Origin of the sequence: Amycolatopsis echigonensis, assembly GCF_014174495.1 — a bacterium.
GTDB classification, from domain to species: domain Bacteria; phylum Actinomycetota; class Actinomycetes; order Mycobacteriales; family Pseudonocardiaceae; genus Amycolatopsis; species Amycolatopsis echigonensis.
Window position 1 is genome coordinate 1 of sequence record NZ_JACJHR010000035.1, and the last position, 90906, is coordinate 90906.

At 69.9% G+C, this 90906-nt stretch carries 78 protein-coding genes and 1 riboswitch; of the genes, 31 read left to right on the plus strand and 47 right to left on the minus strand.

From position 1 onward, the window contains the following. Positions 1-212: 212 nt before the first annotated feature. The gene (locus H5411_RS23740; protein WP_183125021.1) at positions 213-1535 is read right to left on the minus strand and encodes a M20 family metallopeptidase; all 1323 of its coding nucleotides are present in this window, start codon (positions 1533-1535) and stop codon (positions 213-215) included. A gap of 37 nt (positions 1536-1572) precedes the next feature. After that, the gene (locus H5411_RS23745; RefSeq protein WP_312878573.1) at positions 1573-2334 is read right to left on the minus strand and encodes a class I SAM-dependent methyltransferase; all 762 of its coding nucleotides are present in this window, start codon (positions 2332-2334) and stop codon (positions 1573-1575) included. Positions 2335-2500: 166 nt separating this feature from the next. Between H5411_RS23745 and H5411_RS23750 the strand changes: the two genes are divergently transcribed. The 4 genes from H5411_RS23750 to H5411_RS23765 all read left to right on the plus strand — a co-directional run bounded on the left by H5411_RS23750 (position 2501) and on the right by H5411_RS23765 (position 7281). Continuing rightward, on the plus strand, positions 2501-3427 hold the full coding sequence (locus H5411_RS23750; protein WP_183125023.1) for a DNA-3-methyladenine glycosylase family protein: 927 nt from the start codon (positions 2501-2503) through the stop codon (positions 3425-3427). A gap of 208 nt (positions 3428-3635) precedes the next feature. Then, the gene (locus tag H5411_RS23755) at positions 3636-4352 is read left to right on the plus strand and encodes a M50 family metallopeptidase (RefSeq protein WP_183125072.1); all 717 of its coding nucleotides are present in this window, start codon (positions 3636-3638) and stop codon (positions 4350-4352) included. Between the two features lie 557 nt (positions 4353-4909). Beyond that, the gene (locus H5411_RS23760) at positions 4910-6142 is read left to right on the plus strand and encodes an aldehyde dehydrogenase family protein (protein WP_183125024.1); all 1233 of its coding nucleotides are present in this window, start codon (positions 4910-4912) and stop codon (positions 6140-6142) included. A gap of 32 nt (positions 6143-6174) precedes the next feature. After that, positions 6175-7281: a dihydrofolate reductase family protein gene (locus H5411_RS23765; protein WP_183125073.1), complete on the plus strand. Its 1107-nt coding sequence runs from the start codon at positions 6175-6177 to the stop codon at positions 7279-7281. Between the two features lie 77 nt (positions 7282-7358). On the opposite strand, the gene H5411_RS23770 is transcribed toward H5411_RS23765, so the two are convergent. The 5 genes from H5411_RS23770 to H5411_RS23790 form a co-directional block, all read right to left on the minus strand. After that, entirely contained in the window at positions 7359-8579 is a 1221-nt protein-coding gene (locus tag H5411_RS23770; RefSeq protein ID WP_183125025.1) for a chitinase, read from the minus strand. Positions 8580-9647: 1068 nt separating this feature from the next. Next, the gene (gene cobN, locus H5411_RS23775; RefSeq protein WP_183125074.1) at positions 9648-13253 is read right to left on the minus strand and encodes a cobaltochelatase subunit CobN; all 3606 of its coding nucleotides are present in this window, start codon (positions 13251-13253) and stop codon (positions 9648-9650) included. Positions 13254-13305: 52 nt separating this feature from the next. Beyond that, positions 13306-13381, minus strand: a riboswitch (cobalamin riboswitch). A gap of 67 nt (positions 13382-13448) precedes the next feature. After that, complete coding sequence (locus H5411_RS23780) at positions 13449-13688, minus strand: helix-turn-helix transcriptional regulator (protein WP_183125026.1); 240 nt, start codon at positions 13686-13688, stop codon at positions 13449-13451. A 6-nt stretch (positions 13689-13694) separates the two neighbouring features. Further along, a complete protein-coding gene (locus tag H5411_RS23785) occupies positions 13695-14549 on the minus strand; it encodes an ABC transporter permease (protein WP_101434532.1) in 855 nt (284 codons plus the stop codon). Beyond that, positions 14546-15451, minus strand: a complete 906-nt coding sequence (locus tag H5411_RS23790; protein WP_183125027.1) for an ABC transporter ATP-binding protein — start codon at positions 15449-15451, stop codon at positions 14546-14548. Before H5411_RS23790 ends, H5411_RS23785 begins: the two co-directional genes overlap by 4 nt. Positions 15452-15547: 96 nt before the next feature. On the opposite strand from H5411_RS23790, the gene H5411_RS23795 reads away from it, so the two are divergent. The 3 genes from H5411_RS23795 to H5411_RS23805 are packed head-to-tail and all read left to right on the plus strand — an operon-like array spanning position 15548 to position 18794. Next, positions 15548-16666: a nitrite/sulfite reductase gene (locus H5411_RS23795; RefSeq protein WP_183125028.1), complete on the plus strand. Its 1119-nt coding sequence runs from the start codon at positions 15548-15550 to the stop codon at positions 16664-16666. Continuing rightward, positions 16663-17286 (plus strand): precorrin-8X methylmutase, encoded by a 624-nt coding sequence (locus H5411_RS23800; protein ID WP_037354494.1) that lies wholly within the window; start codon positions 16663-16665, stop codon positions 17284-17286. Before H5411_RS23795 ends, H5411_RS23800 begins: the two co-directional genes overlap by 4 nt. Further along, entirely contained in the window at positions 17283-18794 is a 1512-nt protein-coding gene (locus tag H5411_RS23805) for a precorrin-2 C(20)-methyltransferase (protein WP_183125029.1), read from the plus strand. Before H5411_RS23800 ends, H5411_RS23805 begins: the two co-directional genes overlap by 4 nt. Here the strand turns inward: H5411_RS23805 and H5411_RS23810 are convergent. Continuing rightward, positions 18785-19213, minus strand: a complete 429-nt coding sequence (locus tag H5411_RS23810; RefSeq protein WP_183125030.1) for a MarR family winged helix-turn-helix transcriptional regulator — start codon at positions 19211-19213, stop codon at positions 18785-18787. The two genes, H5411_RS23805 and H5411_RS23810, sit on opposite strands and share 10 nt — an antisense overlap. Positions 19214-19272: 59 nt before the next feature. Between H5411_RS23810 and H5411_RS23815 the strand changes: the two genes are divergently transcribed. Then, positions 19273-19761, plus strand: coding sequence for a hypothetical protein (locus H5411_RS23815; protein WP_183125031.1), 489 nt, complete (start codon positions 19273-19275; stop codon positions 19759-19761). Here the strand turns inward: H5411_RS23815 and H5411_RS23820 are convergent. Continuing rightward, positions 19661-20449: an AraC family transcriptional regulator gene (locus H5411_RS23820; RefSeq protein WP_183125032.1), complete on the minus strand. Its 789-nt coding sequence runs from the start codon at positions 20447-20449 to the stop codon at positions 19661-19663. The genes H5411_RS23815 and H5411_RS23820 overlap by 101 nt on opposite strands. Before the next feature lie 54 nt (positions 20450-20503). On the opposite strand from H5411_RS23820, the gene H5411_RS23825 reads away from it, so the two are divergent. Continuing rightward, positions 20504-21658, plus strand: coding sequence for an MFS transporter (locus tag H5411_RS23825; protein WP_312878579.1), 1155 nt, complete (start codon positions 20504-20506; stop codon positions 21656-21658). Positions 21659-21702: 44 nt separating this feature from the next. On the opposite strand, the gene H5411_RS23830 is transcribed toward H5411_RS23825, so the two are convergent. Genes H5411_RS23830 through cbiE form a run of 6 tightly spaced genes read right to left on the minus strand, consistent with a single transcriptional unit; the run spans position 21703 to position 29110 of the window. Further along, positions 21703-24798, minus strand: coding sequence for an arabinosyltransferase domain-containing protein (locus tag H5411_RS23830; protein WP_183125033.1), 3096 nt, complete (start codon positions 24796-24798; stop codon positions 21703-21705). Positions 24799-24830: 32 nt separating this feature from the next. Then, positions 24831-25475, minus strand: coding sequence for a 5,6-dimethylbenzimidazole synthase (bluB, locus tag H5411_RS23835; protein WP_183125034.1), 645 nt, complete (start codon positions 25473-25475; stop codon positions 24831-24833). After that, positions 25472-26200, minus strand: coding sequence for a cobalt-precorrin-6A reductase (locus H5411_RS23840; protein WP_183125035.1), 729 nt, complete (start codon positions 26198-26200; stop codon positions 25472-25474). Before H5411_RS23840 ends, bluB begins: the two co-directional genes overlap by 4 nt. Then, positions 26197-27207, minus strand: coding sequence for a Gfo/Idh/MocA family protein (locus H5411_RS23845; RefSeq protein ID WP_183125036.1), 1011 nt, complete (start codon positions 27205-27207; stop codon positions 26197-26199). Before H5411_RS23845 ends, H5411_RS23840 begins: the two co-directional genes overlap by 4 nt. Then, a complete protein-coding gene (cobM, locus tag H5411_RS23850; protein WP_183125037.1) occupies positions 27204-27965 on the minus strand; it encodes a precorrin-4 C(11)-methyltransferase in 762 nt (253 codons plus the stop codon). Before cobM ends, H5411_RS23845 begins: the two co-directional genes overlap by 4 nt. Then, positions 27962-29110: a precorrin-6y C5,15-methyltransferase (decarboxylating) subunit CbiE gene (cbiE, locus tag H5411_RS23855; protein ID WP_183125038.1), complete on the minus strand. Its 1149-nt coding sequence runs from the start codon at positions 29108-29110 to the stop codon at positions 27962-27964. Before cbiE ends, cobM begins: the two co-directional genes overlap by 4 nt. A 70-nt stretch (positions 29111-29180) precedes the next feature. Here cbiE and H5411_RS23860 point away from each other — a divergent pair, with 70 nt between their 5' ends. The 4 genes from H5411_RS23860 to cobC are packed head-to-tail and all read left to right on the plus strand — an operon-like array spanning position 29181 to position 34126. Then, positions 29181-31166 carry a putative cobaltochelatase gene (locus H5411_RS23860; RefSeq protein ID WP_183125039.1) on the plus strand — a complete coding sequence of 662 codons (1986 nt, stop codon included), beginning with the start codon at positions 29181-29183 and terminating at the stop codon, positions 31164-31166. Then, complete coding sequence (gene cobO / locus H5411_RS23865; protein ID WP_183125040.1) at positions 31166-31780, plus strand: cob(I)yrinic acid a,c-diamide adenosyltransferase; 615 nt, start codon at positions 31166-31168, stop codon at positions 31778-31780. The genes H5411_RS23860 and cobO overlap by 1 nt, the downstream gene beginning before the upstream one ends. After that, the gene (locus H5411_RS23870; protein ID WP_183125041.1) at positions 31774-33126 is read left to right on the plus strand and encodes a cobyrinate a,c-diamide synthase; all 1353 of its coding nucleotides are present in this window, start codon (positions 31774-31776) and stop codon (positions 33124-33126) included. Before cobO ends, H5411_RS23870 begins: the two co-directional genes overlap by 7 nt. After that, on the plus strand, positions 33119-34126 hold the full coding sequence (gene cobC, locus H5411_RS23875; RefSeq protein ID WP_183125042.1) for an Rv2231c family pyridoxal phosphate-dependent protein CobC: 1008 nt from the start codon (positions 33119-33121) through the stop codon (positions 34124-34126). Before H5411_RS23870 ends, cobC begins: the two co-directional genes overlap by 8 nt. Here cobC and H5411_RS23880 read toward each other — a convergent pair. The 4 genes from H5411_RS23880 to H5411_RS23895 all read right to left on the minus strand — a co-directional run bounded on the left by H5411_RS23880 (position 34123) and on the right by H5411_RS23895 (position 38176). Beyond that, a complete protein-coding gene (locus H5411_RS23880; protein ID WP_246369154.1) occupies positions 34123-35268 on the minus strand; it encodes a hypothetical protein in 1146 nt (381 codons plus the stop codon). The two genes, cobC and H5411_RS23880, sit on opposite strands and share 4 nt — an antisense overlap. A 164-nt stretch (positions 35269-35432) precedes the next feature. Then, the gene (locus H5411_RS23885; protein WP_312878580.1) at positions 35433-36188 is read right to left on the minus strand and encodes an adenosylcobinamide-GDP ribazoletransferase; all 756 of its coding nucleotides are present in this window, start codon (positions 36186-36188) and stop codon (positions 35433-35435) included. A gap of 358 nt (positions 36189-36546) precedes the next feature. Beyond that, the gene (cobT, locus tag H5411_RS23890) at positions 36547-37560 is read right to left on the minus strand and encodes a nicotinate-nucleotide--dimethylbenzimidazole phosphoribosyltransferase (protein ID WP_183125043.1); all 1014 of its coding nucleotides are present in this window, start codon (positions 37558-37560) and stop codon (positions 36547-36549) included. Positions 37561-37570: 10 nt separating this feature from the next. Next, positions 37571-38176: a bifunctional adenosylcobinamide kinase/adenosylcobinamide-phosphate guanylyltransferase gene (locus tag H5411_RS23895; RefSeq protein ID WP_101434515.1), complete on the minus strand. Its 606-nt coding sequence runs from the start codon at positions 38174-38176 to the stop codon at positions 37571-37573. A 36-nt stretch (positions 38177-38212) separates the two neighbouring features. On the opposite strand from H5411_RS23895, the gene H5411_RS23900 reads away from it, so the two are divergent. Together H5411_RS23900 and H5411_RS23905 are read left to right on the plus strand one after the other, a co-directional pair. Continuing rightward, positions 38213-39151 carry a cobalamin biosynthesis protein gene (locus H5411_RS23900; RefSeq protein WP_101434514.1) on the plus strand — a complete coding sequence of 313 codons (939 nt, stop codon included), beginning with the start codon at positions 38213-38215 and terminating at the stop codon, positions 39149-39151. A 142-nt stretch (positions 39152-39293) separates the two neighbouring features. Next, positions 39294-40772, plus strand: a complete 1479-nt coding sequence (locus H5411_RS23905) for a cobyric acid synthase (protein WP_101434513.1) — start codon at positions 39294-39296, stop codon at positions 40770-40772. A 4-nt stretch (positions 40773-40776) separates the two neighbouring features. Here H5411_RS23905 and H5411_RS23910 read toward each other — a convergent pair whose 3' ends face one another. From H5411_RS23910 to H5411_RS49000, 3 genes are all read right to left on the minus strand, one after another. Further along, the gene (locus tag H5411_RS23910; protein ID WP_101434512.1) at positions 40777-41346 is read right to left on the minus strand and encodes a DUF4190 domain-containing protein; all 570 of its coding nucleotides are present in this window, start codon (positions 41344-41346) and stop codon (positions 40777-40779) included. A gap of 73 nt (positions 41347-41419) precedes the next feature. Beyond that, positions 41420-42052, minus strand: coding sequence for a response regulator (locus H5411_RS23915; RefSeq protein WP_460431640.1), 633 nt, complete (start codon positions 42050-42052; stop codon positions 41420-41422). A gap of 2 nt (positions 42053-42054) precedes the next feature. Then, positions 42055-43149, minus strand: coding sequence for a sensor histidine kinase (locus H5411_RS49000; protein WP_101434510.1), 1095 nt, complete (start codon positions 43147-43149; stop codon positions 42055-42057). A gap of 315 nt (positions 43150-43464) precedes the next feature. On the opposite strand from H5411_RS49000, the gene H5411_RS23925 reads away from it, so the two are divergent. Continuing rightward, a complete protein-coding gene (locus H5411_RS23925) occupies positions 43465-43929 on the plus strand; it encodes a phage tail protein (protein ID WP_101434509.1) in 465 nt (154 codons plus the stop codon). On the opposite strand, the gene H5411_RS23930 is transcribed toward H5411_RS23925, so the two are convergent. The 3 genes from H5411_RS23930 to gltB all read right to left on the minus strand — a co-directional run bounded on the left by H5411_RS23930 (position 43913) and on the right by gltB (position 51376). Further along, on the minus strand, positions 43913-45010 hold the full coding sequence (locus H5411_RS23930; protein WP_246369155.1) for a hypothetical protein: 1098 nt from the start codon (positions 45008-45010) through the stop codon (positions 43913-43915). The genes H5411_RS23925 and H5411_RS23930 overlap by 17 nt on opposite strands. A 316-nt stretch (positions 45011-45326) precedes the next feature. After that, a complete protein-coding gene (locus tag H5411_RS23935; RefSeq protein ID WP_183125044.1) occupies positions 45327-46778 on the minus strand; it encodes a glutamate synthase subunit beta in 1452 nt (483 codons plus the stop codon). A gap of 65 nt (positions 46779-46843) precedes the next feature. Continuing rightward, complete coding sequence (gene gltB / locus H5411_RS23940) at positions 46844-51376, minus strand: glutamate synthase large subunit (protein WP_101434507.1); 4533 nt, start codon at positions 51374-51376, stop codon at positions 46844-46846. 555 nt (positions 51377-51931) lie between these two features. Between gltB and H5411_RS23945 the strand changes: the two genes are divergently transcribed. Beyond that, the gene (locus tag H5411_RS23945; RefSeq protein ID WP_183125045.1) at positions 51932-52558 is read left to right on the plus strand and encodes a YigZ family protein; all 627 of its coding nucleotides are present in this window, start codon (positions 51932-51934) and stop codon (positions 52556-52558) included. A gap of 27 nt (positions 52559-52585) precedes the next feature. Here the strand turns inward: H5411_RS23945 and H5411_RS23950 are convergent, their stop codons facing one another. The 5 genes from H5411_RS23950 to H5411_RS23970 form a co-directional block, all read right to left on the minus strand. Further along, positions 52586-52840, minus strand: a complete 255-nt coding sequence (locus H5411_RS23950; protein ID WP_183125046.1) for a hypothetical protein — start codon at positions 52838-52840, stop codon at positions 52586-52588. A gap of 203 nt (positions 52841-53043) precedes the next feature. Continuing rightward, complete coding sequence (locus H5411_RS23955) at positions 53044-53610, minus strand: TetR family transcriptional regulator (protein WP_101434504.1); 567 nt, start codon at positions 53608-53610, stop codon at positions 53044-53046. A 69-nt stretch (positions 53611-53679) separates the two neighbouring features. Further along, on the minus strand, positions 53680-54888 hold the full coding sequence (locus H5411_RS23960; RefSeq protein ID WP_183125047.1) for a cytochrome P450: 1209 nt from the start codon (positions 54886-54888) through the stop codon (positions 53680-53682). A 127-nt stretch (positions 54889-55015) separates the two neighbouring features. Continuing rightward, positions 55016-56434, minus strand: a complete 1419-nt coding sequence (locus tag H5411_RS23965; RefSeq protein WP_183125048.1) for an MFS transporter — start codon at positions 56432-56434, stop codon at positions 55016-55018. Beyond that, positions 56435-57874, minus strand: a complete 1440-nt coding sequence (locus H5411_RS23970; protein WP_183125049.1) for an FAD-dependent monooxygenase — start codon at positions 57872-57874, stop codon at positions 56435-56437. A 66-nt stretch (positions 57875-57940) separates the two neighbouring features. On the opposite strand from H5411_RS23970, the gene H5411_RS23975 reads away from it, so the two are divergent. Both H5411_RS23975 and H5411_RS23980 read left to right on the plus strand, forming a co-directional pair. Then, positions 57941-58477 carry a MarR family winged helix-turn-helix transcriptional regulator gene (locus H5411_RS23975; protein ID WP_220817367.1) on the plus strand — a complete coding sequence of 179 codons (537 nt, stop codon included), beginning with the start codon at positions 57941-57943 and terminating at the stop codon, positions 58475-58477. Continuing rightward, positions 58474-58872 (plus strand): hypothetical protein, encoded by a 399-nt coding sequence (locus tag H5411_RS23980; protein ID WP_183125050.1) that lies wholly within the window; start codon positions 58474-58476, stop codon positions 58870-58872. The genes H5411_RS23975 and H5411_RS23980 overlap by 4 nt, the downstream gene beginning before the upstream one ends. A gap of 23 nt (positions 58873-58895) precedes the next feature. Here the strand turns inward: H5411_RS23980 and H5411_RS23985 are convergent, their stop codons facing one another. Next, positions 58896-59273, minus strand: a complete 378-nt coding sequence (locus tag H5411_RS23985) for a hypothetical protein (protein ID WP_183125051.1) — start codon at positions 59271-59273, stop codon at positions 58896-58898. Between the two features lie 215 nt (positions 59274-59488). On the opposite strand from H5411_RS23985, the gene H5411_RS23990 reads away from it, so the two are divergent. Then, a complete protein-coding gene (locus tag H5411_RS23990; RefSeq protein ID WP_183125052.1) occupies positions 59489-60679 on the plus strand; it encodes a cytochrome P450 in 1191 nt (396 codons plus the stop codon). A 2-nt stretch (positions 60680-60681) separates the two neighbouring features. Then, positions 60682-60897, plus strand: a complete 216-nt coding sequence (locus H5411_RS23995) for a ferredoxin (protein ID WP_183125053.1) — start codon at positions 60682-60684, stop codon at positions 60895-60897. A gap of 115 nt (positions 60898-61012) precedes the next feature. Here the strand turns inward: H5411_RS23995 and mtnA are convergent, their stop codons facing one another. Next, positions 61013-61975 (minus strand): S-methyl-5-thioribose-1-phosphate isomerase, encoded by a 963-nt coding sequence (mtnA, locus tag H5411_RS24000; protein ID WP_183125054.1) that lies wholly within the window; start codon positions 61973-61975, stop codon positions 61013-61015. Between the two features lie 61 nt (positions 61976-62036). Between mtnA and H5411_RS24005 the strand changes: the two genes are divergently transcribed. Then, positions 62037-62435: a RidA family protein gene (locus H5411_RS24005; RefSeq protein ID WP_183125055.1), complete on the plus strand. Its 399-nt coding sequence runs from the start codon at positions 62037-62039 to the stop codon at positions 62433-62435. Between the two features lies 1 nt (position 62436). Here H5411_RS24005 and H5411_RS24010 read toward each other — a convergent pair whose 3' ends face one another. The 6 genes from H5411_RS24010 to H5411_RS24035 form a co-directional block, all read right to left on the minus strand. After that, on the minus strand, positions 62437-63417 hold the full coding sequence (locus H5411_RS24010) for a CobW family GTP-binding protein (RefSeq protein ID WP_183125056.1): 981 nt from the start codon (positions 63415-63417) through the stop codon (positions 62437-62439). Between the two features lie 13 nt (positions 63418-63430). Beyond that, on the minus strand, positions 63431-64792 hold the full coding sequence (locus H5411_RS24015; protein WP_220817368.1) for a UbiD family decarboxylase: 1362 nt from the start codon (positions 64790-64792) through the stop codon (positions 63431-63433). Next, entirely contained in the window at positions 64789-65394 is a 606-nt protein-coding gene (locus H5411_RS24020; RefSeq protein ID WP_183125057.1) for a UbiX family flavin prenyltransferase, read from the minus strand. Before H5411_RS24020 ends, H5411_RS24015 begins: the two co-directional genes overlap by 4 nt. Positions 65395-65403: 9 nt before the next feature. Then, on the minus strand, positions 65404-66735 hold the full coding sequence (locus tag H5411_RS24025; RefSeq protein WP_183125058.1) for a nucleobase:cation symporter-2 family protein: 1332 nt from the start codon (positions 66733-66735) through the stop codon (positions 65404-65406). Between the two features lie 242 nt (positions 66736-66977). After that, entirely contained in the window at positions 66978-68339 is a 1362-nt protein-coding gene (locus tag H5411_RS24030) for a nucleobase:cation symporter-2 family protein (protein WP_220817369.1), read from the minus strand. A 36-nt stretch (positions 68340-68375) separates the two neighbouring features. Continuing rightward, positions 68376-69776 (minus strand): amidohydrolase, encoded by a 1401-nt coding sequence (locus tag H5411_RS24035; protein WP_183125060.1) that lies wholly within the window; start codon positions 69774-69776, stop codon positions 68376-68378. A gap of 340 nt (positions 69777-70116) precedes the next feature. Here H5411_RS24035 and H5411_RS24040 point away from each other — a divergent pair, with 340 nt between their 5' ends. Further along, positions 70117-71100, plus strand: coding sequence for an amidohydrolase family protein (locus tag H5411_RS24040; RefSeq protein ID WP_009081542.1), 984 nt, complete (start codon positions 70117-70119; stop codon positions 71098-71100). 24 nt (positions 71101-71124) lie between these two features. Here H5411_RS24040 and H5411_RS24045 read toward each other — a convergent pair whose 3' ends face one another. After that, complete coding sequence (locus H5411_RS24045) at positions 71125-72120, minus strand: LacI family DNA-binding transcriptional regulator (protein ID WP_183125061.1); 996 nt, start codon at positions 72118-72120, stop codon at positions 71125-71127. An 82-nt stretch (positions 72121-72202) separates the two neighbouring features. Here H5411_RS24045 and pucD point away from each other — a divergent pair, with 82 nt between their 5' ends. Genes pucD through H5411_RS24060 form a run of 3 tightly spaced genes read left to right on the plus strand, consistent with a single transcriptional unit; the run spans position 72203 to position 75941 of the window. Then, positions 72203-74530, plus strand: a complete 2328-nt coding sequence (gene pucD, locus H5411_RS24050) for a xanthine dehydrogenase subunit D (protein ID WP_312878586.1) — start codon at positions 72203-72205, stop codon at positions 74528-74530. A 53-nt stretch (positions 74531-74583) separates the two neighbouring features. Continuing rightward, positions 74584-75462 carry an FAD binding domain-containing protein gene (locus tag H5411_RS24055; protein ID WP_183125062.1) on the plus strand — a complete coding sequence of 293 codons (879 nt, stop codon included), beginning with the start codon at positions 74584-74586 and terminating at the stop codon, positions 75460-75462. Further along, positions 75453-75941 carry a (2Fe-2S)-binding protein gene (locus H5411_RS24060; protein ID WP_183125063.1) on the plus strand — a complete coding sequence of 163 codons (489 nt, stop codon included), beginning with the start codon at positions 75453-75455 and terminating at the stop codon, positions 75939-75941. Before H5411_RS24055 ends, H5411_RS24060 begins: the two co-directional genes overlap by 10 nt. Positions 75942-76845: 904 nt before the next feature. Here H5411_RS24060 and H5411_RS24065 read toward each other — a convergent pair. Continuing rightward, positions 76846-77625, minus strand: coding sequence for a PIG-L family deacetylase (locus H5411_RS24065; RefSeq protein WP_183125064.1), 780 nt, complete (start codon positions 77623-77625; stop codon positions 76846-76848). Positions 77626-77833: 208 nt separating this feature from the next. On the opposite strand from H5411_RS24065, the gene H5411_RS24070 reads away from it, so the two are divergent. Continuing rightward, on the plus strand, positions 77834-79186 hold the full coding sequence (locus H5411_RS24070; protein ID WP_183125065.1) for a TrpB-like pyridoxal phosphate-dependent enzyme: 1353 nt from the start codon (positions 77834-77836) through the stop codon (positions 79184-79186). A 728-nt stretch (positions 79187-79914) separates the two neighbouring features. Here the strand turns inward: H5411_RS24070 and H5411_RS24075 are convergent. From H5411_RS24075 to H5411_RS24095, 5 genes are all read right to left on the minus strand, one after another. Beyond that, positions 79915-81108: an RNA polymerase sigma factor gene (locus H5411_RS24075; protein WP_183125066.1), complete on the minus strand. Its 1194-nt coding sequence runs from the start codon at positions 81106-81108 to the stop codon at positions 79915-79917. Then, the gene (locus tag H5411_RS24080; RefSeq protein WP_183125067.1) at positions 81105-81464 is read right to left on the minus strand and encodes a YciI family protein; all 360 of its coding nucleotides are present in this window, start codon (positions 81462-81464) and stop codon (positions 81105-81107) included. The genes H5411_RS24075 and H5411_RS24080 overlap by 4 nt, the downstream gene beginning before the upstream one ends. 81 nt (positions 81465-81545) lie before the next feature. Next, complete coding sequence (locus H5411_RS24085) at positions 81546-83132, minus strand: hypothetical protein (RefSeq protein WP_183125068.1); 1587 nt, start codon at positions 83130-83132, stop codon at positions 81546-81548. After that, a complete protein-coding gene (locus tag H5411_RS24090) occupies positions 83108-83878 on the minus strand; it encodes an ABC transporter ATP-binding protein (protein ID WP_101434479.1) in 771 nt (256 codons plus the stop codon). The genes H5411_RS24085 and H5411_RS24090 overlap by 25 nt, the downstream gene beginning before the upstream one ends. Before the next feature lie 42 nt (positions 83879-83920). Further along, positions 83921-84478: an ester cyclase gene (locus H5411_RS24095; protein WP_101434478.1), complete on the minus strand. Its 558-nt coding sequence runs from the start codon at positions 84476-84478 to the stop codon at positions 83921-83923. A gap of 79 nt (positions 84479-84557) precedes the next feature. On the opposite strand from H5411_RS24095, the gene H5411_RS24100 reads away from it, so the two are divergent. After that, positions 84558-85235: a TetR/AcrR family transcriptional regulator C-terminal domain-containing protein gene (locus H5411_RS24100; RefSeq protein ID WP_101434477.1), complete on the plus strand. Its 678-nt coding sequence runs from the start codon at positions 84558-84560 to the stop codon at positions 85233-85235. On the opposite strand, the gene H5411_RS24105 is transcribed toward H5411_RS24100, so the two are convergent. Both H5411_RS24105 and araD read right to left on the minus strand, forming a co-directional pair. Beyond that, positions 85219-86994, minus strand: coding sequence for a VanW family protein (locus H5411_RS24105; RefSeq protein WP_183125069.1), 1776 nt, complete (start codon positions 86992-86994; stop codon positions 85219-85221). The two genes, H5411_RS24100 and H5411_RS24105, sit on opposite strands and share 17 nt — an antisense overlap. A 148-nt stretch (positions 86995-87142) precedes the next feature. Then, a complete protein-coding gene (gene araD, locus H5411_RS24110; protein WP_183125081.1) occupies positions 87143-88861 on the minus strand; it encodes an L-arabinonate dehydratase in 1719 nt (572 codons plus the stop codon). A 119-nt stretch (positions 88862-88980) separates the two neighbouring features. On the opposite strand from araD, the gene H5411_RS24115 reads away from it, so the two are divergent. The 3 genes from H5411_RS24115 to H5411_RS24125 all read left to right on the plus strand — a co-directional run. Then, positions 88981-89634 (plus strand): GntR family transcriptional regulator, encoded by a 654-nt coding sequence (locus H5411_RS24115; RefSeq protein ID WP_101434474.1) that lies wholly within the window; start codon positions 88981-88983, stop codon positions 89632-89634. 4 nt (positions 89635-89638) lie between these two features. Further along, the gene (locus tag H5411_RS24120; RefSeq protein WP_183125070.1) at positions 89639-90142 is read left to right on the plus strand and encodes a metallophosphoesterase family protein; all 504 of its coding nucleotides are present in this window, start codon (positions 89639-89641) and stop codon (positions 90140-90142) included. An 18-nt stretch (positions 90143-90160) separates the two neighbouring features. Next, a partial coding sequence (locus H5411_RS24125; RefSeq protein ID WP_183125071.1) for a PHP domain-containing protein occupies positions 90161-90906 on the plus strand: 746 nt, incomplete at its 3' end.

A 90906-nucleotide genomic window follows, 5' to 3' on the forward strand; every position in this document is an offset into this window, starting at 1 on the left:
TGCCGTGCCGTGCCGTGCCGTGCCGTGCCGTGCCGTGCCGTGCCGTGCCGTGCCGTGCCGTGCAACCAGCCCGCTAGAACCCGCTACCGCTCCCGGCGCAGCATCAGCCCGGCTCGTCCGCAGCGTCAGCTCAGCCCGTCAAACCGGCCGCAGTGCACCTCCTTTCCAGCCTCTCGGACCATGGTCATCCACGCTTTCTCTTCCAACACCGGTCAGTCGAAGAAACTCGGCACATCCAGCGCTCCTCCCGATCCCTCGAACTCGTCGTGCACGGCTTTGCGCAGCTCCGCGTCGGCGAGATAATCGGCGGCGGTCAGAGCCAGCCCCAGCGCGCCGTCGACGACCGCCTGGTCGCCCGCCGGCGACCCGGCAGCCTCGGCGAATTCCTTGGTGTGCAACGCGACCGTCGGCCCGGACACCGCGATCATTGGGTGCAGTGCGGGCATGCGGTAGGACAAATTCCCGAGGTCGGTGCTTCCGGTCAGGAACTCCGGCACGATTCCCGGTGGCAGCGGTTTCCGCCCGGTGCCCTGTTGATTGACCGACCACCGGCCGGCCAGCGTCGTATTGAACCGGATCGGCAGGTACGCGGGCTGTGCGTCCCAGTGCAATTCCACCCCGCAGCCGGTCATTTCGGCCGCGCCGTGGGCGATCGCGGTCATTCGGCTGGCCAGATCGCGCAGCGTCTCGGGATTCGCTGACCGGAGGTAGAACAACAGAGCCGCCCGCTCGGGGATCACGTTCGGCCGCGCGCCGCCATCGGTGAAGATGCCGTGCACTCGGTCGGTCGACGGCAACTGTTGCCGCAGCGCGGACACTCCTTGGTAGGCCGCCACCGCCGCGTCGAGCGCGTTGCGTCCCATGAACGGCTGCGCCGAAGCATGTGCGCCGACTCCATGGAACACCATCTCGAGCTGCCGCCTGCCGAGGAACGGATGCAATGCGATGTCATGGCTGAACGGGTGCAGCATGATCACCGCATCGACATCGTCGAAAACCCCGGCTCGCGCGAGCGTTTCCTTGCCGCCACCGCCCTCCTCCGCGGGAGTGCCCACCAGCGACACCCGTCCGCCGAGCCGTTCGGCCACTGCCGCCGCACCGAGGAACCCACCGGCTCCGGCGGTGCAAATAACGTTGTGCCCGCAGCCATGCCCCAACCCAGGCAGCGCGTCGTATTCGGACAGGACCGCGATGTGCGGCCCGTTGTTGTCCGGGGTTCCGGTGCGCAGCGCGGTGTCCAGCCCGCCGAGCCCGACGGTGACCTCGTGTCCGTGAGCTCGCAGCAACTCGGCGAGCGCGCCGACGGACCGGTGTTCCGCGAATCCTTCTTCGGGATGCGCATGCAGATCCTGGCTGAGCGCGACGAGTTCGTCGGCTCGGGAACGCACTTCTTCTTCAACCGCAGCACGGGTTTCCGCGTCAGCTCCCGCGAAGTCGGAGCTGAGCGGTTCGGCGGCGGCCACGGCATCGGCGGTGGCTTCGATGAGGGAACGGAGGTGGCTGTCGTCGGGTGGGACAGGTGCGGCGTGGGTCATGCGGGGAATGCTATCCCCGAACCCCGACAGAAATGGATCACTGCACGTCAGACAGCCGACCGGAGACGAGCTGCGCGACGCCGAAGTACTGCTCGTGCATCTCGTCGAAGCCACGCGCACGCAAGCCGGCCGCGATCTCCCCGCGGTCGAACATGCGTTGTCCGCTGACGATTCCTCCTGCGGTGTCGGCGATCCGGGCGAGCTGGCAGTCGCGGCGAGCACTCGTGAGCAGGACGATCCGTCCCCCGGGACGCAGAATCCGGACGAACGAATCGAGCGCGCGTTCCGGCTCGGCGAACATGTGCAGGGCGGCGAAACAGCAGATAGCGTCCACAGTGGACGAAAGCAGCGGCGGCTCGACCGCGTCGGCGCGAAGGTAAGCCACGGTCGGCGAGTCAGTCTCTTCGACCGCGCGCGAAAGCATGCTCCGTGCGCCGTCCAGGCCGATCGCGAGTCCATCCGGACCCACTGCGTCACCGAACGCACGTGTGAACCGGCCAGTCCCGCACGCGACGTCGAGCACGACCTGACCTGACCGCAGCGCGAGCCGTTCGGAGGCCAGTGCGATCTCGTCGGTCATGCTCGGGCCCCCGGGGCCTTTGAGGACGCGGCCGAGCACAGGACGCCAGTAACGTTCGTAGACCTGGGGCAGCAGCGTGGTGCGCATGAGCCGCTGAGTGAGCCCGGTCGACGGGCCGGCCTGGGCCGCGTCGCCGAGCGTGTCGAGGAAGCCTTCGACTGCGGTGGCCGGCTCGCTGAGCAGGTCGGTGAGCCGTTGCTGGGTGCTTTGGTGCGGCACGGGGGTCCTCTCGACGGGGATACCGGCAGTATGCGGTATTAACGGCTCACTCGTTAGAGTGAAGATCTGCCCGATCAGGCGTTCGACGACCGGCATTGTCGGTGCCGGTTCCTAACGTCGTCCGCACGGTCTCCGACCCGCGGAGACCAGCGAGGAGGACTGACTGATGACCGCACCGATCCTGCGCCCGATCGACCTGCCCACCGGCGAAATCGCCGTGCACGGGGCATTCGACCTGAGTGCTGCTTCGCAGTGGCTGGCCGGGACGGGCCCGGCCGGATCCTTCTGTGCCGAACCGGGCGTGCTGCGGGTGGCGTTCCCGGTGGAGGGGACCTGGACCCATGCCGGGGCCGCGATCCGGCAGAGATCTCCGAGCACGGTCGAAGTCGGCGTGGCGGCTCCGGTGGAGATCGCCGCGCGAGTGGTCGCACAGGTGAGCCGGATGCTTTCGCTCGATGTCGACGAATCCGGGTTCGCCGAGGTCGCGAGTCGAGACTCGGTCGTTCGGCGGCTGCACGCCCGCCACAGCGGAGCACGCCCCGTGCTGTATTCGTCGCCGTATGAAGCGGCTTGCTGGGCCGTGCTCACGCAAGGAATGCGGGTTCCGCAGGCGATGCGGTTGCGCGAGCAGCTCGCTGTGCGACATGGCCGTCAGGTGGGCGACGACGGGCCGTTTTCCTTTCCCTCGCCGCAGATTCTGGCCGAACTGGGTGACGAGCCGTCGGTGGGGCCGTTCCGGCTTGCCCGCCTTCGAGCTGTCGCGCGGGCAGCGGCGGACGGCCGTCTGGACACCGAAGAGCTGCTGGCGCTGCCGATTCCCGACGCGATGACCCGGCTGTGTGCGATCCCGGGCATCGGAGCGTTCTCCGCCGAGCAGATCCTGCTGCACGGCGCGGGACACCCTGATCTCTTCCCCCGGCTGGACACGCAGCTTCACCAGATTCTGTGCGCGGAGTACGCGTTGCCTCCCGACACGCCGCCGGACGAGCTTGAACCGCTGGCCGAGGACTGGCGTCCGTATCGGTCGTGGGTCGCGCATCTGTTCCGGCTCGATCGGTTGCGGGCGGCGGCGTCCGGGGAGGCGGCGAACTGAGCGGTGCTCGAAGAAGCGGATCGACAGGAGGGAGACGTCATGGAGTGAGGCCGCGTCCCATACCGAATCGCGGTCGACGGTTGTCGCCTGGGCACTCACAGCAGCCAAATAGCGCCTGTGGTGAGGTGTCCGCGTGACTACGCCTGCACTCGCCGTCTCGACTGTGCTCAGTGCTCGACCGGGCACCGGAGAAATCTCTGGTGCGGCCATGGCAGCGGGCACTGGGACAGTCGGCGCGGCGCTGGAACAGGCGAACACGCCGAGCGTCATCACGTTGGTCACGGGCGGTATCGCGTTGCTGGTGGTGCTGGCCGGTGGGACGCCGTGGCGGTTCGCCCGCAACGTCATCACGATCGTGCACGAAGCGGGCCACGCGCTGGCCGCGGTGACGGTCGGACGGCGGCTGCGGTCGATCCGGCTGCACTCGGACACCTCCGGAGTCACCGTGTCGCGCGGCAATCCTGAGGGACCGGGCATGGCGTTCACGGCCTTGGCCGGGTACATCGCGCCGTCGGTCCTGGGACTGGTGTTCGCGAGCCTCGTCGGAGCGGACCTGATCACCACGGTGCTCGTGCTGGTCGCGTTGCTGCTGCTGGGTGTGCTGATCATGGTGCGCAACGCCTACGGCGTGTTCACGGTGGTGGCGAGCGCTGCCGTGCTCGGGCTTGTGGCTCTGGTCGCGCCGAAGGTGGTGCAGGCGCCGTTCGTGTATCTGCTGACCTGGTTCCTGCTGTTCGGCGGGGTTCGGCCGGTGATGGAGCTTCAGCTCAAACGGCGGCGTGGCCAGGCGCGGGACTCCGACGCCGATCAGCTGAGCCGATTGACCGCCGTACCCGCGGTGTTGTGGGTGCTGGTGTTCGGCGTGCTCACGGTGAGCTGTGTCATCGCGGGCGGGCTGTGGCTGCTGCAGCCGCTGGCGTTGTGAGGCGGCCGCGACGGTTCTGGCTTGCGGTTGACTTGCTGCCGTGAAGTGACGCGGGATGACGGTTCGGTGGCGTCGCGTGACGGCGCGGGATCGCTGGGTTGGGGCGGAGCTGGTGGTAGTTCGGCGGTGACGTCAGTGGACGTCGGGCTGTGGCGGAGCGGCCGACAGCTGGGCGGGGCGGCCGGTGGCCCGGTGCAGCGGCCGGTGGTTGGGCAGAGTGGCTGGCGGTTCGGCGCGGCGGCTGGCGGTTGGGCGCGGCGGCTGGCGGTTGGGCGCGGCGGCTGGTGGGTCGGTGCAGCGGCTGGTGGTTGAGTAGCGCGGCTGGTGGTCGGGTCGCGCGGCCGGTGCTCCGGCGGAGCCGGTGGTCGGAGTGCCAGTCAGTGCCAGCGGCGGTAGGCGGCGAGAGGGACGTCGCCGTCGTGAGTGGCGGCGTTGTCGACCATGTGGCCTACCAGGAGACTAGGGCCGCGAGTGTCCCGAGGGCTGAGCCCGTCGTCTCCCCATGTGGGCGGTACGGCAGACTGGACGTCTGCTGAGCCGCCGGAGGGAGACAGGCGATGGACGAGGTCGCGAAGGCCGTCGAGGAGTGTGCGCGGGCGGCGAAGGCGGCTGCGCCGTCGTTGGCTGCCGCCGGGGACGACGCGGTGGACGCGGCGCTCGTCGGGATGGCGGAGCGGCTCGTCGCGCACCGGGATGTGGTGCTCGAGGCCAACCGGGCCGACGTGGCCAAGGCTACGGCCGACGGGATGAGCGCCGGTCTGCTCGACCGGCTCACCATCACCCCTGAGCGGCTCGACGGGATGGCCTCGCAGCTGCGGTTGCTGGCTGGCGCGCCGCACCAGGAGCGGTCCGTCGACGTGTCCACGTTGGACGGTGGGTTGCGGCTGGTCGAGCGGCGGCGTCCGGTGGGCGTCATCGGCGCGAACTACGAGGCGCGGCCGAACGTGACGGTCGATGTGGCGTCGCAGCTGGTCAAGTCGCGCAACGGCGGCGTGCTGCGGACCGGGTCGGCGGCGCTGGGTTCGGCGCAGCGGTTGCGGGACGTCGTGATCGCGCCTGCGCTCGAGGCCGCCGGGATCAACCCGGACGTCGTGCAGCTGGTGCCGCGCGTGGAGCGCGAGGCGGCGTCGGCGCTGGTGCGGCTGCCTGGGCTCGTTCCGCTCGTCATCCTGCGCGGCAGCGGCGACAGCACGCGAGCGCTGGCGACCGAGGCCGCGGTGCACGGGGTGCGCACGTTGGCGCACGCCGATGGCGGCGGCGTGCTGTACGTCGACGTCGCGGCGGATGCGGACAAGGTCCGTGACCTGGTGTTCTCGAGCCTTGACCGGCTTGGCGTCTGCAACCGGCTGAACCTGCTGCTGATCCACGAGGACGTGCACGACGCGGTGTGGCCGCAGATCGAGTCGGCGCTGGCCGAGCGCGGCGTCACGCCCTCGCTCGCGCCGCACGAGCACCCGATCGGCTACGAGTGGGCGCTGGACTCCGAGCGGGAGGCGACCGTCACCGTGGAGAAGGTCGGCGGGCTCGTCGACGCGGTCGAGATCGCGAACGAGCGCACGTCCGGGCTCGCCGCGGGGATCGCGACCGAGAACCCGGCGGCCGCGGAGCAGTTCTTCGACGGGTACACCGGGACGGGCGTGTTCTGGAACGCGCCGACCCGGCTGCTGGACGGCTTCAAGCTGCTCGCGGTGCCCGAGACCGGCATCAACCTCGACCGGGTGCCGGGGCCGCGCGGGCCGGTGACCTACACCGACCTGTACGTCCGGCAGTACGCCGTGGTGCCTGCCTGACCTGGCCGGAGCACGATGAGCGGATGGGCACGATGACCGGGCGGCCGCACGTCCTGCTGTCCGCGGCGCAATCGCTGGACGGCTACCTCGACGACGCCGGCAGCACCCGTCTGCTCCTGTCCAACGAGGACGACTTCGCGGAGGTCGACCGGCTCCGCGCCGAGGCCGACGCGATCCTCGTCGGTGCGGGCACGGTGCGGGCCGACAATCCGCGGCTTCTCGTGCGCTCCGCCGAACTGCGCCGTGAGCGGGTCGCGGCGGGGCGGCCGGAGCAACCGGTCAAGGTGACGGTCACGAGCAGCGGCAAGCTGGATCCGGCGTCGCGGTTCTTCACCGTCGGCGACACCGAGAAGCTCGTCTACGCACCGCGGGGGAGCGCGGACAGCCTGAGCGCGGTCGCGACTGTGGTGGACGTCGGCAGTCCTCCACGGCTCGACCGCGTCCTGGACGACCTCGGCGCGCGAGGGATCCGGACGCTGCTCGTCGAGGGTGGCGGGGCAGTGCACACGCAGTTCCTCGACGCCGGGCTCGCCGACGAACTCCGGCTCGCGATCGCGCCGATCATGGTCGGCGACCCGCGAGCGCCGCGGTTTCTCGGGCCGGGTGCGTTCCCGCGACCGCTGGAACTGACGGAAGTGCGGCGGCTCGGGGACGTCGCGGTGCTGCGGTATCGGGTCGCGGCTGAACCGTCGTCGCTCGATCTGCTGCGGTTGCGGCAGGCCATCGACCTCGCCGACGAATGTCCGCCGAGTTCGACGTTTCGCGTCGGCGCGGTCGTCGGGCTGCCGGACGGAACGGTGCTCGCCACCGGGCATTCGGGCGAAGGCGATCCGCACAACCACGCGGAAGAATCGGCGCTGGCGAAGCTCGATCCGCACGATCCGCGACTGGCCGACGCGACCATGTATAGCTCGCTCGAACCGTGCAGCGATCGCGCGTCCCATCCCAAAAGCTGCACGCAGCTGATCCTCGAAACGGCCATTCCACGAGTGGTGATGGCGTGGCGGGAACCGTCACTGTTCGTCGAGGCTGAAGGGGTCGAGCGGCTTGTCGCGGCCGGACGCCGGGTGATCGAAGTGCCGGCGTTGGCTTCGGAAGTTCGCCGGGCGAATACGCACCTGCCTGGCGTTCGTCCCTGATTCCTCAATACAGCTGACGGTTCGGGCGCTGCGGCACGGAATCCGCGGCGCAGCGCCCGATCGGGAAAATCAGCCGGTCAGCATGCTCCGTTGTCGGCCCAGACGCCCCATTGGCCGGTCGTGCCGGGTTCCTCACCCTGGGTCCACCATTTGGCGGTCCATTTGTGGCTGTTGTGCGCGACCACGGCGCCGCCGGTGTAGACCTGCGTTTTCTGCCATTCCGGTGCCGAACAGGTTCCCGGGGGATTTCCGGTCGGACTGGTCGAGCTCGTCGGCGGAGTGGTTTGCGGCGGGGTCGCCCCGGCGAACCGAGTGGTGAACTTCGTGAAATCCCAGTCGTTTTGCTGGACGTTCGAGCACACGCTGTTGTCGGTCGTCGTCGTGCATTGCCGGTCGCGGTTCACTGACCAGAAGGTGAACCGGCCGAGGTGGTGGCTCGTCGCGTAGTCGTAGACGGTCTGGAAATCGGAAACGTTGAAGTATTCCGACGAGTCGGATTTCCCGTTCATGCCCGAGAAACCCTCGTGCGAATACGCGGTGGCGCTGTCCCAGCCGAGGTGGCTTTCGAGCAACCCGTGGAACGCTTCCAGCGCTGACACCTGCGACGCGCCGCCGCCGGTGAAGCCGCCGTCGAACGGCATGATCGAGAAGTCGTTGGGGGAGAAGCCGATCGACTTCGCCTGGTCCAGCAGCTGGGTGCCGAACCAGCCGGTGCCCGCCGACGTGCCCGGCATGGTCACCGAGACGAACAGCCCGGGGTTGTCCGCCTGCAGTTTCTTCGCGGCGCCGAGTTCGTTCGCGATGGCGGCGGTGTTTTCGTACTCGGGTTCTTCGAGGTCGAAGTCGAGGGCTTTCAGGTTGTATTTCGTCACGACCTGCTGGTAGGCGGCGGCGGTCGCGTCGACGGTGCCGCAGGTCTGGCCCAGTTTCGTTCCGCCGTAGCCGCCGACCGAAACCGACACGTCGCCGCCGTTGCCGCGGATGCGGTTGATCGCGTCGCCGACGGTCGTGTCCGAGGAAACCGGCGAGGTGCCGTCCCAGGTGGGGCTGCATCCGCCGCCGTTGGGCGCGAGGATGAAGGCCAGCTGGAACGCCTTCTGCCCGGTCGCGTTCATGACGGTCACCGGGTCGGGCGGGTTGTTGCTCTGCGGCATGAGGTACGGCGCGGAGGCGTACCAGTTGTTGTCGAGACCGGTCGAGGTCCCGGTCTGCGCGTGGGCGGTCGCGGCCACGGCGGCCGCGGCCCCGGCCACGGTAGCGGCGGCGACGAGTGTGGCGGCCAGTCTGCTTCGCTGCATCTGTCCTCCGGCGAGCATTCGGAAAATGAATGCGGTAAGCATTGGACTAGACCATTATGAAGTCAAGGTGCGGTCGGCTGCTCTTGTCCGGCCGGAGGCTGGTTCGGGAGGTATGCCGGAATTCGGTGCGGCGGGTTCACCCTTGCGGCGCAACGGTTCTTCGCAAAGGGACGCGGACCGCAGAGCCGAGTGGTCCGGTCGGGAGCGGGGAGACCCACGGCGCGGCTGGGCTGGGGTGGGTGCGGCCAGAGCGTCGGATGAGACCCGCGGTGGTTGTTCGGGAGGCGGAGAGAAAGGGGGACGGTGATGGTGCGGTTGGAGTGGGCGGATGCCGCCAGGGCGTGGGTGGGGCGTGCGGTGCTTGGTCGGTGCGGGAGGAGTGAGGGGGAGGCGGTGGCGGTGCGGTTGGAGTGAGCGGGTGCGGCCTTAGCGCGGGATGGGGCCTGCGGTGCTTGGTCGGTGCGGGTGGAGTGAGGAGACGGGGACGGCACGGTCGGGCTGGCTGCGGGCAAGGACATGGGAGGGGGTTGGGCCCGAGGTGGTTGGTCGGGAGGCGGAGTGAGGGGGAGACGGTGACGGTGCGGCTGGAGTGGGCAGGTGCGGGCAGGGGCCGTCGGGTGGGGACTGCGGTCAGTGGTCGGCGGGAGAAGGGTGGGCGGTTTGCTGAGTGGTGGCGGGAGCAGTGGTGGTGGCGCGGCTGGGCGGGGAGGGCTTGGCGGTAGGGCACGCGGGTGGGTCGTGCTTGTTCAAGCGGCTGGGCGAATTCTCCGCAGAGGAGTGGTGAGGGGGCTGCGGGACACGGATTGCTGACCGGTGTCCGAAGGAGGCAGCACGCGTGGTCTAACTGGGCTAACGGGTTCGTCAGGCGGGCGAGCGGTGTTGCCGTGGAGCGCGTTCATCTGCGCATGGCAAGGAGCGCGGTGCAGGCGACCACGCGGACAGCCAGGGCGCGTGGAGGCGACGTGCATGGGGAGCGCGCGGTAAAAGAAGGCAGCGAGCGAATGGCCGAACTGGGATCAAGCATTGCCCTTGGCTGGCCGAGCGTGAGTCAGCCGAGGGCGAGCCACCTCAGTCGTTCTCCAGGTCGCCTTCCAGGCTCAGGTAAACCTCGCGCATCTGGGCCATCAACTCCGGATCCGGCTCTTCCCACAATCCCCGGTCGGCGGCTTCCGTCAGGCGTTCGATGATTCCCCGCAGCGCCCACGGGTTCGCGTCCCGCAAGAACTGCTGGTTTTCCTCGTCCAGAACATACGACTGCGACAACTTCTCGTACATCCAGTCGCCCACGACACCGGCCGTGGCGTCGAAGCCGAAGAGGTAGTCCACGGTGGCTGCGAGTTCGAAGGCACCCTTGTAACCGTGGCGGCGCATGGCGGACAGCCACCGCGGGTTGACTACCCGGGCGCGGAAGACGCGGGCCGTTTCTTCGCCCAGCGTACGAGTGCGGACGGCGTCGGGAGTGGTCGAGTCGCCGACATAGGAAGCTGGAGCGGAGCCGGTCAGGGCGCGGACTGTGGCGATCATTCCGCCGTGGTATTGGAAATAGTCGTCCGAGTCGGCGATGTCGTGTTCGCGAGTATCCGTATTCTTCGCGGCTACGACGATGCGCTTGTACGACGATTCCATGTCCTCGCGCGCGGGGCGGCCGTCCAGGTCCCTGCCGTAGGCGTAGCCGCCCCAGACCGCGTAGACCTCGGCTAGATCTTTGTCGTCGCGCCAGTTTCCGGAGTCCATCAGGGGGAGCAGGCCGGCTCCGTAGGCACCAGGTTTCGAGCCGAAGATGCGGGTGGTCGCTCGGCGATTGTCGCCGTGGGCGGCCAAATCCGCGTTGACGTGGGCGCGGACGTAGTTGGAAGTTTCCGGTTCGTCCAGGGAAGCGGCCAGGCGGACGGCGTCGTCCAGCAGGGTGATGACGTGCGGGAAGGCATCGCGGAAGAAGCCGCTGATGCGGACTGTCACGTCGATCCTCGGGCGGCCCAGTTCGGACAGCGGGATCGGTTCGATGCCGGTCACGCGGCGGGAGGCTTCGTCCCAGACTGGCTGGATGCCCAGCAGCGCGAGGACTTCGGCGGCATCGTCGCCGGAGGTGCGCATGGCGGAGGTGCCCCACACCGAGAGGCCGACGGACCGCGGCCAGTCGCCGGTGTCTTCGCGGTAGCGGCGGAGCAGGGAGTCCGCCAGGGCCTGGCCGGTTTCCCATGCCAGGCGGCTGGGGATGGCCTTCGGATCCACCGTGTAGAAGTTCCGGCCGGTCGGCAGGACGTTGACCAAACCGCGCAAGGGGGAGCCGCTGGGGCCCGCGGGGATGTAGCCGCCGTCGAGAGCGTGCAGTACGGCGTCTACTTCGGACGAAGTGCCCGCCAGGCGGGGGACGATTTCGGTCGCGGCGAAGGTCAGGACGCGGGCGACTTCGGCGTCGAAAGTGCCCAGGACTTCGGTGACGACCGAGGAAACTGAAGAAGGGGACCACGAGTGGGTCTCCATGAGGGAAACCAGCGTGTGGGCGGTCGACTCGATGGCGTCCACTTCGGACAGCGGGGCGTCCGAATTTTCCTTCAGGCCCAGAGCGGAGCGCAGGCCGGGGACGGCGCCTTGCTTGCCGCCCCACATTTGCTGGGCTCGGAGCATCGCCAGGACCAGGTTGACCCGTGCCTCGCCGACCGGGGCTTCGCCCAGGATGTGCAGGCCGTCGCGGATCTGGGCGTCCTTGACCTCGCACAGCCAGCCGTCGATGTGCAGCAGGAAGTCGTCGAATTCGGCGTCGTGCGGACGTTCCTCGATGCCCAGGTCGTGGTCGAGTTTCGCGGCCTGGATGAGGGTCCAGATCTGGGCGCGGATCGCCGGGAGCTTCGCCGGGTCCATCGCGGCGATGTTGGCGTGTTCGTCCAGCAACTGCTCGAGACGGGCCAGGTCGCCATAAGACTCGGCGCGGGCCATCGGCGGGACCAGGTGGTCCACGATGGTCGCGTGTGCGCGGCGTTTCGCTTGTGCGCCTTCGCCGGGGTCGTTGATCAGGAACGGGTACACCAGCGGCAGGTTGCCCAGGACGGCGTCGGGCGCGCAGGCGGAGGAGAGACCGGCGGTCTTGCCGGGCAGCCATTCCAGCGAGCCGTGCTTGCCGAGGTGGACGACGGCGTGCGCGCCGAATTCCTCTTCCAGCCAGCGGTAGGCGGCGAAGTAGTGGTGGCTCGGCGGCAGGTCCGGGTTGTGGTAGATCGCCACCGGGTTTTCGCCGAACCCGCGCGGCGGCTGGATCATCAGCACGACGTTGCCGGCCTGCAGCGAGGCCAGGACGATGTCGCCCTCGGGGTTTGCCGACGTGTCGACATACAGCGAGCCCGGCGCGGGACCCCAGTGTTCTTCCATCGCTTCTCGCAACTCGACCGGCAAGGAAGCGAACCACGAGCGGTAGCGCGCCGCCGGGACGCGGATCGGGTTGCCGGACAGCTGTTCTTCGGTGAGCCATTCGGGATCCTGGCCGCCCGCGGCGATCAGGGCGTGGATCAAGGCGTCGCCGTCCGGCTGGTCGGTGCCGGTCGGGTCGACGCCGGGGAAGGCGTCGGGGCCGAGGTCGTAGCCGCGTTCGCGCATGAGGCGCAGGAGTTTGATCGCGGACGCGGGGGTGTCGAGGCCGACCGCGTTGCCGACGCGCGAGTGCTTCGTCGGGTACGCGGACAGCATCAGGGCGATTCGGCGAGAAGCAGGCGGCGTGTGGCGGAGTCGCGCGTGGGCGAGAGCGATGCGGGCGACTCGGGAGGCACGTTCGGGGTCGGCGATGTACCGGGGGAGGCCGTCGTCGTCGAATTCCTTGAAGGAGAACGGAACCGTGATGATCCGGCCGTCGAATTCCGGTACCGCCATCTGGTTGCCCGCGTCGAGCGGGGACAGCCCGTCGTCGCTGGCGGACCAGGTTTCGCGGTCGCTGGTCAGGCACAGCGCCTGCAGCACCGGGATGTCCAGCGCGGCCATTTCCGCGACGTCCCACGATTCGTCGTCCCCGCCCGCTCCGGCTTCCGACGGACGGGTGCCGCCCGCGGCCAGCACGGTGACCAGCAGGGCGTCGACCTTGCCGAGTTCGGCCATCATCTCCGGCGCCCGCGTGCGCAGGGACGCGGTGTGGATCGGCAGCGCCCGGCCGCCCGCGGATTCGACCGCGTCGGCCAGCGCGTGCACGAAACCGGTGTTCCCGGACAGGTGGTGCGCGCGGTAGTAGAGGATCCCGATGACCGGGCCGTCGTTCGAGGACGGCGGCCGCGAAAGCACGCCCCACGACGGCAGTTCGGCGGGCGGTTCGAAGCCTTCGCCGGTGAGCAGCAGCGTGTCGGACAGGAACCGGTGCAGCTGCGTGAGGTTTTCCGGACCGCCCTGCGCGAGGTACAGATGCGCTTGCGCGGCGATCCCGGCCGGGGTGGTGGAGAGCTTCATCAGCTCCGCGTCCGGCGTCTGCTCGCCGCCGAGCACGACCACGTGCGCACCGGACGCGCGCAGCACGTCCAGGCCGTCCTGCCAGGTTCGCGGCGTGCCGAGGATCCGGACGACGACGATCGACGCGCCGTCGGCCAGCCCGGGGAGGTCCCCGAGCGGCAGCCGCGACGGGTTGCCGAGCCGGTAGTCCGCGCCGCTGGCCCGGGCGCTGAGCAGGTCGGTGTCCGAAGTGGACAGCAGCAGGATCACGGCGTTCCTCACTCGGGGTGTCCGCGCCCCGGGTCGTCGGGCACGCCGGCGGGAGTTCCTGGCTGCCGGCGGCCGCGCGGCCGCCGGTCACAGTGGCGGGACCGCCCCGGATTTCCACCGGGTTCCTCCGCGTGCCGACGCGTGTGCGCCCTTACTCTCGCCGGGCGCGCGGGCGCCGTCAAGGTGAGCAGACCCTCACGCGGGCTTGCTTTCGTCCCCGATCCGCGGGAAGGGCGCGGTGGAGAACAGCACCTCCACCGCGACCTCGAAGAACTCCGCGATCCGCAACGCCAGGTACAGGCTCGGGCTGTACTCGCCGCGCTCCAGGTACCCGATGGTCTGGTAGTGCACGCCGAGCGCGTCCGCGAGCTGCCGCCGCGAGATGCCGCGTTCGGCGCGCAGCACCGCGATGCGGTTGTAGACGGTCTCGCTCACCGCGCCTCACACACGCTGAAGTGCCCTTTCCCTTCGCGCCGCCACCGACGACCCCGATTCGCGCCGGGCCATCCGCTTCAGCAGGATCGGGGCCAGCACCAATCCGATCACGGCCCACGCGAGCAGCACCCCCAGGGTCGCCCACGGCCGCCAGGACTGCCCGATCTCGACGACGACTGCCTGGTCGGGCAGCAGTGCCGAGCGCATGCCGAGGCCGAGCCAGTACATCGGGAACACCTGCGCGACGTCCTGCAGCCAGACCGGCAGCGCGGTGATCGGGTAGAAGATCCCGGAGATCGCGCCGAGCCCGAGCATCGGCAGCATGACCAGGGCCAGCATCCGCGAATCCTGGATCAGCGAACCGACCGCCGCGCCGATCGGCATGGTCGCGACCAGGCCCGCGGCGAGCACCCACAGCAGGTTCAGGAGCGAGAAGAGCCCGTCCGGAGCCAGTCCGTCGAACAGGAACAGCGACGGCACCAGCATCACGACGATGCTCGCGACCTGGATCATCGAGAACGTCGTGACCTTGCCGACGAGGTAGCCGAACATCCCGTTCGGCGTCGCCTTCGCCCGCAGCAGCGTGCCGTCCTCGCGGTCGACGACCAGCGAGCCCGCGACGGCGGACAGGCCGTTGAAGACGAGACCCGCGCCGATCACGCTCGGCACCGTCGCGGTGCCCAGCGAGAACGAGGTGCCCGGCAGATGCGCGCCCCGCATGAAGAACAGGGTGCCGAAGATCATCGCCAGCCACACGAGCTGGCCGATCAGGTCGTCCCGGTTCGTCCACTGCTGGCGGAATTCGATGAACCCGCGGCGGAGCCCCGCCCGCGCCGCGGTCCGCTGCGCCGACGCCGTCATCGCACGCCCGCCAAGGTCGCCCCGGACTCCGCGCGCTGCACGAGCGTCAGGTAGGTCTCCTCCAGCGACGCGCGCCGGACCTCCAGGTCGGCGACCGCTTCGCCGTGCTGTTTGAACAACTCGTACACGTACTTCGTCGCCTCCGTGGTCGAGTGCACGAACCGCTGCCCGTCGACCGTCCAGCGCACCTCGGCCTCTCCGGCGATCTGCCTGCTCAGCTGGTCCGGCGACCCGTCGGCGACGATGTGGCCGCCGCTCAGGATGAGGATCCGGTCGGCGAGCTTCTCGGCCTCGTCGAGATCGTGCGTGGTGAGCAGGATCGTCGTGTCGTCGTCGGCGAGCCGGTGCACGAGCTCGTGGAAATCGCGCCTCGCCTGCGGATCGAACCCGGCCGTCGGCTCGTCGAGGAACAGCAGCTCGGGGCGGCCGACGATGCCGATCGCCACGTCCAGCCGGCGCCGCTGCCCGCCGGACAGCATCCGGATCTTCTTGCCCGCGTGCTCGGTCAGCCCGACCGCCTCGATCAGCTCGTCGGTGTCCCACGGGCGGCGGATCCGGTCGGTGGAGTACGGCGAATAGAACGACCCGAGCAGGTCGAGCAGCTCGCGGACGCGCCATTTGCCGTGGTCGCGCCAGGACTGCAGGACGACCCCCAGCCGCGCCCGCCAGTCCTCGCCGCCCCGCGCCGGGTCGGTGCCCAGCACGGACACCTCGCCCGCGGACCGCATACGGAACCCCTCGAGGATTTCGATCGTCGTGGTCTTGCCCGCCCCGTTCGGGCCGAGCAGGCACAGCACCTCGCCGCGGTGCGCGCTGAACGACGTGCCGTGCAGCACGTCGTTCGAGCCGTAGCGCATGCGTAGGCCTTCGACGCGGAGCACGGTGTCCGCTTGATCTCTCATTGGATGACCCCCATCCTGCCTGTGCGATCGAATGTAGCAGATGTACTACATATGAGAGCAAGCCTGTTGAATCCGCTCCGGGTTACAGTGAGCGCCATGTCCAGCCGCGTGCGCGCCGACGCCTGTCCCGGAGTCTTCGCGACGCACGACGCGGCGGACGGGCCGCTCGCGCGCGTCCGGCTGCCCGGCGGCGTCGTGACCGCGGATCGGCTGCGGGCGTTGGCCACCTGCGCGGAAGACCTCGGCGACGGCCACCTCCACCTGACCTCGAGGGCGAATGTCCAGCTGCGCGGAGTCCGTCGCCCGGGCTTGGCGGCGCGGCTGACAGAAGCCGGATTGTTGCCGTCGCCTAGCCACGAACGCGTGCGGAACGTGCTGGCCTCGCCGTTGAGCGGGGTGCGCGGCGGGCTCGCGGACGTCCGGGGGCTCTCCGCGACGCTCGACCGGGAGCTGTGTGCGCGGCCATCACTTGCTGAGTTGCCGGGACGGTTCCTGTTCGGTTTCGACGACGGACGCGGCGACGTCGCGGGCACGGATGTCTGCTGGCGCGCGGTCGGGGCGATGACGGGTGTGGTGCTGCTAGCGGGCGCTGACTCCGGCTGGCTGGTATCGCGGGACGACGCGGTGTCTGCGCTGCTCACGGTCGCGGAAACGTTTGCGCGCACGCGCGGTTCGGCGTGGCGGATCGGGGAACTGGACGATCCTTCGGCGCTGCTGCCGGACGGCCCGCGCGAAGCTCCGCGGGAACGTCCGACGCGGATCGACCCGACCGTCGGCCGCATCCAGCGCGACGACGGCGGCGAGGCGGTGGGGGTCGCGCCGAGGTTCGGGCAGTTGACCGCCGCCCAGTTGCGCACGCTTGCCGACTTCGGCGACGCCGTGGTCACGCCGTGGCGTTCGGTCCTGCTGCCCGGCGGCGCGGACGTCGAACGCCTGCACGCGGCGGGGCTTTCGACGGATCCGGCGACGGCGGAGCTTAGCGCGTGCATCGGCGCGCCGGGGTGTGCGAAGTCTCTCGCCGACGTCCGCTCCGACGCGGCGACACTGGTCGCGGACGGGGAGCGGGTGCACGTCTCGGGCTGTGCACGGCGGTGCGGACGACCGTCCGGCGCCCACCGCGACGTTGTCGCCGAACCCGGCGGCTACCGTGTCGACGGACGCTGGACCCCGGCGTCCGAGTTGGCGGATGCGTTGGCGAGAAAGGGACCTTCGTGATCGACTACCTGCGGGACGGGGCCGAGATCTACCGGCACTCGTTCGCCACGATCCGCGAAGAGGCGGACCTGGCGATCCTGCCCGACGACGTCGCGGGCGTCGCGGTCCGGATGATTCACTCCTGCGGCATGGTCGACCTCGTCGACGACCTGCGCTACTCGCTCGACGTGGTCGAGGCGGGCCGCGCCGCGCTGGAGGCGGGCGCGCCGATCCTGTGCGACGCGAAGATGATCGCCAGCGGCATCACGCGCAAACGGCTGCCCGCGGCGAACGACGTCGTGTGCACTTTGGACGACCCGAGCGTGCCCGGACTGGCCGAACGGCTCGGCACCACGCGGTCGGCCGCCGCGCTGGAGCTGTGGCGCGACCGGCTTCCCGGCTCGGTGGTGGCGATCGGCAACGCGCCGACCGCGCTGTTCCGGTTGCTGGAACTGCTGGACGAGGGCGTCGGCGCGCCGGCCGCGATCATCGGCGTGCCGGTCGGGTTTGTCGGCGCGGCTGAGTCCAAAGTGGAATTGGCGAAGCGTGCGCCCGCGCCGTACCTGGTCGTGCACGGCCGGCGCGGCGGCAGTGCGATGGCCGTCGGCGCCGTGAACGCGATCGCGAGCGCGGTCGAATGACCGGGCGGCTGTACGGCGTCGGGCTGGGCCCCGGCGATCCGGAATTGATGACGGTCAAAGCGGCGCGGCTGATCGGCGAGGCGGACGTCATCGCCTACCACAGTGCGCGGCACGGGCGCAGCATCGCGCGGTCGGTGGCCGAGCCGTATCTGCGCGAGGGCCAGCTGGAAGAGCGGCTGGTCTACCCGGTCACCACCGAGACCACTGATCATCCCGGCGGCTACGAAGGCGCGATCGCCGATTTCTACGAGCTGAGCGCGAAGAAGCTCGCCGAGCATCTCGACGCCGGGCGTGACGTGGTGCTGCTGTGCGAGGGCGATCCGTTCTTCTACGGCTCCTACATGTACATGCACGAGCGGCTCGCCGGACGGTTCGAGGCCGAGGTGGTACCCGGCGTGACGTCGGTGAGCGCGGCGGCGTCGGTGCTCGGCCGTCCGCTGGTGCAGCGCGACGAAGTGCTCACCGTGTTGCCGGGAACGTTGCCAGCGCCCGAATTGGCGCGCCGGCTGGCGGACACCGAAGCGGCGGCGGTGCTGAAACTCGGCCGTACCTTCGGTTCGGTGCGGGATGCGCTCGCGGAGTCGGGCAAACTCGACGACGCCTGGTACGTCGAGCGCGCGACCTGGGGACAGCAGCGGGTGGAGCCGTTCGCGGACGTCGATCCGGAATCGGTGCCGTATTTCTCCTTGGCGCTGCTGCCCAGTCCGGCTTACAAGTCGCGGGTGGAGGGTGAGCCCGCGGTTGCTCCTGCGGCACCGGCGGAAGGCGGCGAGGTCGTGGTCGTCGGGCTCGGTCCGGCCGGACCGGAGTGGCTGACGCCGGAAGCGTCGGCGGAACTGGCGGCGGCGGACCACATCGTCGGCTACGGGCCGTATGTCGCGCGGGTTCCGCAGCGGGCGGGACAGCAGCGGCACTCGTCGGGGAACCGGGTCGAGGCGGACCGGGCGGTCGAGGCGTTGCAGCTGGCCGCGACCGGCGCGCGGGTGGCCGTGGTGTCGTCCGGCGATCCGGGCGTGTTCGCGATGGCTTCCGCGGTGCTGGAACAGGTTTCGGCTGGGAACGGCGCCGGCGCGCGGGTGCGGATCGTGCCCGGAGTGACGGCGGCGCAGGCTGCCGCGTCGCGGGTCGGTGCGCCGCTCGGGCACGACTATTGCGTGCTGTCCCTTTCGGACCGGTTGAAGCCGTGGGAGATCATCGAACGGCGGCTGGACGCCGCTGGTGCGGCCGATTTGGTGCTGGCGCTGTACAACCCGGCTTCGCGGACGCGCGTGACTCAGCTGGCGAACGCGCGGGAAGTCCTGCTGCGGCACCGGGAGCCGGGGACACCGGTGGTGGTTGCCCGGGACGTCGGCGGGCCGGAGGAAGACATCCGGGTCACCACGCTGGGCGAGCTTGATCCGTCCACAGTGGACATGCGGTGCCTGCTCATCGTGGGCTCCTCGCGCACCGTGGTGGAGGAAGGCCCGGACGGGCAGTCGATCGTGTGGACGCCGCGGAGCTATTCCTGACCTTCGCGCAGCAGCCGCTCCGCCTCGGCGAGGTGGCGGGTGAGTTCTTTCCGTTGTGCCGCACTGAGTTTCGGTGCGTGCGCGACGAGGGCTGAGGCGATCGAACCGTCCGCGCGAGTGCGGAACATCGCGCGCGCGGACGGTTCGATCTCCAGCCGTGATTTGCGCCGGTCCTTCTCGTCGGGCCGGACCTGCATGATTCCCGCGTCCGCCATGCGATGCGTGATCCGGGAAACGAGGCTTTGCGCGAGCCCGGTCCGGCGCGTCACGTCGCTGATCGTCGCGCCCGGATTGCGCGAAACATCCTCGATCACCGCCAGTTCTCCCGCGTTGACCTGATCCGCTCCGGTGTTTCCGGTGCTGGTCAGGGCGATCTCGCGCAGGGTGCGGGCGAGGCGGTGCAGGTCGGCGGCGCGCATGGTCCTATTCAATCACTAGTGATACATTCGGAGAAGTATCACTAGTGATGGAGTTGGCGATGGTCGACGACGTGCTGATCGTGGTCGCGGTCGGGATCCTGATCGTGCGGCAGTTTCAGTGGCGCTCCGCCGAACCGCGGCGGATGCTGCTGATGCCGTTGCTGCTGATCGCGGTGGGGCTGGTTTACCTCGGGTTCGAAGTCCGCGGGCTCCAGCGAGCCGACTGGCTGCTTGTTGGCGAACTCGTCCTGGTCGCGGGGACCGGCGCCGCGATGGGTTGCGTGACGCGGTTCCGGCGGGCCGGAGGGTTGCAATACCGGCTCACCGGCGCGGGAATCGTGCTGTGGGCGGTCTTTCTGGCGATTCGCATCGGCTCGTTCGCGCTGGCCGGCGTCCTCGGCGCGCAGCTGCTCGACGCGACCGGGCTGATCCTCGTCTCGTTCGGCGTCAACCGTCTCGCGGCGAGTCTCGTAGTGCGGCGTCGGATTGCCCATGGCGGAGATAAAACCCTGGCGTATGACCAAGGGAACGCCGGAACACGTCGATGAACGCGCTGGTGGTCGCGAATCCGCACAACTGCGCCACCGACGTCACGGAGCGGCCCTCCACGAGCAGCCGCAATGCGTGATAAAGCCGGAGCTGGGTCCGCCACTGCGGAAACGTCATGCCGGTGTCCGTGCGGAACAGCCGGGTCAGCGTCCGGCCGCTGGCGCCGACAACACGGCCCAGCGCTTCGAGACTGCGCGAGTCGGACGGATCTTCCTCCAGCAACTGGCACACGGCGATCAACCGCGGATCGCGCGCGGCGGGCACCTGTACCGGACGTTCCGGCGCGAGGGTGAGCTGGTCGAACAACACCGCCCGCATCCGTTGCCCGGCAGGGGTTGAGCGCTCCTCGCCGAGTTCGGTGTACGCGATCAGCAGTTCCCGCAGCAACGGGGTGACGGCGAGCGCGGTCGGTTCGGTGACCGGCAACGGGCTCAGCTGCTGCGGAAAGCCGAACAGATGCACCCGCGTGACGCCGTAAGCGCGGTGGGAATGCACGGTGCCCGCCGGAATCCACAGCGCCCGGTGCGCGGGCGCGATCCACCGCGACCGGTCCGTGTGCACTGCCAGAACGCCGCTGCTGGCATAGACGACCTGGTGCTCGTCGTGCCAGTGCTCAGCGATGCTCGAGGTCGCGGCCAGGTCCCGGATGTCCGTCGGCGCGGTCGGGAGGTGGCTGGAAATCGACACAACTCGGCATAATAACGGAATCGCGAAGGCTGTCCCGGGTCTGACGATGATCGGGTGACGACCGCACTCTCCGCTCCCGTCCGTCCCGCACGCTGGCCGATGCCGCTGATGGTGCTCGGCCACGCGGTCGACGACCTTTACCAGGGCGCAGTTCCCGCGCTCGTCCCGTTTCTCGTCGCCGGACGCCATTACGGTTACCTCGCCGCGGCCGGGATCACGGTGGCCGCGACGCTGTTGTCCTCGGTGGTCCAGCCGCTGTTCGGCGTGCTGACCGACCGGCGGCCGATGCCGTGGCTGGTGCCGGTCGGGATGACCGTCGCCGGGGCCGGGATCGGACTCTCCGGGCTCGCCGATTCCTACGCGCTGACCTGGCTCGCGATCGCGCTGTCCGGCCTCGGCGTCGCCGCGTACCACCCGGAATCGGCACGGATCGCCCGCCGGCTCGCCGGGAACGGGCACGTCGGGATGAGCTGGTTTTCCTTGGGCGGCAACGTCGGTTTCGCGCTCGGGCCGATTCTCGTCACGCCGGTGCTGCAGGCAGGCGGCCTTGGCGCGACGCCGTACCTGGTGCTGCCCGCGCTCGTCGCCGGCGTGGTCATCGCCGCGTTGTTCCGCCGGATGCACCACCTGCAGTCCGCAGTGCGGCACCGGGCGCAGGCCGGGCGCGACGATTGGCGTCAGTTCGGCTGGCTGACCATCGTCGTAGTCGGACGCTCCATCGCGGCCTTCTCGCTCAACACCTTCCTCGCCCTCTGGGTCACGCAGCGAACCGGCAGCGTGTTCGCCGGGGAAGCGGCACTGGTGGTCCTGTTCGGAGTCGGTGCGCTGGGCACCTTGCTCGGCGGGATGATGGCCGGTCGATGGGGGCGGACCCGGACGGTCCGCGTCTCGTACGCGGTGGCGGTGCCCGCGGTCGCCGGGATCGCGCTCGTGCCGGGGTACGGCGTGTTTCCGCTGGTCGCGCTCGCGGCGTTGGCCTTGTACGCGCCGTTCTCGCTGCACGTGACGCTGGGGCAGGACTACTTACCGAACCGGCTGGGCACCGCCAGCGGCGTGACGCTGGGGCTGGCGGTGAGCGTCGGCGGGGTGGTCGCGCCTGCGGTGGGGGCGCTCGCCAACGCGGTCGGGTTGCAGTGGGCGTTGCTGGCGCTGGCGGTGCCGCCGGCGGTGTCGGTGGCCGCGGCGCGGAGATTGCGGGAGCCGTCGTGAGTGGCAATCCCGGTTAGAACCGCGATTGCCACTCACGACGGCCCTCAGCGCGTCGGGTCTTTGCCGTTCGGCTGCGAAGGCCCGGGTCCGGGCGACCACCAGCCCCACACCGTCTTCTCGCCGTGCCGCACCGTCGGCGCCACCCCGGTCGTGTAAGGCTCGATCTGCAACAGCTGGCCCCAAGACTGGTACGGCTGCCCGTTCAGATAGCTCGGCACCTCGGGCTCGTCCGCGATCTCCTCGAGCCAGCCGTTCGGTCCGCCGTTGGTGCTGGACGCCCATTTCGCCTCGTCGGCGAGCTGGCCGGGGGTGATCCGGTAGTCCGGCATCGCGGAGATGCCGTCGTGCGAGGTGACCGGGTTCGCGCACGGGTACACGAACGACGCGGGCCAGTCGATGTACACCGATTTGCCGGCGAGCTTGTCGGTGAGCGTGGTGAAGGTCGGCACGCGCGGCGCGGACGCGGCGACCCAGCCGTCCTCGGTGAGGTCGTTGTCCACCATCACGACCCGCACCGACGTGGTTTCCGGCGGCAGGTCGCGCAGGTTGATCCGGGTGTCGTTCCAGCCGCCGGTGCCCGCGCCGGGCGGGAGCGCGAACTGGCCGCGCAGCACGCGCACGCCCTCGGGAGTGTTGACGCCGTACTCCAGGCTCACCGACGTGGGCCGCCGGGGCTGGCTCGCGGTGGCGACCACGATCTGGCCGTTCTCGGTGCGGTCGGTGAGCGCGTACCAGTCGCTGCGCAGCCGTCCGGCGCGGGTCTGGGTGTCGAGGTAGCTGCTCCACATCGGCACCTGGTCCTGCTTGAACCCGTGCGGCGGTTCGGCCAGCGGGTCCTTGTCGTCGACCGGGGTCGTGTGGAAGCCGGTCTGGACGCGGCCGTTGTCCTGGTCCGGATTCGGCAGCGGGTTCGGCGGGTTCTGCGTCACCGGCTTCTCCGGCACGGTCCGCTGTTCGGCCTGCGGGTGCAGGATGCTTTTCGCCGCGTCGCGCTCGACCATCACGTGGTCGGACAGGTTGCAGCTCTTGCCGAACAGGTGCCCGATGTTGGCCGCGCCGAGGCTGTAGCTGTCGCGCTGGAAGTAGATCGCCGCGCCCATCGTGTAGATCTCGCCCGCCGCGACGAGGCCGCAGACCACGACCAGCGACAGCGAACCGAGCCGCAGCGACCGGCTCCGGCCTTCCTGCAGGGTCAGCACCGGGCCCGGCCGGTGCGCCCGGACGTTTTCCACGAACGCGTAGATCCCGGCGACCGCGGCCGCGCCGAGCAGGATCGTCGACAGCGGGATGCCGCCGATCGACGGCGCGACGTTCGTCCACGGCACCCCGATCCGCGAGACGAACCAGTACGTGTTCGGCCCGGTCGCGGCGAGCGCGCCGACCACCAGCAGCACCGCGAGGAACGCCGCGCGGTTGCGGTTGGAGCGCAGCACGGTCGAACTGGTCGCCAACGCGGTGAGCGCCGCCATCGACGCGCCGACCGCGGCGAACGCGCCGAAGTGGTGCGTCCATTTCGTCGGGGTCAGCGCGAGCAGCAGGAAGAACAACGCGGTGGTGCCGATCAGCCGTCGGCTCGGCCCGAGCGCCGCGCCGGGGATCCGGCCGCGGCGCAGCAGCACCACCAGGCAGGTGACCGTGCAGAGCAGCACGAGCAGCACCGGGAACCGGCGCGGCGCGGAGCCGTCCGGCAGGTTCTCGAACAGCAATTGGTACCGCGCGAGTTCCTGGAACCACGACAGGTTCGGCCCGACCGCGGTGCGGATGCGGGTGGCCTCCTGCACGGTCGCGAACGTCTGGTCGGCGAACATCACCACGAGCACCAGGAAGCCGGACGCGAGGATCGGGGCGAGCATCGGCAGCCAGCCGCTCGCCGACCGCTGCCGGACCAGCTTGAACAGCGGTTTCCCGGCGACCAGGAAGGGGGCCACGGCGATCAGCCCGGTCGGCGTCGCGGCGAGGGTGAACGCGGCCGCGGTCAGGCCGAGGCACAGCGGCAGCAGCCGGCGGGTGACCAGCGCGCGTTCGACCGCGCAGATGGCCAGCAGCGACCCGAGCGCGGCGACCGGTTCCGGCCGGACGCCGTTGTTGTAGGGCATCCACCAGACCAGGAACACCGCCGCGGCGGCCCAGCCGGCGGCGCGGCTGCGGCGGACCTGGGTGCCCAGCCGCGGCATCACCTCGCGGCTGATCAGCAGCCAGCTGATCACCCCCAGCAGGTACGAGGGCAGCCGGATCCACGGCGGCACCGTGCTGACGTGCGTCATCAGCTCGTACAGGTGGTAGAACCAGCCGAACGGGGCCTCCGCGACGCCGAACCAGCGGTGGTAGTTCGTGAGGTACCCGGTGGCCTCGGTGACCCGGGCCATGGTGAGGATGTAGCCGTCGTCCGAGGTCACCGGCCCGATGAAGACCCACGCGCCGAGCACGCCGAATACCGTCGCGTCGCGGCCGGTCAGGCGCCACCAGCCGACCGGGGCCCAGCGCGGCGCGCGGCGGGCGAACCCGGAGTCCATCCGCCACACCGCGATCAGGCAGCCGAGGAACGACAGCGCGGCGAGGATGCCGACGACCAGCTTGAGCGTGGTCGGCGAGGTCTGGTAGCGCGTGTCCGGGACGATCGACACGTGCAGTCCGGCGATCGGGTCGCGCGCGGAGGTGATCGAGGAGTAGATGCCGAGCACCCGCGGCCGGACGTCGCCGGTCGTGTGGAAGATCGGGGTCTTGCCGACCGACAGCGTCATCTGGGTCGCGTCCGAATCCAGCGTGACCGAGCAGCCGGTCTGCGGAAGCGGCTGCTGCGAGATCTGCTGGCCCTGGCTGGACGCGAGCAGCACGCCGTTGTCGACGCGCAGCTGCAGGCCGACGCCGTTGGCCGCGTGCTTGCCGGTGCGTCCGTCCGGGACGGTCGAGAACAGCAGCGCGGGGCCGTTCGTGCGCGCGTCGAGCGAGCGGATCGTCTCGCAGGGCAGTTCGACTTTCAGGTCCTGTGCCCAGTACCCGGTCAAGGGCGCGTTGACGGCACGCGTGTCGGAGGCGACGGGCCAGACGACTTCCGCGGTGTCCTGCACGACCGGCAGGAAGGGATAGGCCAGGGCGCACAGCGCCGAAAGCAACCCCAGCACTACGGCAATCGGACGCATTAGAAGGAATCTATTGGGTCACCCTGGCCGGGCTACGCTGACCCCTCTTCGCGCGGGGTGAACCGCTCGTGGTGGACCGCGCTGGCCAGCGGCGCGCGGCTGCGCCATCCGTGCCGCTCCAGGTCGGGAACCTCGGCCAGCGCGGTGACCGGGCCCACGCACAGCCAGGCGACCGGGCGGATCCCGGCGGGGATGCCGAGCAGTTTCGCGAGCGCGGGTTCGCGGTAGAAACTCACCCACCCGACGCCGAGCCCCTCCGCGGTCGCGGCCAGCCACAGGTTCTGGATCGCCAGGCACACCGAGTACAGCCCGGCGTCGGCGATCGCGTGCCGCCCGAGCACGGCCGGGGCACCGCGCTGCTCGTCGTAGGTGACGACGATGCCGAGGCTCGATTCGCGGATGCCTTCGACCTTGATCTTGGCGAACGTCTCCGCGCGCTCGCCGTCGAGCGACGCGGCGAACACGTCGCGTTCCTCGTGCACGTGGCGGGCGAATTCCTCGCGCGTGGCGGGGTCGCGGACGAGCACGAAGTCCCACGGCTGGCTCATCCCGACGCTCGGCGCGGCGTGCGCGGCCTCGAGCACCCGGGTGAGGACGGCGTCGTCGATCGGCTCGCCGGTGAACTCGGCGCGGACGTCACGGCGGCGGTGCAGGACTTCGTAGAACGACTCGATCATTGATTGAGCACCCATTCGACAGCGGCGGTTACGTCCGCGGTTTCCGTAGCGGACGGTCGGGGAGGCCGGCGCACGACGACCACCGGCAGGCCGAGTTCGCGCGCGGCGGTCAGTTTCGCGGCGGTCATCGCGCCGCCGCTGTCCTTGGTGACCAGGACGTCGATGTCGTGTTCGGTCATCAGCGCGCGTTCGCCGTCGAGACGGAACGGCCCGCGGTCGAGCACCACCTCGTGCCGGCGCGGCAGCGGCTGCCCGGGCGGGTCGACGCAGCGGATCAGGAACCACAGCGGGTCGAGGTCGGCGAACGCGGCCAGGCCCTGGCGGCCGCTGGTGAGGAACACGCGGGTGCCGAGGCCGGGCAGGAGCGCGGCGGCTTCTTCGAGGTCGTCGGCCCAATGCCAGCGGTCGTCCCCGTCCGGCTGCCAGCCGGGGCGAGCGAGCCGCAGAAGAGGAATGCCGGCAGCTTGGGTGGCGTGGAAAGCGTTGGCCCCGATGCGTTCCGCGAACGGATGCGTGGCGTCGACCACCGCGCGGACGCCGTTTTCGCGCAGCCAGGCGGTAAGCCCTTCGACGCCGCCGAACCCGCCGATCCGCACCTCTCCGACCGGAAGCCGCGGTCGCGTGACGCGTCCGGCCAGCGACGAGATCACCGCGACGCCGCGTTCGTGCAGCTGGGCGGCGAGGTCGCGGGCCTCCGCGGTGCCGCCGAGGATCAGGACGGTCATCGCCCGTACCCGACCGCCGTGCGCCACCGGTCGAGGGTGCGCAGGTTGGCGAGCGTTTCGGCCCAGGTCAGCTCCGGGCCTTGCCGATCCGCGACGTGCGCGGCGACGTAGTCCGCTTCCCGGGCGTAAATCCCTTGGGTGGCTTCGATTTCGATGACCTCCGGCTCGCCGCCGGAGGGAGTCAGCACGATCGTCGAAACGCCCGGCGCGCGCAGTTCGTGGATCCACGCGGGCTTCGGCACGTACAGCTGGCCGGTGGTGCCGTAGATCCGGATGTGGTCGTCCTGGGTGAGCAGATAGCCGCAGGACAGCTGGGCGATGATGTCGCCGGGCAGCCGCAGCAGGCCCATCGCGAACTCGTCGACGCCGCTTTCGGCGAGCCGCGCCATGCCGGTGACCCGCGTCGGCTCCACCGCCGGAATTCCGGTCGCGGCCTGGGAAACCAGCCGTGCGAGCGAGGTGCAGTAGCAGCCGACGTCGAGGATTCCGCCGCCGCCGAGCGCGGGGTCGCCCAGCCGTGCCGCGTCGTTCTCGCCGGAGTCGAAACTGAACGTGACGTCCACGGCGCGGACCTCGCCGATCGCGCCGCATTCGATCAGCTCGACCAGCCGTCGCGTCTGCGGATGCAGCCGGTACATGAACGCTTCCATGAGGAAAACGTCGTTGCGCCGCGCGGCATCGATGACTTTCTCGGCGTCGGCCGAGGTGATCGTGAGCGGCTTCTCGCACAGCACGTGCTTGCCCGCCTCGGCGGCGCGGATCGCCCATTCCTCGTGCAGCGCGTGCGGAGTGGCGACGTAGACGGCGTCGACCTCCGGGTCCGCCAGGAGGGCCTCGTAGCTGTTGTACGCCTTCGGGATTTCGTACCTGGTGGCGAAATCCCGCGCCCGCTCGGCCGTGCGCGACGCCACCGCGGCGAGCACACCGTGACGGCTTTGCTCGACGCCCGCGGCGAATTCGGCGGCGATGGTCCCGGTGGCCAGCAGGCCCCAGCGCAGATCGGTCACAACGACTCCGGTTGGCTCGCTCGGTCGCGGGTGCTCGAATACAGGAAACTGTCCGGGAATCCGCCCGCGGCGAGGACCCGGCCGACGAAAATCGTGGCCGCGCGGGTCATTCCGGCGGCGCGCGCCTGGCCGGCGATGTCGGCGAGCGTGCCGCGGACCACCGTTTCGCCGGGCTGGCTGGCCAGCGCGACGACGGCGGCGGGACAGTCCTCGCCGTAGTGCCCGGCGAGTTCCCCGGTGACGCGCTCGATGTGGTTGATCGCCAGGTGCAGCGCGAGAGTCGTGCCGGTGCGGGCGAAATTCGCCAGCGTTTCGGCGTCCGGCATCGCGGTGGACCTCGCCTGCGCGCGCGTGATCACGAGGCTCTGCCCGATTCCCGGGACGGTCAGTTCGCGGCCGAGCACGGCGGCCGACGCGGCGAACGCCGGAACGCCCGGCACCATCTCGTACGGCACGCCTTCCGGTTCCAGCCGCCGGACCTGCTCGGCGACCGCGCTGTACAGCGACGGATCTCCCGAACACAGCCGAGCGACGTCGTGCCCGGCTCGATGCGCTTCGATCAGTTTGGCGGTGATCTGGTCGAGACTGAGGTTCGCGGTGTCGACGCGTTCGGCGTCCGGCGCGCAATAGGCGAGCAGGTCCGTCGGCGTCATGCTGCCCGGGTACAGGCACACCTGGCAGCGCGCGAGCAGGTCGCGGCCGCGCACGGTGATCAGGTCGGCCGCGCCCGGTCCGGCGCCGATGAAGTAAACGGTCATTTCCAGCTCCACTGCGTGACTGCTCGGGACGGCGTCCATCCGGTGAACCCGCCGAGCGGTTTCGCGTGCTCCACGGAGATCCGTTGCAGCTCCCCGCCGTGCCGGGTGTACGCGGCGGCCAGGATCTGCTCGGCTTCGAGAGTGACACCGTGCGCGACGATCCGGGCGTCGGTTTCGACACATCGGTCGAGGACGCCGGGCACGGTCAGACCGCCGCCGAGGAAGATCGCGTCCGGTCGGGAGAGCCCGGCCAGCGCTTCGGGTGCCGGACCGGTGACCACCTGTAGTTCCGGCACGCCAAGGGTATTGGCGTTGCGCTGGACGCGTGCGGCGCGCGCCGGGTCGCGTTCGATCGCGATGGCGCGGTTCAGCGGATGCGCGCGGGACCATTCGATGCCGATGCTGCCCGCGCCCGCGCCGACGTCCCACAGGAGTTCGCCTGGAGCCGGCGCGAGGCGGGCGAGGGCGGAGGCACGGAGGTCGCGTTTGGTGAGCTGGCCGTCGTGCTCGAAGGCGTCGTCGGGCAGGCCGACGAGCGGGAGGCCGGGGCCTTGGCAGAGCACGGCGAAGACGGTGAGCGGACCGGGGTCGTGGGTCCAGCCGTCGGCGATCCGCTCGTCGTCCGCGCCGAGGTTTTCCAAGGCGGTAAGGGCGGAATCGCCGTACCCGCGGGCTTTGAGCAGCTCGCGCAGTTCTGCCGCGGAGCCGCCCAGCACCAGCACTTTCCGGCGGGGCGCCAACGCCCGCGCGACCCGGTGAACGGCCCGGCCGACCACCGTCACGACCTCGGTTTCCTCGAACGACCAGCCGAGCCGCGCGCGGGCCAGCGTCGCCGACGAGACCGCTGGGTGGACGTCGAGCGCGTAGCCGCGGTCACGGAGGGTGGTGGCGATGCCGGACAGGTACGGATCGCCGCTGGCCAGCACGCACACCCTGCCGGTCTGCTCGGCGAGGATCTCGTCGAGCGCGGGCAGCAGCGGGCTCGGCCAGGGCCGGGTGCGGAGGCCTTCCGGCAAGGACTCGAGCTGCCTCCGCCCGCCGAGCACGACGTCCGCCCGCCGCACGGCGTCGCGGGCCGCGGGGGTGAGCCCGGCCCACCCGTCGGCCCCGATCCCGACCACCGTCAGGCGTGATTCTTCGCGCACGATTTCCCACCCTAAGCGAGAGCTTCGCTGTGCGATGATCGGCCGGACGCCGACCCACGAGGGAGTGCTCTTGAAGCCCTATCCGTTCACCGCTGTCGTCGGGATGCCGGACCTGCGTCTGGCGCTCGTCCTGTCCTCGATCTCGCCCGCGGTCGGCGGGGTGCTGGTGCGGGGCGAGAAGGGCACCGCGAAGTCGACCATGGTGCGCGCGCTCGCCGGGTTGCTGCCGGGCGTCGACGTGGTGGACGGCTGCCGGTTCTCCTGCGACCCGGCCAGCCCGGACCCGGCGTGCCCGGACGGGCCGCACGCGGAGGGCGTTCCCGCGCACCGGCGGCCGGCGCGGCTGGTGGAGCTGCCGGTCGGCGCGGCCGAGGACCGGGTCGTCGGCTCGCTGAACCTGGAGAAGGCGCTGTCCGAGGGCGTCACCGACTACCAGCCCGGCCTGCTGGCCGCCGCGCACCGCGGGCTGCTGTACGTCGACGAGGTCAACCTCCTGCACGACCACCTGGTGGACACGCTGCTCGACGCGGCGGCGATGGGCCGGGCGACGGTCGAGCGCGAGGGCGTTTCCGTCTCGCACGCGGCTCGCTTCGTGCTGATCGGGACGATGAACCCGGAGGAGGGCGAGCTGCGGCCGCAGCTGCTCGACCGGTTCGGCCTGACCGTCGAGGTCGCGTCGAGCCGGGATCCGGAGCAGCGCGTCGAGGTCGTCCGGCGGAGGCTTGCTTACGAGGCGGATCCGGACGGTTTCGCGGAGGGTTACGCCTCGGCTGATGCGGCGCTGGCGGCGGAGATCGAAGCGGCGCAACGGCTTTTGCCGTCGGTGAAGCTGCCGGACGAAGCGCTGCGGCAGATCGCCGAGGTGTGCGCGTCGTTCGAGGTCGACGGCATGCGCGCGGACATCGTGACGGCGCGGACAGCGGTCGCGCACGCCGCGTGGGCCGGTCGAAGCGAGGTCACCACGGAGGACATCCGGGTCGCGGCGCGGCTCGCGCTGCCGCACCGGCGGCGGCGGAATCCGTTTGACGCGCCGGGGATTTCCGAGGAACAGCTGGAACAGGCGCTGGAGGACGCGCAGCCGCCTCCTGAGGGACCGGACGACGACGGCCCTTCCGGCGGCGGCCCCGGACCGGACGACAGCGGGCCGATGCCCGACGGCGGTCCGTCTGGTTCCGACGGCGCTCCGCCGCCTGGCGACAACGGCGAAACCCCTTCGGGCAATGGGTCTTCGCCGCAGAAGACGGTTGGTGCCGGGGATACGTTCCGGGCACGGGTGTTCCGGGTGAGGGGCACCGGCGAGGGTGAGCGTGGCCGCCGGTCGCGCGCGATCACCGATACTGGCCGGACGATCGGCGTGCAGCCGCCCAGCGTCCGGGACGGACGTCCGCACCTCGTCGCGACGATCCGTGCGGCCGCACCGCATCAGCGGGCGCGGGGCCGGTCCGGGGCGGGTCTCGAAGTGCGCTCGGCGGATCTGCGGTTCGCGCTGCGCGAGGGCCGCGAAGGCAACCTCGTGCTGTTCTGTGTGGACGCGTCGGGCTCGATGGGCGCGCGGGCCCGGATGCGGGAAGTGAAGACCGCCGTGCTTTCCCTGCTGTTGGACGCTTACCAACGGCGGGACAAGGTCGGTCTGGTCACGTTCCGTGGCGCGGAGGCCGAGCTGGCGCTGCCGCCGACGATCAGCGTCGAAGCCGCGGCGGCCCGTCTCGACGGCTTGCCGACCGGCGGACGCACGCCGCTCGCCGAGGGCTTGCTGGAAGCCGCGCGAGTGTTGCGGGTCGAGGCGATCCGGGATCCACGACGTCGGCCGCTGCTGGTGCTCGTCACCGACGGCCGCGCCACGAGCGGCTCCGACGCGGTGGCCCGGGCCAAGGCCGCGGCGGGGTTGCTCACCGGCGTGACGACGATCGTGATGGACTGCGAGACCGGACGGATGCGCCTGGGCCTGGCCGCGGAATTGGCCGGGCATTTGGGCGCCGAACACGTGCCGCTGTCCGAGGTGGCCGCCGAGTCGCTGGCCTCGGCCGTGCGCGAACGGACGGGGAGGGCTGCCTGATGCCGCAGGGAAAACCGGCTGTCGTGCCGAAGGACGGGCTCACCACGCGGCAGCGCCGCAACCGTCCGCTGCTCGCCGTGCACACCGGCGAGATGAAAGGGAAATCCACCGCGGCGTTCGGAATGGCGTTGCGCGCGTGGAACCAGGGCTGGTCGATCGGCGTGTTCCAGTTCGTGAAGTCGGCGAAATGGCGCGTCGGCGAGGAAGCGGCGTTCAAGGCGCTCGGGAAGCTGCACGACGACACCGGGCAGGGCGGCCCGGTCGAATGGCACAAAATGGGCGAGGGCTGGAGCTGGTCGCGCAAACAAGGGTCCGAAGAGGACCATGCCGCCAACGCGCGCGAAGGCTGGGCGGAGATCAAACGCCGGCTCGCCGCCGAGACGCACGATTTCTATGTCCTGGACGAATTCAGCTACCTGCTCAAATGGGGCTGGCTCGAGGTGGACGACGTGGTGTCCGCCTTGGCCTCCCGGCCCGGGCATCAGCACGTGGTGATCACCGGTCGCTACGCGCCGCCGGAATTGATCGAAGCCGCGGATCTGGTCACTGAAATGACGAAGGTGAAGCACCCGATGGACGCCGGGCAGAAGGGCCAGCGGGGGATCGAGTGGTAGCACGGGTCGTCATCGCCGCGCCCGGTTCCGGGCACGGCAAAACCACCATCGCGGCCGGGCTGATGGCCGCGTTGCGGACCGCCGGGCACACCGTGTCCGGGCACAAGGTCGGCCCGGACTTCATCGACCCCAGCTACCATTCGCTGGCCACCGGCCGCCCGGCGCGGAACCTGGACCCGTTCCTGCAAGGCGAGGACACGCTGGTTCCGTTGCTGCGCCACGGTTCCGCGGGCGCGGACATCGCCGTCATCGAAGGCGTGATGGGCCTTTTCGACGGCGCGTTGGGCACCGAAGGCTACGCGTCGACCGCCCATGTCGCGCGGCTGCTCGACGCCCCGGTCGTGCTGGTGGTCGATGCCTCGGCGGCTTCGCGCAGCGTCGCGGCGACAGTGCTGGGTTTCGCACAGTACGACACGCGCGTCCGGCTCGCTGGGGTGATCCTGAACAAACTCGGCTCGCAACGGCACGAGGACGAGATCGTCACGGCTCTGGAGGCGACCGGTGTTCCGTTGCTGGGTGCGTTGCGGCGCAACGAAAACGTGCACGCGCCGAGCCGGCACCTCGGGCTGGTTCCCGCGGCCGAACGGGCCGCGGAGTCTCAGCGGCTGCTGCCGGAACTGGCGGGCTGGGTCGCTGCCGGGGTCGATCTCGAAGCCATCGTGCGGGTCGCTCGGAGCGCACCGGCGCTGACCGGTCCGTTGTGGAATGCCGGGCCGGAGTGGGATGGTCCACGGGCGACGCTCGCCGCTGCCGGCGGTCCGGCGTTCACGTTCCGCTATGCCGAGAACATCGAGCTGCTGGCGGCGCGCGGCATCGACGTCGTGGACGTCAATCCCTTGCGGGACACGACCTTGCCCGCGGGGTGTGCCGGGCTGTACTTCGGCGGCGGATTCCCGGAGGTGCATGGCGCCGAACTGTCGTCCAATGTGGAGCTTCGCACGGCCGTCGGAGCGGCGATCGACGCGGGCATGCCGGTGAGCGCGGAATGCGCGGGCTTGCTGTACCTGTGCCGGTCTCTGGACGGATTGCCGATGGTCGGTGCCGTCGCCGCGGACGCGACCATGACTGCACGGGGGAAGCTCGGCTACCGCCGGGCAGTCGCGGTCGCGGACAACGTGCTCGCAGCGGCCGGACAGCGGGTCACCGGACACGAATTCCATCGCACCGAAATCGCTCCCGCGCACGGTGAAACCGCCGCGTGGGGCTGGGACCGCGGCCTGGACGGGTTCGCCTCGGCTTCGCTGCACGCGTCCTATTTGCACGTTCATTGGGCCGGACATCCCGAACTGGCGGATCGTTTCGCCTCGCGGGTGCGCGCACATTCCCTGGCGGCGGTCCATGGCTGAGTACGACCTCCAGCACCACGGCGATCGCGAAGTCGGCGAGGGACTCGTCGATCTGGCCGTGAACGTCCGGCTTCCGGCTCCGCCGGCGTGGCTGCGCGAGGAACTCGCCGCCGCCCTGGACGACCTGGCCGCCTACCCGGATCCGACTCGTGCCGCGGAAGCCGTTGCCGTGCGACATGGCCGGGATTTCGACGACGTCCTGGTGACCGCCGGTGCCGCGGAAGCGTTCACGCTGCTGGCGTCTCTTCCGGCTGAGCACCCGGTGGTGGTCCACCCGCAATTCACCGAACCGGAAGCCGCTCTGCGCGCGGCCGGACGTTCTGTCGACCGGGTCATTCTGTCTGAAGTGGACGGTTACCGGCTGGACCCCGCAATGGTCCCCGATTCGGCCGACCTGGTCTTCGTCGGCAACCCGACCAATCCGACCTCCGTCCTGCACCCAGCCGCTTCGCTGCGGGCATTGGCGCGCCCGGGCCGGGTGCTCGTGGTGGACGAAGCCTTCCTTGATGCCGTTCCGGGAGAGGTCGAAAGCCTTGCCGGAGAACGAATCCCGGGCGTGGTGGTGCTGCGGAGCCTCACCAAGACCTGGGGCTTGGCCGGATTGCGAGCCGGATACGTCCTCGGCGAACCACCGCTGATCGTCCGGTTGCGCGCCGTGCAGCCGCCCTGGTCAGTGTCCACTTTGGCCGCTGTCGCCACGGTCGCCTGCTGTCGCCCGGCTGCTTTGGAAGAAGCCGAAAAACTGGCCGCCGCCGCGGAAGCCGATCGCGACTACCTCGAATCAGGCTTGGCCGCCCGGGGAATTCCCGTGCTCGGCACCCCGCGCGGTCCGTTCGTGCTGATCCGCGTCCCGGGTGGAGCGGACGTCCGCCTGCGGCTGCGCGAAGCAGGCTACGCCGTTCGCCGCGGCGACACTTTCCCCGGCTTGGGCCCAGACCACCTGCGCATCGCCGTCCGCGACCGCGCGACGACGGACGCGTTCCTCGCTGCGTTGGGCTAACGGTTCTGGAGAGCGGTGAATTGCTCAAGCCAGGCGTAGTTCGGCGCAACGGTGCCGTCGGGATTCTTCTGGACGGTCGCCCGGGCGAACACGCTGTTGAGGAGCCAGGGCGGGGTTTCCGGCCCGAAGTCCGCTCCCTTGGCCGCCGAGATGCCCTGGTCGATGCCGTAGGTGGCGACGGCGAGTTTGCCGGTCGCGCGGAACTTCGTCATCTGGTCGGTGAGGAAGGTCTTGTTGCTCTCGAACCACGGGCTGGTGCGGAGGAAATCGTCCCACCGCGGCTTGGGGAACGGCTGGTGCAGCGCGTTGCGGATGACCTGCCAGACCTTGGTGTCCTCCGGCACGTGGTATTTGGCGGCGTACTCGGCGGAGATCCGGTCCGAGAGGTGTTTTTTCCACAGCTGGACGAGCGAGAACTCGGTGACGAGGAACTTCTTGCCGCCCAGCTTGGGCAGGACGTAATCGAGAAACGCCTGAACGTCGTCCGCGGCGGCGACGTGCGGATGGATGTCGGTGCCCTCGATCTCCGGCGTGTCGCGGACGTATTTCATCCAGCGTTCCGTGCCCGCGCCAGTCCACTTCGGATCCTCGAGATTGTTGAGCGCGCCCATGTACAAGGCGGTCTTTCCCTTGCGCTCCTTGATCACATGGGCGGCGATCGTCTCGTAGAATTCGTTGAGCGCGCCGTTGTTCCAGTCGGACTGCGGGCATTCGATGAACGGTTCGTTGCCGATCACCAGGATGTCGACTTTGTCCATAACCGCGGGCAGCACCTTGTCGACCCGCGCGAGATCGGCCTGCATCGCCGGGGTCCCGGGCCGCGGAATCGGCTTGTGGGACTCGGGAAAATAAGGGAACTTGAGGGACAGCACGGTGCCGTACCGGCGATCGGCCGCTTGCAGCAGCGTCTTGATCGTCGGGTTCTCGGCAGCGTCCTGTTTGTCCAGGTCGGGCATCGCGGTGAACCCACGCACCCACTTCGCGCCGGATCGCTGAAGCTCGTCCCAGCCCATGGTGTCCGGGTCGGCGTTGAAGTTCGCCCCGAGTGCCCCGTCCGGCTTGGGCAACGCCGTGTTCGCGGCGGGGCTCTCCTGTGTCGAATTGCAGGAAGCCGTGGCGAGAACGGAAAAACCGGCGGACAACTGAAACAGCCGACGCCGGGTGAGGCGCGCAGAAGCGGGCGTGCTGGATGCCACGAGGTCCCCTCGGTCATGAGTCGCGGACCTCCCCTTCGTAACACGGGTCTGGCTTCCGCCGCAGCCCGGGGCGGGTCTGCCGACGCACACCCGCTGCCGAGGGAGCTCGTTCAGGCGGTCGCCAGCAACGCCGCGGCCACCGCGACCTCGACGCAACCGCCGAGGACGTCGCCGGTCACGCCGCCGATGCGCTGGACACATCGGGCCAGCAACACCGCTGCGGCCGCGTAACCGAGCCCCACCGCGAGAACTCCTCGCCACCACGGCAATCCCGGCGTCAACGCGGCGCATCCCGCCGCGAGTACGAACACCGCCGCGGCGACCAGGATCGGCACCGATCCGGCGACCGTCGCGCCCAGCCCCTCCGGGCGGGCCGAAGGGACTCCTCGGGCGCAGCACAGCGAGAGCACACACCGTCCACACAGGACGGACAAGACCGCTGCGGCGATCCCGTGGCCGTGCGAGATCGCGCCGGTCAGCGCGCCGGTCTGGACAAGCAGGACGAAGAGCAGCGTCGCGACACCGGTGGGCCCGGAGTCGCCGCGGCGCATGACGTCGAGGGCTTTCGCGCGGTCGTAGGAGGCACCGAGCCCGTCGGCGGTGTCGGCGAGTCCGTCGAGGTGCAACCCGCGGCTGCCCAGTGCGACCGCCCCCAGCGCCAGCGCGGCGACGGCCAGAGCAGGAAGCCCGAGCGCGACCCCACCCGCAACGATAAGCCCGGCCACCGCGGCGAGGGGGAGCGCGGCGAGCGGGCCGAGGGCCATCGCCACCCCAGCGACCCGCCGATCGATCTTGCGCGGAGCAGGGATCGGGACGGTGGTCAAGGTGCCCACGGCGAGGCGGATCCCGTCGGTTACAGGCGTCACGGGTTGCATCCTGATGGGACATTGGGTGCGCACCACGCACCGAAGGGCACATTGGATGCAAGTGGGGGCGTGGATGCTGCGCTGGGCGCGCCGAGTGCCGTTGCTGTGGCGTCCCACGCACCCAAAGTGACATTGGGGCGATCCGCGGCGGAACGAATACCGCGCCGATCCCGTGACTGAACCCCGGCCAGACCCTCGGCCCGCACCGCGAGCTGGTCCACCGACCCGATCCAGCCCGGAACCGCAGCCCGCGCCCCGAGCTGGTCCACCGACCCAATCTCGCCCAGAACCGCAGCCCGACGCTTGAACCAAGGCCCGCACGAATCCCAGCGCAAAGCCCGCCCCGCACCCAAACCGGTCACCCGAGGTCCGCCAGCAAACCCATCTCCGCGATCACCGCGCGCGCCGCCCGCAGGGTCGGCACCGCTTGCACCGCTCCGCTGCCCTCGCCGAGCCGGAGGCCCAGGTCCAAGATCGGCGTCAACCCCAGCGCCTTCAACGCAAACGCTTGCGCGGGCTCCGTCGACCGATGCCCCGCCAGCCACCACTGCTCCGCACCCGGCGCGATGTCCCGGGCCACCAAGGCTGCCGTCGCCGAGAAGATTCCGTCCAGCACCACCGGGATCCCGCGGCTGGCCGCTTCCACCAGGAACCCGGCTGTCGCGGCGAGGCAGGCGCTGCCGAGGGCCGTCAGGCGGTCGAACGGGTCGGTCACGGGACGGCGCGACAGGGCGGCGGCGACCACCGCGGTCTTGCGTTCCAAAGCCTCCCCGGACACGCCGGTACCGGTGCCCACCACCTCGTTCGCGGGAAGGCCCAGAGCCGAAGCCACGACCGCAGCGCACACCGTCGTGTTGCCGATGCCCATGTCGCCCGGGATGAGAATGTCCGCTGTGGACTCCGAGGCAGCGATGGCGCGTCCCGCCTCAAACGCCGCAAGAGCCTCGCCGGGGGCCAAAGCGTCCTCGACGTCGATGGCGCCCGAACCGCGGCGGATCTTGTGGGCGGTGACTTCCTCGGGAACGTCCGCGGCATCCCAGTCGACCGCGATGTCGGCCACCCGCACCTGTGCCCCGACCTGCGCCGCGAGCACCGTCACCCCGCTGCGTCCGGCCAGGAACACGCGCACCATCGCCGCCGTGACCTCGCGCGGGTACGCCGACTGCGCCGACACCCCGTGGTCGCCGGCGAAGACGACCACGCGGACGTCGTCCAGCGGGCGCGGCGGGACCACCCCGTGCGCGGCGCTCAGCCAGGCGGCGAGTTCTTCCAGCCTGCCGAGCGAGCCGACCGGTTTGACCAGGCCGTCGAGGCGCTCCAAGGCGGCGGCGCGGGCGGCGGCGTCCGGGACGGGAATGGCGAAACTCGGCACGGCTGGCTCCTCACGGAAGGTCGAGTGCCCGCCCGGCGACGATGAGCGAAACCCGGTCGCTGTCGGCGGACACCCGGTTGTTGAGTGCGCCCAGCACATCACGGAACAGCCGTCCGGACACCGTTGCGGGCACCACACCGCTCCCGACCTCGTTGCTGACCGCGACGATCGGCACCCGCGCCTGGCTCCACGCGGCGAGGAAATCCTCGAGCCGGTCGTCCAGTCTGCGCTCCCAGCCCGATTTGCCCGACCACGCGCCGACCTCGTCGAGCACCCGCGACAGCCAGGTGCCGAGGCAGTCGATCAGCAACGGGCTCGTCGCGTTGCGCAGCACGGTCGCCAGGTCGGTGGTCTCGACCGTCGTCCAGTGGCGCGGGCGGCGGGCCCGGTGCGCCTCGACGCGCGCGGCCCATTCCGGGTCCTCGGCCGACGGGGGCAGCCCGGGAGCGACGTACACGAGGTGGGGGTGGTGCGCGACGAGCCGCTCCGCGTGCCTCGACTTGCCCGAGCGGACCCCGCCGAGAACGAGCACCTTGCCGTCGTCGCGTCCGTACCGGCGGAGGGCCCGCGCCAGGGTTTCGAGAGACCCGGCGAGCCGGTGCGTCAGCTTGGTCATACCCGGCATTCTCTCCCGCGCGCTACGGTTCGCCACGTGCCACTCCGACAAGCCGTCACCGCGGCCGGGATGATCGCCGGATACGCCGCCGACGCCTGGTTCGGCGACCCGCGCCGGGGGCATCCGGTCGCGGCGTTCGGCACCGCCGCTGGCCAGCTGGAACGCTGGTGGTGGGCCGATTCCAAGCCGCGCGGGGCGGCCTACGCGGCGGTCTGCGCGGGGTCGGCGGCCGGGCTCGGACTGCTCGCGGAAAGAGTCGCCCGGAACCGGCCGGGCGCCCGATTTGTCCTGACCGCCGCGGCGACGTGGGCCGTCCTGGGCGGCCGCGGACTCGCCGCCGAGGGCCGCGAAATGGCGCGATTACTCGAATCGGGTGAATTGCCCGCCGCCCGGCAGCGGCTCAGCCACCTCTGCGCGCGCGACGCCACCGGCCTCGACGCGGCCGAGCTGACCCGCGCGGCCACCGAATCGATCGCCGAGAACACGTCCGACGCGGTCGTGGCGCCGCTGCTGTGGGGCGCGGTCGCGGGCGTGCCAGGCCTGCTCGGGTACCGCGCGGTGAACACGCTCGACGCGATGGTCGGCTACCGCTCGCCGCGGCACCGGAACTTCGGCTGGTTCGCCGCGCGCACCGATGACTGGGCCAACCTGGTGCCGGCACGCGTCGGCGCGGTGCTGACTGCGGTAGCCGCACCTTTGGCGGGCGGACACGCGCGGTCGGCTTGGCGGGCTTGGCGACGTGACGGCAGCGCGCATCCGAGCCCGAACGCGGGACAGGTCGAGGCTGCTTTCGCCGGTGCGCTGGACATCCGGCTCGGCGGCACGAACACGTATCACGGCGAGGTCGAGCGCCGGAGCACGCTGGGGAACGGACGGCCGCCGGTCGCGAGCGATGTGCGCCGGGCGGTGCGGTTGTCGCGGTTGGTCGGGGCGGCGGCGCTGGCGGTCGCGGCGGGAATCGCGGTGGTTCGGTGAGCGGCTCGCGGGCTGCGGCGATGGGAGGTGGTGGTCGCGTGGTGCGCAAGCCGTCGGGTGATCGCCGTCGGTCCGGCCTGAATGATCTGCGCGAGACGGGGCGGCTGGCCGGGGCGGCCGCGGTAGCGGTTACGGTGGCGCGATGAGCGGGCTGCTGATCGCCGGAACCACGTCGGACGCGGGGAAAAGCCTGGTCACCGCCGGAATCTGCCGCTGGTTCGCGCGACGCGGCGTGCGGGTCGCCCCGTTCAAGGCGCAGAACATGTCGAACAACTCGATGGTCTGCGCGGACGGCGCGGAGATCGGCCGCGCGCAGTGGCTGCAGGCGCGGGCCGCGCGGGTGGAGCCGGAAGCGGCGATGAACCCCGTGCTGCTCAAGCCGGGCAGCGACCGGCGCAGTCACGTCATCGCGCTCGGAAAGCCGTACGGCACCCTCGAAGCCGGGGAGTACGCCACCGGGCGGGCTGGGCTCGCCGAGATCGCCTTCGACACGTTTGCCGAGCTGCGGCAACGGTTCGACCTCGTCGTTTGCGAGGGCGCGGGCAGTCCGGCGGAGATCAACCTGCGCTCCGGCGACTACGTCAACATGGGCTTGGCGCGGCGCTTTTCCCTGCCGGTGCTGGTCGTCGGCGACATCGACCGCGGCGGCGTGCTGGCGGCGATGTTCGGCACGCTCGCGCTGCTGTCGGCCGAGGACCAGGCGCTGGTGGCGGGGTGGCTGGTGAACAAATTCCGCGGCGACGTCGGGTTGCTGCAGCCTGGCCTGAACAGCCTGGAGAAGGTCACCGGACGGCCGGTGCTCGGCGTGCTGCCGTGGCTGGACCGGGTGTGGATCGACTCCGAAGACGCCCTCGCCGCGGCCGGATGGCGGCACGAAGCCGCGCAGCGCGGATTGCGGGTCGCGGTAGTCCGGTTTCCCCGGGCTTCCAACGCCACCGACGTGGACGCGCTCGCGGCGGAGCCCGGCGTGACGGTGAGCCTGACTGCCGACCCGGATACCGTCGCCGCGGCGGATCTGGTGGTGCTGCCGGGCTCACGAGCCACTGTGGACGATCTGAAGTGGTTGCGTGACAGGGGTTTGGCGGACGCGGTGACGGCACGGGCCGCGGCGGGACGTCCGGTGCTGGGGATTTGCGGTGGGTACCAGATGCTCGCGGAGTCCATTGAGGACGATGTCGAGTCCGGAGCGGGGCTGGTGGCGGGGCTCGGACTGCTGCCGACGCGCGTGACGTTCGCGAGGGAGAAGGTGCTCGGCCGCCCGACCGGCGAATGGCGCGGGCATCGGGTCGACGCGTACGAGATCCACCACGGCAGCGCCGGCCCGGCGGACGCGGAGTCGTTTTTGGACGGTTGCCGCGTCGGTTCGGTCTGGGGCACGACGTGGCACGGGGCGCTGGAGAACGACGGGTTCCGTCGCGCTTGGCTTGCCGAAGCGGCGGCGCAGGCGGGCGTCGAATGGCAGGCCGCCGAGGACGCGCCGGGGTTCGCGGACCTGCGGGAGGACATGCTGGAGCGGCTGGCCGACGCGATCCAGTCCGAAGTGGACACCGGAATGCTGATGGCGCTGGCGGAGGCGGGGGCTCCGGGCGGCCTGCCGTTCGTGCCGCCGGGAGCGCCCTGACCGGTCAGTGCACGACCCGGCCGGTGGTGGGGAAGTCGGTTTCCAAAGTGCACACCGCGTGCTGCTCCGGCGGGTGCGAGTCCGATTCGGCCGGTTGCCGCGCGCCAAGACGAACGTACTCCGGCGGTGTGCTGCTGGCGAAGTACTGCTCGGCTTCGGTCGCGCAGGCGTCATGGAGCGAACCGCCGGACAGCGGGAGCACGTGGAACACCTCGATGTCGTGCGCGTCCTCGCAGGAGACCGGGCTGGCCTCGCTGCCCGAGCGGAAGCAGTCGCCGGGACGGGCTTGGAAGAGCGGGTCCGAACCGGCTGAAGGACCGGCCACCACGAGCCCGATCAGGAGCACCGCCAGCCACGCGCCGCTGATCGACAGCCCGGCGATCGCGAGCCCGCGGCCCGGGTTGCCGAACACGCGGATCTGGCGGAGCGCGATGATTCCGAACGCGATGCTCAGCGGCAGGCTGAACGCCGGGACGGCGAGGACCAGCGAGGCGATCGCGAAGCCGTTGGTGCCGCGCGGTTCCGCCGGCGGCGCGTCTTCATAGCTTGGACCGGACGGTTTCGGCGGCAGCATGGGGTCCCCTCGGAAATGGCCCCCCGACCCGGCGTCGAGCATAGAACGTGGCAACCCCTTGCGGGGTAACGATTCAGGCGAGCCCGGCGTCGTGCACCAGAATCGCGACCTGGGTGCGGTTCGCGGCCTCGGTCTTGGCCATGATCCGTCCCAAGTGGACCTTCACGGTCGCCTCGCTGAGCCCGAGCGCGCGGGCGATCTCCGCGTTGCTCGAACCCTGTCCGACGGCCACCGCGACCTCGCGTTCGCGGGGCGTCAGCGGTTCGAGCCGCGCGCGGGCGGGCGTCGGGGTGGCGGCGGTGGCGAAGTGCGTCAGCAGCCGCCGCGTGATCGACGGCGACAGCATCGCCTCGCCGCTGCCCACCACGTGCATCGCTTTGACCAGTTCGCGCGGCGGCGTGTCCTTGAGCAGGAAACCCGTGGCACCGTGGCGAAGCGCTTCGTGCACGTACTCGTCGAGGTCGAACGTCGTCAGCACGACCACCGCGGGCGCGTCCGGTCCGGCCGTCACCAGGCGGGTCACTTCCAGGCCGTCGACCTCGGGCATCTGCACGTCGGTGAGCACGATGTCCGGCCGGTGCTCGCGGACGAGCGAGAGCACTCCGCGACCGTCGCCGGCCTCCGCGACCACCTCGATCCCCGGATCGGATTCGAGGATCATCCGGATGCCGCTGCGCACGAGCACCTCGTCGTCGATCAGCAGGATTTTCAGCACGATTCCTCCGCTCGCAGCGGGAACGCGGCCCGCACCCGGTAGCTGCCCGCGCCGTCCGGACCGGCGCGGAGCGTCCCGCCGGTCAGCGTGACGCGTTCGCGCATGCCGATCACGCCGTAGCCCGCGCCGGGCAGCCCGGCCGAATCGGCGAGCGGGTTGGCCACTTCGACCACCAGGTCCTCGTCGGAAGCGGACAGCCGCACGTCGATTGTCGTTCCCGGCGCGTGTTTCGCGGCGTTGGTGAGCGCTTCCTGCACGACCCGGTACGCCGCGCGTCCGACCGGGTCGGGCACGTCCGGCATCGGATCCGGCAGGGTGGCGCGCACCTGCGCACCGGCCGCGGCGAGGTCGTCGGCGAGCTGGCGGACCCCGTGCAGGCTCGGATCCGGCAGCGAGCGCGGCTCGGGACCGTCGTCGCGGAGCACCCGCAGGATGTCGCGCAATTCGTTGAGCGCGGCGGAACTCGATTCGCGGATCACCTCGGCGAGCTGCGCGGTCTCGTCGTCCTTGGCCCGCACGGTAAGCGCGCCCGCCTGCAGCGCGACGATGCTGACCCGGTGTGCGACGACGTCGTGCATCTCGCGCGCGATCCGCCGCCGCTCGGCCGTCACGGCTCGCTCGCCGAGCAGGTCACGCTCGCGTTCGGCCTGCTCGGCGCGGTCACGCAAGGCGTCGAGCAACGCCGCGCGCTGGTGCATCCACAGTCCGGCCAGCGCCGGGACCACGACCATCATCCCGAGGGCGAGCCCGAACGTCTTCCAGTCCGAAAGGCTCGACGGCCGGGAAAACGACACCATCAGCCCGATTTCCGCCAGCACGGCGACCGCGGTCGGCCAGCGGAGCCCGCGCAGCGACGCGACCGTGTAGAGGGTGACGGAGGTGGCCCACAGCGGCGGAGTCGCCAGCGCGACGCCGACCGAAACCAGCATCGCGGGCAACGGGAACCGGCGGCGCAGCAGCACGGCCGCGACCATCACCGCGACCGCGATCGGCCAGAACCACGGACGGCCCGCGTCCGGCGGCTCCCCGGCCACCGTCAGGCCGAGCACGGCCAGCGCCACGGCCAAGTCGATCAGGTGGTTGCGCACCCAGCCACCGTAAGCCCTGCACGAAATTCCCCCACTTGGCGTCCGCGAGGGAAGCAGCCCGCGGCTCGGCGGCCGCGATCGAGGCGAGCAGACCGTCCACACGGGACTCGGAACCGGCGTCTCGGGCAAGCAGGACGCGAGGTGGCCGCCGGTGATGCCCGGCCGCGTTCAGAACCGGTCGGCGTCCATGTCCTTCCGCGGACCGCCGTCGACCAGGAGAAACGTGCCCGGCGCAGCGGACTCCAGTTGCCGGAGGGCTCTGCCGGGGTATTCTGCCGAGCGTCGCGACCAGACCCAGCCCGGGGAGTGCGGATCATGTCCTACGCCGTCGATTTCACCACCGTGTCGACTGTCGGCCTGGAGTCCTCCCCGGTCGCGGACGCGCTCGCCGGGCTGCGGGCGAACGAGGCGCGCTACTTCAAGAACAAGTACGACCACGTCTTCACCGTCGAGCCCGCCTCCGAGGTACCGGAGATCGTCGACTGGGTGCACCGCATCCTCAAGGAAGAACGCGATCTCGTCATCTCCTCGCGGCCGCTGGAGGCGACCGAATTCGAGGTCGACGGCATCCGGATGGCTTACGTCTTCTACGAGAGCGGCCTGTCGATCAACGTCATGTACACGCTCGAGGAGGGCGGCAAGCGAGCGGTCGGGTTCAAGCTGTCCGACGGGATGGACGTCCCGGAGGAACTCGCTGACAAGTTCAAGTTCGCGCGCCAGAAGTCGAAGCTCGCCGGGACGATCCGCGGGTCCTACTTCGTGATCAAGAACGAGTACTGACCCGCAGCGCGGCACTGCGCAGGCACAGCAGCAGGGGAAGGGAACTGTTGTCGCGCAGCCGGGGCGGCAGTGCGTTCGCTTCGATCAGCGGTACTCCGTCGGCCAGCTCTCGGCCTAGTGCGGCCAAGTCCACCTCCACGCCGGTGACTCCTGCGCTGTAGAGCCGTTCCGCGCCCTTCGCGCGGCGGCTGGCGAGCTCCGTGCTGTCGACGGACAGCTGGGTGACGCCGAAGAATTCCGGCTTCGCACCGCGTTCGAGCCAGCGCGCGAAGCCGGTCAGCCGCGTCGAGGAGATTTCACCGGGCAGGACGGCGGCTTCCTCGCGTAGCTCGCGTTCCATTCCGGCACATACCGCGGTGTGCAGGGACCGGCGGGTTCCTCCTTGTGGGGTAAGGAGATCCTGCGGTTCGAGGCTGCCGCTGCCGGACGGCGCGAGCAGCAGCCCGCTGGCCGAGTTCCGGGCCGACTGGCGGACGACGACGAGCAAGCCGTCGGACGTGAACGCGATCGTGGACACGCCGACGAGGTCGGCGAGCGTGCTGGCGGCGAGGGTCCGCAGCGCTCCGGACGAGTCGGTCAGTTCCTCGTGGCGCAGGTCGTACTCGCGGCCGTCGGCGGAGTTCGTGATGCGCAGCGACGCCAGTTCGTTCGTGCAGACCGCGTCGAAGAACCGGGCGCGGTGCAGGACGATCGGTGCCGGACGCGCACCGGCGACCGGCAGCGGTTCGCCGCGCATGCCGACGATCGGGCCGTTGAACAGCAACCGGCCGCGAGCCCGCAACGGCAGCACGTGCGGCGCGGTCGCCTTCAGCTTCGCGGGCAGCCGGTACGGATCCTCGGCGACGGTGATGCTGAACGTGGTCTCGGCGAGCGCCGCGTCGATGGCGTCGCTGACCAATGCCGTGCCACGCGCGGGAATCGCCAGGTACCGCGCGTCGGGATAGGCGCGCGGCGGCGGGGTGTCGGCGATCGGGAACGGCGCGACGATCGCGGTGAACTCGTAGCCGGACCACCGTTTCCGCAGCAAGCGGATGTCGCGCACGAGGGTCACCAGGCCGAGCAGGAGCGCGACAATCGACAACGACGACGCCGAACGCGCTCGGCAGGATCGTGACCGCGCCGAGCACGACCCCGAGCGCTCTCGAAGGTCCGTGAAGGGCTCCTTGAAGGAATCAGATTCCCTCAAGGAGCCCTTCACGGACCACCCGCGAGCCCAGCACACGAAAAGGGCGGGTGCGACGCCGTTGTCACACCCGCCCGACAGCCGGGACCAGCGCGGCGACGGTGACACGCTGACCCCGAAACTGAACGGGGCGAAGCGCGGCGGCAGTGACGCGTCAACCCCGAAACTTGGCCGGAGCGAAGCGCGGCGACAGTGACGCGCCCGCTCCGAGTCATCAGGAGATCGGCCGGTCGGTCGGCGCGATCGGGGCCGGGAGCACGTCCCGGCCGGTCAGGAAGGCGTCCACGCCGGCCGCGCACGAGCGGCCCTCCGCGATCGCCCACACGATCAAGGACTGGCCGCGGCCCATGTCGCCCGCCACGAACACGTTGTCCACAGTGGTCTGGAAGTTCTTGTCCCGCACGACGTTGCCGCGCTGGTCCAGTTCCACGCCCAGGTCGGTCAGCAGGCCCTCGCGCTGCGGGCCGAGGAAGCCCATCGCCAGCAGCACCAGCTGCGCGGGCAGCTCGGTCTCGGTGCCCTCGACCGGGACGAACTTGCCGTCCTCGTTGCGCACCTCGACCAGCTTCAGCGCGCGCACCCGGCCGTTCTCGTCGGCCAGGAACTCCTGGGTGTTGACCGAGTACAGCCGCTCGCCGCCCTCCTCGTGCGCGGAGCTGACCCGGTAGATCATCGGGTACATCGGCCACGGGTGCGCTTCCGAACGCGTCTCCGGCGGCTTCGGCATGATCTCCAGCTGGGTCACCGACTTCGCGCCCTGCCGGTGCGACGTGCCGACGCAGTCCGCGCCGGTGTCGCCGCCGCCGATGACCACGACGTCGAGGCCCTTGGCCGAGTACGGCGACTCCGCCAGCTCGCCCGACGCGACCCGGTTGGCCGGCGGCAGGAACTCCATCGCCTGGTAGATGCCCTCGGCGGACCGGCCCTCGATCGGCAGGTCGCGCCACGCCGTCGCGCCGCCCGCGAGCACCACCGCGTCGTGGTCGGCCTTCAGCTGCTCGACGGTGAGGTCCACGCCGACGTTCACCGAGGTCCGGAATTCCGTGCCCTCGGCCCGCATCTGGTCGAGGCGGCGGTCGAGGCGGAACTTCTCCATCTTGAACTCGGGAATGCCGTACCGCAGCAGCCCGCCGATCTTGTCCGCCCGCTCGTAGACCACGACGGAGTGGCCCGCGCGCGTCAGCTGCTGCGCCGCGGCCAGCCCGGACGGGCCGGACCCGACCACGGCGACCTTCTTGCCGGTCTTGGCGACCGGGACCTGCGGCGTGACCCAGCCTTCCTCGAAAGCGCGGTCGATGATCGAGATCTCGACCCGCTTGATCGACACCGGGTCGTCGTTGATGCCGAGCACGCACGCGGTTTCGCACGGCGCCGGGCACAGCGTGCCGGTGAACTCCGGGAAGTTGTTCGTGGCGTGCAGCCGTTCCGCGGCCTGCTGCCAGTCCTCCCGCCACACCAGCGTGTTCCACTCCGGGATCAGGTTCCCGAGCGGACAGCCCTGGTGACAGAACGGGATCCCGCAGTCCATGCAGCGGCCGGCCTGCTTCTCCAGCTTGGTCGTCGCGAAGTCCTCGTAGACCTCGCGCCAGTCCATCAGCCGCAGGTCCACCGGACGCCGCTTCGGTTCCTCGCGCGTGGTGGTCAGAAAGCCCTTGGGGTCAGCCATGTGCGGCCTCCGTGTTCTGCGGGATACCCGCACCCAGTCGGCACTCATAACTGGCTTCGCGATTATCAGCCATGAGCTGCCTCCATGATCGCCTCGTTCACGTCCCGCCCGTCGCGTTCGGCCGCCACCTGAGCGGCGAGCACGCGCTTGTAGTCCTTCGGCATGACCTTGCCGAACCGGTCGACCGCACTGTCCCAGTCCGCCAGCAAGGCCCGCGCGACGGCGGATTCGGTTTCGTTGTAGTGCTTTTCGACGGTTTCGCGGAGGAAGTCCACGTCCGCGGTGTCCAGCGGGTCGATGTCGACCATCTCCGGGTTGACCCGGTGCGCGGGGAGGTCCAGCACGTACGCGACGCCGCCGGACATGCCGGCCGCGAAGTTGCGGCCGATCTTGCCCAGCACGACCATCCGGCCGCCGGTCATGTACTCGCCGCCGTGGTCGCCCACGCCCTCGACGACCGCCAGCGCGCCGGAGTTGCGCACGCAGAACCGCTCGCCGACCTGGCCGCGGATGAAGATCTCGCCGCTCGTGGCCCCGTAGGCGATCACGTTGCCCGCGATGATGTGGTCCTCCGCGACGATCGGCGATTCCTTCGGCGGCCGCACGATGATCCGCCCGCCGGACAGGCCCTTGCCGACGTAGTCGTTGCCGTCGCCGTACAGCCGCAGCGTGATGCCCCTGGGCACGAACGCGCCGAACGACTGGCCCGCGGTGCCGGTGAAGGTGACGTCGATGGTGTCGTCGGGAAGCCCTTCGCCACCCCACCTCTTCGTCAGCTCCGAGCCGAGCATGGTGCCGACGGTGCGGTTCACGTTGCGCACCGGCAGTTCCAGCCGCACCTTGTCGCCGGACGCCAGCGCGCCCTCGGCGAGCTGGATCAGCGTGTTGTCGAGCGCCTTGTCCAGCCCGTGGTCCTGCTTCACGGTCTGGTGCCGCGCCGCGCGCGGCGGCAGCTCGGGCACGTGGAAGATCGGCGACAGGTCGAGCCCGGCGGCCTTCCAGTGGTCCACCGCCTTGCGCTTGTCGAGCAGCTCGGCGTGGCCCACGGCCTCCTCGACCGACCGGAAACCCAGCTCCGCCAGGTATTCCCGGACCTCCTGGGCGATGAACTCGAAGAAGTTCACCACGTAGTCCGCCTTGCCGCTGAACTTCGCGCGCAGCTTCGGGTTCTGCGTCGCGACGCCGACCGGACAGGTGTCGAGGTGGCACACGCGCATCATGATGCAGCCCGACACCACCAGCGGCGCGGTCGCGAACCCGAACTCCTCGGCGCCGAGCAGCATCGCGATCATCACGTCGCGGCCGGTCTTGAGCTGGCCGTCGGTCTGCACCACGATCCGGTCGCGCAGCCGGTTGGCCAGCAGCGTCTGCTGCGTTTCGGCCAGGCCCAGCTCCCACGGTCCGCCCGCGTGCTTGATCGAGGACAACGGCGAGGCGCCGGTGCCGCCGTCGTGCCCGGAGATCAGCACGACGTCCGCGTGCGCCTTGGACACGCCCGCCGCGACGGTGCCGACGCCGACCTCGGACACGAGCTTCACGTGGATGCGCGCGTCCGGGTTGGCGTTCTTGAGGTCGTGGATCAGCTGAGCCAGGTCCTCGATGGAATAGATGTCGTGGTGCGGCGGCGGGGAAATCAGCCCGACGCCCGGCGTGGAGTGCCGCGTCTTCGCGATCCACGGGTACACCTTGCCGCCGGGCAGCTGCCCGCCCTCGCCGGGCTTCGCGCCCTGCGCCATCTTGATCTGGATGTCGTCGGAGTTCACCAGGTACTCGCTGGTGACGCCGAACCGGCCGCTGGCGACCTGCTTGACCGCGCTGCGCCGCTCCGGGTCGTACAGCCGCTCCGGGTCCTCGCCGCCCTCGCCGGTGTTCGACTTGCCGCCGAGGCGGTTCATCGCGATCGCCAGCGTCTGGTGCATTTCCATCGAGATCGAGCCGTACGAAATGGCCCCGGTGGCGAACCGCTTCACGATCTCCGAAACCGGCTCGACCTCCTCGATCGGCACCGGCTTCCGGTCGCCGTACTTGAAGTCGAACAGCCCGCGCAGCGTCAGCAGCTTCTCGGCCTGGTCGTTGACCGCCTTCGTGTACTCCTTGAAGATCTCGTACTTGCCCGACCGCGTGGAGTGCTGCAGCTTGAACACCGTCTGCGGGTTGAACAGGTGCGGCTCGCCTTCGCGCCGCCACTGGTAGTCCGCGCCGGTTTCCAGCTCGCGGTGGCTCGGCCGGACGCCGTCGGCCGGGAAGGCCCGGACGTGCCGCTGCGCGACCTCCTCGGCGAGCGTGTCGAAGCCGACGCCGCCGAGCCGCGAAGTGGTTCCGGTGAAACAGGTGTCGATCACTTCGGCGCCGAGGCCGACCGCCTCGAAGATCTGCGCGCCGGTGTAGGAGGCCACAGTGGACACGCCCATCTTGGACATGGTCTTGCGGACACCCTTGCCGAGCGCCTTGATCAGGTTCGTAGTGGCCTGCTTGGGAGTCACGCCCGGGATGAGGCCCCGGTGCGCCATCTCCTCGACCGTCGCCATCGCCAGATACGGGTTCACCGCGGCCACGCCGTAACCGACCAGCAGCGCGATGTGGTGGACCTCGCGCGCGTCGCCGGCTTCCACGATGAGGCCGACCTGCGTGCGTGTCTTCTCCCGCACCAGGTGGTGGTGCACCGCGCCGGTGAGCAGCAGCGACGGGATCGGCGCGTGGTCGGCGTCGACCCCGCGGTCGGACAGCACGATCAGCCGCGCGCCGTCCTCGATCGCCTCGGACACCTCGGCGCGGATCTCGTCGAGCCGCTGCACCAGCGCCTCGCCGCCGCCGGCCACCTTGTACCGGCCCATCACGGTGACCGCCTGGAACTCCGGCAGATCGCCGTCGTCGTTGACGTGCACCAGTTTCGCGAGCTGGTCGTTGTCCAGCACCGGGAACGGCAGCACGATCCGGCGGCACGACGACGCGTCGGCGGCCAGCAGGTTCGGCTCCGCGCCGATCTGCGTGCCCAGCGCGGTCACCAGCTCCTCGCGGATCGCGTCCAGCGGCGGGTTGGTCACCTGGGCGAACAGCTGGATGAAGTAGTCGAACAACGGACGCGAACCCGACGAAAGGGACGCGAGCGGCGAATCGTTGCCCATCGACCCGATCGGCTCCGCGCCGGTGCGGGCCATCGGCTCGAGGATGGTCTCCAGCTCTTCCTCGGTGTAGCCGAACGCCTGCTGCCGGCGCACGAGCGCGGCGTGCAGCGGGACCTCGCGGTCGCGCTCGGGCAGTTCCTCCAGGCGGAGCAGCCCGGCGTCGACCCATTCGTCGTACGGGTGCTCGGAAGCGAGCTGGCCCTTGATCTCCTCGTCCTCGACGATCCGGCCGGCGACGGTGTCCACGAGGAACATCCGGCCCGGCTCCAGCCGTCCCTTGCGGACGATCTTCGCCTGGTCCAGCTCCAGCACGCCGACCTCGCTGGCGAGCACCACGAGCCCGTCGTCGGTGACCCAGTAGCGGCCGGGGCGCAGGCCGTTGCGGTCCAGCACCGCGCCGATCTGCGCGCCGTCGGTGAACGCCACCAGCGCCGGCCCGTCCCACGGCTCCATGAGCGTGGAGTGGAACTCGTAGAACGCCCGCCGCGCGGGGTCCATTTCCTGGTGGTTCTCCCACGCCTCCGGGATCATCATCAACACCGAATGCGGCAGCGACCGGCCGCCGAGGTGCAGCAGCTCCAGGACCTCGTCGAAGGACGCCGAGTCGCTCGCGCCGCGCGTGATGACCGGGTAGATCCGCTTGAGGTCGCCCGGGATCAGGTCGGTCTCGAGCAGCGCCTCGCGCGCGTCCATCCAGTTGCGGTTGCCCTTGAGCGTGTTGATCTCGCCGTTGTGCGCCACGTAGCGGTACGGGTGCGCCAGCGGCCACGACGGGAAAGTGTTGGTGGAGAAGCGGGAGTGCACGAGGCCGATGGCGCTCGTCACGCGCTCGTCGGTCAGGTCGAGGAAGAACTTCTCGACCTGCGGCTCGGTCAGCATTCCCTTGTAGACGATCGTGCGCGAGGACAGCGACGGGAAGTACACGTCGTCCTCGACCAGTTCGTGCTCGGCGCGCTTGCGCACGCAGAAGGCGGCGCGCTCGAGGGCCAGACCGTCGAGATTGTTCTTGCGCCCGGCCAGGAACAGCTGGGTGAAATGCGGCATGCTCTGCGCCGCGGTCGGGCCGCAGTGCGCGGTGTCGACCGGCAGCTCGCGCCAGCCCACCACGCGCATGTCCTCCTCGGCGGCGATCCGCTCGATGGTGGTCATGGCGCGGCCGCGGCGCTTTTCGTCCTTCGGCAGGAACGCGGTGCCGACGGCGTAGCTGCCTTCCGGAGGCAGCTCGAACCCGGCGACCTCGCGGTAGAACGCGTCGGGAACCTGGATCAGCAGCCCCGCGCCGTCCCCGGTGTCCGGTTCGGCCCCGCGTGCCCCGCGATGTTCCAGGTTCTTCAACGCGACAAGGGCTTTCGCCACGATCTGATGGTCTCGGCGACCGGTCAGGTCCGCGACGAACGCCACCCCGCAGGCATCGTGCTCGTAGGCGGGGTCATAGAGGCCGTCACTGGCCGGGGTGCTCGAACGGTGGGTCACGGCTGGCCGCCTCCCAAGGCGTTGGCGCGGTTTCTTTCACTCCGAAGGGGGGTTCATCTCTGAACCGGTTAACGAAGTGGTCCGAAACCGCGATGGTCAGTCGAGAAGGGAAACCTTCCGGTGCCGTCGCGCGGCGCGGCATTGCGTCGCGATGCGTGGCTGGCCGCGGCCGGTCGGAGACCGTGCCGGGCGCCGGAGGGTTTGTCACCGCACGGCGATGGGCGGCGGAAATTGTTCTGCACGTCGCTGTACAGGCGCACGCGCCGGGGTCGGTCAGCCTGTGTGGTGGGGGCCAGCCGGGGCGCGTGGTGGTGACTCCCGGGTTCGCCGGGTCTTATGACGATAGTGTGAATTCGCTGTGATCGACATACGTCGTGGCGCTCTCGTGGGAAAGACCACGCATACGTTGACGCCCTCCGGGGTACTCCCATATGCCGGGCCGTCTCTCCCGCCACGCGGTCAGCGAAGCCGCTGACCTGCGTAAACCTGTCTGCCTGCCCGGTGTCAAGCGCACCCTGGCGGCTGGTTGACTGGGGGTTGTGAGGGGGAGCGCCGATGACTGATCGTTATCTGTCCGTGGCGGTCGCCGGGCTGCACGAGATTGAAATACGGCGTTCACGGTTCCTGTGCGCGGTCGCTCCGGTGACCGGCGAAGCGGCCGCGCGGGAGATCATTTCGGCCCGCCGCCGCGCCGAACCCGCGGCGCGGCACCACTGTCACGCGTTCGTTCTCGGCCCGGACGGCCGCACCCAGCGATCGAGCGACGACGGCGAGCCCGCCGGGACGGCCGGGGTTCCGATGCTGGAGGTGCTGCGCCGCCGCGAGGTCACGGACACGGTCGCGGTGGTGTCGCGGCATTTCGGCGGCGTGCTGCTCGGGGCGGGCGGGCTGATCCGCGCGTACGGGCAAGCGGTGTCGGACGCGCTCGACGCGGTAGGTCTCGTGGAGTACCGGCGATTGCGGCTGTTCGACGTGACGATGGACTACACGCGGGCCGGCCGGTTCGAGAACGATCTCCGCGCGTCGCCGTACGTGCTGCACGAGACGCGCTTCGAGGAGGCGGCCCACTTCGAGGTCGGCCTCTCGCCTGGCGAGGAAGACCGATTCAGCGGCTGGCTGGCCGACCTCACCGGCGGCGAGGCGGTCGCGGTCGAACTGGGAGAGGAGTGGGTGCGCGGATAGCCGCGCACTGGTCTCAGGGCCGGAAGATCAAGCCGCGACGGGCTTTCCGCCCAGCGCCCGCGCGCCGGCCTCGGTGAGCACCGCGGGCACCCGCTCGCCGCACGCGCCGTCCTCGGCGGGCTCGATCAGTCCTTTGCGGACGAGGTCGCGGACGGTGCCCTGGTCGCAGCAGCTCAGCCCGTCGACGAACAAGTCCGGTTCGCAGCTGCAGCTGATCTCCGCGTGCCCTTCGGCGACGGCACGCAGGGTGGCCCGCTCCCGATGGTTCAACTCGGCAGTCACGGCGGTCCCTCCTTCTGGTCCCGGCCCCTGGCATACCCGGGAACGGTCCCAGTGTCCGTCGCGCCGGTCACATTGTCGGGTATTTCACTCCGTTCTACGGGGGTATGTCGCGGGTGGTTCCGGGGCGCCCCGAGGGAATTGCCGGGCCGTCGTTCGAAACCGCGGCGAATGCGCGTTCCGCGCCGGTCCGCGCGGTCAGCGAATTACTTGCTGCGTTCGAGCAGGGTGCGCACGGCCGGGCCGATGAGCCGCTCGATCTGGTCGGCGGGCGCGGTGGCGAGCGGTTCCTTGCGGGTGATCGAGCGGACGAGCCCGATGCCGAGCAGCCAGGCCATCGCGAGGTCGGCCCGCAGTTCGGCATCGGGCTTGTCGGTGAGGCCGGACAGCGCGCGGGTGTACTCGGCGTCGAGTTGCGCGCGCAGCGCCTCGTCGGCGCGATCGGTGCCCGACGACCGCAGGTAGGTCTCGATCGAGCGGGACGCCGAATCGTCGCGTTCGAGGAGGCTCCGCAGCGCCGCGGAGAAGAGCCGTTCGGGCGGGGTCGTCTCGACCTGGGCCAGGCCGCCGCGGGCCATGACGTGCTCGAACAACGCGTCCTTGCTGCCGAAGTACCGGAACAGCAAGGCCTGGTTGACGCCCGCGCGGTTCGCGATGTCCCGCACCGTGGTGCGGTCGAAGCCGCGGTCGGCGAACAGTTCGGCCGCGGCGTCCAGCAACGCGGCTTTGGTCGCCGTCGCGTCGCGTTTGCGCGAAGGCTGGTCCGCGTCCATCGGTTCCCCCTGGGGTGCGCTGTGTGCGCGACGAGGTTAACCCGACGGGTCGCGGATCGGCCGGACGAACTACGCGGACCAGGCGACCGGCAGCTCCTCGGGGCCGTAGACGAGAGCGTTGTGCTTATACGGCAAAGATTCCTTCGGCACCGCCAGCCGCAGGTCCGGAATGCGCCGGAACAACGCGGTCAGCGCCTCCTGCATTTCGACCCGCGCGAGCTGCTGCCCGAGGCATTGGTGCGCGCCGAACCCGAACGCGACGTGCGTGCGCGGCGATTCGCGGGCGAAGTCCAGCTGGTCGGCGTGCGGATAGCGGTCGTCGTCGCGGTTGGCCGAGTTCAGCGCGGCGATCAGCCAGTCACCCGCGGCGATCGTCTGCTCGCCGACCTTGACCTCTTCGGTCGCGTACCGCAGCACGCCGAACTGCACGACCGACAGGTAACGCAGCAGTTCCTCGACCGCGCGCGGCGGATCGGCGAGGGCCTGCGCGCGCTGCTCCGGGTGTTCCAGCAGGAGGAGAGTACTGAGCGCGATCATGTTGGCGGTGGTCTCGTGCCCGGCCACGAGGAGGCTGAGGCCGAGCATGATCAGCTCGTCCAGGTCGAGCGGCTCCCCGGAGTCCTCGGCCCGGACGATGAGCCTGCTGAACAGGTCGTCCTGCGGGTCCCGCTGCTTGCCCGCGAACCGTGCGCCCAGGTAGCCGGCCAGTTCGTGATACGCCTTCTGCGTGGCGTCCGGGCCTTGGTCGGTGCTGACCAGCAGGCTGCTCTGGCGCTGGAACAGCTCGCGGTCGGCGTAGGGGACGCCCAGCAGTTCGCAGATCACCAGCGAGGGGATCGGCAGCGCGAAATCCCGCACCAGGTCGGCGGGGCCGGGTTTGGCGAGCATGGCGTCGAGGTGCCGATCGACCTGCTCGCGGACGTACTCGCGCAGCCGTTCCACCCGCCGGACGGTGAACTCCGCGACGACCATCTTGCGCAGCCGGGCATGCTCCGCGCCGTCGAGCTGGATGATCGAACCCGGGTCGACCTCGGCGTACGGGTCCAGACCGGCCTTGACGTGCACTGACGAGGCTCCGCGCGAGCTGAGCGCCGGGTCGGCGAGCACCGCGCGGACGTCGTCGTAGCGGGTGACCAGCCAGGTGTCGAACCCGGCCGGGCAGCGGACCCGCGACACCGGCGCGGTCTCCCGCAGCGCGGCGTACTCGGCGGGCGGGTCGAACGGGCAGCCGGCTGGACGCGCGGTCGGAAGGGCCGGGGTCTCGGACTGGGTGGGCATGCGGATGGCGCCTTTCCTCCGGCGGTGCGGGCATCTTCCACTCTGGAGACGTCCGCGTGGTCGCGGGGCGATCGACCGGGATCAGCGACGGAAGGACCACAGCTCTGCCCGATTCGCCCCTTCCCGGTTAGACCGGTTCGGTGATCGGCTCGTCGGCGAAACGGCGGGCGACTCGTTCTGCCCCCGCGCGCGCCCAGGCGGTGGTGGCGAGAACGGCGAGCGCGATGATCAGCGTGGTGCCGCCCGCGACGGCCCACCACGCCGCGGCGTACCCGGTCAGCGGGGTGGTCGCGGCGGCGAGGATGGTGCCCGCGACCGCGACGCCGAGGGTTTGCCCGACTTGCCGGGAGGTGGACGCGACCGCCGCGGCGACTCCGGCTTGGGAACGGGGCATGCCGCTGACGGCGGCGTTGGTGATGGGCGGGTTCAGGAGGCCGAATCCCAGGCCGAAGACGCCGTACGCGAGGGCGAGCATCCACAGCGGCGTGGTCGCGGACGCGGTGGTGAGCAAGACGGCGACGACCGTCATGGAGATCCCAGCGGTCAGCAGCGGAATCCGTGCGCCGCGAGCCGCGACGAGACGACCGGACAGCGGCGCGGCGATCGTCACGGCCACAGCGGTCGGCAGCAGCATCAGACCGGACTGCAGCGCCGAGAGCCCGCGCACGTCCTGCAGGTACAGCGGCGACAAGAACAGGAACGTGCCGAACGCGGCGAGCCTGCACACCGCGCTGACGGTGGCCGACGAGAACGGCGCGCTCCGGAAGAATCGCAGCTCGACCAGTGGTTCGCGGCGGCGGATCTCCCATCGGACAAGCGCGAGCAAAGCGAGTGCGCCGAGCCCGGCGAGGCTGATGATCACCGGCGAACCCCAGCCGAGCCGCTGGCCCTCGATCGCGGCGGTCACCACCGAACCGAGCAGCACCACGACCAGCAGCTGTCCCGCTGGATCCGGCCGGCGCGGGTGCGGCGCGCGCGATTCCGGCACGTAGCGCGCGGTGAGCACGAGTGCGGCGACGACCACCGGGACGTTGACCCAGAAGATCGCCCGCCAGCCGATGCTCTCGGTGAGCACGCCGCCGAGCACCGGGCCGACGCCCAGCGAGATCCCGACGATCGACCCCCACACCCCGATCGCCCGCGCGCGCTCGCCCGGGTCGGCGAAGACGTTCGTGATGATCGACATCGCGACCGGGTTCAGCATCGCGCCGCCGAGCGCCTGCACGATCCGCGCGGCGACCAGCCAGCCGATCGACGGGGCCAGGCTGCACAGCAGCGAACCGAGTCCGAAAAGGACCAAACCGGCCAGGAAGGTTCTCTTGCGCCCCAAGCGGTCTCCGGTCGCCCCGGCGAGCATGAGGAAGCAGGCGATCACGAGCGTGTACGAGTCGATTGTCCATTGCAGACCGTTGATCGACGCGCCGAGATCGGTGCGGACGACCGGGAGCGCGACGTTGACGATGGTGTTGTCCATCGCGACGACGAGGATGCTGGAGCACAGGATCGCGAGAATGCCGAAACGGCCGCGTGCGGTGTCGGCTCCCATTCAGTGCTCCGTCCAGTCGGTGGTGATGTTGTCGCCCGTTGTCCAGACTTCGGCGGCGTATCCGTCCGGCCGGACGAGGACGGCGGCCAGGCCATGCCAGTCTCGGGTTGACCGCACGACCTCGTCGCCCTCCGGGACGATGGCGGTGCCGAAGGCCACGAGAGTGAACCGGTCTGGTCGCAGCGCGCGATGGAGCGTTCCGCCGTCGGAGAGCGGAAGATTGGGCACGCGGCGGCCGACGAGACCGCCGTCCTCGGCGTAGGAAATCTCGAGCCCGGACAGCCAGCCGCGCAGCTCGTCCGCCGTGTCGCCGTCGCGGCCGATGAGGTCGGACATCAAGTCCCGCAACGCTTTCCCGGCCGGAGTGAAGGTGACCATGAGCGCGGCCTGGGCGAGGGTGTTCGCCGCGAGCCGGGCCGCGATGGGGCGGCGTTCGGCGTCGTAGGACTGCGGGCCGTCGATGATCCGCCGCGACGCGCGGCCGCGCACCTCCGCGGCGAGCTTCCACGCGAGGTTCGCCGCGTCCTGCACGCCGACGTTGAGCCCCTGGCCGCCGGCCGGAAGGTGGACGTGCGCGGCGTCTCCGGCGAGGAACACGCGGCCGGTGCGGTACTGCTCGACGTGTCGTGTGGTGTCGCCGGCCCGTGACGCCCACAGCACCTCGGTGATGCCGAAATCGTCGTCGGCGAGCCGTTTGAGTGTCGCGCGCAGTTCGGCCTCGTCGGGGATCTGGGCCTGGCGGCGGGCGGCTTCCTCGGGGGTGAGGCCGGTGTCGCCGGGTTCGTGGCCGAAGATGCGGTAGATGCCGCCGGGCAGCGGAAGCGCGCTGTACGAGCCGCGTTCGCAGTCCCAGTTGTGCGGCTGGGCCGGCGGGCGTGCCAGCCGGACGTCGGCGAGGAACCCCATGGTGGACGCCGGAGTTCCGGGGAAGGCGAGGCCGAGCGCGTGCCGGGTCGCGCTGTGCGCGCCGTCCGCGCCCACGACGTAGCCGGCGCGCCGGGTGTCGCCGGTTTCCGAGACGATGGCGACGCCTTGCTCGTCCTGCGTCAGGTCGGCGAGTTTCCATCCGGGCTCGACCACGACGCCCTGCTCAGCGAGGTGCTCGGCAAGCAGCCGCTCGGTTTCCGGCTGCGGCAGCAGGAGCACGAACGGGAACGAGGTGTCGAGTCCGGCGTAGCTCAACCGGTTCGGCAGGGCGGCGAAATGCGTGGCGGGAACGGGATTTCCGGCCGCGACCATGCGGGCGGCCAGCGAACCGTGCTCGTCCGGGAGCGCATCGAAGAGTTCGAGGGTGCGCGGGTGGATCGTCGTCGCCCTCGATTGCCAAGCGCGCTCCGGATTCGCCTCGAACACCCGGACCGCGACGCCGGCCTGGTGCAGGAACGCGGCCGCCGCCATCCCCACCGGTCCGGCTCCGATCACCGCGACCTCGATGTCCATGGTTCCCCCTTCTGGAGGTTCGCCTCGCGAACTGTCTTGACGTCAAGGTATTCTCTCACTGTCTTGATGTCGAGAGAAAGGGCCGTGCCGGTGAACACTCCGCCGCGGGACGCGGTCGACGATCTGGTGGATGCCGTCCGGCGCGGGGGCGGCGACGAGAGCGTGCTGGGCGCGAAGTCGCTGTCCTACCGGCTGCGGCGGGTCGCGCACCAGCTGGAACTGGCCATGCGTCGCGAACTGTCCGCGCACGGGATCGAGCTGTGGGAGCTGGAAATGCTCGCCGCGCTCAAACGCGCGCCCGAGCACCGGCTGACGCCCGGGCAGGTGATGGCCGCGGTAGAGCTGACCTCGGGTTCGGTCACCCACCGGATCACCCGGCTGGAGGCCCGCGGCTGGGTCCGCCGCGACAAGGACCCGGGCGACCGGCGTTCGGTGCTCGTGACCCTCACCGCGGAGGGCAAGCAGCAGGCGCTCGCGTCGTTCGCACTCAAAACGGAGGTCGAACGCGAAATCGCGAAGGCTCTCGACCCGGAAACCATCGACGTGGTGAACGACGCGCTGCGGCGGGTTTCGCACCACCTCAAGGGAAAGGACGAGCAATGAAGCGGGAAACCCTTGGCGCGGCGGCCATCGTCGCGGGCATGGCTGCCGCCGTGCCGTCGGTATGGCAGACCGTCACCCACATCACCGATCCGAGCTACCGCGCACCGGAGGTCCGCCACGGCGAAGGTCACGTGCAGTACCACATGGCGCGCGAAGCCCTGATCACCGCGGGCGCTTTCGGCGCGGTGGGCACCGGTCTGGCGGCCGGACGGGATCGCTCGCCGGCGCTGTGGCGGGCGATGGCTTGTGCCGCGGGCAGTTTCGTGGCGGCGATGTGGTCCGGCGGTCCGACGACCGGGGCGTGGGCGCCGAACCGGAAAGCGCTGGCGATCCACGTGGCGTCGACGAGCATGTTGACGGCAGGCGTCGCGCCGCTGCGGCCCCGGCGTCGTTAGCGGAAGGCCCGGGCGTTCTCCAGTCACGTTCGCGCGTCGTCGCCGATCGCGGCCAGGCTGGTTTCGTCCAGGGTGCGGCGCTGGGTGATGCGAAGGCGGAATCCCTTGCGCTGCCCCGGAATCGGTTGAGCTGCGTCGTCCGGACCCCAAGCCCAGACGGCACCGTCGGGGCCGGTCAGTTCGACCCGGATCGGCTCGGTCGGCAGCGGCAGCTGGGCGGCATAGAACGACAGTCCGCGACCGGCCACGCCCAGCGCGGCGATGCGCTTGAGCCGGTCCGTCGGGCGGTGTTCGACGCCCGCGGTGTCGAAGATGTCCTGGCCGTGCCATGCGTCCAGCAGTTCCGAACGCGGTCGCGCGGCTCCCTCGGCCGCGACCGCATCGGGGTCTTGGTCGAGCACGGCCGCGAATTTCTCCCGTGTGCGGATGGCGAGGAGGACGTTCGCATCGGCTGCCGCGAGATGCGCGACCTGGTGGCCGATCGGGCAGCCTGGCTGCCCGCGCCCCCGCTTTCCGCGAGCATCCGGCTGAAGTATTCGTGGCGGATTGACGCGTGCCGACCCCGGGTGTAAGTCTGTAAGCACCTGCTTACAAAGGGATCCGGGGAGTCGTTGGCATGACCACCACGCACACCGAACCGCTCGCCTACCCGTTCAACGAGGAGGCGGGCCTCGCGCTCAACGAGGCCTACACCGCCGCTCGCGAGAACGCCGGGATGATTCGCGTCCAGATGCCGCACGGCGAGCCCGCCTGGCTCGCCACCCGCTACGCCGACGCCCGTCTCGTGCTCGGGGACCGGCGGTTTTCCCGCGCGCTGGCGCAGGAAAGCGACGAACCGCGGATGTCGGAGTACCGCCGTCCGGGCGGCATCCTCTCGATGGACCCGCCGGACCACACCCGGCTGCGCACGCTCGTCGCGAAGGCGTTCACCGCGCGGCGGGTCGAGGAACTGCGCCCGCGGGTCGCGCGGCTGGCGAGCGAGTTGATCGACCAGATGCGCGAGCACGGGCAGCCGGCCGACCTGGTCGACCTGTACGCGCTGCCGATCCCGGTCGCGGTGATCTGCGAGCTGCTCGGCGTGCCGGTGGGCGACCGGCCGCAGTTCCGCGAATGGAGCGACGCGGCGTTGTCGACCACGCGGCTCACGCCGGAGGAGTCGGAACGCAGCCGCAAGGAGCTGCGCGCGTACATGGCCGGCCTGATCGCCGAGCACCGTGCCCAGCCGCGGGACGACCTGATGACCGCGCTCATCGAGGCCCGCGACGTCCGGGACCGGCTCACGGAGCTGGAGCTGGTGGACCTGTGCGTCGGAATTCTCGTCGCCGGCCACGAAACGACTGCCAGCCAGATCCCGAACTTCGTGTACGCGCTGCTGGACCAGCACGAACACTGGGAACGGCTGTGCGCGGGCCCGGCTTTGATCCCGACCGCGGTGGAGGAGCTCCTCCGTTTCGTGCCGCTCGGTGCCGGAGCCGGTTTCGCCCGCTATGCGACGGAAGACGTCGAAGTCGGGGATGTCTTGGTGCGCAAGGGAGAGCCGGTGTTGGTGGCGATCGGCGCCGCGAATCGCGACCGGCTGCAGTTCGGCACCGCCGACCAGCTCGTCCTGGACCGCGACGACAACCACCACCTCGGCTTCGGCCACGGCGTGCACCACTGCCTCGGGGCTCCGCTCGCGCGGCTGGAACTTCAGGAGGCGTTGCGCGCGTTGACGAGGGAGTTGCCCGGCCTGCGACTGGCCGGCGACATCGAGTGGAAGACGCAGATGCTGGTCCGCGGACCGCGTTCGATGCCGATCGGATGGTGACCATGCCCTGGAAAATCGAAGTCGACGGGGGAACGTGCATCGGCAGCGGGATGTGCGCGTCGTTGCTGCCGGAGACGTTCGCGCTGGACGGTGCGACCGCGCGTGCGGTGCACGAGACCGTCGAGCCGGATGAAACGGTGCTGGACGCGGCGGATTCCTGTCCTGCCATGGCGATCACGGTGCGGGACGGGGCGGAGGTGGTAGGGCCTCGGCCCTAAAAGTTGCGGTGAGGCACCCCGAAGCCGGAGGGTGACTACGTGCGGGCTTCGTATCGGGGTGCGGGCGAGGGCTGGGTGCCTCGATGGGTTGGGTGGCGGTGTTCCTGCGGGATAATTAGCGGAATACGCCGTTTTCGGTGACTACTGCGGTGATCAGCTTGGCGGGGGTGACGTCGAAGGCTGGATTGAAGGCCGCCGCGCCGTCCGGTGCGATTTGGGTCCCGCCGAATTCCGTTAGCTCGGCTGCTGCGCGTTCCTCGATGGCGATGTCTGAGCCGGTGGCAATATTTTTGTCCACAGTGGACGTTGGGGCGACCACCACGAACGGAACACCGTGGTGCGCGGCGGCGATGGCCAGCCCGTAGGTCCCGATCTTGTTGGCCACGTCGCCGTTCGCCGCGATGCGGTCCGCGCCGACGAGGACACAATCCACGAGCCCGCGCGCCATCGCCGCGGCCGCCGCCCCGTCCGGTTGCACGCGGTACGGCACCCCGGCTTGCTCAAGTTCCCAAGCGGTCAGCCGGGAGCCCTGCAACAACGGCCGCGTCTCGTCCACCAGCACTGACTCCACCAGCCCTCGCGCGTGGAGGTGCCAGACGACCCCGAGCGCCGTGCCCCACGCGACGGTCGCCAGATGCCCGGTATTGCAGTGGCTGAGCAACCGCAGCGGCCTTCGCTGGCACGCGTCCAGCACGACTTCCGCCGCGTGCGCCGACGCCGTGCGATTGCGTTGCTCGTCCTCGTCGAGCATCGCCCGTGCCTCGGCCAGCACCGCGTCGGGCCCGTGGGGCAGCTGGGCCAGGGCGCGCTCGACACCCCACACGAGATTGACCGCCGTCGGCCGGGCATGCGCGATCCGGTCCGCTTCGGCTCGCACATCCCCGCCCTGGTAAGCCGCCAGCGCGACTCCCAGCGCACCCGCCGCTCCCAACGCCGGTGCTCCCCGGACTGCCAGCCGTTGGATCGCGTCGACCAGTTCGGTCACCGTGCGCAGCGCGAGCGTGCGGTACTCGCCCGGAAGCGCGACCTGGTCCACGATCACGATCGCCCCGTCGGCCCAGTCGACTGTCCTGCGCATACGCCCTCCCGTCCGGAAATCCCGTGGCGGACCGCCGCTGGCGTGAGCGACGATCCGCCTCGTGACCATTGAACGGCAGAACCCGCCCGGCCTGCATCCGACTCCCGGCTACCACCACGTGACCACCGTCGACGCGCGCCGCGGCGTGCACCTCGCCGGCCAGCGCCCGCTGAGCCCCGACGGGGAGGTCGTGCCTGGCGACGTCCTCGCGCAGGTGGACCAGGTCGTCGCCAACACCCAGGTCGCGCTCGCCCACGCCGGCGCGACCCCCGAGGACGTCGTGCGCACGGTGATCTACGTGGCCACCTCCGGCCAACCGACCCTCTCGGCGGTGTGGCACCGGTTCACGAAGTCCTCGCTCGCGGCGGCGTTCACCGCCGCGAGCACGCTCGTCGGCGTGACGTGCCTGGGCTTTCCGGGCCAGCTCGTCGAACTGGACGTGACCGCGGCGCTCGCCTGAGTCACCGCCCGGCCGCGGCCAGGCTGCACCGGGACACCGTGTCGGTCAATTCCGTGCGGTCGAGATTCCGCCCGATGAGGACCAGTTTGCTGACCGGCGGCTGCGCACCCCACTCGCCGGCGTCGGTCAATTCGTAGATCCGATGCACGCCCTGCAGCACCGTCTTGCGGTCGAAGGCGAGAATTCCCTTGAAGCGGTACAGATCGTCGCCGCGTTCGGCCAGCAGGGCGGTGAGCCACTGCTCGAACGAGGCGCGGTCCAGGGGATAGTCGAGTTCGATCGAGACCGATTCCAGCGTCGGGTCGTGGTGGTGCGCGTCGTCTTCGAGCCAGTCCGGGTCGGCGGCGACGGTGCGGTTCAGGTCGAAGGCGTTGATGCCGAGGATGTCGTCCAGATCGACGCTGCCGTAGCTCGACGTGAGGATGTCCGCGGTCGCGTTGACCGAGCGGAGCCGCGTGCGCAGTTCCGCGATTTCCGGCTCGGTGACCAGGTCGATCTTGTTGAGCACGATCCGGTCGGCGAACGCGATCTGGTTGCTCACCTGGCCGCCGACGCCGTCGTGCTCGCCCTCCTCGAGATGGCTCTCGACGTGCCGCGCGTCGACCAGCGTCACGATCGCGTCCAGCGCGAAGGCCGAAGACACCTCGTCGTCCACGAAAAACGTCTGCGCGACCGGGTTCGGGTCGGCCATGCCGCTGGTCTCGATGAGAATCCGGTCGAACCGCTCGCGGCGGCGCAGCAGCGACTGCAGGATTTCGATCAGGTCGGTGCGCGCGGTGCAGCACAGGCAGCATCCGTTGCTCATTTCGATGATCTTCTCGTCGCCGCCGAGCACGAGCGCGTTGTCGATCGGGATCTCGCCGAACTCGTTCTCGATCACCGCGATCCGGTGCCCGTGGTTCGCGGTGAGGATGTGGTTGACGAGCGTGGTTTTGCCCGAGCCGAGAAAGCCGGTCAGTACGGTCACCGGGATTTTGGCCATGACGATTCCCTCCTTAAACGTTCCCGCCGAGAATCCGGCGAGCGTGCTGTCGTGCTTCTTCGGAAACGACAATGCGATTGCCGTCGAACCGCGGACCCCGGGTGGCGTCCAAGCCCATCCGGGACGTCGTGCCGTCGGAGCCGGAGGACGGGTCGAGCGGCGAACCGGGCAGACCGTCCACAGTGAACAAGTCCTGGTGCGGCTGGAAATGCGTGGCGAGAGCCCACAGCACCTCGCTGTCCTGGGTGACGTCAACGTCGTCGTCTACCGCGATCACCGTCTTGACGTACGGGTCCCAGCCGAGCAGTCCGAGCATCACCTGCCGGGCTTGACCGGGCCGCCGCTGGCGAAGTGCGACGTAACAGTGGAAGTGCGTGCCGGACGTCGGATAGTGCACCGCGGTGACGTCCGGGAAGCGCGCTTTGAGCTTCTCCGCCATTTCCGATTCCCTCGGAACTCGCGCGAGATTCAAGTGCTCGTCGGTGTTGCCGCCGACGACGTCGATGAGCATCGCATCGGAACGGCACATGACGGTCTGCACGCGGAGCACGTTGTTCGTCGAGCGATTCGAGGAATAGCCGGAGAATTCGCCGAACGGGCCTTCGTCCGCGTGCTCGGAGGCGTCGATCGTGCCCTCCAGCACGAAATCCGACCAAGCCGGGACCCCGAGGCCATGCCGTGGAGTGCGCACGACTTCCAGCGGCTCGCCGAAAAGCCCGCCGGCCACCGCGCGCTCGTCCACGTCATAGCCGACCCGCGCGGACGCGGCAAGCATGAACAGCGGATGCCCGCCGAGCACCATCGCGACCGGCATCGGTTCGCCGCGTTCGGCGTACTTCTGCAGCATCCGCCACAGATCGCCGCGGGAATGCAGACTGGTCGCCAATTCGGTGCGGGAATGCGGCATCGCCCGGTGGTAGCTGAGATTGCCGACGCCGGTGTCCGGATCCTCCGCGACGATGATTCCGCTGGTGATATACGGGGAGCGGTCGCTGGCGAAATGCCGCAGCATCGGGACGGTCGCCAAATCGACATCGGTTGTGACGTGGTCCAGTACCGGCCCGCTGTCGACGACCCGCGGCGGTACCGCACGGAGTGCACGCCGCTGGTAGGCACTGTGCAAACCGGACGGTCCGGTCTCGAGCATGCGGGCGATGCGCTGCCGGGAAGCGAACATGTTGCTGACCACCGGCACGTCAAGCCCGGTTACCTTCCGGAACAGCACCATCTCGTGCCGTCCAGCCGCGGCCAGTTCGTAAATCACCCCGGTCACGCCCTCGTCGGCCGGGACGGGATCGTCGAGGACGAGCACGTCGTCGGGACACTCGTGCCGGTACTGGTCGACGAAAGCGTGGGGATCTTGCCGGTGGTTCACCGCAAAACTCCTTGCGAGGCGGGCGGCCCCTGCCAGCGCGCGAACAGTTCGTGTTCGATGCCGAACTGGTCGAGCACCTTGCCGGTCAGGTGGGCGAGGATGTCCTCAATGGACTCTGGTTGGTGGTAGAACGCGGGCACCGGAGGCAGCACGGTCGCGCCCGCCTCGGTCACCGCCACCAGATTGCGCAGGTGCACGAGGCTCAACGGGGTTTCCCGGGCGACGAGCACAAGCGGACGGCGTTCTTTCAGCGTGACGTCGGCGGCCCGGACGAGCAGGTCGTCGCTGTAGCCGTGCGCGATCCCGGCGACGGTTTTCATCGAGCACGGCACGACGACCATGCCCATGGTGCGAAAGGAACCGGACGCGATCGACGCGGCGATGTCCCCGCGCGCATGGCGGACGTCGGCCAGTTCGGCGACCTCGCCGGGCGGCATTCCGGTTTCCAGTTCGATGGTGCGGTGCGCGGCTCGCGACATGACCAGATGCGTTTCCACCGTGCCGAGCTTGCGCAGCGCGGTCAGCAGGTGGACAGCGAGGTGCGGGCCGCTGGCCCCGGTGATGCCGACGATCAGCCGGGGCCGCTGCGGTTCGGTGCCCATGACGTCCTTTCAGGACTGGGAGAGCTTTGCGGCGGGTTCCCGGTGGACGAGCGGCTCTTCCGGCCGTCGTTTCCGAGCGGCGAAGAAGAGCAGATTCAGCAGGATTGCCAGGACGGTGCCGGTCGCCACGCCGCTCTTGAGGAAAACCTGCGCGGCGAACGGAAACTGCTTGTAGAAGTCCGGCGCGCCAGCCGGAATCAAACCGACGCCGAGCGACAGCATGACGATCACCAGATTGCCGGTCTGGTTGAAGTCCACTCGGGACAGCAGCTGAATGCCGGACACGGTCAGCGCCGCGAACGTGGCGACCGCGGCCGCGCCGATCACCGGTTGCGGGATCGCCGCGATCACCCGGCCGACCGGTTGCACCACCCCGAAAACGATCAGGATCATGCCGCCGACCGCGACCGGATACCGGCTGCGCACTTTGGTCAGCGCGACGAGCCCGATGTTCTGGCCGAAGGTGGTGTAGGCGAAACCGTTGAACACGCCGCTGAGCGCGGTGAGCAGCCCGTCCACCCGGAGCAGATTGGCGATGTCGCGCGGCCCGACCTTCTTGCCGACCACCTGTCCGACGGCGAGCCCCTGTCCGGACGCCTCGACCATCAGCACGAAAACGATCACCAGGAACAGCAGAATCGACGGAATGTCGAAATGCAACGCTCCGTAATGCAGTGGTCGCAGCAGGCCGAAAACCGGACCGTGGCCCACTCCGGCGAGGCTGCCGAGTCCGGTCAGCCAGCCGACGATCGCCCCGACGGTCAGCGCGATCAGCATCGCGAGCTGGCCGAGCAACCCGCGGAACACCCGGTAGAACACCGCGATCAGCGCGAGGGTGAACCCGGCGAGCGCGAGATTCGCTGGCGCACCGTAATTGTGCGCGGACGGAGTGGAACCGGCGATGAGTTTCAGCCCGACCGGGATCAGCGTCAACCCGATCAACGTAATGACCGTGCCGGTGACGACCTCCGGGAACAGTTTGAGCAGTTTGCTGAACAACGGCGCGATCAGCACCCATACCACGCCGACGACGAGCAGCGAGCCATAGACGGTGGAGAGCCCCTGCGTGCTGCCGATCAGCACCATCGGGACGATTCCGTTGGACGCGGCTCCGACCACGAGCGGCATCCGGATGCCGAACTTCCAGACGCCGAACGCCTGCAGCATGGTGCCGATCCCGGCGAGCACCAGGTCGACGCTGACGAGATCGGCGATCTGCGACTGCGGCAGCCCGAGCCCGGCGCCGACCACGATCGGCACCACGACGACACCGGCGTACATCACGAGCACGTGCTGCAACCCGAGCAGCACCAGCGGGCCGAATCGGGGACGTTCGTTCACGGGGGACACCGGAGACGGGTGACTGGCCATGATTCCCTCACCTCGTTGGGCCGGCGGGGCCGGGGAAACGGCCGGGCCGGGCGGATCGCGGGGCGTCGCCGGAGCCGGACGGGCTTCCGGCGGCGAGGACCCCCGGCCGCGCGCGGATCGTGCCGCCGCACCTACGGGGTTACGGGATCTTCGAAAGATTTTTCCTTCCCTGCAAGGGGTTTGGATTATGGTGCATCGGAAGCCGCCCGCGGTCAATACCCGGGCGCGGCTTCCGGTCCGGTGCGCGGCGCCCGCTCGCGGCGGTTGAGCACCAGATTCAGCAGGAACGCCGCGATGCCTCCGGCCGCGATGCCGCTCGTCAGCACCGTCTGCACCACGACGGGGAGATGCTGGTAGAACTCCGGGGCACCGACCGGCAACAGCCCGAAGCCGAACGAGATGGCGACGATCAGGATATTGCGGCCGTTGCTCAGGTCCGCCTGGCTCATGATGCGCAGGCCGACCGCTCCGACGGTGCCGAACATGACGACGCCGACACCGCCGAGGACCGGCCCGGGCAGCGAAGCGACGGCCGCGCCGAGTTTCGGCACCAGGCTCATGAGCACCAGCACCGCGCCCGCGGTGGCGACCACGAACCGGCTCATCACGCGGGTGATGCTGACCAGCCCGACGTTCTCGCCGAAGGTGACGACGGTGAACGAGCCGAACACGCCCGCGAACGCCGTGCCGATCCCGTCCGCGCGCAGCGCCCGGGAAATCTCGCGCGGCCCGACGTCGCGGCCGACGATCTGCCCGATGGCGAGCGTGTCGCCGGTCGATTCCACCATGTTCACCAGCTGCACGATGATCATCGGCAGCAATGCGGACAAGGCGAAGGTCGGCATGCCGAATTCGAACGGCTTCACGACGCCGACCCAGTCCGCCTTCCCGACCGAGCTGAAGTCCGCCATGCCGAGCGGAACCGCGACAAGCGTGCCGACGGCGAGTGCGATCAGGATCGCGAAGCGGCGCACGGCCGGCGGCGCGAACCGTTCCAGACAGACAGTCAGCACAATGGTGCCGAGCCCGAGAATCAGCCGTCCGGCCGAACCGTGGTCGGCGGCGCCCGGATTGGACCCGGCGATCAGCGTCGCGGTGGAGGGCAGCAGCGAGAACCCGATGATCGCGATGATGGTCCCGGTGACGATCGGCGGGAAGAACCGGATCAGCTTGCTGAACCACGGCGCGACCAGCCAGGTCAGCAGCCCGGCGACGATCGTCGCGCCGAAGACCGCGGGCAGCCCGGCCTCCTTGCCGACGATGATCGCCGGGGTGATGCCGGTGAAGGTCGAGCCCATCACGATCGGCAGCCGGGCGCCGACGTTGCCGATCCCGAGCGTCTGCAGCAGCGTCGCGACGCCGCTGACCAGCACGTTCGCCGTGACGAGCGTCGCGATCTGCGCGGTGGAGAGGCCGACGCCGAGCCCGATCAGCAGCGGCACGGTGACCATTCCGGAGTAGGCGACCAGCAGGTGCTGGACACCGAGCGGGAGCATTTGCCGGAACCGCGGGACGGTGTCGACCGCGTCGCGGGTCGTGGCTTCGGCTCGGGTAGTGCGCGGACGGAATCGCATGGTTTCCTCCACAGCGGGGAAAAGGGGGAGCGCGGATCACCGCGCCCAGGGAATGAGCAGTCCGCCCATGCCGCTGCGCTCCAGCAGCCGGCCCGCGTGCCGTTCCGCCTCGTCGGCGGCGGCCGCCTCGTCGACGCGGACGCAGTGTCCGTCGCGGTAGACGATCTCGCCGCCCACGATCGTCAGCTCCACATCGGACCCGCGGGCGGAGTAGACGAGGGCGGCGACAGCCCGGTGCACCGGGCGGAGGTGCGGACGGTCGAGCGCGGTCACGATGACGTCGGCGAGTTTGCCTTCGCTCAACACTCCCGCGTCGATTCCGGCGTAACGGGCCCCCTCGCGGGTGGCCATTTCCAGCGCGTCCTCGGCCCGCAGTGCCGTCGGGTCCAAAGTGGCCGTTCGCTGGCCGAAGACGCTGAGTTTCATTGCCTCGAAAAGATCTTGCCGATGGCCGCAGCTGGGACCGTCGGTGCCCAGCGCGACCGGGACGTTCTGCTTGCGCATGCTCGCGACCCGGGCCGTGCCGGAGGCGAGGTAGCCGTTGGACGCCGGGTTGTGCGACACCCCGGCGCCAGCGGCCGCGACCTGTTCGATTTCGGCTTCGTCGAGCCAAATCGCGTGTGCGAGAGTGGCCCGTTCGTCGAGCAGGCCTTCCTTGGCGAGCCATTCCACCGGCCGGACCCCGTGGGTTTCGAGGTAGCTGACCGGATCGGTGGTGCTCTCGCAGCAATGGGTGTGCCAGCGAGTGCCGAATTCCCGGGCGAGTCCGACTGTCCGGCGGACGAGTTCCTGTTCGACGTAACAGAGATTGAGCGCGGCCGGCCACACCGTGACCTTCGAGCCCGGCGGCCGGTGTTCCATCGCCTCGCGGGTGATCGCGAATTCGTCTTCGCTCGAGTAACGGAACAGTGCGATCGGCTGGCCGCGGAGGTCGGCGATTTCGGTGCGTTCGCCCAGCATGCCGCGGGCGACCGCGCCGCGAAGCCCGGCCTCCTCGATGACGTCGGCGACGGCGAGCGTCGTTTCGAGATCGCTTGGCGCGTAATGGTTGTCGATCACCGTCGTGATGCCGGCGCGCAACGCCTCGACCGCGCCGAGCCGCGCCCCGGCCACCGCTTCGGGGCCGGTGATCGCGATCGAATACGGCCACATGAACTCGCACAGCCAGGGCACGATCGACATGCCTTCGCCGAGTCCGCGAGCGAGTGCTTGGTAAAGGTGGTTGTGCCCGTCGACCAGGCCGGGCAGCACGGCTTTGCCGCGGCAGTCGATGACCTCGCCGGCTTGCCAGCGTTCAGTGCCCGGCCCTTCGCCGACACCGGCGATCCGGTCGCCGGTGATCGCGACGTGGCCGTTCTGGTGGACAGTGCGCCGGTCGTCGACGGTCACCACGGTGCCGCCGGTGAGGAGGAGGTCGCAGGGTTCCGCAGCCGACATCGGGCCGCCCTTCCCCGGGCGGGGACGGACCCGGCCCGGCGGTCGTCTCCAGCGCGCGGCTGGAGGCAGCTGGCCGAACGGTTGGCCCGAAACGGGAGGTCACCGGCGCCCGGCAGTGCCGCCGGGTCGTTCAATGCAAAGCCCTCTCGGGGCCGGTGTCAAGAGCCTCGTCGGGAAAAGTCTTGCCGCGCAAGGCATTCGGCGATCATGTGTTGACAGCGGGCGGCGAAGGTGCTGCACTCGGTTGCGCCGGAGCGCTGATCGCGCTTCCGGGTCCCGTAGGTGCGGTGAAGCGCGGCCGGGGAGTCCTTTACTCAAGTCTTGCGTAAGGAGACATCCGGTGATTATCGATACCCATGTCCATCCGACGAATCTCGTCGACGAAGCCTGGCGGCACACCGGAACCCCGTTCACCGGCGAGCGCACGCTGGAGATGATGGACGGTCCATTCTGGATCAACGGCAAACCGCGGCGCGTGGACGTCAGCTGCATCATGCCGCCGCCGGGGAACACGACCTGGCGCGAGGGCAACAAAACCGGCCGCGAAGGCATCCGCGAATACCAGGCGTACGTGACCTCGCTGGTGCAGCAGTACCCGGACCGGTTCGTCGGCAACTTCATGTACAACCCGCGGTTCGGCCCGGAAAACGGTGCCGCGGAGCTGGCCTTCCACGTGAAGGAATACGGCTACAAAATGCTGAAGCTGCACGCCAACATGCATTCCTACCGGCCGGACCGGGCGCTGGACTGGCTGCGGCCGGTGATGCGGGTGTGCGACGAGCTCGGCGTGATCGTGCTGATCCACACCGGGGACGGGCCGTACTCGATCCCGACGCAGTTCTACCCGATCATCCGCGAGTTCCCGAACGTCACGTTCATCCTCGGCCATTTCGGCATCCAGACCGGCGGCGTCTACTGTTTCGAGGCGTTCTGGATGATCCAGGACTCGCCGAACGTGATCGGCGAATCGGGCTGGCTGCTGCAGTCGCGGATCGTCGAATTCGCCAAGGAGATGAAGAAGAGCGACCTGGTCTTCGGCACCGATTCGCCGCCGAACGAGCCCGGCATGTGGGCACGGGAGCTGGAGGTGCTGTGCCACCAGCCGCCGCAGGGCCTGAACCTGTCCGAGGACGACCTGGAGGGCTACCTCGGCAACAACATGGCCAAGCTGCTCGGCCTCGCGCCGACGCCGCCGCCGAAGGACAAGGCGGAAGCCGAGGCGTATTTGCGCGGGGACATTCCGCAGGCCTCCGCGGCGAATACGCACGCGTCGCATTATCTCGGCTACACGCCTTCGGCGTGGGCGGAGGCGGCTAACTCCTGATCCGGTCGCGCGCCGGCTGCGGGGTCACTCGCACCCGCAGCTGGCGCGCGCGGTCAGGTGGACGTCGAGGACGCGGTCTTCGGGCTGAGTGTTTTCCCGGAGTTTGTCCAGAGTGGACACTGCGACGTCGGCGAAGTCGTCGAAAGAATGCCCGGCCGTGGAGAGTGCGGGCCAGCTGTGCGCGGCGGCGTCGGTGCCACCGAAGCCAATCACCGCAAGGTCTTTCGGGACACTCAAGCCGATTTCCGCCGCGACGGTGAGCGTGTCGAGCGCCAGCCCGTCCGCTGTCGCCATGATCGCGCGCGGCCGTTCCGGCGACTGCAACCAGCGCCTGATGTCCGCCCGCGCCGCGTGCCGATCCAGACCGGTGCGGACGACGTTGCCGGTACTCCTCTTCGCCGCCCGCATTGCCTCGGTCCAGCCGCGGGCCCGATCGGCCACCGGACCGGAGCGTGCGGTCCCGGTGAGGCAGCCGATCTCGCGGTAGCCGTGCCCGAGCAGGTGTTCGGTGGTCAACCGTCCGCCCGCCTTGTTGTCCAGCACCACGGACGGCGCGGTGCTGCCGGACGGGGCGCGGTGGTGCAGGTAGACGACCGGAACGTCCAAAGTGGAGTGGATCGCGGCCGCCCCGGCGATCTCGGCTCGGACCAGCAGCAGGCCGTCCACGCGCATGTTCGCCAGCGAGTCGGCGTACCGCAGCTCCTGTTCCCGGGAGAACGCCGAATTTCCCAGCAGCACCAGGGATCCGCGGGCGAACGCGGCACGCTCGACCGCGTGGGTGAGCTGCGTGAAATAGCCCTCGCTGCTGTCCGGGACGACCAGCCCGAGCACATTGCTGCGCGTGGACCGCAACGCCCGCGCGACGAGATTGGGCCGGTAGCCGAGTTCGGCGATGGCTTGCTCGACCCGTGCTCGCGTGGCGGGCGCGACCGGACGCGGGCCGTTGTTGAGCACGTAACTGACCACGGCCGGCGAGGTCCCCGCCAGTCGTGCGACATCGTCCCGGGTGGCCCGCTGCATGCGCCAGACGATACCCGAAGAGCCGTTGACAGTCCCGGTCTACACGTGTTGAATCCGTGCGGTCGGCATAGCAGGAAAGCTGGTGGTCAGTGTGGACTCGCTGGTACGCGCCGCGGAAACCGGCAAGGCCGCCGGGGTGGGCGAAAGCGCCCTCCGGCCGGACGGCACCGCCAAGGTGACCGGCCGGTTCGCCTATTCGTCGGATTTGTGGATCGAGGGCATGGTCTGGGCGACCACGCTGCGCAGCCCGTACGCGGCCGCGCGGATCCGGTCCATCGACACGAGCAAGGCACTCGCCCAGCCAGGCGTGCACGCCGTGCTCACCCACGAGGACGTGCCCGGCGCGAAAACGTACGGAATGAAATCCGCCGACCAGCCGGTTCTCGCGGTGGACGAGGTCCGCTACCACGGCGAACCGGTGGCGCTGGTCGCCGCCGACGATCCGGAAACCGCCCGCCAGGCAGCCAAACTGATCATTGTGGACTACGAACCGCTGACCCCGGTCACGGACCCGATGACGGTTCTGGACGAGGGCGTACGCCCCATTCATCCGGACGGAAACCTAGTACGGCACGTGAAAATCCGCCACGGCGATTTGGCGCGCGCCCGTGCCGAGGCGGAGGTGGTGGTCACCGGCGAGTACGAAGTCGGCATGCAGGATCAGGCTTTCCTGGGCCCGGAATCCGGCTTGGCGATTCCTTCCGAGGATGGTGGCGTCGAGCTTTACGTTTCCTCCCAATGGCTGCACAAAGACCTGGAACAGCTAGCTCCTTGTCTGGGGTTGCCGCCAGAAAAGGTGCGACTGACCTTGGCGGGTGTCGGCGGTGCCTTCGGCGGTCGGGAGGACCTCTCCGTCCATGTGCACGCCTGCATGCTCGCACTGCGCCTCGGCCGTCCGGTGAAGATGTCGTACAACCGCTACGAATCCTTCTTCGGTCACGTACACCGGCACCCGGCGAAGATGCGTTACGAGCATGGAGCCACCAAGGACGGCCGTCTGGTCTACGTCAAAGCGCGCCTGGTTTTGGACGGTGGTGCATACACTTCGACTTCGCCGGTAGTCATCGCCAATGCCTGCTATTTCGTCACCGGTGCCTACGACGTACCGAATGCTGAAATCGACGGCTTGGCGGTGTTCACGAATAACCCGCCGTGCGGTGCGATGCGCGGCTTCGGTGCGGTCCAATCGGCCTACGGCTGTGAGTCCAATATGGACAAATTGGCGCACGAACTAGGCATGGATCCGATGGAATTGCGCCTCCGCAACGCCATGACCACGGGCACCGTCCTGCCCACCGGCCAAGCCGTCGACGGTCCAGCCCCTGTCGCGGAACTATTGCAAGCGCTCCGCGACCGTCCCTTGCCTCCCGCCGGTGGGACGGACTTGCTTTCCCTGCCCGGCGGAGCCGCCAACACGACGCACGGCGAGGGGGTGCGTCGCGGAGTCGGCTACGCGGTCGGGGTGAAAGCCATCGGCTATTCAGGAGGCGTCGACGACATCTCGACCGCCCGCGTCGCACTGGCCGTCGTGAATGGCGCCCCGGTCGTCTCGGTGCACACCGCCGCGGCGGAGTGCGGACAAGGCGTCACGACGGTGCAAGCTCAAGTGGCGAGCACGGAACTCGGCGTCTCGCGGGTCGTCGTCCTCCCCGCCGACACCCAAATCGGCGACGCCGGTTCCGCATCGGCTTCTCGAATGACATGGATGTCGACCGGCGCGGTGCAAGGAGCCTGCCGCCACATCGCGCGGGAGCTGCTGCGCCGCGCGTCGGTGGCGAGCGGACTTACCGCGCTTTCGTTGGGCGACGACCAGGTCCTGGACAGCGCCGGACGCCCGGTGTGCTCCATCGCCGAGCTGGTGGGTTCGGACACCATCTCGCACACCTTCGAATACCACCACCGGCCGACACAAGGCATCGACCCGGAAACCGGCCAGGGCAGCGCGCACATCGCTTTCGCTTTCGCCGCCCACCGGGCTGTGGTGGACGTGGATGTCGAACTGGGTTTGGTGAAGGTGGTCGAGCTGGCGACCGCGCAGGATGTCGGCAAGGCGATGAACCCGCTGGCCGTCGAGGGCCAAATCGAAGGCGGCAGCGTCCAGGGCCTGGGTTTGGCGTTGATGGAGGAAATCCTGGTCGATCGCGAAGGCCGGGTGCGGAACCCGTCCTTCACGGACTACCTGATCCCGACGGTGCTGGACGTCCCGCCGATGCCGATCAGCCTGTTCGAATTCCCGCACCCGGACTCGCCGTACGGCTTGAACGGCGTCGGGGAGCCGCCCACGCTGTCCTCGACCCCGGCGATCCTGAACGCCCTGCGCGCCGCGACCGGCCTGCCTTTGCCGAATGCTCCCATCCGCCCGGACGACATCGCCCTCGCGGGTTCGCGGGCCGCTTCCCGCTGCCGCTAGTGCCGCGCCGGCCTGCCCGTTCCCGCCCGAGGACCGCCTCCCGGAGGTGCCCCATGGATTTCCTGACCCCGACGACCTGGGCCGAAGCACTGGCCGTCAAGTCCGACCGCCCGGACGCCGTCCCTTTGGCGGGCGGCACCGACGTCCTGGTCGAACTCAACTTCGACCACCGCCGCCCGCCCGCGCTGCTCGACCTCACCCGGATCGGCGCTCTGACCGAGTGGACTGAGAAGGACGGCCGGATCCGCCTGGGCGCGGGCGTGTCCTACACGCGGATAATCACCGAACTCGGCGCTCGTCTGCCTGGGCTGGCGATGGCCAGCCGCACCGTCGGATCTCCGCAAATCCGCAACCGCGGCACCGTCGGCGGAAACCTCGGCGCGGCTTCCCCCGCCGGCGACACGCACCCGACGCTCCTGGCCTGCGACGCGACAATCGAGGTCGCGTCGGTACGCGGCACCAGGATGATCCCGGCGACCGAGTTCTACGAAGGCGTCAAACGCAACGCGCTCGCACCGGACGAGCTGATCGCCGCCATCCACCTCCCGGTCGCGACCGGTCCGCAACAGTTCGCGAAGGTCGGCACCCGCAACGCGATGGTCATCGCAGTGTGCTCGTTCGCCCTGGACCTGGCCCCAGAAACCGGCTGGGTAGGCGCGGCTGTCGGTTCGGCCGCCCCGACCCCGCGCCGAGCGACCGCTGCCGAAGACTTCCTCCGCGACGCCCTCTCCGAGCGGTGGACCTCCCGCTCCCCGCTGCCAGACCCGGTCGTCCGCCGCTTCAGCGAACTGGCCGCGAGCGCCGCGTCCCCGATCGACGACGTCCGGGGCAGCGCCGACTACCGCATCCACGCGATCGCCGTACTGGCCCGCCGGACGTTGAGCTGGGCCTGGGAAGACTATCGGAAAGGCGGGCAGCCGAAATGCGCCTGAATCTTGTGGTCAATGACGAGCCGCGTACCGTAGACGAGGTGTGGGAGGGGCAGAGCCTGCTCTTCGTGCTGCGTGATCAACTGGGTCTGCCGGGCTCGAAGAACGCCTGCGAACAAGGCGAATGCGGTTCGTGCACAGTGTATTTGGACGGTACCCCAGTATGTTCGTGCCTGGTCGCGGCGGGCCAAGCCGAGGGCAGAAACATCCGCACTGTAGAGGGTTTGGCCGACGGCGATCAGCTCGACGCAGTACAGCAAGCCTTCATCGACGCCGGCGCCGTACAGTGCGGCTTCTGCACACCGGGGTTGATCGTCGCCGCGCACGAGCTTGTGCACCGAGTGAACGCCCCTTCGGATCCGGAGATCCGTGAAGCCCTGGCGGGGAATCTCTGCCGGTGCACGGGGTACGAGAAGATCTTGGACGCAGTCCGCCTGGCCTCGTCCCGAGTCGGGGAGGAAGCGCCCGCGAAGCCCGGATGATGCGCTCGTGACCGCTGGCTTGCCGAGCCGCCCTCCAACCCCGCCTGTGGACGGCCGCCGGTGCGGGCCTGGTCAGCCTCCTGAACGGGACCTGCCTGCGTGGGGAACCAGAGAACCGTGCCCGACTGTGCCCAGCCATCCGCGACCCCGCCGGTGCGACCCCGCAGACCCCCTCGCCCAGGGGCCTGCCGAAACCTCGCGCCGGTCACCGCCAGGCTTGCCCAAACGAGTCCGGGTCTGCGATCCGTGCCGGAGTCCCGCGCCCTAGCTGGATCGAGCCTTCCGCAGTCTGTGGTCCGCGGAAGGCCGCCCGCGCTCGGCTGTTCGGCTGATCTCGCCACAGACTCGCGATCCGCCATGGCCGCTCGCGCCCGCGTCTCGGTCGGGCTGGTCCCGAGTCTACGGTTCGCGGCGGCGACCAGCTTCCGACGGCCCGCACGAGCGGCTTGAGGCTCGGACCCGTCCTGGCCCCTTGCGCTCACGGCTCGGCCGAGCCTTCCCTGGCGCTGCAGCAACCCGCGTCTGCCGATTCGGCCGAGCCCCGGCTTCGGTTCGCGACTCACCCTGGCCTTCGCACCCACGGCCCGGTCGAGCCTGTCCGCGGCTCGCGGCGGCGACCCACGTCCGAGCTCGCCTCAGACCTCGTCCCGTCTTGGCCCCTCGTGCAACAGCTCGGTCGGGCTCGTCCTGGGTCTGTGGCCAGCGGTGGCGGCCCGGGTCTGAGGACTCAGTCCGAGGTCGCCTCAGACCTCGGCCAACTCTGGAACCCTCGCGCCCGCGGCGCGGTCAGGCCCGCGCCGCGTGTGTGGCTCGCGGCGGCAACCCGCGTCCGCCGGTTCACCGAGCCCGCCTCGCACCCGCAACCCCCGCCGGAGCCCCGCGCCCACTGCTCGTCCGGGGCCGGTCAGAGGCCTTTCATCAGGTCCGTCTCCGTCACCCCCGGTCCTTGTCCTTCCCGGATGAACCATTCCGTCCCGAATGCTTGGCCGAAGCTGTCGTCCGGCAGGGCAAGGAAGAACGACTCCTCGCTGATCTGGCTCCGGTGCGCGCGCATCGCCGCCCGTTTCACCTCCAGGTATGCCGTGACGTCCACTTCGGCGGTCAGTTCGGCTTCCGGCTTGCCGACGATCATCTCCTCGTCCGGGCCGCCTTCTTCGCCCGCTGCCCTCGCGGCTTCGGCGGCTCGGCGGATCTGGTCGCGGTTCGCCGAGCCTTGGTAGACGCGCGGCGTGCCTGCGAGTTCGGCTGCGCGCATGCCGACGCGGTGGACCTGGATGTGGTCCGGGTGGCCGTAGACGCCGAAGTCGTCGTACACCGTCAGTACGTCGGCCGACTCCTCGCGCAGGATCGCCGCCAGCCGCTTCGCCGCTTCCTCGACCGGCGCGCTCCAGAACGTGTCCGGGCCGTCGTTCGACGGGTCGCCCATCATCCCGGAGTCCTGGTATCCCAAGAACTCCACCCGCGAGACGCCCAGCACCTCGGCCGCCGCGTGCGTCTCCCGCACCCGCCGGTCCGCGAGCTGCTCGCCGTCGTCGAGCAGGCCCTCGGGGATCTCGCCCTTCTCCCCGCGCGTCGCCACGACGAGCACCACCCGGTGTCCCTCGTCGGCCGCCTTGCGCATCACGCCGCCGGTCATGATCGCCTCGTCGTCCGGATGAGCGTGGAACGTCACCAATGTCGCCATGCCCACGAACCTACCCGCGCCCACCGACAAAAACCGGCGCCCGCCGGATCCGGCTTCCGGAGAATCAGCCACACCCTCCATTGTGGACAGGTCGCCCACATGGGTGGAGCTGCCGGTTTATCCGCGCGAGGGGTCCCCTCGCGCGCTCCGCCGCTTGGCTTCTCCCGCTGCCCGGCTTACGTTGGGGTCCGCCGACCGAGGAGGCGTCATGGCAGAACGGACGAAATACATCCTGGACGAGGCCGATCTCCCGGCGCAGTGGTACAACGTGGTGCCGGACCTGCCGGAGCCGCCGCCTCCGCCGCTGCACCCGGGGACCCGCGAGCCCGTCGGGCCCGCGGACCTGGCTCCGCTGTTCCCGCAGGCGCTCATCGAGCAGGAAGTCACCGCCGAGCGCTACATCGACATTCCCGAGGAAGTCCGGGACGTCTACCGGCTCTGGCGTCCGTCCCCGCTGTACCGCGCCCACCGGCTGGAGAAGGCGCTCGGGACACCGGCCCGGATCTACTACAAGTACGAGGGCGTCAGCCCGGTCGGCTCGCACAAGCCGAACACCGCTGTGCCGCAGGCGTTCTACAACGCGGCCGAGGGCGTCACGCGGCTCACCACCGAGACCGGCGCCGGTCAATGGGGGAGCGCGCTGGCGTTCGCGTGCGCGACGTTCGGGCTGTCGTGCGAGGTCTGGCAGGTGCGGGCGTCGTACGACCAGAAGCCGTATCGCAAGCTGATGATGGAGACCTTCGGCGCGCAGGTGTACCCGAGTCCCTCGGACCGCACTGCCGCAGGCCGGGCGATCCTGGCGGAGAACCCGCAGTCGACGGGAAGCCTCGGCATCGCGATCAGCGAGGCCGTCGAGCAGGCCGCGGCGGATCCGGGCGCGCGGTACGCGCTGGGCAGCGTGCTCAACCACGTGCTGCTGCACCAGACGGTAATCGGCGAGGAAGCGCTCCGGCAGTTCGAACTGGCCGGCGACACCCCGGACGTGCTCGTCGGCTGCACCGGCGGCGGATCCAACTTCGGCGGACTCGCTTTCCCGTTCCTGCGGGAAAAACTGGCCGGCCGGATGAACCCGGTGATCCGCGCGGTCGAACCGGCGGCCTGCCCGACCCTCACCCGCGGCCGTTACGCCTACGACTTCGGCGACACCGCCGGTCTCACGCCCCTGCTGAAAATGCACACGCTCGGCCATGATTTCATCCCGGACCCGATCCACGCCGGCGGCCTGCGCTACCACGGGATGTCGCCGCTGATCTCGCACATCTACGAATTGGGTCTCATCGAGGCGCTCGCGATCGGTCAGCAGGAATGCTTCGCGGCGGGGGTGCAGTTCGCCCGCACGGAAGGCATTATCCCCGCGCCCGAGCCGACGCATGCCTTGGCAGCGTGCATCCAAGAAGCGTTGCGTTGCAAGGAGACTGGCGAGGAGAAGGTGATCCTGACGGCGCTCTGCGGACACGCGCACCTCGATCTTCCCGCATACGGCGCGTATTTGGCGGGGGACATGGTGGACAACGAACTTCCGGACGCGGCGTTGGAGAAATCGCTGGCGGCGCTTCCCTGAGGCACGCGGCTGGCGAGATGGAGAGGAGTGACCGAGGGGAATTAGCGAGTGGGCGATGCCGCGCGATCGGGCTGGCCAGAAGCGAGGGGCTGGCAGTTCGAATCGGACGGGATGGGTCGGCGGGGTAGCTGTGGTGGTCGGGTTGGGTCGGCGGGGCAGCGGTGGTGGTCGGGTTGGGTCGGCGGGGCAGCGGTGGTGGTCGGGTTGGGTCGGCGGGGTAGCCGTGGTGGTCGGGCTGGGTCGGCGGGGCAGCGGTGGCGGTCGGCCTGGTTCGGCGGGGAGGCAGCAGCAGGAAAGGTGGATCAGCTGGCGGCCCTGGCGGGTGGGCTGATGCAGTGGGGATGTCATGGCGGGAGGGAGGAACAGCGGAGCGGCCGGGGAAAGCGGAATGGATGAACCGGCGTGCCTGATGGGGGTGGTTGGTTGCAGGGTGCCGTTGATGGAATGGCTTTGTGCTGATGGCCGGCCATGATCAGGACGGCGGCGGGCCCCTTGGGCAGTCTGAGCGGGATGCTGCCGGTCGAGCGGGATCGACTCGGGCTTCGGTGAGGGGCGCAGTGGCGGAAGATCCGGCGAGGTGACCCGCGGCGTGTGCCCGAGGGTTGGCCTGTTCGGGGTGGGTGAGTGGGCGGGGTCGGCCGGGCCTGGTGGCGGGGAAGCGGAAACCCGGCGACTCGAACTGTGGCACATGCCTTGGCAGGTCGGCATTGGGACCGGCAGCAGCGGACTCAGGCATCCTCGGCGAGGCGGGACCGGCGCGTTTCCAGGAAGGCTCGCTCAGTCTCGTTGGTAGCCAACGCGATCGCCTCGCCATAGGCGGCGTGAGCTTCGGCGGTGCGGCCCAGGCGGGACAGGAGATCCGCCCGGGTCGCGGGCAGCAGGTGGTAGCCGGGCAGGTCCAGCTCGTCCACCAGGGCCAGCGCCAGCTCTGGGCCGTGCACTTCGGCGACTGCGACGGCGCGGTTCAGGGCTACGACGGCGGTCGGGGTGTGGGCGAGGAGCTGGTCGTAGAGGGCGAGAACCTGCGGCCAATCGGTCGCGGGGCCATCGGTGTGGACGGCCTTGATCGCGGCCTGCAATTGATACGGCCCGGGTTGTCCGCGGCGCAGGCATTGCCGTACCAGGGCGTGGCCTTCGGCGATCAGGTCTTGGTTCCAGAGGGAACGGTCTTGCTCAGGCAGCACTACGAGGTCACCGGAGGAACTGACGCGGGCTGGGCGGCGGGCTTCGGTCAGCAGGAGCAGGGCTAGCAGGCCTTGGACTTCCGGTTCGTCGGGCATCAGCTCGGCCAGGGCGCGGGTCAGGCGGACGGCTTCCAGACAGAGGTCCGTCCGCACCAGCGGGCCGGAGGTGGAGGTGTAGCCCTCGTTGAAAACCAGGTACAGGACGGTGAGTACGGAAGCCAGGCGGTCCGGCAGGGCGGCCTCGTCGGGGATTCGGTACGGGATGCCCGCGTCGCGGATTTTCTTTTTGGCGCGGACGATGCGCTGGGCGATCGTGGGTTCCGGGACCAGGTACGCACGCGCGATCTCGGAGGTGTCCAAGCCGCCCAGAAGCCGCAGGGTCAGGGCGGTTTGCGCGAGGGGAGAGAGCGCGGGATGGCAGCAGGTGAAGATCATCCGCAACTGGTCGTCGCGCACGGGGCCCACCTCCGCGGGTTCGTCGGGCTGGTGGAGGAGCAGGGCTTGCGCATGGCGAGCCTCCCGCGTCGACTCGCGGCGCAGGCGGTCGATCGCGCGATTTCGGGCGGTGGTCACGATCCAGGCGCCTGGGTTGGCTGGCCACGACTCAGCCCACGCGGTGACGGCGGTGGCGAAGGCGTCCTGTACCGCCTCCTCGGCTAAACCGATGTCGCCGAGGAGGCGGGTCAGGGTCGCGACGCAGCGGCCGTACTCGGCTCGGTAGACCGCGTCGAGTGTCACGCAGCGTCCTCTGGGCCGTTGGCGAACGGGCGTACCTCGATGGGGCGGCCACAGGCCTGCGCGCATTTGTCGGCCCAGGACAAGGCTTCGTCCAGGTCCGCGCATTGGATCACCCAGAAGCCGGCTAGCTGCTCCTTCGTTTCGGCGAACGGGCCGTCGGTCATCGTGACGGTGCCGTTCGCGGGGCGGACCACCGTCGTGGCGTGCGAGGGACGCAATCCGCCGACGAACACCCAGGCGCCGGCGGCCTTCATGTCGTCGGTGACCTTGCCGGTGCGGGCCATCTGGGCGGCCAGTTCCTCGCCGGTCTCCAGCGTGGTCTCGTCTGCCTGGACGGCCAGCAGGTACTGCTTCATGGCGAACTCCTCACACCAGGGTCTCTTACCTTGGCTACGAACGCGCGCGACGCCATTCGACACCTCGGCAAGAAAAATCCGTCACCGTTCTTTGGAGACGGTCGCCAGCAGCTCCGGACCCCGCGTCGCCAGCCGTTGCTGGGCGAGCGAACCCCACCACCACGCCAGCGCGATGCCGGTCGCGATCCCGGCCGGGATGCCCAGCCACTGCAGCACCGGCAGGTCCGCCAGCTTCCCGGCCACGCACAGCGCCACGACCGGCAACGCGCCGAGCACGATGAGCAGCGTGGTCGCCAGCATCATCGCCGCGCGGGCGCACCCGGGACGCCCGCCGGACGACCAGGGACTGCCGCTGCGACGTTGATCTGGCAGCGGGAAGGCCAGGAAGACGGACTGCAGCATCAAGATCCCGGCACCGGCGCCCAGCGTTGCGGGGACTAGGCCGAGGACCCAGGGGTACGCGCCCGGTACGCCGGTGACGCCGGGCAGGACGAGCGCCAGCACCAAGGCAACGGGAGCGACGATCAATGCCCACGCCAGCTGGCGGCCGCGGATATCGGCGCGTTCGGCGCCGGGGACGACCAGCGTGTGCCACAGGGCGCTGCCGTCCATCCCGTACAGGTTCCCGGACTGCATGGACGCGAAAATCACCACTGCGACACCGAAATACGGCAGCATGGCTGACCGGCCACCACCGCCGGACAGGGCTGGCACGACCGTGATGACGAAGCCGACGAGCAGCGTCGACAGCAGGGCGACGCGTCGGCGCGCGTCTCGCCACCAGGTGTACAGCTCCTTGCGGGCCACGGCGCCGACCGGAGTGGCGGGCAGCAGGCTGCGCCGCGTGCGGGTGCTCTTCGCGCGGGTGCGGGAGGCGCCGCGGAAAGACGGCGTGGTGACCTGGCGGGCCAGCAGCGCGCCCCAGAGCACGACCAGAACCACCACGACACCGAGCAACGCGGCGAAGAGTCCGCCGACGGTGCCCCATTCGCCGACTCCGGCGGCGTGTACCGCGAGCGTGCCCCAGCCGGACGGCAGCGCGTGCACGACACTGACGAAGCCGGGCATCCGGCCGCTGACGATCGCCGGGCCGAGGCTGTTCATCGCGTAGTTCACCGCTACGCCGGACAACCCGGTGAGCGCCACCAGGACGATGCCGAGCTCCTTGCCCTTGCGCGACGTCAGCAGCGCGCCGAGCGCGGCCATCACCACGCGGTACAACAAGACCACGAAGGCCAGCTGCAGCACGGTGAATACGAGCCCGACGAACGCCGCGCCGACGCCGAACCGCAGCCCGTAGAACACCAGCCCGAGGAACGCCAGCAGGCTCACCAGCGCGGTGACACCGACGAAGCTCGCCGCGAGCAGGCCGACCGCCAGCTTGCGCCGGCCGATCGGCAGCAGCGCGAAGTGTTCCGGCCGCAGGGTGTCGTCCCCGCCGCCGGTCGCGATCGGCGCGAGCACCCAGCCAAGCATCCACACCGCGTAGATCGAGGTGAGCAGGTCGACCGTGATCCGGGCTTCCGGCACCGGGACGACCGCGACGCCGATCGTGAACAACGCGGCCAGGAGACCGAAGAGGCCGCCGACGATCATTGCGGCGATCTGCCGCCCGCGCAGCGAATTGCGCAGGACCCGCAGCTTCAGTCGGACGAGGACGCCAACCACGCCAGCCCCTCCGCTCCACCGGTCCGCCCGCCGACGATGTGCACGAACGCGTCTTCCAGCGTGCCTTCGCCCCGCACATCAGCCACCGCGCCCGCGGCGACGACGCGTCCGCGCGTGATCACCGCGACGTGGCTGCACAACTGCTCGACCAATGCCATCACGTGGCTCGACAGCACGACCGCCCCGCCGGACGCGACGAACCGCTGCAGGATCGTGCGGATCGTGGACGCCGAAACCGGGTCCACCGCCTCGAACGGCTCGTCCAGCACCAGCAGGCGAGGGCCGTGCAGCAATGCCATCGCGAGGCCGATCTTCTTGCGCATCCCCGCGGAATAGTCGATGACGAGGGTGCGCTCGGCGTCCGTCAGCTCCAGCACGCCGAGCAGTTCCTGGGCGCGCTCGGCGACCGTGTCCGGCGCGAGCCCGCGCAGCAGGCCCATGTACGTGAGCAGTTCCCGCCCGGTGAGCCGCTCCGGAATGGACAATCCGTCCGGAAGAACGCCGATCAGGCTTTTCGCCCGTTCCGGTTCCCGCCAGACGTCCACTCCGAACACGCGCGCCTCGCCGGCGTCAGGCCGGAGCAGCCCGACCGCCATCGACAGCGACGTCGTTTTCCCGGCTCCGTTAGGGCCGACGAGGCCGAAGAACGACCCCTTCGGCACTTCCAGCCGCACATCGTCTACTGCCAGCGTGGTCCCGAACCGTTTGGTGAGTCCGTAAAGCCCCATGGCCGCGTCGTCGGACACCGGTTCCCCCTTCCCGTGGTGTGCGCACGACTGTACGCGGGGTCACCGACAAAAAGCGGGCGGAGTGGTGTCGGAAAGCCGCGGATCCGGGGTACTGGACATCGCCAGCAGCCCGCGCACCGCGCGAACGAGCTTCGGCCAAGAGGTGGGCTTCCTGACGTCGTAACCGCGAAGCAGCTGGCGGAGCATGGTGAGCGTGTCGAAGTAAATGCGTTCGCACACCAGCTGTTCCTCGGCGTCGAAGATGAAGTACGCGGTCATCCGGACCCGGAACCGCTGTCCGGTCGGCGGAATCTTCCCGAGCGGTCCGCGATGGGTGCCGAGAAGCCAGAACTCGACGATTACCGCATCCGCGCTGTGCCGGAGAGCGATGATTTCGTGGTCCTGATCGGGAAAAGCGCGTCGCGTTTCGTCGTAGTAGCCGCGCACCGCGGAATCGCCGTCGTGCACGGTCATCGTCGGGACGATCTCGTAGTGCGGATGCGGGAACGTCGCCAGCACGTCGTCCCACTCCTGGCGCACCTCGTCGCGGAAGTGGTCGAGGACGAGCTTTTGCCGGGCACGCAGCACTTCGGGCGCGGGGATGGCCAACGGGTCCACGGGTTCCTCCAAGCCAGGACAGCGGAGCCGCAATTTAATCCACGCTGTGGGTTTAATGCAAGTGCGCCATGATGGAGCGGTGAACACCACGACCCGCCGGGGACGCCCGCGCAAGGGAGACGCCAGGCTGTCGCGGGAAGCGATCCTGACGGCCGCGCTGGAAGTGGTCGACGCCGACGGAGCGGCAGCGGTGAGCATGCGGACCGTCGCGCAGCGCCTCGGCGTGGACGCGAAGAGCCTCTATCACCACATCGATGGCAAAGAAGCTTTGCTCGATGCCGTCGCCGGGCACGTCCTCGGCGGGATCGACCTCCCTGAGTTGACCGGACAGCCCGAAGACGACCTCCGCGCGATCGCCCAGTCCTTCCGGAAAGCAACGCGCGCGCACCCGCAGGCCGCGGCGCTGGTCCTCACCAGACAGTTGCCGTCGATCGCCGCACTCGCGCCGGTCGAGGCGGTGCTTTCGGTGCTGCGCAAGGCAGGCGCGTCCCCCGAAGAGGCGGTACACCTGCTGCGGTCGCTCCTGGCCGTCGTGGTCGGTTCGCTCCTGCGCGAGGCCGGTGCGGGACCGGCGTTCGGTGTCACGGACGAAGCCGGAATCGCCCACCGCCGCGCGGAATTGGAGCGGACCGGACTTCCCGCCGTCGTCGAATCCGCGCCGTATCTGGCGCGGTGCGATCACGAAGCGGAGTTCTCCTTCGCCGTCGAACTGGCGGTGGCCGCCACGATGCAGCGGCTCGCTACTCCCCGCAGGTGATCTGCGGCTGCGGGTTGTAGCGGACCGATCGGGTGTGCCGCGAAACTTCCCGGCCCGACGAGGCATCGCGCAGGACCCGGGTGTCGGTCGCGGTGAAGCCGGGCGCGCCGTTGGACGCGTGGCAGTTCTCCGCCGGACCCGGTTTCGTCGGCGGCGGCGTCGGATTCGTCCGCTCGCCGGGGATCGATTCGACCGTGTACCGCTTGGTGCCCCACAGTTTCACGGTGATCGACGACGGCGTCCAGACGGTCTGGATCGCGACGCCGGTGTCCGAGTCGTTGGTGAACTTCAGGTCGATCACGCTGGCGCCGTTCGGGTTCTGGAACACCGTCGCCTCGCGCGCGGCCGGGTACCGGCTGATGTAGTAGCTGTGTTCCTTGTGCCCGGCGTCCTTCATCCCGGAGAAGTACGCCGCGTTGTACAGCGTGGTGGCGAACTGCGAAATGCCGCCGCCGACCTCGCGGGCAGGCGCGCCGTTCTCGATCACGCCCGCCTCGACGTAGCCCTGCGGACGCCCGCGCGGACCGGTGAATCCGTTGAGGCTGAACGTTTCTCCCGGCTTCACGATCGCGCCGTTCACCTTCTCGGCGACCACGCGGATGTTCGTGCCGGAGTCGGCGGCGAACCCTCCGGTGGTGAACTCGCCGATGACTTCCTTGACGCCCAGCTTGTCCGCCTGCTCGGTGGTGACCTTCGCGGGCGTCTTCTTGTAGATCGCCTTCAGCTCGCGGCTGTCGGTCTGCTTCAGTGTGTTCTGCAGGGGTTTGAGGCTCTGCTCCCAGTCGACCGTGTTGCCGTCCGCGGACGGCTCGACGACCGGTTTTCCGCCGGAGAACGCGATGGTCGCGTCCTTGCCCTCCTGCTCGGTGGACTTCAGCTGCGGCGCGAGCGCGTCGGTGACCTTCTTCGGGTCGATCTGCGGGGCGAGGCCGCCGCCGTCGCCGGGCACGAACGTGAGCGCTCCGGCGATCTGCTCCGGCGTCAGCGTCGCGTCCGCTCCTTCGCCTTTGACGACGATCGGCGCGGAGACCGCGGGCTTGGCGAACTCGGTGAGCGCGCGCTGGACGCCTTCCGCGGTGGTGCGCACCGGCGTCGGCGTGACCGGAAGCGTCAGTTCGCTGCCCGAAGCCCAGCCGCTCCGCACCTTCGCCCGCGCCGCCGCGACCTCCAGCTTCTGCCCGGCCTGCGGCGGGACCGCGACCGGGGTGGTGCCGTCGAACCGGACAGTGCCCTCGACCGGCTCCCGGTCGACGCGGCCGCGGAGGTCCTCGAGCGCCGGGTCGAGCTTGGCGGCCTCGACGTGCGACACGACGCCCAGCTCCCGGGTGCTGAAGAACGACGCGAGCCGGGCGAAGGGGTTGACCGGCTGGTCGCCCGCCTGGTCGAGGGTGCCGCTCCAGTCGAGCCCCAGCCCGGCCTCGGTCGGCGACAGCTTGGTGTGCGCGTTGCCCGCGGTGACAGTGAGCGGCTGGGTGAGCCGGGGCTCGATCTTCCCGCGCAGTTCGCGTTCGGCGACCGGCCGCTCCAGCCCGCCGACGTCCACGCCGGCCACGACGACGCCGCGCGGCACCCGGCCCTGGCTGGTCAGCAGGTCGATGAGGTAGGCGACGACCAGCACGCCGAGCACGCCGCCGCTGATCCAGCCCGCCTTGCGCAGGCCGCGCCGCCGGGGCGGGGACGGAGGTTCCTCCGGCGGCACGACCGGCAAGACGTCGGTCTGGTCGCTGTCGGTTTCCGGCCAGCGCGGTTCGTACTGCACCTCACGACCCCTTCGATTCGCTGCGGTCAGGGGCACAGCGTACGGGCCGAGCCGGACATGCCGGACTACTGCCCCCAGCGGAACAAACCGGTCACCCCGCGTCGTGAGTGCCAATCGCGGTTCTAACCGGGATCAGCACTCACGAGGTTCACCCCGCGTCCGGTTCCGGATTGGCGCCTGCGCGGGCGAGGAAGTCGAAGTCGCAGCCCTCGTCGGCCTGCGTGATGTGCTCCGTGTACAGCGCACCGTAACCCCGCTCGAACCGCGGCGCGGGGGCGGACCACAAAGCGCGACGACGCTCCAGTTCGGCCTCGTCCACCTGCAACTGCAAGGTCCGCGTGGGCACGTCCAGGGTGATCAGGTCGCCGTCGCGGACGAGCGCGAGCGGCCCGCCGACGTGCGATTCCGGAGCCACGTGCAGGACGCAGGCACCGTAACTGGTGCCGCTCATCCTGGCGTCAGAGATCCGCACCATGTCCCGCACGCCTTGTTCCAGCAGGTGCGCCGGGATCGGCAGCATGCCGTACTCGGGCATCCCGGGACCGCCGAGCGGACCGGATCCGCGCAGCACCAAGACGGAATCCGCGGTGATGCCCAGCGCCGGGTCGTCGATGCGCTCCTTCAGGTCCGCGTAGTTGTCGAAAACCACCGCCGGACCGGTGTGCGTGAGCAACGCGGGATCCGCGGCGATGTGCTTGATCACCGCGCCGCCGGGAGCGAGGTTGCCGCGCAGCACGGCGACGCCGCCTTCGCTGGCGACCGGGTTGTCGCGCGGGCGGATCACGTCGTCGTTGTGCACGCGGGCGTCGGCGAGAGAGTCGGCGAGCGGACGCCCGGTGACGGTGATCCGGTCGAGGTGCAGCAGGTCGGTCAAGCGGGACAGCAGCCCGGGCAGGCCGCCCGCGTAATAGAAGTCCTCCATCAGCCAATCGCCGCCCGGCCGGATGTTCGCCAGCACCGGCACCCGCCGCGCGATCGCGTCGAAATCCTGCAGCGACAAGGAAATCCCGCTGCGCCCGGCCATCGCGATCAGGTGGATCACCGCGTTGGTCGACCCGCCGAGCGCCAGCACGGTGGTGATCGCGTCGGCGTACGCGCGCTCGTCGAGGATCTTCGCGATCGTGAGGTCTTCCCACACCATGCCCACGATGCGCGCGCCGCTCGCCGCGGCCATCCGGTGGTGCGCGGAATCGACCGCCGGGATCGAGGCCGCGCCGGGCAGCGTCAGCCCCAGGACCTCGGCGGCGGACGTCATCGTCGACGCGGTCCCCATCGTCATGCAGTGGCCGGGGGAGCGGGCGAGACCGCGTTCCAGTTCGGCCAGTTCGCGGTCGCCGATCGTGCCCGCGCGCCGTTCGTCCCAGTACTTCCACATGTCGGTGCCGCTGCCGAGCACTTCGCCGCGCCAGTTTCCGCGCAGCATCGGACCGGCGGGCACGAAAATCGACGGCAGACCGGCGCTCGCCGCGCCCATCAGCAGCGCCGGCGTGGTCTTGTCGCAGCCGCCCATCAGCACCGCGCCGTCGACCGGATACGACCGCAGCAGTTCCTCGGTCTCCATCGCCAGCAGGTTCCGGTACAGCATCGGCGTCGGCTTCTGGTAGGTCTCCGACAGCGTCGCCACCGGGAACTCCAGCGGGAATCCGCCCGCCTGCCACACGCCGCGCTTGACCTGCTCCGCGCGTTCGCGCAGGTGCTGGTGGCACGGGTTGATGTCGCTCCAGGTGTTGAGGATGCCGATCACCGGCTTGCCGAGGTGTTCCTCCGGCTCGTAGCCGAGCTGCCGGGCGCGGGTGCGGTGGCTGAAGTTCCGCAGGTCGTCGCCGCCGAACCACCGGTGGCTGCGCAGGTCCTCGGGTGCCTTCATCGCGGCGCTGTCCTCTCGGTCGACGGATGGCATCTGATATATGATCGTACGTGTCGACGTTCGGAGACGCCCGCCTGGTTGAATGTGCGGGGACGAGCGCGAAAGCCAGGAGGGTCGGCATGCCGTCCACGTTCAGCCTCCCCGCCTCCCGCACCGAGGTGGTGCTGGAGGAGATCCGGCGCGGCATTCTCGCCCGCGAGCTGCTGCCCGGTCAGCAGCTGGTGGAGGCGGAGCTGGCCGCGCGGCTCGGGGTGTCCAAGACGCCGGTGCGCGAGGCGCTCAAGGTGCTGTCCAACACCGGGCTGGTCACGTTCAGCCCGTACAAGGGCGCGTCGGTGTGCGTGGTCGACGCCGAGCTGGCGCGGTCGGTCTACGACGTGCGGATGGTGCTGGAGCCGGAAGCGCTGCGCCGCGCCGTGCGGGCGTCGGACCACGCGTCGTTCGACGAGGCCGCGCAGATCCTCAAGGAAGCGTCTGGCGGCGACCCCGACCAGACCACGTTGAGCCTGCTGAACCGGCGGTTCCACCGCGCGCTGTACGCGGGCTGCGGCAACCCGCTGATGGTGTCGATGCTGGACGACCTGCGCGATCGCGCCGCGCTGATCACCGTGGTCGGCTGGGACGCGAAGCCCAGCTGGCGCAAGGAATGGAACGAGCACAAGGCGGTGCTCGCCGCCGCGAGGAAGGGCGATGAGGACGGCGCGGCCGAGCTGCTGCGCGCGCACATCGCGGCGTTCCTCGACCACGTGCTCGAGGCGATCGGGGAGGAGTGACGGCGTGCGGTTGCTGCTCGTCGCGGACACCCACCTGCCGAAGCGCGCGAAGGAACTTCCCGCGCAGGTCTGGGACGAAGTCGCGCGGGCCGACGTCGTGGTGCACGCGGGCGATTGGGTCGACGTGGAGACTCTCGACTCGCTTGAAGCCCGCAGCGCCCGGTTGATCGGCGTTTACGGCAACAACGACGGTCCCGAACTGCGGAAACGCCTGCCCGAGGTGGCCCGCGAGACGCTGGACGGCGTCCGGCTCGCGGTAGTCCACGAAACCGGCGACGCGAAGGGCCGCGCGGCCCGATGCGACGCGTTGTATCCGGACGTCGACGTGCTGGTCTTCGGCCACAGCCACATCCCGTGGGACTCGGTGACGCCCGGCGGGCTGCGGCTGCTCAACCCCGGTTCGCCCACGGACCGGCGGCGGCAGCCGTTCTGCACGTACCAAACCGCGGAGATCCGCGACGGCCGTCTCGGCGAGGTCGAGCTGCACGAGCTGCCTCGGCGCGGCTGAGCGGGTAGAACAGGAGTCATGGACCCGGCCCGCGCGCTGCGCGACATCGCCTTCCAGCTCGAACGCGCCGGTGAACCGACCTACCGGGTGCGTGCTTTCCGCCAGGCTGCCGCAGTGGTCGACCGGTTGTCTGAAGACGAGTTAGCGTCGCGCGTCAGTGCGAAGTCGCTTCAGGCGTTGAAAGGGATTGGCAAAGCCACTGCGGGGGTCATCGAGGACGCGTGGCACGACCGTACGCCCGCGTACGCGACGAAGCTGCCAGCGAGCACGTTGCCCGACGGCGGTGCGCTGCGTACGGCGCTTCGCGGCGACTGTCACACGCACTCCGACTGGTCCGACGGCGGCAGCCCGATCGCCGAGATGGCCGAGACAGCGCGCGAGCTGGGGCACGAGTGGATCGTGCTCACCGACCATTCGCCGCGGCTGACTGTCGCGCGCGGCCTGTCGGCGGAGCGGCTGCGGGCGCAGATGGACGAAGTCGCGCGAGTGAACGAGCAGCTGGCGCCGTTTCGCCTCCTGCACGGCATCGAGGTCGACATCCTCGACGACGGTGCGCTCGACCAGACGGAGAAGCTGCTGGACAGGCTGGACTTCGTGGTGGCGAGCGTGCACTCGAAGCTGCGGATGCCGGCGCGGGAGATGACGCCGCGGATGCTGGCGGCGGTCGAAAACCCGCACGTCCGCGTGCTGGGGCACTGCACCGGACGACTGGTCGGCGGACGCGGCAGGCCGGAGTCGCAGTTCAACTCGGAGAAGGTGTTCAC

Excerpts from the sequence above, each read along its gene's own strand:
- H5411_RS24030 (WP_220817369.1), bottom strand. The coding sequence starts at position 68,339 with ATGCGATTCCGTCCGCGCACTACCCGAGCCGAAGCCACGACCCGCGAC.
- araD (WP_183125081.1), bottom strand. The coding sequence starts at position 88,861 with ATGAAGGCACCCGAGGACCTGCGCAGCCACCGGTGGTTCGGCGGCGAC.
- H5411_RS23895 (WP_101434515.1), bottom strand. The coding sequence starts at position 38,176 with ATGACCAAGCTGACGCACCGGCTCGCCGGGTCTCTCGAAACCCTGGCG.
- H5411_RS23965 (WP_183125048.1), bottom strand. The coding sequence starts at position 56,434 with ATGGGAGCCGACACCGCACGCGGCCGTTTCGGCATTCTCGCGATCCTG.
- H5411_RS23925 (WP_101434509.1), top strand. The coding sequence starts at position 43,465 with ATGTCCTACGCCGTCGATTTCACCACCGTGTCGACTGTCGGCCTGGAG.
- H5411_RS24035 (WP_183125060.1), bottom strand. The coding sequence starts at position 69,776 with ATGTCGGCTGCGGAACCCTGCGACCTCCTCCTCACCGGCGGCACCGTG.
- H5411_RS24115 (WP_101434474.1), top strand. The coding sequence starts at position 88,981 with ATGCCGTCCACGTTCAGCCTCCCCGCCTCCCGCACCGAGGTGGTGCTG.
- H5411_RS23750 (WP_183125023.1), top strand. The coding sequence starts at position 2,501 with ATGACCGCACCGATCCTGCGCCCGATCGACCTGCCCACCGGCGAAATC.
- H5411_RS23995 (WP_183125053.1), top strand. The coding sequence starts at position 60,682 with ATGCCCTGGAAAATCGAAGTCGACGGGGGAACGTGCATCGGCAGCGGG.
- H5411_RS23975 (WP_220817367.1), top strand. The coding sequence starts at position 57,941 with ATGTCGAGAGAAAGGGCCGTGCCGGTGAACACTCCGCCGCGGGACGCG.
- H5411_RS23960 (WP_183125047.1), bottom strand. The coding sequence starts at position 54,888 with ATGCCCACCCAGTCCGAGACCCCGGCCCTTCCGACCGCGCGTCCAGCC.
- H5411_RS24070 (WP_183125065.1), top strand. The coding sequence starts at position 77,834 with ATGGCAGAACGGACGAAATACATCCTGGACGAGGCCGATCTCCCGGCG.
- H5411_RS23740 (WP_183125021.1), bottom strand. The coding sequence starts at position 1,535 with ATGACCCACGCCGCACCTGTCCCACCCGACGACAGCCACCTCCGTTCC.
- H5411_RS23810 (WP_183125030.1), bottom strand. The coding sequence starts at position 19,213 with ATGCGCGCCGCCGACCTGCACCGCCTCGCCCGCACCCTGCGCGAGATC.
- H5411_RS24060 (WP_183125063.1), top strand. The coding sequence starts at position 75,453 with ATGCGCCTGAATCTTGTGGTCAATGACGAGCCGCGTACCGTAGACGAG.
- H5411_RS23790 (WP_183125027.1), bottom strand. The coding sequence starts at position 15,451 with ATGAGAGATCAAGCGGACACCGTGCTCCGCGTCGAAGGCCTACGCATG.
- H5411_RS23840 (WP_183125035.1), bottom strand. The coding sequence starts at position 26,200 with ATGACCGTCCTGATCCTCGGCGGCACCGCGGAGGCCCGCGACCTCGCC.
- H5411_RS23910 (WP_101434512.1), bottom strand. The coding sequence starts at position 41,346 with ATGCTGCCGCCGAAACCGTCCGGTCCAAGCTATGAAGACGCGCCGCCG.
- H5411_RS24080 (WP_183125067.1), bottom strand. The coding sequence starts at position 81,464 with ATGAAGCAGTACCTGCTGGCCGTCCAGGCAGACGAGACCACGCTGGAG.
- H5411_RS23905 (WP_101434513.1), top strand. The coding sequence starts at position 39,294 with ATGAGCGGGCTGCTGATCGCCGGAACCACGTCGGACGCGGGGAAAAGC.
- H5411_RS23815 (WP_183125031.1), top strand. The coding sequence starts at position 19,273 with ATGGTCGACGACGTGCTGATCGTGGTCGCGGTCGGGATCCTGATCGTG.
- cobM (WP_183125037.1), bottom strand. The coding sequence starts at position 27,965 with ATGACCGTTTACTTCATCGGCGCCGGACCGGGCGCGGCCGACCTGATC.
- cobC (WP_183125042.1), top strand. The coding sequence starts at position 33,119 with ATGGCTGAGTACGACCTCCAGCACCACGGCGATCGCGAAGTCGGCGAG.
- H5411_RS23755 (WP_183125072.1), top strand. The coding sequence starts at position 3,636 with ATGGCAGCGGGCACTGGGACAGTCGGCGCGGCGCTGGAACAGGCGAAC.
- bluB (WP_183125034.1), bottom strand. The coding sequence starts at position 25,475 with ATGATCGAGTCGTTCTACGAAGTCCTGCACCGCCGCCGTGACGTCCGC.
- H5411_RS24065 (WP_183125064.1), bottom strand. The coding sequence starts at position 77,625 with ATGGCGACATTGGTGACGTTCCACGCTCATCCGGACGACGAGGCGATC.
- H5411_RS23795 (WP_183125028.1), top strand. The coding sequence starts at position 15,548 with ATGTCCAGCCGCGTGCGCGCCGACGCCTGTCCCGGAGTCTTCGCGACG.
- H5411_RS24055 (WP_183125062.1), top strand. The coding sequence starts at position 74,584 with ATGGATTTCCTGACCCCGACGACCTGGGCCGAAGCACTGGCCGTCAAG.
- H5411_RS24020 (WP_183125057.1), bottom strand. The coding sequence starts at position 65,394 with ATGGGCACCGAACCGCAGCGGCCCCGGCTGATCGTCGGCATCACCGGG.
- cobO (WP_183125040.1), top strand. The coding sequence starts at position 31,166 with ATGCCGCAGGGAAAACCGGCTGTCGTGCCGAAGGACGGGCTCACCACG.
- H5411_RS23970 (WP_183125049.1), bottom strand. The coding sequence starts at position 57,874 with ATGGACATCGAGGTCGCGGTGATCGGAGCCGGACCGGTGGGGATGGCG.
- H5411_RS23955 (WP_101434504.1), bottom strand. The coding sequence starts at position 53,610 with ATGGACGCGGACCAGCCTTCGCGCAAACGCGACGCGACGGCGACCAAA.
- mtnA (WP_183125054.1), bottom strand. The coding sequence starts at position 61,975 with ATGCGCAGGACAGTCGACTGGGCCGACGGGGCGATCGTGATCGTGGAC.
- H5411_RS23945 (WP_183125045.1), top strand. The coding sequence starts at position 51,932 with ATGACTGATCGTTATCTGTCCGTGGCGGTCGCCGGGCTGCACGAGATT.
- H5411_RS23785 (WP_101434532.1), bottom strand. The coding sequence starts at position 14,549 with ATGACGGCGTCGGCGCAGCGGACCGCGGCGCGGGCGGGGCTCCGCCGC.
- H5411_RS24010 (WP_183125056.1), bottom strand. The coding sequence starts at position 63,417 with ATGGCCAAAATCCCGGTGACCGTACTGACCGGCTTTCTCGGCTCGGGC.
- H5411_RS23980 (WP_183125050.1), top strand. The coding sequence starts at position 58,474 with ATGAAGCGGGAAACCCTTGGCGCGGCGGCCATCGTCGCGGGCATGGCT.
- H5411_RS23760 (WP_183125024.1), top strand. The coding sequence starts at position 4,910 with ATGGACGAGGTCGCGAAGGCCGTCGAGGAGTGTGCGCGGGCGGCGAAG.
- H5411_RS23990 (WP_183125052.1), top strand. The coding sequence starts at position 59,489 with ATGACCACCACGCACACCGAACCGCTCGCCTACCCGTTCAACGAGGAG.
- H5411_RS23765 (WP_183125073.1), top strand. The coding sequence starts at position 6,175 with ATGACCGGGCGGCCGCACGTCCTGCTGTCCGCGGCGCAATCGCTGGAC.
- H5411_RS24045 (WP_183125061.1), bottom strand. The coding sequence starts at position 72,120 with ATGCAGCGGGCCACCCGGGACGATGTCGCACGACTGGCGGGGACCTCG.
- H5411_RS23935 (WP_183125044.1), bottom strand. The coding sequence starts at position 46,778 with ATGGCTGACCCCAAGGGCTTTCTGACCACCACGCGCGAGGAACCGAAG.
- H5411_RS23770 (WP_183125025.1), bottom strand. The coding sequence starts at position 8,579 with ATGCAGCGAAGCAGACTGGCCGCCACACTCGTCGCCGCCGCTACCGTG.
- H5411_RS23830 (WP_183125033.1), bottom strand. The coding sequence starts at position 24,798 with ATGCGTCCGATTGCCGTAGTGCTGGGGTTGCTTTCGGCGCTGTGCGCC.
- H5411_RS23805 (WP_183125029.1), top strand. The coding sequence starts at position 17,283 with ATGACCGGGCGGCTGTACGGCGTCGGGCTGGGCCCCGGCGATCCGGAA.